The sequence below is a fragment of the Variovorax sp. IB41 genome, from assembly GCF_016405905.1.
Lineage (GTDB): Bacteria > Pseudomonadota > Gammaproteobacteria > Burkholderiales > Burkholderiaceae_C > Variovorax.
In genome coordinates this window covers 1-90,948 of sequence record NZ_JAEFCB010000004.1, presented here as the reverse complement: position 1 = coordinate 90,948, position 90,948 = coordinate 1, and the positions used below count along the sequence as shown (strand labels likewise).

The 90,948-nt window shown below is 66.6% G+C and carries 72 protein-coding genes and 4 pseudogenes; 41 read left to right on the top strand and 35 right to left on the bottom strand.

Annotated elements, in window-relative coordinates; genetic code table 11:
- The 3 genes and pseudogenes from JC881_RS32815 to ppc form a co-directional block, all read right to left on the bottom strand.
- Positions 1-2,498: pseudogene (locus JC881_RS32815) on the bottom strand (hypothetical protein); the annotation flags it as partial.
- A 108-nt stretch (positions 2,499-2,606) separates the two neighbouring features.
- Positions 2,607-3,926: pseudogene (locus tag JC881_RS32810) on the bottom strand (ESPR-type extended signal peptide-containing protein); the annotation flags it as partial.
- 792 nt (positions 3,927-4,718) lie between these two features.
- Positions 4,719-7,562 carry a phosphoenolpyruvate carboxylase gene (gene ppc, locus JC881_RS10710; RefSeq protein ID WP_198785704.1) on the bottom strand — a complete coding sequence of 948 codons (2,844 nt, stop codon included), beginning with the start codon at positions 7,560-7,562 and terminating at the stop codon, positions 4,719-4,721.
- Between the two features lie 83 nt (positions 7,563-7,645).
- On the opposite strand from ppc, the gene hemC reads away from it, so the two are divergent.
- From hemC to JC881_RS10690, 4 genes are read left to right on the top strand one after another with little or no spacing between them, the layout of a single operon-like run.
- Positions 7,646-8,572 carry a hydroxymethylbilane synthase gene (gene hemC, locus JC881_RS10705; protein ID WP_198785703.1) on the top strand — a complete coding sequence of 309 codons (927 nt, stop codon included), beginning with the start codon at positions 7,646-7,648 and terminating at the stop codon, positions 8,570-8,572.
- Between the two features lie 16 nt (positions 8,573-8,588).
- On the top strand, positions 8,589-9,371 hold the full coding sequence (locus tag JC881_RS10700) for a uroporphyrinogen-III synthase (protein ID WP_198785702.1): 783 nt from the start codon (positions 8,589-8,591) through the stop codon (positions 9,369-9,371).
- The gene (locus JC881_RS10695; protein WP_198785701.1) at positions 9,368-10,468 is read left to right on the top strand and encodes a uroporphyrinogen-III C-methyltransferase; all 1,101 of its coding nucleotides are present in this window, start codon (positions 9,368-9,370) and stop codon (positions 10,466-10,468) included. The genes JC881_RS10700 and JC881_RS10695 overlap by 4 nt, the downstream gene beginning before the upstream one ends.
- Before the next feature lie 7 nt (positions 10,469-10,475).
- Complete coding sequence (locus JC881_RS10690) at positions 10,476-11,759, top strand: heme biosynthesis protein HemY (RefSeq protein ID WP_198785700.1); 1,284 nt, start codon at positions 10,476-10,478, stop codon at positions 11,757-11,759.
- A gap of 9 nt (positions 11,760-11,768) precedes the next feature.
- Here JC881_RS10690 and JC881_RS32355 read toward each other — a convergent pair whose 3' ends face one another.
- Together JC881_RS32355 and JC881_RS10685 are read right to left on the bottom strand one after the other, a co-directional pair.
- On the bottom strand, positions 11,769-11,894 hold the full coding sequence (locus tag JC881_RS32355) for a hypothetical protein (protein WP_332875221.1): 126 nt from the start codon (positions 11,892-11,894) through the stop codon (positions 11,769-11,771).
- Positions 11,895-12,046: 152 nt separating this feature from the next.
- Positions 12,047-15,319, bottom strand: coding sequence for an Rne/Rng family ribonuclease (locus tag JC881_RS10685; RefSeq protein WP_198785699.1), 3,273 nt, complete (start codon positions 15,317-15,319; stop codon positions 12,047-12,049).
- A 547-nt stretch (positions 15,320-15,866) separates the two neighbouring features.
- Here JC881_RS10685 and JC881_RS10680 point away from each other — a divergent pair.
- From JC881_RS10680 to JC881_RS10665, 4 genes are read left to right on the top strand one after another with little or no spacing between them, the layout of a single operon-like run.
- A complete protein-coding gene (locus JC881_RS10680; RefSeq protein ID WP_198785698.1) occupies positions 15,867-16,964 on the top strand; it encodes an RluA family pseudouridine synthase in 1,098 nt (365 codons plus the stop codon).
- Complete coding sequence (locus tag JC881_RS10675; protein ID WP_198785697.1) at positions 16,957-17,631, top strand: HAD family hydrolase; 675 nt, start codon at positions 16,957-16,959, stop codon at positions 17,629-17,631. Before JC881_RS10680 ends, JC881_RS10675 begins: the two co-directional genes overlap by 8 nt.
- 10 nt (positions 17,632-17,641) lie before the next feature.
- A complete protein-coding gene (locus JC881_RS10670) occupies positions 17,642-18,010 on the top strand; it encodes a Rieske (2Fe-2S) protein (RefSeq protein WP_198785696.1) in 369 nt (122 codons plus the stop codon).
- A gap of 3 nt (positions 18,011-18,013) precedes the next feature.
- The gene (locus tag JC881_RS10665; RefSeq protein ID WP_198785695.1) at positions 18,014-19,057 is read left to right on the top strand and encodes a S49 family peptidase; all 1,044 of its coding nucleotides are present in this window, start codon (positions 18,014-18,016) and stop codon (positions 19,055-19,057) included.
- Between the two features lie 12 nt (positions 19,058-19,069).
- On the opposite strand, the gene JC881_RS10660 is transcribed toward JC881_RS10665, so the two are convergent.
- Genes JC881_RS10660 through JC881_RS10650 form a run of 3 tightly spaced genes read right to left on the bottom strand, consistent with a single transcriptional unit; the run spans position 19,070 to position 21,563 of the window.
- A complete protein-coding gene (locus JC881_RS10660) occupies positions 19,070-20,221 on the bottom strand; it encodes an MFS transporter (protein ID WP_198785694.1) in 1,152 nt (383 codons plus the stop codon).
- A 2-nt stretch (positions 20,222-20,223) separates the two neighbouring features.
- Complete coding sequence (locus JC881_RS10655) at positions 20,224-20,985, bottom strand: SAM-dependent methyltransferase (RefSeq protein ID WP_198785693.1); 762 nt, start codon at positions 20,983-20,985, stop codon at positions 20,224-20,226.
- Positions 20,982-21,563, bottom strand: a complete 582-nt coding sequence (locus JC881_RS10650; protein WP_198785692.1) for a Maf family protein — start codon at positions 21,561-21,563, stop codon at positions 20,982-20,984. The genes JC881_RS10655 and JC881_RS10650 overlap by 4 nt, the downstream gene beginning before the upstream one ends.
- 83 nt (positions 21,564-21,646) lie before the next feature.
- Between JC881_RS10650 and JC881_RS10645 the strand changes: the two genes are divergently transcribed.
- From JC881_RS10645 to JC881_RS10530, 24 genes are all read left to right on the top strand, one after another.
- A complete protein-coding gene (locus tag JC881_RS10645; RefSeq protein WP_198785691.1) occupies positions 21,647-22,204 on the top strand; it encodes a YceD family protein in 558 nt (185 codons plus the stop codon).
- 155 nt (positions 22,205-22,359) lie between these two features.
- Positions 22,360-22,542: a 50S ribosomal protein L32 gene (rpmF, locus tag JC881_RS10640; protein WP_007830466.1), complete on the top strand. Its 183-nt coding sequence runs from the start codon at positions 22,360-22,362 to the stop codon at positions 22,540-22,542.
- Positions 22,543-22,603: 61 nt separating this feature from the next.
- A complete protein-coding gene (plsX, locus tag JC881_RS10635) occupies positions 22,604-23,701 on the top strand; it encodes a phosphate acyltransferase PlsX (RefSeq protein ID WP_198785690.1) in 1,098 nt (365 codons plus the stop codon).
- Entirely contained in the window at positions 23,701-24,678 is a 978-nt protein-coding gene (locus tag JC881_RS10630) for a beta-ketoacyl-ACP synthase III (protein WP_198785689.1), read from the top strand. Before plsX ends, JC881_RS10630 begins: the two co-directional genes overlap by 1 nt.
- Before the next feature lie 48 nt (positions 24,679-24,726).
- Positions 24,727-25,680 (top strand): ACP S-malonyltransferase, encoded by a 954-nt coding sequence (fabD, locus tag JC881_RS10625; protein ID WP_198785688.1) that lies wholly within the window; start codon positions 24,727-24,729, stop codon positions 25,678-25,680.
- Between the two features lie 27 nt (positions 25,681-25,707).
- A complete protein-coding gene (gene fabG, locus JC881_RS10620) occupies positions 25,708-26,451 on the top strand; it encodes a 3-oxoacyl-ACP reductase FabG (protein ID WP_198785687.1) in 744 nt (247 codons plus the stop codon).
- Between the two features lie 98 nt (positions 26,452-26,549).
- Positions 26,550-26,789 carry an acyl carrier protein gene (gene acpP, locus JC881_RS10615; RefSeq protein ID WP_007830471.1) on the top strand — a complete coding sequence of 80 codons (240 nt, stop codon included), beginning with the start codon at positions 26,550-26,552 and terminating at the stop codon, positions 26,787-26,789.
- A 96-nt stretch (positions 26,790-26,885) separates the two neighbouring features.
- Positions 26,886-28,130: a beta-ketoacyl-ACP synthase II gene (gene fabF, locus JC881_RS10610; protein ID WP_198785686.1), complete on the top strand. Its 1,245-nt coding sequence runs from the start codon at positions 26,886-26,888 to the stop codon at positions 28,128-28,130.
- Positions 28,131-28,143: 13 nt separating this feature from the next.
- A complete protein-coding gene (locus JC881_RS10605) occupies positions 28,144-28,626 on the top strand; it encodes a hypothetical protein (protein WP_198785685.1) in 483 nt (160 codons plus the stop codon).
- A gap of 10 nt (positions 28,627-28,636) precedes the next feature.
- The gene (gene rpoE / locus JC881_RS10600; protein WP_198785684.1) at positions 28,637-29,335 is read left to right on the top strand and encodes an RNA polymerase sigma factor RpoE; all 699 of its coding nucleotides are present in this window, start codon (positions 28,637-28,639) and stop codon (positions 29,333-29,335) included.
- Positions 29,336-29,352: 17 nt separating this feature from the next.
- Complete coding sequence (locus JC881_RS10595; protein ID WP_198785683.1) at positions 29,353-30,024, top strand: sigma-E factor negative regulatory protein; 672 nt, start codon at positions 29,353-29,355, stop codon at positions 30,022-30,024.
- A 23-nt stretch (positions 30,025-30,047) separates the two neighbouring features.
- Positions 30,048-31,121: a MucB/RseB C-terminal domain-containing protein gene (locus tag JC881_RS10590; RefSeq protein WP_198785682.1), complete on the top strand. Its 1,074-nt coding sequence runs from the start codon at positions 30,048-30,050 to the stop codon at positions 31,119-31,121.
- 99 nt (positions 31,122-31,220) lie between these two features.
- Positions 31,221-32,705, top strand: a complete 1,485-nt coding sequence (locus JC881_RS10585; protein WP_198785681.1) for a DegQ family serine endoprotease — start codon at positions 31,221-31,223, stop codon at positions 32,703-32,705.
- Positions 32,706-33,227: 522 nt separating this feature from the next.
- Positions 33,228-35,039 (top strand): translation elongation factor 4, encoded by a 1,812-nt coding sequence (gene lepA, locus JC881_RS10580; protein ID WP_198785680.1) that lies wholly within the window; start codon positions 33,228-33,230, stop codon positions 35,037-35,039.
- Between the two features lie 8 nt (positions 35,040-35,047).
- Complete coding sequence (lepB, locus tag JC881_RS10575) at positions 35,048-36,013, top strand: signal peptidase I (RefSeq protein ID WP_198785679.1); 966 nt, start codon at positions 35,048-35,050, stop codon at positions 36,011-36,013.
- Between the two features lie 31 nt (positions 36,014-36,044).
- Positions 36,045-36,413: a DUF4845 domain-containing protein gene (locus JC881_RS10570; RefSeq protein ID WP_198785678.1), complete on the top strand. Its 369-nt coding sequence runs from the start codon at positions 36,045-36,047 to the stop codon at positions 36,411-36,413.
- A 17-nt stretch (positions 36,414-36,430) separates the two neighbouring features.
- A complete protein-coding gene (gene rnc, locus JC881_RS10565; protein ID WP_198785677.1) occupies positions 36,431-37,117 on the top strand; it encodes a ribonuclease III in 687 nt (228 codons plus the stop codon).
- Between the two features lie 7 nt (positions 37,118-37,124).
- Positions 37,125-38,093: a GTPase Era gene (gene era / locus JC881_RS10560; RefSeq protein WP_198785676.1), complete on the top strand. Its 969-nt coding sequence runs from the start codon at positions 37,125-37,127 to the stop codon at positions 38,091-38,093.
- A 1-nt stretch (position 38,094) separates the two neighbouring features.
- Positions 38,095-38,868: a DNA repair protein RecO gene (recO, locus tag JC881_RS10555; protein WP_198785675.1), complete on the top strand. Its 774-nt coding sequence runs from the start codon at positions 38,095-38,097 to the stop codon at positions 38,866-38,868.
- Complete coding sequence (locus JC881_RS10550; protein ID WP_198785674.1) at positions 38,865-39,647, top strand: pyridoxine 5'-phosphate synthase; 783 nt, start codon at positions 38,865-38,867, stop codon at positions 39,645-39,647. The genes recO and JC881_RS10550 overlap by 4 nt, the downstream gene beginning before the upstream one ends.
- The gene (gene acpS, locus JC881_RS10545; protein WP_198785673.1) at positions 39,644-40,054 is read left to right on the top strand and encodes a holo-ACP synthase; all 411 of its coding nucleotides are present in this window, start codon (positions 39,644-39,646) and stop codon (positions 40,052-40,054) included. The genes JC881_RS10550 and acpS overlap by 4 nt, the downstream gene beginning before the upstream one ends.
- Entirely contained in the window at positions 40,051-41,157 is a 1,107-nt protein-coding gene (gene nagZ, locus JC881_RS10540) for a beta-N-acetylhexosaminidase (RefSeq protein ID WP_198785672.1), read from the top strand. Before acpS ends, nagZ begins: the two co-directional genes overlap by 4 nt.
- Positions 41,158-41,168: 11 nt before the next feature.
- A complete protein-coding gene (locus JC881_RS10535) occupies positions 41,169-42,518 on the top strand; it encodes a galactosyl transferase GMA12/MNN10 family protein (protein ID WP_198785671.1) in 1,350 nt (449 codons plus the stop codon).
- Between the two features lie 22 nt (positions 42,519-42,540).
- Complete coding sequence (locus tag JC881_RS10530; RefSeq protein ID WP_198785670.1) at positions 42,541-43,410, top strand: DUF7164 domain-containing protein; 870 nt, start codon at positions 42,541-42,543, stop codon at positions 43,408-43,410.
- 5 nt (positions 43,411-43,415) lie between these two features.
- On the opposite strand, the gene JC881_RS10525 is transcribed toward JC881_RS10530, so the two are convergent.
- The 6 genes from JC881_RS10525 to JC881_RS10500 all read right to left on the bottom strand — a co-directional run bounded on the left by JC881_RS10525 (position 43,416) and on the right by JC881_RS10500 (position 49,255).
- On the bottom strand, positions 43,416-44,102 hold the full coding sequence (locus JC881_RS10525) for a class I SAM-dependent methyltransferase (protein ID WP_198785669.1): 687 nt from the start codon (positions 44,100-44,102) through the stop codon (positions 43,416-43,418).
- Positions 44,103-44,120: 18 nt separating this feature from the next.
- Positions 44,121-44,660, bottom strand: a complete 540-nt coding sequence (locus tag JC881_RS10520) for a M48 family metallopeptidase (RefSeq protein WP_198785668.1) — start codon at positions 44,658-44,660, stop codon at positions 44,121-44,123.
- Positions 44,657-45,934: an Hsp70 family protein gene (locus JC881_RS10515; protein WP_233101698.1), complete on the bottom strand. Its 1,278-nt coding sequence runs from the start codon at positions 45,932-45,934 to the stop codon at positions 44,657-44,659. Before JC881_RS10515 ends, JC881_RS10520 begins: the two co-directional genes overlap by 4 nt.
- Positions 45,931-47,493, bottom strand: a complete 1,563-nt coding sequence (gene lysS / locus JC881_RS10510; RefSeq protein ID WP_198785666.1) for a lysine--tRNA ligase — start codon at positions 47,491-47,493, stop codon at positions 45,931-45,933. Before lysS ends, JC881_RS10515 begins: the two co-directional genes overlap by 4 nt.
- Positions 47,494-47,614: 121 nt before the next feature.
- Positions 47,615-48,259: an LON peptidase substrate-binding domain-containing protein gene (locus JC881_RS10505; protein WP_198785665.1), complete on the bottom strand. Its 645-nt coding sequence runs from the start codon at positions 48,257-48,259 to the stop codon at positions 47,615-47,617.
- Between the two features lie 30 nt (positions 48,260-48,289).
- Positions 48,290-49,255, bottom strand: a complete 966-nt coding sequence (locus JC881_RS10500; RefSeq protein ID WP_198785664.1) for a glycosyltransferase family 2 protein — start codon at positions 49,253-49,255, stop codon at positions 48,290-48,292.
- Positions 49,256-49,352: 97 nt separating this feature from the next.
- Between JC881_RS10500 and JC881_RS10495 the strand changes: the two genes are divergently transcribed.
- A complete protein-coding gene (locus JC881_RS10495) occupies positions 49,353-49,913 on the top strand; it encodes a YggT family protein (RefSeq protein ID WP_198785663.1) in 561 nt (186 codons plus the stop codon).
- Between the two features lie 79 nt (positions 49,914-49,992).
- Here the strand turns inward: JC881_RS10495 and accD are convergent, their stop codons facing one another.
- The 11 genes from accD to JC881_RS10440 form a co-directional block, all read right to left on the bottom strand.
- Positions 49,993-50,865, bottom strand: a complete 873-nt coding sequence (gene accD, locus JC881_RS10490) for an acetyl-CoA carboxylase, carboxyltransferase subunit beta (protein WP_013540010.1) — start codon at positions 50,863-50,865, stop codon at positions 49,993-49,995.
- A gap of 63 nt (positions 50,866-50,928) precedes the next feature.
- Positions 50,929-51,774, bottom strand: a complete 846-nt coding sequence (gene trpA, locus JC881_RS10485) for a tryptophan synthase subunit alpha (protein WP_198785662.1) — start codon at positions 51,772-51,774, stop codon at positions 50,929-50,931.
- The gene (gene trpB, locus JC881_RS10480) at positions 51,774-53,060 is read right to left on the bottom strand and encodes a tryptophan synthase subunit beta (protein ID WP_198785661.1); all 1,287 of its coding nucleotides are present in this window, start codon (positions 53,058-53,060) and stop codon (positions 51,774-51,776) included. Before trpB ends, trpA begins: the two co-directional genes overlap by 1 nt.
- A 48-nt stretch (positions 53,061-53,108) precedes the next feature.
- On the bottom strand, positions 53,109-53,816 hold the full coding sequence (locus JC881_RS10475; RefSeq protein WP_198785660.1) for a phosphoribosylanthranilate isomerase: 708 nt from the start codon (positions 53,814-53,816) through the stop codon (positions 53,109-53,111).
- A complete protein-coding gene (truA, locus tag JC881_RS10470; protein ID WP_198785659.1) occupies positions 53,813-54,634 on the bottom strand; it encodes a tRNA pseudouridine(38-40) synthase TruA in 822 nt (273 codons plus the stop codon). The genes JC881_RS10475 and truA overlap by 4 nt, the downstream gene beginning before the upstream one ends.
- A gap of 27 nt (positions 54,635-54,661) precedes the next feature.
- On the bottom strand, positions 54,662-57,328 hold the full coding sequence (locus tag JC881_RS10465) for a FimV/HubP family polar landmark protein (protein ID WP_443083340.1): 2,667 nt from the start codon (positions 57,326-57,328) through the stop codon (positions 54,662-54,664).
- A 277-nt stretch (positions 57,329-57,605) separates the two neighbouring features.
- Positions 57,606-58,748 (bottom strand): aspartate-semialdehyde dehydrogenase, encoded by a 1,143-nt coding sequence (asd, locus tag JC881_RS10460; RefSeq protein ID WP_198785657.1) that lies wholly within the window; start codon positions 58,746-58,748, stop codon positions 57,606-57,608.
- Between the two features lie 89 nt (positions 58,749-58,837).
- Complete coding sequence (leuB, locus tag JC881_RS10455; protein ID WP_198785656.1) at positions 58,838-59,926, bottom strand: 3-isopropylmalate dehydrogenase; 1,089 nt, start codon at positions 59,924-59,926, stop codon at positions 58,838-58,840.
- Between the two features lie 55 nt (positions 59,927-59,981).
- Complete coding sequence (gene leuD, locus JC881_RS10450; RefSeq protein WP_198785655.1) at positions 59,982-60,632, bottom strand: 3-isopropylmalate dehydratase small subunit; 651 nt, start codon at positions 60,630-60,632, stop codon at positions 59,982-59,984.
- A gap of 16 nt (positions 60,633-60,648) precedes the next feature.
- Positions 60,649-62,070: a 3-isopropylmalate dehydratase large subunit gene (gene leuC, locus JC881_RS10445; RefSeq protein ID WP_198785654.1), complete on the bottom strand. Its 1,422-nt coding sequence runs from the start codon at positions 62,068-62,070 to the stop codon at positions 60,649-60,651.
- 38 nt (positions 62,071-62,108) lie between these two features.
- On the bottom strand, positions 62,109-63,080 hold the full coding sequence (locus JC881_RS10440) for a LysR substrate-binding domain-containing protein (protein WP_198785653.1): 972 nt from the start codon (positions 63,078-63,080) through the stop codon (positions 62,109-62,111).
- Between the two features lie 223 nt (positions 63,081-63,303).
- Between JC881_RS10440 and JC881_RS10435 the strand changes: the two genes are divergently transcribed.
- The gene (locus JC881_RS10435) at positions 63,304-72,129 is read left to right on the top strand and encodes an autotransporter-associated beta strand repeat-containing protein (RefSeq protein WP_198785652.1); all 8,826 of its coding nucleotides are present in this window, start codon (positions 63,304-63,306) and stop codon (positions 72,127-72,129) included.
- Between the two features lie 125 nt (positions 72,130-72,254).
- On the opposite strand, the gene gltA is transcribed toward JC881_RS10435, so the two are convergent.
- From gltA to JC881_RS10400, 7 genes are all read right to left on the bottom strand, one after another.
- On the bottom strand, positions 72,255-73,565 hold the full coding sequence (gene gltA / locus JC881_RS10430; protein ID WP_198785651.1) for a citrate synthase: 1,311 nt from the start codon (positions 73,563-73,565) through the stop codon (positions 72,255-72,257).
- Positions 73,566-73,589: 24 nt separating this feature from the next.
- A complete protein-coding gene (locus JC881_RS10425) occupies positions 73,590-73,904 on the bottom strand; it encodes an FAD assembly factor SdhE (protein WP_099795593.1) in 315 nt (104 codons plus the stop codon).
- A gap of 20 nt (positions 73,905-73,924) precedes the next feature.
- The gene (locus JC881_RS10420; RefSeq protein WP_013540023.1) at positions 73,925-74,626 is read right to left on the bottom strand and encodes a succinate dehydrogenase iron-sulfur subunit; all 702 of its coding nucleotides are present in this window, start codon (positions 74,624-74,626) and stop codon (positions 73,925-73,927) included.
- A gap of 47 nt (positions 74,627-74,673) precedes the next feature.
- Positions 74,674-76,482, bottom strand: a complete 1,809-nt coding sequence (gene sdhA / locus JC881_RS10415) for a succinate dehydrogenase flavoprotein subunit (protein WP_198785650.1) — start codon at positions 76,480-76,482, stop codon at positions 74,674-74,676.
- Positions 76,483-76,497: 15 nt separating this feature from the next.
- Positions 76,498-76,863, bottom strand: coding sequence for a succinate dehydrogenase, hydrophobic membrane anchor protein (sdhD, locus tag JC881_RS10410; protein WP_198785649.1), 366 nt, complete (start codon positions 76,861-76,863; stop codon positions 76,498-76,500).
- A 13-nt stretch (positions 76,864-76,876) separates the two neighbouring features.
- Positions 76,877-77,323: a succinate dehydrogenase, cytochrome b556 subunit gene (gene sdhC, locus JC881_RS10405; protein WP_198785648.1), complete on the bottom strand. Its 447-nt coding sequence runs from the start codon at positions 77,321-77,323 to the stop codon at positions 76,877-76,879.
- A gap of 234 nt (positions 77,324-77,557) precedes the next feature.
- A complete protein-coding gene (locus tag JC881_RS10400) occupies positions 77,558-78,325 on the bottom strand; it encodes a GntR family transcriptional regulator (protein ID WP_198785647.1) in 768 nt (255 codons plus the stop codon).
- A 183-nt stretch (positions 78,326-78,508) separates the two neighbouring features.
- On the opposite strand from JC881_RS10400, the gene JC881_RS10395 reads away from it, so the two are divergent.
- From JC881_RS10395 to JC881_RS10375, 5 genes are all read left to right on the top strand, one after another.
- On the top strand, positions 78,509-79,495 hold the full coding sequence (locus tag JC881_RS10395) for a malate dehydrogenase (protein ID WP_042578072.1): 987 nt from the start codon (positions 78,509-78,511) through the stop codon (positions 79,493-79,495).
- 12 nt (positions 79,496-79,507) lie between these two features.
- Entirely contained in the window at positions 79,508-80,287 is a 780-nt protein-coding gene (gene tam / locus JC881_RS10390) for a trans-aconitate 2-methyltransferase (RefSeq protein WP_198785646.1), read from the top strand.
- The gene (locus JC881_RS10385) at positions 80,284-81,282 is read left to right on the top strand and encodes an HpcH/HpaI aldolase/citrate lyase family protein (protein ID WP_198785645.1); all 999 of its coding nucleotides are present in this window, start codon (positions 80,284-80,286) and stop codon (positions 81,280-81,282) included. The genes tam and JC881_RS10385 overlap by 4 nt, the downstream gene beginning before the upstream one ends.
- 38 nt (positions 81,283-81,320) lie before the next feature.
- Positions 81,321-81,881, top strand: a complete 561-nt coding sequence (locus JC881_RS10380; RefSeq protein ID WP_198785644.1) for a hypothetical protein — start codon at positions 81,321-81,323, stop codon at positions 81,879-81,881.
- Between the two features lie 78 nt (positions 81,882-81,959).
- Entirely contained in the window at positions 81,960-84,542 is a 2,583-nt protein-coding gene (locus JC881_RS10375; RefSeq protein ID WP_198785643.1) for a bifunctional aconitate hydratase 2/2-methylisocitrate dehydratase, read from the top strand.
- An 85-nt stretch (positions 84,543-84,627) separates the two neighbouring features.
- On the opposite strand, the gene JC881_RS10370 is transcribed toward JC881_RS10375, so the two are convergent.
- The 3 genes from JC881_RS10370 to JC881_RS10360 are packed head-to-tail and all read right to left on the bottom strand — an operon-like array spanning position 84,628 to position 87,087.
- On the bottom strand, positions 84,628-85,485 hold the full coding sequence (locus JC881_RS10370) for a hypothetical protein (protein ID WP_198785642.1): 858 nt from the start codon (positions 85,483-85,485) through the stop codon (positions 84,628-84,630).
- Between the two features lie 28 nt (positions 85,486-85,513).
- On the bottom strand, positions 85,514-86,650 hold the full coding sequence (locus JC881_RS10365; protein WP_198785641.1) for a DUF2827 domain-containing protein: 1,137 nt from the start codon (positions 86,648-86,650) through the stop codon (positions 85,514-85,516).
- Positions 86,647-87,087, bottom strand: a complete 441-nt coding sequence (locus JC881_RS10360; protein ID WP_198785640.1) for a DUF4019 domain-containing protein — start codon at positions 87,085-87,087, stop codon at positions 86,647-86,649. The genes JC881_RS10365 and JC881_RS10360 overlap by 4 nt, the downstream gene beginning before the upstream one ends.
- A 311-nt stretch (positions 87,088-87,398) precedes the next feature.
- Between JC881_RS10360 and JC881_RS32805 the strand changes: the two are divergent.
- Both JC881_RS32805 and JC881_RS32800 read left to right on the top strand, forming a co-directional pair.
- Positions 87,399-87,485: pseudogene (locus tag JC881_RS32805) on the top strand (ESPR domain-containing protein); the annotation flags it as partial.
- Between the two features lie 15 nt (positions 87,486-87,500).
- A pseudogene (locus JC881_RS32800) lies at positions 87,501-90,948 on the top strand (ESPR-type extended signal peptide-containing protein); the annotation flags it as partial.

Genomic DNA, 90,948 nt, shown 5'->3' with positions numbered 1-90,948 from the left:
CTCGTGGCAGTGCTCAGTCCACTGGAGGTCGAAGTCGACAGACTGCTGACGTTGCTGTTGGTCGTGCTCAAGCCGGTGGACAGGCTCGAGATACCGCTGGTCGCGGTGCTCAGGCCCGAGGACGTGGAGGTGGACAGGCTGTCGATGCTGCTCGTGGCGGTGCTCAGGCCCGAGGACGTAGAGGTCGACAGGCTGTCGATGCTGCTCGTGGCAGTGCTCAGGCCGCTCGACGTGGAAGTCGAGAGGCTGCTGACGTAGCTGTTCGTTGTGCTCAAGCCGGTGGACAGGCTGGAGATGCCACTGGTCGCGGTGCTCAGACCCGAGGAGGTGGACGTCGACAGGCTGTCGATGCTGCTCGCTGCAGTGCTCAGGCCGCTCGATGTGGAAGTCGAGAGACTGCTGACGCTGCTGTTCGTTGTGCTCAGACCCGTGGACAGGCTGGAGATGCCACTGGTCGCGGTGCTAAGACCCGAGGACGTGGAAGTCGACAAGCTGTCGATGCTGCTCGTGGCGGTGCTCAGGCCAGTCGAGGTCGAGGTCGACAGGCTGCTCACGGTGCTGTTCGTTGTGCTCAAGCCCGTGGACAGGCTGGAGATGCCGCTGGTCGCCGTGCTCAGGCCCGAGGACGTGGAAGTCGACAAGCTGTCGATGCTGCTCGTGGCCGTGCTCAGGCCACTCGAGGTCGAGGTCGACAGGCTGCTCACGGTGCTGTCAGTGGTACTCAGGCCCGTGGACAGGCTCGAGATGGCGCTCGTCGCGGTGCTCAGACCCGAGGAGGTGGAAGTCGACAGGCTGCTCACGGTGCTGTCCGTCGTGCTCAGGCCGGCGGACAGGCTGGAGATGCCGCTGGTTGCAGTGCTCAGGCCCGAGGATGTCGAGGTCGATAGGCTGTCGATGCTGCTGGTCGCCGTGCTCAGGCCGCTGGCGGTCGAAGTCGACAGGCTGCTCACGCTGCTGTCGGTCGTGCTCAAGTTCGTGGACAGGCTCGAGATGGCACTCGTCGCGATGCTCAGGCCGGAGGACGTGGAAGTCGACAGGCTGCCGATGCTGCTCGTCGCGGTGCTCAGTCCCGAGGACATCGAGGCCGACAAGCTGCCAAGGCTGCTGTTGGTCGCACTCAATCCGGTGGACAGACTGGCGACACCGCTCGCGGCCGTGCTCAGCCCCGAGGACGTCGAAGCCGAAAGACTGCCGACACTGCTGCCGGTCGAACTCAAGCCTGTGGACAGGCTGGAAACATCGCTCGAGACGGAGGTCGACAGCGAAGTCAGCTGCCCGAAGTTCACCGCGTCCGTCGGGTTCACGCCCGCGGCCACGTTCGTGAGGATCACCGGTGACGTCGCGCCCACGCCGCCCAGGGTGATTTTGGTGTGGCTCGCATCGTCGTACTGCACCGAGTTCGAGAGCCCGGTGGAGAGACTGCCGATGCCGCTGGTCGCCGTGCTCAGCCCGGTGGAGGTGGAGGCCGAGAGACTGACGATGGCCTCCCCGGTGGTGCTGAGGCCCACCGACAGGCTGGAGATACCGCTGGCGGCCGTGCTCAGGCCCGTGGAGGCCGAACTCGACAGGCTGCTCAGGGCGCCGTTCGTGGAAATCAACCCCGAAGACAGGCTCGAGATGCCACTGGTCGAGGTACTCAGGGCAGTGGAAAGACTGGAGATGCCACTGGCTGCGGTGCTCAGGCCCGTGGACAAGCTGGAGATGCCGCTGGTCGCCGTGCTCAGGCCGGACGACGTGGAGGCCGAGAGGCTGACGACACTGCTGTTCGTCGAACTCAAGCCCGTCGACAGGCTCGACAGGCCGCTGCTCGCCGTGCTCAGCCCCGAGGAGGTGGAGCTCGACAGGCTCCTCACGCTGCTGCTGGTGGTGCTCAGGCCCGCGTAGAGCTGGCTGCCGTTGATCGCATCGGTCGATGTGGCCGTGATGCGGCCGGCGGCCACGTTGGTGAGCTGGCGCTCGGCGTCCGTATCGCCGATGCTGACGACGCCGACGGGTGAGGTGCCGGCGAAGTTGCCATAGGTCACGCCGCCAACGGTGGCGGCGGCGACCGGTTTAGCCGAAGCCGTCGAAGCACCATCGCCCAACGCCACGCTGCGCGCATTGCTCGAGAAGGCGTCAAGACCGATGGCAATGCCGGCAGTGGCTGCGACGGTGACTTCGGATTGCCCGCCGATGGCGATCGAATCGGCTGCGCCTGCGCGCGCACCGTCGTGGACATTGCCGCCAACGGCCGTCGCGCCGGACCCGCTCGCATGCGCTGAGTTACCCAGCGCCGTCGTCCAGTCGGCAGAGGCATTTGCGAAGCCGCCCACTGCGGTGCTGTCGCCTCCGTTCGCTGTCGAATTTGTGCCCACAGCAACACCCTGCCTGCCGGTTGCCTGCGCCGCGAAACCCAATGCGGTGGCACGGTAGCCACTGGCTTCCGCCATGGCTCCGAACGCGGCAGAGCCGACGCTGTTGGCAGTGGCCGCGAAACCAAACGCTGTCGCAGGCCGCAACTGGCCTTCATCCAATGTGCTTTGGGCCAGAGCGTTGCGACCGAAGGCCATGTCCCCTTCGAAGAGGGCACTGGCGCCGTTGCCGAACGCCAGCGCGCCGTTACCGTTCGCCTTGGCATTGACGCCGAACGCCACCGCAGACGTACCGGTAACGTTGGCGTTGCTGCCGATGGCGATGCTTTTCGTCGCGCCCGCAGCGACAGTTGACGCGTGTCCAATTGCGATGGCCTCGTCTCCCAAGGCCTTCGCGCCGTTGTTATCTTGATCGCCCCCGCCGAGCGCCACGGCATCTCTTCCCAAGGTCTGCGCATGTCGGCCAAGCGCCGTCGAAGATGCGCCCGCAGCCTCTGCTGCCGAACCGACAGCGAGGCTGCCCTTCCCGATCGCATTGCTGCCGTAGCCAATGGCGACAGCGCCTTCAACCAATGCGCGCGTGCTCTTCCCGATCGCCACTGCATTGTTCGCACTGGCATTGCTTGCCTCACCGACGGCGATGCTTGCAAGTGCGCCGGCATTGCTCCGAACGCCTAGCGCAATGGAGCCGTAGCCAGAAACGATTGTCTGGGAGCCAATCGCTATGGCATCGCCCGCGGCGGCGATGCTGCCCGCGCCAAAAGCGATGCTTCCGGACTCGCTGGCATTCGATAGCGTGCCGAACGCGATCGCATTGGCCCCAAAGCCATTCGCCCCGGTTTTCGCGCTGAAACCGATCGCTATCGCATTGCTCCAGCCGGTGCTGCTTTTTGTACCGAAGGCGATGCTTTCATTGCCCGTGGCACTCGAATCGGTGCCCAAGGCAATGGCGTTGGCCGCATTGCCCATCGCGCGGGTACCTATCGCCAATACGTTCTTGGCGAGGCCCTTGCTCTGGTAGCCAACGGCTACGGCGTTGTCCGCGGACGCGTCGGCTTGGCTGCCCAAAGCGGTTGCATCTCCTCCGCGGGCGCTGCTCTCTGTGCCAACAGCGATGCTGTTTGTACCGCCGGCGCTCGATAGCGTGCCGATGGCGGTAGCGTTGGCCGCCAGGCTATTCGCGCTCTGGCCGAGTGCCACGGCATTCTCTGCCGACGCATTCGACTTGCGGCCAACTGCCACGGCAAACTGAGCCGTGGCAGCAGCCGCCGAACCGACGGCAAGAGACCGGTCCCCGCTGGCACCGGCGTATGCGCCGACCGCTATCGCGTTGTCGTTGCTGGCATTGCTTTGATAGCCCACGGCAACGGCGCTGGTCCCTTTTGCGGTGGCCTCGGTGCCGTATGCCTGCGCATGCACATCGTCCAAGCTGATGCCGGTGAGCAACACGCCGACCGTCGCCGCGGCAGCAACACTCGCGCGCTTGCTCCGCTTGCCTCTCGCCGAGGTGGTTTCGGACACCGCCACCCATGCGCCCAGCGATTCACTCCAGATGCTCTTGTGCGACTTGTTCACTTGCTTGCCCCGTGGATGCGAACGAATTGCCCCGAAGGGGCAAAAGAATTGCGCCAATTCGGAATTCGTTCCCCTGGCGCCGGATAGGCTGCAGGCGAATTGCCATTGCAGACCGGGGCGGACTTTAGGGGGGCTTCAGGCAGCGAGCGAGCGCTAAATGGCCTGAAAAGTCAGGTATGAGACGGTCTGGGGCAGACAACGGTCGCAACCGCAAACAATTGCACGTTCGGCGGTGCGAAAGCTCTGGATGGAATTAATTCCATCGAAAAGTGATGCTGCCAACAATTTCGGCAATTGAGATTTACATCGTGCCAATAAATGCGCGCTTGCATTCACGCGCGGGGCAACGTGAAATCGCTGAGCGAACCCCGTGAAGCGGGTCACGGGGCAACGCGCCGCATGCCTCCGGGCTGTGCAAAGGTACGCGAAAGATTTAAAAAATCAGCCGAAAATGTCTGCCCCGACATCAAAAGAAAATCTGACTTTCAATAATTCTTCATGCAATGAAGTATTAGGCCGAGCAATTTTTATTTTGTTGGAAATGATTGCCAACGTTCGATTAATCTTCAATTCACATTGAATCGCTAGGCGAGCTATTCAAATCATCTGAATTTACTTTTTTGCCATTTGGCGGGAAATCTCGGATTGATGAATCTGCACCAGTCGTGCGTGCCCCGATCAGAAAGGCCGGCGCACAAAAGCGACGCCCCGCGAATTACGCGGGGCGCGAAAAAAGAGAAAGGAAATTGGGGTTGACGCAGGGGCCGCGACGCTTCGCCGCGGCCCCGCCCCTCAACCCGTGTTGCGCAGACCCGCAGCCACCCCGTTGATCGAGATGTGAATGCCGCGTTGCAGCCGCTCGCCGCCATCGCCCGCGCGGTAGCGCCGCATCAGCTCCACCTGCAGGTGGTGCAGCGGATCGATGTACGGAAAGCGATGCCGCACCGAACGCTGCATTTCCGCATTGCCTTCGAGCCGCTGCTTGGCGCCCGTGATGAGCGTGAGCGCGTCCGAGGTGCGGTGCCATTCGGCATCGATCATCGAGAACACCTTCTGGCGCAGCTTGCGGTCGGTCACCAGCTCGGCGTAGCGCGAGGCCAGCGCGAGGTCGCTCTTGGCCAGCACCATGTCCATGTTCGAGAGCAGCGTGCGAAAGAACGGCCACTGCGCGTACATGCGCTGCAGCAGCGCCACGCGTTCCTTCCTGCCCGCGGCATTGCCGGCCGAGGCTAGGAACTGCTCCACGCCCGCGCCGAAGCCGAACCAGCCCGGAATCGTGAGCCGGCACTGGCCCCAGCTGAAGCTCCACGGCACCGCGCGCAGGTCGTCGATCTTGTGGCTCGGGTTGCGCGAGGCGGGGCGCGAGCCGATGTTGAGTTCGGCGATCTCGCGGATCGGCGTGGAGCCGAAGAAGTAGTCGCCGAAGCCCGGCGTCTCGTACACCAGCTTGCGGTACGCGGCCATGCTGGCGGTAGAGAGTTCGCCCGCGGCCGAGAGGAAGGTGGCGGGCGCCGACTTGCCCTGCGGCAGCAGCGTGGCCTCCAGCGTGGCGGCCACCAGCGTCTCCAGGTTGCGCCGGCCGATCTCGCGGTTGGCGTACTTCGAGCCGATCACTTCGCCCTGCTCGGTAAGGCGGATCTGCCCGCGCACCGTGCCCGGCGGCTGCGCGAGGATCGCCTGGTAGCTCGGGCCGCCGCCGCGTCCCACCGTGCCGCCGCGTCCGTGGAACATGCGAAGGCGAATGGGGTTGGCCTTTTTCTTGTTGAGTTCGTCGAACAGCGACACCAGCGCGATGCCCGCGCGGTACAGCTCCCAGTTGCTGGTGAAGATGCCGCCGTCCTTGTTGCTGTCGCTGTAGCCGAGCATCACGTCCTGCTCGCCGCCCGAGCGCTCGATGAGCGACTGGATATTCGGCAGCGCATAAAACGCGCGCACGATCGGCGCGGCGTTGCGCAGGTCCTCGATGGTTTCGAACAGCGGCACCACGATCAGGTCGCACACCGCGTTGGTGGCCATCGCGCCGCGCAGCAGGCCCACTTCCTTTTGCAGCAGCAGCGCCTCGAGCAGGTCGCTCACCGTTTCGGTGTGGCTGATGATGTAGTGGCGAATGGCCGCGGCACCGTAGCGCGCCCGCGCGGTGCGTGCGGCGGCGAAGATGGCCAGCTCGCTTTTTGCGAGCGGCGAGTAGTCGGCGTCGGGCACGCGCAGCGGACGCGCGTCATCGAGCAGCTTGAGCAGCAGCGTCTGCTTGGCTTCTTCGGCCAGCGACGCGTAAGACGGCTCGATGCGCGCGGTCGCGAGCAGCTCGGCGATCACCGCCTCGTGCTTGTCCGAGCTCTGGCGCAGGTCGACCGTGGCCAGGTGAAAGCCGAACACCTCCACCGCGCGGATCAGCGGCCGCAGGCGCGGCGCGGCGAGCACGCTGCCGTGCTTTTCGCCGAGCGACTCTTCCACCGTGCGCAGATCGGCGAGGAACTCTTCGGCGCTGTGGTACGGGTTCTGCGGCGCGACCGCGTGGCGCGCGGCCTCGCCGCCGGTGAGCTCGCGCAGCGTGGCCGCCAGGCGCGCATACACGCCGGTGAGCGCGCGGCGGTAGGGCTCGTCCTTGCGGTGCTCGCTGGTGTCGGGCGAGCGCTCGGCGAGCGCCTGCATCTCCACCGACACATCGACCAGCGTGGCCGAGAGCGAGAGCTCGCCGCCCAGGTAATGCACCTCGGTGAGGTAGTAGCGCAGCGCCAGCTCGGCCTGCCGGCCGAGCGCGTATTCGAGCGTCTCGGCGGTGACGTTCGGGTTGCCGTCGCGGTCGCCGCCGATCCACTGGCCCATGCGCAAGAAGGGCGCGACCGAGGGCGTGTGGCCGCCCTGCGCGAGCGCCTTCTCGAGGTCGGCGTAGACGCGTGGAATCTCGCGCAGGAACGTGGCTTCGTAATAGCTCAGCGCGTTCTCGATTTCGTCGGCCACGGTGAGCTTGGAGAAGCGCAAGAGGCGCGTCTGCCAGATCTGCGTGACGCGCGTGCGCATCTGGGTTTCGTTGTCGGCCAGCTCGATGGGCGAGAGCGCATCCTTGCCGCCCGCGTAGGCGCTCTGGCGCAGCTTGATTTCGTCGCGCGTGGTGAGCAAGAGGGCAATCGCGCGCTCGGCGTCCAGGATGCTCTTGCGCTGCACTTCGGTCGGATGCGCGGTGAGCACGGGCGAGACATAGCTGTGGGCCAGCGAGGCGACGATTTCGTCGGGCTTCACGCCGGCCTTGCGGATGCGGGCGAGCGCGGTCTGCAGGTCGCCGTCGGCCAGCACGCCTTCGCGATCGGCCTCGGTGCGGCGGCGGATCTGGTGGCGGTCTTCCGCGAGATTGGCCAGGTGGCTGAAGTAGGTGAAGGCGCGGATCACGCGCACCGTCTCGGCGGCGCTCAGGCCCTTGAGCAGGTTCTTGAGCGCGCGGTCCGCGGCCTGGTCGGCATCGCGGCGAAAGGCCACCGACAGGGTGCGGATCTTTTCCACCAGCGCATAGGTTTCGTCGCCTTCCTGCTCCCGGATCACATCGCCGAGGATCCGGCCCAACAGCCGGATGTCGTCGATCAGTGGCTGGTCTTCGGCCTGGCGGCGCTTGGGGGGGGCAGGGGTCTTGCTGGCTTTCATTCGATGTTGTTCCTGGGGACTTGAATGGACGCGCCGCCTGCGTTGCTGCGGCGCAACATGCTAGCATTCCGGCGTCTGGAAACATGTACTTTTTGGGAGCGGTCTTGAGCAATATCGTGATCGCAACGCGCGAAAGCCGGTTGGCCCTTTGGCAGGCCGAACACGTGCAAGCGCTTTTGCAAGAACGGGGCCACACGGTGAGCCTTCTGGGCATGACGACCCGGGGCGACCAGATCCTGGACAAGAGCCTGAGCAAGGTCGGCGGCAAGGGCCTCTTCGTGAAGGAACTCGAAACGGCGATCGAAGACGGGCGCGCCGACATCGCGGTGCATTCGCTGAAAGATGTGCCGATGGACCTGCCCGAAGGCTTCGTCCTGGCCTGCGTGCTGGAGCGAGAAGATCCGCGCGATGCACTGGTCTCTCCGAACTACGCCTCGCTCGACGAACTGCCGCACGGCGCGGTGGTCGGCACCTCGAGCCTGCGCCGCGTGGTGCTGCTCAAGGCGAAGCGGCCCGATGTGCGCATCGAGCCGCTGCGCGGCAACCTGGATACGCGCCTGCGCAAACTCGACGAAGGGCAGTACGACGCGATCATCCTGGCGGCCGCGGGCCTGAAGCGCCTGGGCCTCGGAGACCGCATCCGCGTTGCCTTCGAACCCGACGACATGCTGCCGGCCGCGGGGCAGGGCGCACTGGGCATCGAGGTGCGCGCCGATCGCGCGGACCTCATCGAACTGCTCGCGCCGCTCGCGCACCGGGGCGACTGGCTCTCCACCGCCGCCGAACGCGCAGTGAGCCGCGCGATGGGTGGCAGCTGCTCGATGCCGCTCGCCGCGCACGCGCGCTGGCAGGCCGATGGCAGCCTGCGCATCGATGCCGCCTGGGGCGATCCCGAAGGCAACGCGCCGCTCGTGCGCGTGCAGGCGCAGGCCGACGCCGGCGACTTCGCGCGCGCCGAAGCCCTCGGCGAACATGCCGCTGCGTTGCTGCGCGACGCCGGCGCTCACTGAAACCCGTGGTCGTCGGATGACTGCGCGGCCCGTCATCGTCACGCGGCCCGCGCGCGAGGGTGTGCAGTGGGTCGATGACCTGCGCGCCGCGGGCCTCGATGCGGTGGCGCTGCCGCTGATCGTCATCGAGCCGGTCCACGATGCCGAGCCGCTGCGCGCGGCCTGGCGGCGAATCGAGGACTACGCCGCGCTGATGTTCGTGAGCGCGACGGCGGTCGAGCATTTCTTTCAGCACCGCGACGCGGACTCGACCGACGAAGCCCTGGCCGGCCGCCGCTTCTGGGCCACCGGACCCGGCACCACGCGCGCCTTGCTGCGCGCCGGCGTGCCGCCCGACGCCATCGACGCACCGCCGCCCGAGGCCACGCGCTTCGATTCCGAAGCGCTGTGGGAGCGCGTGCAGGCTCAGGTATCGGCTGGCGTGCGCGTGCTCATCGTGCGCGGCGGCGATGAGGCGGGGCAGCCCGCCGGGCGCGACTGGCTCGCCAAGGAAATCGATGCGGCGAGCGGGCATCGCGACACCGTGGTGGCCTATCGGCGACTGCCACCGTTGTTCGACGTCAGACAACATCAACTCGCCATCGATGGCGCCGAGGGCCGCGCGATCTGGCTCTTCAGCAGCTCCGAGGCGATCGCGAATCTGCAGCGCGCGATGCCCGGCACCGACTGGCGCGCCGCGAGCGCGGTCGCCACGCACGCACGCATCGGCGAAGCCGCGCGGGCCGCGGGTTTTGGTGCGTTGCGTGTCTGCACACCGCTGCGGGATGCGTTGATCGCGTCGATAGAATCGTTGGCATGAGCGCCGCGTCCCCGTCAGACGACATTTCTCCTTCTTCTCCCGCTGCCGCGACGGCGCCGGTGCCCGCCACGCTGGCGCCGCACCAGACGCCCGCCGCCATGGCCGCCGCGGCCACCCTGCTGTCCCGCATCGGCTTCGGCCTCGTCGCCCTCGTGGCGCTGGCCGCGCTGGTGATGACCATCGCGCTGTGGCAGAAGGTCGGCGGCATGAAGGAGCAGCTCGCACGCCAGAGCGCCGAGGCCACCACGCAGTCGATGGAAGCGCGCACGCTGGCGCGCCAGGCCAGCGACACGGTGCGCGACGCCGCGGCCCGCGTGGCCCTCATCGAAACCCGCGTGGCCGAAGTCGCGCTGCAGCGCTCGCAGCTCGAAGAGCTGATGCAGAGCCTCTCGCGTTCGCGCGACGAGAACCTCGTGGTCGACATCGAGTCGGCCGTGCGCCTGGCGCTGCAGCAGGCGCAGGTGACCGGCAACGTCGAACCCTTGCTTGCCGCGCTGAAGGCCGGCGACCTGCGCATCTCGCGCGCCGCGCAGCCGCGGCTCGCGCCGCTGCAACGCGCCATGCAGCGCGATGCCGACCGCCTGCGCAGCAACTCCAGCGTGGACAGCGCCGAGGCGCTGCAGAAGCTCGACGAGCTCATGCGCAACGTCGACGACCTGCCCACGCTCAATGCGGTGGCGGTGCGCGGCACCGGCGTCAACGCCTGGCAGCCCGAACCGATTCCGGCCGATGCGCCGTGGTGGCGCCGTGCGCTGCTCACCGTGCGCGGCGAAGCGCGCTCGCTGGTGCGCGTGGGCCGCATCCAGAGCCCGGAGGCCATCCTGCTGGCGCCCGAGCAGACCTACTTCCTGCGCGAGAACCTGAAGCTCAAGCTGCTCAACGCGCGCCTCTCGCTGCTGTCGCGCCAGGTCGATGCCACGCGCGCCGAACTGGCCCAGGTGACCGCATCGCTCAACCGTTATTTCGACCCCGCATCGCGCCGCACGCAGGCCGCCGCCACGCTGTTGCAACAACTGCAGGCGCAGGTGAAGACCACCGAGCCGGCACGCGTGGACGACACGCTCGCGGCACTGGCCACCGCGGCCGCAGGGCGATAACCCGGTCATGCGCGCTGCAATCTGGCTTCTCGCGCTGTTCGCCGTCGCTGCGGCAGTCGCTCTTTTCGCGGGCAACAACCAGGGCACGATCACCGTGTTCTGGCCGCCGTGGCGCGTCGACCTGTCGCTGAACCTCGTGCTCGTGATCCTGCTGGCGACCTTCGTGCTGCTGCACGTCGCGCTGCGCGCGCTGGCCGCGTTGTTCTCGCTGCCGACGCAGGCGCGCCACTGGCGCCTGCAGCAGAAGGAGCGCACGCTGCATGCCGCGCTGCTCGATGCGATGGTGCAACTCATCGCCGGCCGCTTCTCGCGCGCGCGCAAGGCCGCGCAGGCTGCGTTGGTGCAGGAAAAGACATTGGCCGCGCTCGATGCGAACCTGCCGCAGGCGCAGCAGGTGCGCGTGCTCTCGCACCTGCTGGCAGCCGAGAGCGCACAGGCGCTGCAGGACAAGCCGGCCCGCGATGCGCATCTGCAGCAGGCCTTGAACGAGAGCGCCGACCGCACGCTGCTCGCGAGTCCCGAGACGCGCGAAGGCGTGCAACTGCGCGCCGCGCGCTGGGCGCTCGAAGACCGCGATGCGGCCGCCGCGCTCGCCCGCCTCGAAGAACTTCCGCAGGGCGCGCAGCGGCGCACGCTGGCCCTGCGCCTTCGCCTGAAGGCGGCGCGCCAGGACCGGCGCACGCTCGAAGCCCTGGAAACCGCCCGCTTGCTGGCCAAGCACCGCGCGTTCTCGGACGCGGCAGCGCAAAGCATCGTGCGCGGCCTGGCGACCGAACTGCTGTCGGGCGCGCACGATCCGGCGCAGCTGCTGCGCGCCTGGTCCGAACTCGATGCGAACGAGCGCGAGATGCCCGAGGTCGCGATCCACGGCGCTCAACGCATGGTGGTGCTGCACGGCGACCTGGCGCTCGCGCGCGGCTGGCTGCTGCCCGCCTGGGAGCGCATGGTGGCGAACCCGCGGGGCCTCGGCGATGCGCTGCGCGTGAAGCTCGCGCGCGCGCTCGAAGCGGGGCTCGATTCGGTGGACGCCGACTGGCTCGCCCGCATCGAAAGCGCGCAGCGCAACAACCCGCGAGACCCCAACCTGCAGTACCTCGCCGGCATGGCCTGCATGAAGCGCCAGCTCTGGGGCAAGGCGCAGCAACTGCTCACGCAGGCCGGGCTCGCATTGCAGGACGGCGAGCTCTATCGCCGCGCCTGGCTCGCATTGGCCGAACTGGCCGAAGCGCGCGAGGATGCCGAGCAGGCCGCCGCCGCCTGGAAGCGCGCGGCGCAGGCGCCCAGCACCTGAGCCAGCCTTTCAGGGGCAGGCGCCCGAAGTCTGCTGCACCGACGGCCGGCGGCTGCCGAAGATCACGAAGCTGATCGCCGCCAGCACCCAGATGCCAATGCCGCCATAGAGCATCACCTGCCCGAAGCCGCGCACCGGTGCCGCATGAACGATCGCGCCGGACGGATCGAGCTGCGCCAGTTCCGGAAACCCTGCGCGAGCGACGCGAAATTGCCGGGGTTGCCAGTGGACGTCGCGGCATAAAAAAACGGCGCCAGAGGCGCCGTTTTCATGTGCGAGCGTCGTGCTCAGTGCGTGCCGGGCGCTTGCGCGTCGGTGGCCGTCTTCTCGAACGGCAGCGACATCGAGCCCAGGTCGCGGCGGGTTTCGACCAGCACCAGCGGACCTTCGTCCAGCACGATCGCCGGCGGGCGTTCGCGCGGCACGTGCACCGGCTTCGGCTCGGCGGCGATGGCGGCGCGCGCTTGCGCGATGCGGTCGGCGTCCGAGTTGACCCACTGCAGGCCCGAGCTCTCGGCGATCTGCGCGAGTTCGTTCAGCGGCAGTTCGAAGGCCTGCACCTTGGGCAGTGCACGGCCGTTGCCGGCGGGCGCTGCGGGTGCAGTCTTTGGACTTTCGACCACGATGGGCGCTGCGACCGGTGCGGGTGCAGGGCGCTCGAAGCGCGGTTGCTGCTGCTGCGGTGCGGGTTCGCGCGCTTCGGGGGCTGCGGCGAATTCGCTCACCTGGCGTTCAGCGACGGCCTCCGTCGCCAGCGGCAGCGGCTGCTGGCGGGCGACCGGCGCTTCGTACGACTCGCCGGTGGCTTCCATGGCGGCTGCGACGGCGCCTTCGGCGGCCGGTGCATCGGCTGCGTTGGCTTCGTTCTCGTCGCGCGGGCCGCGTTCGCGGCGGTCGCGGCCGTAACGGTCACGCGAACGGCCGCGGCGCTCTTCGCCTTCGCGGCCTTCACGGCGCGGGGCTTGGTCGTTGCCGGCGTTGTCGCTGCCTTGTTCGCCATCGGCGGATGCCACTTCGGCCACGCGCACTTCGCCTTCGGCGGTCGGTGCGTCGCTGCGGCGCTCGCGGCGGCCGTCGGTGCGCTCGCCGCGTTCGCCGCCACGATCACCGCGCGGGGCGCGTTGTTCGTCACGGCCGTTGCGGGGCTGGCGTTCGCCTTGCGGGGCGCCTTCACCGGCGACGGCTTCGCCGCGCGGTTGGGCGTCGCCGTTGCGTTCGCCGCCGCGGTCGTTGCTGCGCTCGCCACGCTCGCCACGGTCACTGCGCTCGCCGCGTTCACGACGCTCGCCGCGGGCGCGCGGTGCGCGTTCCGTGTTGCCTTCGTCGGCGCCGGGCGCCTGTTGCTGGGCTTCGAGGTTGACGTTGCCGTCGACCAGTGCCTCGGCCGGTGCATTGCGGCCTTCGCCTTCGCGGCGCTCGCCGCGGCCGCCACGGCGTTGTTCGCCGTCGCGTGGGGCGCGTGCCTCGCGGGGTTCACGCTGTTCGCGGGGCTCGCGTTGTTCGCGCGGCTGGCCTGCGGCTGCGTCGTTGCGCAGTTCGCTGCTGCGGCCGTCGCGGCGTTCGCCGCCGCCTTCGCGACGTTCACCGCCACCTTCACGGCGCTCGCCACCGCGGCCGCCACGGCGTTCGCCGTCACGGCCACCGCGGCGTTCGCCGCCTTCGCTGCGGCCTTCGCCGCCGCGTCCGCCACGGCGTTGTTCGCCGTCACGTGCGCCGCCGCGGGCTTCGCCATCGCGGCCCGGACGGCCATCGCGGCGGGGCTTCGGTGCCTCGACCGGAATCGCAGCCGGCGCGGGCGCCTTCGCTTCTGCCGGCGCGCCGCCGAACAGGCTCTTGATCCAGCCGAAGAAGCCGCTCTGCGCCGGAACCGGTGCGCTCACCACGGGTGGTGCGACCGGTGCGGGTGCGGCGACAGGCGCGCGCACCGCTTCGGGCTTGGGCGGAACGACCGGCGCGGGTGCGTCGGGCAGCACGCCCTTGATGACCGGCGTCTGCTTGTTGGTCGGCTCCTGCGAGCGGCGTGTGACGGCCGTCGGGTCCTCGATCTCGTCGGCCATCTTGTAGCTGGCTTCGATGTGATCGAGGCGCGGATCGTCGTGCTTGAGGCGCTCGAGCTTGTAGTTCGGGGTCTCGAGCGTCTTGTTTGGCACCATCAGCACGGTCACGCGCTGCTTGAGCTCGATCTTGGCGATTTCGGGGCGCTTTTCGTTCAAGAGGAACGATGCCACCTCGACCGGCACCTGCACGTGCACGGCGGCCGTGTTGTCCTTGAGGCACTCCTCCTGGATGATCCGCAGGATCTGCAGGGCGCTGGATTCGGTGTCGCGGATGTGGCCCGAGCCGCCGCAACGGGGGCAGGGGATCGACGAACCTTCGGAGAGCGCCGGCTTCAGGCGCTGGCGGCTCATTTCCATCAGGCCGAACTTGCTGATCGAGCCGAACTGCACGCGGGCGCGGTCCTGGCGCAGCGCATCGCGCAGGCGGCTTTCGACTTCGCGGCGGTTCTTCGATTCGTCCATGTCGATGAAGTCGATGACGATCAGCCCGCCCAGGTCGCGCAGGCGCATCTGGCGGGCCACTTCGTCGGCGGCTTCCAGGTTGGTGCGGGTGGCGGTCTCTTCGATGTCGCCGCCCTTGATGGCGCGGGCCGAGTTCACGTCGACCGAGACCAGCGCCTCGGTGTGGTCGATCACGATGGCGCCGCCCGAGGGCAACTGCACGGTGCGGGCGTAGGCCGATTCGATCTGGTGCTCGATCTGGAAGCGGCTGAACAGCGCCGCGTCGTCGCGGTAGCGCTTCACGCGGGCGGCATGCTCGGGCATGACGTGCGCCATGAACTGCTGCGCCTGGTCGTAGATGTCGTCGGTGTCGATCAGGATGTCGCCGATGTCGTGATTGAAGTAATCACGGATGGCGCGGATCACGAGCGACGATTCCTGGTAGATCAGGAAGGCGCCCTTGCCGCCCTTGCCCGCGCCGTCGATGGCGCTCCACAGCTTGAGCAGGTAGTTCAGGTCCCACTGGAGCTCGGGCGCCGAGCGGCCGATGCCGGCGGTGCGCGCGATGATGCTCATGCCCTTGGGGTACTCGAGCTGGTCCATCGCCTCCTTGAGCTCGGCGCGGTCATCGCCCTCGATGCGGCGCGAAACGCCACCGCCGCGGGGGTTGTTGGGCATCAGCACGACGTAGCGGCCGGCCAGCGAGATGAAGGTGGTGAGGGCCGCGCCCTTGTTGCCGCGCTCTTCTTTTTCGACCTGGACGGTGAGTTCCTGGCCTTCGCGGATCGCGTCCTGGATGCGGGCCTGGCTGGCCGACACGCCTTCGGCGAAATACTGCTTGGAGATTTCCTTGAACGGCAGGAAGCCGTGGCGGTCTTCGCCGTAGTCGACGAAACAGGCTTCGAGCGAGGGCTCGACGCGGGTCACGACCGCCTTGTAGATGTTGCCCTTGCGCTGTTCGCGCCCTTCGATCTCGATTTCGTAGTCGAGGAGCTTTTGCCCGTCGACGATGGCCAGGCGCCGTTCTTCGGCTTGCGTGGCATTGATCAGCATCCGCTTCATGATGCGTTGTCCTTATATGTATCGTTCTACCGGCTCATGACGAGCCAACGATGCACGGACGACGCCCGCGAAACCAGGGAATTGCCGCTTGGCCCCGGATGCTGTGACTGCCGCGCCAGGCGCGAACAGGCCTCTCGAGCGTCAGCTCAAGAAGACAGCCGGGGTGGGGGCGCGTGGATGGGCGCGAGCCAGATTCGGTGTTGAGTGGCGATCTTTTCGATAGCCGGTTGCGCAAGGGGGGCGCGCGCTGCAGAAGATCCAATGCCGGAGGCCGCTGGCAGAAGCCAGGTCGGCCAGCGAAGGCATATTTGAATCAGCAGCATCAACACAACAAGGGACTCGCTTCGATCCGCCGGCAGCTTGGAAGCTGCAGGCTGGGTATTCCGTATCGGTGTTTCGTGGGTGTCGGCTTGACTTGGGTGCCGGGCCTGCCACTTTGCGCAATTGCGCGGGGTTTGCAGCTCGGCGCCAAAGCGGCATCGACCTCACAGCATGGTCGTCAGTGCTCTAAACTTCTGTCTAATCAAGCACTTACACGACCGCGCTGGTGAAAAACATTATAGGTGCGAAGCAAAGCCCCGAGACCGCTCCAAATCCCGCAGATCGAAATGCCGGGGCCGAGGCGGCCGCGCACGGCGCCATCAAATTCATCACTGTCGACGCGGAGTCGGCCGGGCAGCGCCTGGACAACTTTCTTTTCCGCCATCTGAAAGGCGTGCCCAAGACGCACGTCTACCGGATCATCCGGTCGGGCGAGGTGCGCATCAATAAAGGGCGCGTGCAGGCCGAGACCCGCATCGAGGTGGGCGACGTGCTCAGGCTGCCGCCGGTGCGGATTTCGCCCCGTGCGGAGGAGGGCGCCACGCCTCCCGCGCCCGCCCGCGAATTCCCGGTTCTGCTCGAAGACGACGCCGTGCTGGCCATCGACAAACCTGCCGGCGTGGCGGTGCATGGCGGCAGCGGCGTGAGCTTCGGCGTGATCGAGCAGCTGCGCACGGCGCGGCCGGGCGCCAAATTCCTGGAGCTGGTCCACCGGCTGGACCGCGAAACCTCCGGCATCCTGCTGGTCGCCAAGAAGCGCAGCGCGCTTGTGGCGTTGCAGGACCAGTTCCGCGAGCGCGAAACCGGCAAGACGTATCTCGCGCTGGTCGAAGGCGACTGGCCCGCCAACAAGAAGGTGCTCGATGCGCCGCTCGCCAAGTATTTGCTGCCCGACGGTTCCGGCGCCGGTGCCGGCGAACGTCGCGTGCGCGTGGTCGCCAAGGACCATCCGGACGCGATGCGCGCCGTGACGCTCGTTCGCGTGCTCGCTCGCCTCACGCTGCCGGGCGACGCCACGCCGCTGTCACTGCTGGCGGTGACGATCAAGACCGGGCGCACCCACCAGATTCGCGTGCACCTGGCCTCGGCTGGCCATGCGATCGCGGGCGACGACAAATACGGCGATTTCGAGCGCCAGCGCGCCTTGCAGAAACTTGGCCTGAAGCGCATGTTTCTTCACGCATGGCGCTTGCAGTTCAACCACCCGGCGGGCGGCGAGCGCATCGCGCTGCAGGCCGACCTGCCGCCCGAGCTGCACGCGCTGATGCCGCCCTCCGCGCTCCAGGCGCTGGCCCAACACCCCACTCCCACGGCCCATGACTGATTCCCTTGCAAGACCTCCCCGCTTCGACCTGATCGCCTTCGACTGGGACGGCACGCTCTACGACTCCACGCGCCTGATCGTGCGCTGCATCCAGGCCGCGGTCATCGATGTGGGCGGCGCCAAGCCCACCGAGAACGACGCCGCCTGGGTGATCGGCCTCGGCCTGGCCGAAGCGCTCGCGCGCGCGGCGCCCGATGTGCCCAAGGAAAAGTACGCCGAGCTCGGCGCGCGCTACCGCTATCACTACCTGCAGCACCAGGACGATCTGGTGCTCTTCGACGGCGTGCTGCAGATGCTCGACGCCCTGCGCGCGCGCGGCCACAAGCTGGCCGTGGCCACCGGCAAGTCGCGCCGCGGGTTGAACGAGGCGCTGAAATCGGTCGCGCTGCGCGATCGCTTCGATGCCTCGCGCACCGCCGACGAAACCTTCGGCAAGCCGCATCCGCGCATGCTGCTGGAGCTGATGGAGGAGCTCGACGTGCCCGCCGAGCGCACGCTGATGATCGGCGACACCACGCACGACCTGCAGCTGGCGACGAACGCCGGCTGCGCCAGCGTCGGCGTGAGCTACGGCGCGCACGAGCCGGCGAGCTTCGACGAGTTCAAGCCGCTGTTCATCGCCCACACGGTGCCCGCGCTCGAGGCGTGGCTCCTGGACAACGCCTGAGAATTTCGTCATGAGCGAAGCGCAGATCCCGCTGTGCAATGCCTCGGACCTCGTCGAAGGCGGCAGGGCGGTGCCGTTCGACGTGGTCCACGGCGGCGAAACCTGCCGCGCGTTCGCGGTGCGCTTCGAGGGCCAGCCGCACGCGTACCTCAACCGGTGCAGCCACGTGGCGATGGAAATGGACTTCCAGCCCGACCGCTTTTTCGACGACACCGGCCAGTGGCTGCTGTGCGCCACCCATGGCGCGGTCTATTCGCCCGATACCGGCGAATGCATGGGCGGCCCCTGCCGCGGCGGCCTCGTGAAGATCGCCCTGAGCGAACGCGACGGCGTGGTGCACTGGCATACTGACTGGAACCTCCAACCTCTCACCTTCTGACACATGACCGACCCGACTCGCAGGGACCCTGAAGGTTTCGATCCGTTCGAGCCGGTAGCTCCTCTCACGCCCCCGCAAGACACCCCCAAGAACATGGCTCAAGACCCCACACAGCGCCCCGGCTGGGAGCGCGCAACGCTTGAAAAGCTGGCCTTCGCCGCGCTGAGCGAGCAGAAGTCCACCCGCCGCTGGAAGACCTTCGTGCGTCTTTCGTGGCTCGCCTTCTTCATCTTCCTGGCGTGGTTCGCGCTCTCGCGCAGCACGCCGAGCACTGCCAAGACCACGGCCCACACGGCGGTCGTCGAGATCAAGGGCGAGATCGCAGCGGGCGGCGACGCCAGCGCCGAATTCGTCGTGGCCGCCATGAAGACGGCCTTCGAGGACGACGGCGCCAAGGGCGTGGTGCTGCTGATCAACTCGCCGGGCGGCAGCCCCGTGCAGGCCGGCATCATCAACGACGAGATCAAGCGCCTGAAGGCCAAGCACAAGAAGCCGGTCTACGCGGTGGTCGAGGAAACCTGCGCTTCGGCCGCCTATTACATCGCCGCCGGCGCCGACAAGATCTTCGTGGACAAGGCCAGCATCGTCGGCAGCATCGGCGTCTTGATGGACGGCTTCGGCTTCACGGGCGTCATGGACAAGGTCGGCGTGGAGCGGCGCCTCCTCACGGCCGGCGAGAACAAGGGCTTCCTCGATCCGTTCAGCCCGATGAGCGATGCGCAGCGCGCGCACGCCCAGACGATGCTCAACCAGATCCATGCGCAGTTCATCAACGTGGTGAAGACCGGCCGCGGCGATCGCCTCAAGCTCGACACCCCGGGCCTGTTCAGCGGCCTCTTCTGGAGCGGCGAGCAGGCGGTCGAGTACGGCCTGGCCGATCAGCTGGGCAACGTCGACTTCGTGGCGCGCGAGGTGATCAAGGCCGAAGAAGTCATCGACTACACCCGCCGCGACAACGTGGCCGAGAAGCTGGCCAAGAAGTTCGGCGCGGCGATGGGCGAAGCCTCGGTGCGCTCGCTGCAGGTGGCGACGCCTGCGCTGCGCTGAAGCAGACCGGCCTCAGGCCGTTTCTTCGCTGCGCGTGAAGCGGGCCGAGGCGGCCAGCGCCGCGGCGAAGATCACCACCACATAGAGCGCGGCGGTCAGCGAGCTGGCCCGCGCGAGCAGGCCGATCACCGCGGGGCCGGCCATGAATCCCAGATAGGCCACGGCCGACACCGACGCGATGCCGCTCGCGGGCTCCACGCCCGGCACACGGGCCGAGGCGCCGAACAGGATCGGCACGACGTTCGCAAAGCCGATGCCGACACCCGCGAAGCCGACCAGCGCGAGCCAGGGGAGGTCGGTCAGTAGCACCAGCGTCATCGCGGCCGCCGCCAGCACGCCGCTTCCGCGCAACAAGGCGACAGGCGTGAAGCGGGCCCGCATCGCATCCCCACCGAAGCGCGCGGCCGCCATGGCCGCGGAGAAGGCCGCATAGGCCAACGCCGCCTGCTTCTGCGGACTGCCCAGCTCCTGCTGCATATAGAGAACGCTCCAGTCGTAGATCGCGCCTTCGGCGATCAGGCCCAGCGCGGCCAGCACGCCGAGCACCGCGAGCGGGCCGCGGGGCAGGCGAAAGCTGTGGTCGGCGCCGGCCGTGGTGCCCGTGGCGGCCTTGGGCAGCATGCGTGTCGAGGACACGGCAACCAGCAGCACCATCGCCGCTGCGACCAGCAGCAGGTGCGCCTGCGCGCCCATGCCCGCCGCAAGCACTGCGCTGCCGCTCGCGGCACCGGCCATGCCGCCCAGGCTGAACATGCCGTGCATGCCGCTCATCAGCGGCGTGCCGCTGTGCAATTCGAGCTGTGCCGCCTCGGTGTTGATGGCCACGTCGAACACGCTGGTGACGAGGCCGAACGCGGCCAGAAGGCCCATCAGCGCGAAATAGCCCGGCATGGCGATCAGGCCGGCCAGCAGCAGCGCATAGATGCAGCCGCAAAGGCCGGCGATCCGGCGCGGGCCGTGGCGGCCGATCCAGCGACCCGCGCTGGTGAGGCCGAACATCGCGCCGGCGCCCGCGGCGAGCAGGGCCAGTCCGAGCTGGGCTTCGTCCAGGCCGTAGTGCGCCTTGACCGTGGGCACGTGCACGCCCCAGGTCGCGAAGATGAAGCCGGAAGAAAAGAACTGCGCGCGCGAAGCCCAGCGCGTGCCGACGGTCACCACCACCATCGTCAGCGCCCGATCGCGAACACGGCGGGCAGGCGTTCGTCCGTTGCGGTCTGCGGCTTGGCGCGCCAGGATTTCACAGTCTCGCTGCGCACGTGGGATGTCGCGAGGGTCAGGCCGCGCGCGACGGCAAGGCGGGTGTTCTGGTGCATCGTCTGAACCAGGGCCTGCAACAGGGCGGCGTTGCGGTAGGGCGTTTCGATGAACAGCTGCGTCTGGCCGGTCTTGAGGGCGATCGCCTCGAGTTCGCGGATGCGGGTCTGGCGCTCGCTCGCGTCCTGCGGCAGGTAGCCGACGAAGGCGAAGTTCTGGCCGTTCAGGCCGCTCGCGGCCAGCGCCAGCAGCAGCGAGACCGGGCCGGTCAGCGGCACCACGGTGATCCCCAGGTCGTGCGCGGCGCGTGCCACCGAGGAGCCCGGATCGGCCACCGCCGGCATGCCGGCTTCGCTCAGCAGGCCGATGTCATGGCCTTCGAGCGCGGCGGCCAGCAGCGGCCGGGCGTCGAACTGGCCGGCGTGATCGCCTTTCTTGTGCACTTCGCGCGGCAGTTCCTGGATGACCTGCGCCTGCAGCGGGGCGGCCAGCGGTGCGACCGCGTCGATGCGCTTGAGGTACGCGCGGGCGGATTTCGCGTTCTCGCAGATCCAGTGCGTGATGCCGGCGGCCACCTGCAGGGTGCCGAGCGGCAGCGCGTCCTGCAGCGGGGCCTGGACATCGCAGCCGAAATCGAGCGGCGCGGGAACGAGGTAGAGCTTGCCGTGGGTCACAGGAGTTCGACCCCCGCGGCGCGCAGCATCTGGCAGGTGCGGATCAGCGGAAGGCCGACCAGCGCGGTTGGATCGTCGCTGTCGATGGCATTCAGGAGGGCGATGCCGAGGCCTTCGCTCTTGGCGCTGCCGGCGCAGTCGTAGGGTTGCTCGGCCTGCAGGTAGCGCTCGATGGCGGCGTCGCTGAGTTCGCGGAACACGACGCGAACGGGCGCCAGGTCGCGTTGGACGAAGCCCGTCGCATGGCAGACGACGGCGACGGCGGTCTGGAATACGAGCGTCTGGCCACGCATCCGGCGCAATTGGGCGGAGGCGCGGGCGTGGTCGCCGGGCTTGCCGAGCGCTTCGCCCGCGAGGTCGGCCACCTGGTCGGAGCCGATGACCACCGCTTCGGGAAAGCGGGCGGCGACGGCGTTGGCCTTTTCCAGGGCGAGGCGCTCGGCCAGCGTACGGGGCGTTTCGCCGTCCAGTGCGGTTTCATCGACTTCCGGGGCGTGCACATCGAAGGGCAGGCGAAGGCGGTTCATCAGTTCGCGGCGGTAGCGCGAGGTCGAGGCGAGGATCACGGGGCGTTGCATGGGGACGATTGTGCGTGAGCCGCGCAAGAACCTTCTGGCGCGCTCCATGCCGGCGAGGCGGCCGGCGCGCTAGACTGGCGCGGATGAAGAGAGAATTTGCCCCCGAACGGCTCGACGTGGCCGGCTTTGCCGCCGCAGCCGCCACCCTGAATGCCGCCGACCCCGTCCCGAACTACGCGCGCCTTGTCGCCGAACTGGCGGATCCGGCCGCCGATGCCGTCGTCAACTGGGAGGCCACCGGCGAGGAGCGCCCGGGCGCCGATGGCAAGGCCGAGCCCTGGCTGCACCTGGAAGCCGAGGCGATCGTTCCGCTGACCTGCCAGCGCTGCCTGGCGCCCGTCGAGACGGAACTCGTGGTGGACCGCTGGTTCCGTTTCGTCGCCGACGAGGCCACGGCGGAGTCGGAGGACGAGGAATCCGACGAGGATCTCCTGGTCATCAGCCGGGATTTCGACCTGCACACCCTGATCGAGGACGAGCTGTTGATGGAAATTCCAGTCATGCCCGTCCACGACGTCTGCCCCGAGCCGGTTCGCCTGTCGTCCAGCGACGATGATTTCCAGGCGGCCGAGGAAGCCAAGCCGAACCCGTTCGCGGTGCTCGGAACGTTGCATTCGCGCAAGCCGAAAGAGGGCAAGTAGCCCTTTCCCGGCGCCTAGGCTATAATCATGGGCTTCGCGCGCACCGCCGTGAGCAGCGATACAGACAAGGGCATTCCATACATGCCATTCACTTTTTTGTATCGCCACCGCTTGAGAGCGCATCCAGTCACTCACCTAACAGTCCAGGAGCCATCATGGCCGTCCAGCAAAACAAGAAGTCGCCTTCCAAGCGCGGCATGCACCGTTCACACAACGCACTGGTCGTGCCCGGCATCGCCGTGGAGCCGACCACTGGCGAAACGCACCTGCGCCACCACATCAGCCCGAACGGTTTCTACCGTGGCCGTCAGGTGCTCAAGAACAAGTCTGAAGCCTGATCTCGCATCCCAAGGCCAAGGCCCGAAGCTACTTTCCCTGTAGCGTCGGGCCTTTGTTTTGATGGCTACGTCTTTTTCTCCCGAATCTACCGCTGCGCCTTCCGCAATCACGCTCGCCGTGGATTGCATGGGAGGCGACCATGGGCCGCGCGTCACGCTTGCGGCCTGCCGCGCGTTTCTCGAGCGGCACAGCGAAGCCTCGTTGCTGCTGGTCGGTGCGCCGGCCGCGCTGGCGGGGTTCGCCGCACATCCACGCGCCCGCATCGTCGCTGCCAGCGAGGTGGTGGGCATGGACGATCCCATCGAAATCGCGCTGCGCAAGAAGAAGGATTCTTCGATGCGCGTCGCGATCCAGCAGGTCAAGGACGGCGCCGCCCAGGCGGCCATCTCCGCCGGCAACACGGGCGCCTTGATGGCGATCGCTCGCTACCTGCTCAAGACGCTCGACGGCATCGATCGCCCCGCGATCGCCCCGCAGCTCCCGAACGCGAAAGGTGGCGCGACCACCGTGCTCGATCTGGGTGCGAATGTCGATTGCGATGCGGAGGACCTGCTTCAGTTCGCCGTGCTGGGTTCGGCGCTGGTTTCGGCGCTGACCGGCAATGAAGCGCCGTCGGTCGGCCTGCTCAATATTGGCGAAGAAGCCATCAAGGGCAGCGAAACGATCAAAAAAGCGAGTCAATTGCTGCGTACGGCTGCCAACTCCAAAGATCTGAACTTCTACGGCAACGTCGAAGGCAACGATATTTTCAAGGGCACGACCGATATCGTCGTCTGTGACGGTTTCGTTGGAAATGTTGCGCTGAAGGCCAGCGAAGGCGTGGCCTCGATGATCGGCGAGTTCATTCGCGTCGAATTTTCGCGAAGCATTTTTACGAAGATTGCGGCAATTGTTGCTTACCCGGTTCTAAAAGCGTTCAAAAGCCGCTTGGATCACCGTCGGTACAACGGGGCGGCCTTGTTGGGCCTTCGTGGCCTGGTTTTCAAGAGCCATGGCTCGGCCGACGAAGTGGCTTTCGGCCATGCGCTGGATCGCGCTTATGATGCCGCTCGCAACAACCTGCTCGATCGCGTGCGGGCCCGCATCGCCCACGCCGCGCCTTTGCTCGCGCGGCAGGAACCGGCGGTGCCGGTCGACGCGACGGCCCTTCACGTTTGATGACCCCTTTTTCACGCATCACCGGCACCGGCAGCTATCTGCCTCCACGCCGCGTGACCAATGACGATCTCGCCAAGGAACTGGCGTCGCGCGGCATCGAAACCTCCGATCAGTGGATCGTCGAGCGCACCGGCATCCACGCGCGTCACTTTGCCGCGCCCGATGTCGGCAGCAGCGATCTCGGTCTCGAGGCAGCGAAGCACGCACTCGAAGCGGCAGGCCGCAAGGCCAGCGACGTCGACCTGATCATCGTCGCGACCTCGACGCCCGACATGGTGTTCCCGTCGTCGGCTGCCATTCTCCAGAACAAGCTGGGCATCGCTGGCTGCCCGGCGTTCGACGTCCAGGCGGTCTGCAGCGGCTTCGTCTATGCGCTGACCGTGGCCGACGCGATGATCCGCACCGGCAGCGCGCGCTGCGCGCTGGTGATCGGCGCCGAAGTGTTCTCCCGCATCCTCGATTTCAACGATCGCACCACCTGCGTGCTGTTCGGCGACGGCGCGGGCGCCGTGGTGCTCGAGGCCAGCGACGAGCCCGGCATCCTGTCGAGCGACCTGCATGCGGACGGCAAGCACGTCGGCATCCTGTGCGTGCCGGGCCACGTGTCCGGCGGCAACGTGCTGGGCACGCCGCTGCTGCACATGGATGGCCAGGCCGTGTTCAAGCTGGCGGTCCGGGTGCTCGAAGAGGCGGCGCGCACGGCGCTGGCCAAGGCCGGAAAGACCGAGGCGGACATCGACTGGCTGATTCCGCACCAGGCCAACATCCGCATCATGGAAGGCACGGCCAGGAAGCTGAAGCTGCCGCGCGAGAAGCTGATCGTCACGGTCAACGAGCACGGCAACACCTCGGCTGCTTCGATTCCGCTGGCGCTCGACGAAGCGGTGCGCTCCGGCAAGGTGAAAAAGGGCGAAACCCTCATGCTCGAAGGCGTGGGCGGTGGTTTCACCTGGGGCGCCGTGCTATTGAATCTGTAGCGTGTCGCGGTCCTTTTTGGGCTGCGATGCGACATGACGCATAGAACAATGAAATCCTTTGCTTTTGTTTTTCCGGGTCAGGGCTCGCAGGCCGTCGGCATGCTCGACGCCTGGGGTGACCACCCGGCCGTGGCCGAGACGCTGCGCGAAGCCTCTGATGCGCTGGGCGAAGACGTCGGCGCGCTGATCAAGAACGGCCCGAAGGAAGATCTGGCGCTCACCACCAACACGCAGCCCGTGATGCTGGTCGCCGGTGTCGCGGCCTGGCGCGCCTGGCTGTCCGAAGGCGGCGCAACGCCTTCCGTCGTGGCCGGCCATTCGCTGGGCGAGTATTCGGCGCTGGTGGCTTCCGGCGTGCTGACGCTGGCGCAAGCCGCGCCGCTGGTGCGTTTCCGTGCGCAGGCCATGCAGCAGGCCGTGCCTGTCGGTGTCGGCGCCATGGCTGCCGTGCTGGGCATGGAGTCCGGCAAGGTCGTGGCAGGCTGCGCGGAAGCGACGGCCTCCTTCGGCGCAGGCAGCGCAGAAATCGTCGAAGCCGTGAATTTCAACGATCCCGCGCAGACCGTGATCGCCGGCAGCAAGGCCGCGGTCGACAAGGCCTGCGAGCTGCTCAAGGCCAGTGGCGCCAAGCGCGCGCTGCTGCTGCCCGTTTCGGCGCCTTTTCATTCGAGCCTGATGAAGCCCGCCGCCGAGGCGCTGCGCGAAAAGCTCGCCACCCTCACGCTCGCCGCGCCGCAGATTCCGGTGCTGAACAACATCGACGTGGCCGTCGAGACCGACCCGGACCGCATCCGCGACGCCCTGGTGCGCCAGGCGGCCGGCCCGGTGCGCTGGGTCGAGAGCGTGCAGGCCTTGAAACTGCGCGGTGTAGCCGCCATCATCGAGTGCGGGCCCGGCAAGGTGCTGGCCGGCATGGTCAAGCGCATCGCCCCCGATCTCGAAGCCGCGTCGGTGTACGACCCGGCGACGCTTGCGGACACCCGACAATCGCTCGCCGGCTGAACGGCGCAAGGCCCCGATACTTTTTATATGAGCATTCCCAAATTCGAAGGGCAAGTCGCCCTGGTCACTGGCGCATCGCGCGGCATCGGCGCAGCGATTGCGCTCGAGCTGGCGCAGCGCGGCCTGAAGGTCGTGGGCACCGGCACCACCGAGGACAGCGCGGCCAAGATCACTTCGGCCCTGAGTGCGTTCGACGGCCGTGGCCGTGCGCTGAATGTGAATGACGCTGGTGCCGTCGAGGCGCTGATCGACGAGATCGTGCAGGCCTACGGCGCGATCCACGTGCTGGTCAACAACGCCGGCATCACGCGCGACACGCTCGCCATGCGCATGAAGGACGACGACTGGGACGCGGTGCTCGACACCAACCTCAAAGCCGTGTTCCGCCTCTCGCGCGCGGTGATCCGCCCGATGATGAAGCAGCGCTACGGCCGCATCATCAGCATCACCAGCGTGGTGGGCGCCTCCGGCAACGCCGGCCAGGCCAACTACGCGGCCGCCAAGGCCGGCGTCTCGGGCATGACCCGCGCGCTGGCCCGCGAACTGGGCAGCCGCAACATCACCGTCAACTGCGTCGCGCCGGGCTTCATCGAAACCGACATGACAGCGAGCCTGCCCGAGGCGCAGCAACAAGCACTCCTGCAACAGATCCCGCTGGGTCACCTGGGCAAGCCGGCCGACATCGCGCATGCGGTGGCGTACCTGGCATCGCCCCAGGCGTCCTACGTGACCGGGCAGGAGTTGCATGTGAATGGCGGCATGCACATGTAGCCGCAAGGCGCAATCTTTCCCGTACCGGGGGTGAGGCAAATGCCACAATCCGCCCGGCTAAAATCCACCGATTACCTACAACCCTCAGAGGGAACCAAATGAGCGATATCGAAGCACGTGTCAAGAAAATCATCGCCGAGCAACTCGGCGTGGAAGAGTCTCAAGTGACGAACGAAAAGGCTTTCGTGGCCGACCTCGGCGCTGACTCGCTCGACACGGTCGAACTCGTGATGGCACTCGAAGACGAGTTCGGCATTGAGATCCCCGATGAAGATGCCGAGAAGATCACCACGGTGCAAAACGCCGTCGACTACGCCACCAAGAATCAAAAGGCCTGATTGGCCAGCTGACACTGCGACTGCGGCCGGCGGCTTTTTAGTGAACCGCACGCGCCGACCAGCAACTGTTCAGCGCTTCCAGAAAGGTTTGCCGGCATGACCAAACGCCGCGTCGTCGTGACCGGACTCGGTTGCATCGCTCCTGTCGGAAACACCGCAACCGAATCCTGGGCCAACTTGTTGGCCGGGAAGTCGGGCATTGCGAACATCACCGCGTTCGATGCAAGCGCCTTCGCCTGCAAGTTCGCCGGTGAGGTGAAGGGTTTCGACATCACCCAATACATCTCGGAGAAGGAAGCGCGTCACATGGACCGCTTCATTCATCTGGGGCTTGCCGCCGCCATCCAGGCGGTGCAGGACAGCGGACTGCCGACCGGCGAAGCGCTGTCCTATGAAGAGGCCGTGCGCATCGGCTGCAACATCGGCTCGGGCATCGGCGGTCTGCCGATGATCGAACAGACGCATGGCGAATACGCGAGCCGCGGCCCACGCCGCATTTCGCCGTTCTTCGTGCCGGCGTCGATCATCAACATGATCTCGGGCCACGTGTCGATCAAGTACGGCTTCAAGGGCCCGAACATCGCCGTCGTGACCGCCTGCACCACGGGCCTGCATGCCATCGGCACGTCGGCACGCATGATCGAGTACGGCGATGCCGACGTCATGATCGCCGGCGGTGCCGAGTCGACCATTTCCCCGCTCGGCATCGGCGGCTTCACCGCGCCTCGCGCGCTGAGCACACGCAACGACGATCCCGCCACGGCCTCGCGCCCGTGGGACAAGGACCGCGACGGCTTCGTGCTGGGCGAGGGCGCCGGCGTGCTGGTGCTCGAGGAGTACGAACACGCCAAGGCGCGCGGCGCCAAGATCTACGCGGAAGTCGCGGGCTTCGGCCTGACCGGCGACGCGTACCACATGACCGCGCCCGACGTGGACGGCCCCCGCCGCTCGATGTCGCTGGCGCTGGCCAACGCAGGCGTCAACGCCGACCAGGTGCAGTACCTGAACGCACACGGCACCTCGACGCAGATCGGCGATCTGAACGAGACCAACGCGGTCAAGCTCGCCTTCGGCGATCACGCCAAGAAGCTCGTCGTGAATTCGACCAAGTCCATGACCGGCCACCTGCTGGGCGGCGCGGGCGGCATCGAATCGGTGTTCACGGTGCTGGCACTGCACGAGCAGAAGAGCCCGCCGACCATCAACATCTTCAACCAGGATCCGGAGTGCGATCTCGACTACTGCGCCAACGAGGCGCGCGATCTGAAGATCGATGTCGCGGTCAAGAACAACTTCGGCTTCGGCGGCACCAACGGCACGCTGGTGTTCAAGCGCGCTTGAGCATTGCTCTCCCATGCACAGCGCGCCGTCGGTGACCTATCCGGTGGGGCGCTCACGCGGCGCGACCCGGATTCTTGTCGTTCTCTGGACCCTGGGCGCCTGCTGCGCCGGCGCATCCTGCTATCTCTTCGATAGCGCCGGATGGCGCCAGTTGCTGCTGGTTCTCAGCGTTGTCTTCTCTGGCGTGGCTGCGGGCTTCGGCTTGCGGCGCGATGGCGCTGCCACGCTGCATTTCGACGGGCTTCACTGGTCCCTGACGGGGGCCGATCCGACCCGTGGCGTTCATGCGGCGCGGGCCACGGTCGCGCTCGATTTCCAGTCGCTGATGCTGGTCAGGCTCTCGGAGTCGGGCCGCGCCGCGCGCTGGATCTGGCTCGAGCAGCGGACCATGCCCGAGCGCTGGCGCGATGTTCGCCGGGCGGCCTATGCGCGTGCGCCGGCCGCCGAGCCCGCAGGCGATCCGTGGCGCGCGACGGCACCCGCCGACGCGCCCTGAAACCCCGTCGATGACAACTTCTCCCCCGCCTGTGCCGCCGGACTCCGGCCTGACCGATGTGTCGAGCGGTGCGTCGCCCGACGCGTCGGCCGAAGCGCCGCGCCCGGGCGAGGTCGATTTCCAGCTGGTCCAGCGCACGGTCGCGGGCGACCAGAAGGCCTTCGAGCTCCTGGTCATCAAGTACCAGCGCCGCATCGAACGCCTGATCGGCCGCATGGTGCGCGACGTCGACCTGGTCGAGGACATTGCCCAGGAAACCTTCATCCGCGCCTATCGCGCGCTGCACCAGTTTCGCGGCGAGGCGCAGTTCTACACCTGGCTTTACCGGATCGCGGTCAACACCGCCAAGAAGGCGCTGGTGGACATGAAGCGCGATCCGACCATCTCCGAAAGCGCGCTGCGGCCGTCTTCTGATGACGACGATGAAACTTACCGTCCCGGAAACGAACCAATCAGCGACGAAACCCCCGAATCGGTCATGGCGGCGAATGAAATCGCCAGCGCCGTCGAGGCAGCCATGGAAGCGCTCCCCGCCGAGCTGCGCCAGGCGGTCACGCTGCGCGAGATCGAGGGGATGAGTTACGAAGAGATTGCCGAGGTCATGGATTGCCCTATCGGCACGGTGCGCTCACGTATTTTCCGGGCGCGCGAAGCCATTTCGGCCAGGGTCAAACCGCTTCTGGACAACCAGTCCGGCAAGCGTTGGTAAGTAAGCAGGTGAATGAAATGAATCAGACGATGACGGTTCGGGAACAGGTGTCCGCACTTGCGGATGGTCATTTGCAGGGCGAGGCGTTCGCAGCGGCGATCGAAGCCGTCTGCACCGAGGGCGATTCGCGCGCAGCCTGGCACACCTACCATGTGGTGGGCGACGTGTTGCGTTCGGGCTCCCATTCGGCGTGCAGCGACAGCTCGGCGTTCCTCGCGCGTTTCCAGCAGCGGCTCGCCGCGGAGCCGGTGATCGCGATACCCGCGCTGCAGCCGGTGGCCGCACCGGCCGCGGTTCAGGTCCAGGTCCAGCGCAGGGCCGATGCGGCCAACGAGCCCGTCTTCCGCTGGAAGCTGGTGGCAGGCGCCGCCTCGATGGTCGCCGTCGCCGCCATCAGCTGGACGCTGATCGGCAACGGCACGGCCAGCTCGCAGGCCGGCGCGCAGATCGCAGCCCAGCAACAGCCCGCGGTGAATTCGGTCCTGGCGGCAGCGGCCGTCAACAGCCAGCAACTGGCCAGCACCACCCTGACGCCCACGCGCGTGATGGTGGGCAACGGCAATCCGCAAGTCATGCTGCGCGATCCGCGCCTGGATCAATTGCTCGAAGCGCACCAGCAGGCTGGCGGCGCGTCGCAAATGCCTTCCGGTTTCCTGCGCAACGCCACCTTCGAGGGACCTACGCGCTGACCGCGCGTCCGTAACTGCCCGCAATGACCGTTCAGATGCCGATCTCCGCACGCGCGTTCGTGCTTGTGTTTGCAGCCTTCTGCTTCGTGCAGGTTGCCACCGCACAAAACCGCGCCGGCCCGGCGACGGTCAAGGGTGCGGCTCCGGCGCAGACGGACGAGCCGCCGGCGATGAGCGTGGCCGACTGGCTGCAGCGCATGCACACCGGCGCGCGGCAACGCAACTACGTGGGCACCTTCGTGGTGTCGGCGCCGGGCGGCGACCTGTCGAGCGCGCGCATCTGGCATGTGCGCGACGGCGATCATCAGATCGAGCGCATCGAGGCACTCTCGGGACCCCAGCGCTCGACCTTCCGGCGCAATCGCAATGTCATGACCTTCCTGCCCGAGGCAAAGGTCGTGAAGGTCGAGAAGCGCGAGAACCTCGATCTCTTTCCCAACCTGCCGGACAAGACCGATTCGTCGATCGGCGACTTCTACGACGTGCGCGCGATCGGCAAGGACCGCGTGGCCGGCTTCGATGCCGACGTGGTGCAACTGGTGCCGCACGACGGCCTGCGCTTCGGCTACCGCATCTGGAGCGAGCGCCGCTCGGGCCTGGTGGTGAAGCTGCAGACCATCGACAGCGAAGCGCGGGTGGTGGAGCAATCGGCCTTCTCCGAATTGCAGCTCGACGCGCCGGTGAAGGCGCAGGCGCTCGCGCAGATGATGACCAACACCACGGGCTATCGCATCGAAAAGCTGGAGCTCGAGCGCACCACGGCACAGGACGAAGGCTGGACGCTCAACGCGCCCGTGGCCGGCTTCAAGCCCCGAAGCTTCTTTCGCCGGCCGACAACAACCGCCGGCGACAAGGCCAAGGCGGATGCGACGACGGTCCAGTGGACTTTCTCCGACGGCCTGGCCTCGGTGTCGCTTTTCATCGAACGCTACGACGCCGCGCGCGCGCCGCGCGACGGCGTGCTGACCATCGGCGCCACCAATGCGATCCGCCGGCGACTGCCCGAGCCCGCGAGCGACTGGTGGCTGACTGCGGTAGGTGAGGTGCCGCAGCAGACGCTCAACGCCTTTGCCCAGAGCCTCGCCCGCACACGCTGATTGCCCTTGGCGCGGATTGCGCTGAACCAAGCCGTTGACGCCGACTCATAGCCCTTGTTGTTTTCGCCGCTCTCTCTCCCTTCTTCTGAAAGAAAACCGATGATGTTCAAAGTCGAGGGACACAAGCTCCGTTCCTATCTCTTCGCATTCGGCCTGGCCTGCACGGCGGCCGTGGGTTTCCTGCCGGCCACCCCGGTCATTGCACAGACGCGCGGATTGCCCGATTTCGCCGATCTCGTGGAGCAGGTGGGTCCCGCGGTCGTCGGGATCCGCACCATCGAGAAAGTCTCCGCACGCGGAGGCGGCAGTGGCGGCGGGGAAATGGACGAAGAGATGCAGGAGTTCTTCCGCCGCTTCTTCGGGCAGCCCGCACCGGGCAATCCGCGTCCGGGTCCACGCCCGAACCGCCCGCAGCAGCCCCAGGAAGAAGAGCGTCCGCGCGGCGTGGGCTCGGGCTTCATCCTGACGGCCGACGGCTATGTCATGACCAATGCCCACGTGATCGAGGATGCGTCTGAAATCATCGTCACGCTGACCGACAAGCGCGAATTCAAGGCCAAGCTGATCGGCGCGGACAAGCGCAGCGACGTCGCCGTCGTCAAGATCGAGGCAACGAGCCTGCCGGTGGTGAAGATCGGCGACATCTCGAAGCTGCGCGTCGGCGAATGGGTGATGGCCATCGGCTCGCCCTTCGGTCTCGAGAACACCGTGACCGCCGGCATCGTGAGCGCAAAGCAGCGCGACACGGGCGAGCTGGTGCCCCTGATCCAGACGGACGTTGCGATCAACCCGGGCAACTCGGGCGGTCCGCTCATCAACCTGCGCGGCGAAGTGGTCGGCATCAACAGCCAGATCTATTCGCGCTCGGGCGGCTACATGGGCATTTCGTTCTCGATCCCGATCGACGAAGCGATTCGCGTCAGCGACCAACTGCGCGCGACCGGCCGCGTCTCGCGCGGGCTGATCGGCGTTGCCATCGGCTCGGTCTCTAAGGACGTGGCCGAGTCCATCGGCCTGGGCAAGGCGCGAGGCGCCCTTGTGAGCAGCGTGGTGCCGGGTTCGGCGGCCGACAAGGCCGGCGTGCGCGAGGGCGACATCGTCACCAAGTACGGCGACAAGGTCATCGAGACGCCGAGCGATCTTTCGCGCTCGGTGGCCAGCACCAAGCCCGGAGTCAAGAGCACGCTGACCGTGTTCCGCAACGGCAGTTCGCGCGAACTCTCGATCACCGTTGCCGAGGGCGATCCGGAAGCCAAGCCGTCCAAACGCCAGCCTGAGCGCGAAGAGCCGCAACCCAAGCCTTCGGCTGCAGGCAAATCGCTCGGCCTGGCGGTCAGCGACCTGACCGATGCCCAGAAGAAGGAACTGAAGGTGCGCGGCGTGCGCATCGATGCAGCGAGCGATGCCGCTGCGAAGGCGGGCCTGCGCGAAGGGGACGTGATCCTGTCGATCGGCAACATCGAAGTCGCGAGCGTCAGGGAATTCGAGGCCGCGATCGCCAAGGCCGACAAGGGCAAGGCGCTCAGCGTGCTGTTCCGCCGTGGGGAATGGGCCCAGTACGCCTTGATCCGTCCCGCACGCTGAACTGGCGCCGCCGTCAAGTGGCCCCACCCGGCAGTCGGGTTTGGGGCCGTTTTTTTGAGGTGTTTACGACGTTCGGGCGCCGGGCTCTAAAAAAATCTGGGGCCGCAAAATCGCCTGGATTTGTTGGCGAACACTAACTTATTTGAAGGCTAAGGACGGTTTTTGGTAGAATAGGGCACTCGCGGCGGCCGGTCAGCGCATAAGGAGTGCAATGTCCTTCACGATGCGAGATGTCAGACAGCAGTCCACCGGTGCTCCACAGATCGCCCACAAGTTGTTCATAGACTGCTCCACCGATCCTGTTGATAACCTGTTTATATCTTTGATGTTGTGGACCCGCAACGAGCCCTTTGGACCCTGTTCCCGGATGTACGTGCCTCCCTTTTTGCCTACAATGAAGTTCCAACTACTGCAGTTGCCATTGCTTGTTGGTTCAGGGCGCGTCTCCAGAAGACGCGCCCTTTTTTCTTGCCCGCTCACAGCTGGGCACGAGCCAATTCAAGTACTTAAGCGTTCCCGTTGATGAATCACATCAGAAATTTTTCGATCATTGCGCACATCGATCACGGCAAGTCGACGCTCGCAGACCGTTTGATCCAGCGTTGCGGCGGACTCGCAGAACGCGAGATGGAAGCGCAGGTGCTCGACTCGATGGACATCGAAAAAGAGCGTGGGATAACCATCAAGGCGCAGACCGCCGCGCTGCACTACAAGGCACTCGATGGACAGGTCTACAACCTCAATCTGATCGATACGCCGGGCCACGTCGACTTCTCATATGAAGTGAGCCGCTCGCTGTCGGCATGCGAAGGCGCGCTGCTCGTCGTCGATGCATCGCAAGGCGTCGAAGCGCAGACGGTGGCCAACTGCTACACAGCGCTCGACCTCGGCGTCGAAGTGGTGCCGGTGCTCAATAAGATGGATTTGCCGAACGCCGATCCCGACAACGCGCGCACCGAAATCGAAGACGTGATCGGCATCGACGCGACCGATGCGATTCCGTGTTCCGCCAAGACGGGCCTCGGCATCGACGAGATCCTCGAAGCCATCGTGCACAAGATGCCGGCGCCGCGCGGCAATCCCGACGGCCCGCTGCGCGCGATGATCGTGGACAGCTGGTTCGACGCATACGTCGGCGTCGTCATGCTGGTGCGCGTGGTCGATGGCCGGCTGGTGAAGGGCGAGCGCATCAAGATGATGGCGTCCGGCGCCATGTACAACGCCGACAACATCGGCGTCTTCACGCCGGCGACCGAGGCGCGCGCTTCGCTCGAGGCGGGCGAGGTGGGCTTCATCATCGCGGGCATCAAGGAGCTGCAGGCCGCCAAGGTCGGCGACACCGTCACGCTGATCAAGGCGGGCACGGGCGGCGCGGCCGCGACGGCCACCGAGGCGCTGCCGGGCTTCAAGGAAATCCAGCCGCAGGTGTTCGCCGGTCTCTACCCGACCGAAGCCAGCGAGTACGACTCGCTGCGCGACGCGCTCGAAAAACTCAAGCTCAACGATTCATCGCTGCGCTACGAGCCCGAGGTGAGCCAGGCGCTGGGCTTCGGCTTCCGCTGCGGTTTCCTCGGCCTGCTGCACATGGAGATCGTGCAGGAGCGTCTGGAGCGCGAGTTCGACCAGGACCTCATCACGACCGCGCCGAGCGTGGTCTACCAGGTGGTGCGCAACGACGGCGAAGTCATCATGGTGGAGAACCCGTCCAAGATGCCCGACGTCGGCAAGATGAGCGAGATCCGCGAGCCGATCGTGACCGTGCATCTCTACATGCCGCAGGAATACGTCGGCGCCGTCATGACGCTGGCCAACCAGAAGCGCGGCGTGCAGATGAACATGGCCTACCACGGCCGCCAGGTCATGCTGACCTACGAGATGCCGCTCGGCGAGATCGTGCTGGACTTCTTCGACAAGCTGAAATCGGTCAGCCGCGGCTACGCCTCCATGGATTACGAGTTCAAGGAGTACCGCGCGTCCGACGTGGTCAAGGTCGACATCCTCCTGAACGGCGAGAAGGTCGATGCGCTGTCCATCATCGTGCACCGCACCCAGTCGCAGTACCGCGGCCGGGCGGTGGTCTCCAAGATGCGCGAGATCATTTCGCGCCAGATGTTCGACGTGGCCATCCAGGCGGCCATCGGGGTCAACATCATTGCGCGTGAGACAATCAAGGCCCTCCGAAAGAACGTGCTGGCCAAGTGCTACGGCGGCGACATCACCCGCAAGAAGAAGCTGCTCGAGAAGCAGAAAGCGGGCAAGAAAAGAATGAAGCAGATCGGTTCCGTCGAGGTCCCGCAAGAGGCGTTCCTCGCGATTCTGCAAGTCGAAGACTGATCAAAAAAATGGCACTCATCACCTCCCTGGTCCTTGCGGCATTCGCCAGCTATGTCGGCGCCTGGTATTTCGGCGCGATCGAAGGCAACTTCGCATTGCTGCTGTTCGTGGCCACGGTGGTCACCGGCCTCTACTGGCTGGCCGAGCGCTTCTATTTCCTGCCCCGGCGCGAGCAGGCCGCCGCCAGGCTCGAAGCCTCGATGACCGAACGCAATGCGCGGCTGGCCGGCCAGGGCATCACGCAGGTCGACACGGCCGACACCAAGGCCAGCGAGCGCCTCTTGATGCAGCCCTGGTGGCTCGACTGGACCGCGGGCCTCTTCCCCGTGATCCTGGTGGTGTTCCTGCTGCGCTCGTTCCTCTACGAGCCCTTCAAGATTCCCTCGGGTTCGATGATGCCGACGCTGCTGACCGGCGACCTGATCCTGGTCAACAAATTCACCTACGGCCTGCGCCTGCCGGTCATCAACACCAAGATCACCGACGGCACGCCGCTCGCGCGCGGCGACGTGGTGGTGTTCCGCTACCCGCCCAAGCCCAGCATGGACTACATCAAGCGCGTGGTCGGCATCCCGGGCGACGAGGTGGCCTACCTGAACAAGAAGCTCACGATCAACGGCCAGCCGGTGTCCAAGGCCGCGGCCCCCGACTATCTCGATGGCGAATCGATGCGCCTGCTCAAGCAGTTCGACGAGAACCTCGTCGGCAAGCAGCACAAGATCCTCAACGACGAAGGTGCGCCGTCCTTCGTGCCGGGCGCCAGCGACTTTCCGTTCCGCGAGAACTGCCGCTACTCCGTCGAAGGCGTGGTTTGCAAAGTGCCCGCCGGCCAGTATTTCATGATGGGCGACAACCGCGATAATTCGGCGGATTCGCGCTTCTGGGGGTTCGTGCCGGACAAGAACATCGTGGGCAGGGCCTTCTTCGTCTGGATGAACTTCGGCGATTTCGGTCGTATCGGTCCATTTCAATAAGCAGTCAACACTGTACGAGGGGTAAGAGGGCATGAGAGCAAACCGGTCCATCCGCAGCAGGGCTGCGCATCAGCGCGGCATCTCGTTCATCGGCCTGCTGTTCGTCGCGGTCGTGGTCGGGGGCCTTGGCGTGGTCTTCGCGCAGGTCGTTCCGACGCTGATCGAATGGCAGGCCATCGACAAGGCCGCCAACAAGGCCAAGGAGGGCGCCACCGTGCCCGAAGTGCGCGCCATCTTCGATCGCGCCCAGGCCATCGACGACTTCAAGTCGGTCAGCGGCCGTGACCTGGACATCAAGAAGGTCGGCGACAAGGTCGTGGTCTCGTATGCCTACGAGCGCGAGATCCCCCTGTTCGGCCCCGCCTACCTGACGCTCAAGTACAAAGGCGAGACCCGCTGAACGCGGCGCTTAAAAAGGTGGACGGCAGCCTCGTCGCGCTGCAGGCGCGCCTCAAGCACTCGTTCTCCGACGCGCGGCTGCTGCAGCTCGCGCTCACGCACCGCAGCTTCTCGGCCGACCACAACGAGCGCCTCGAGTTCCTCGGCGACTCGGTGCTCAACCTGGCGGTCTCGCACCTGCTGTACACGCGTCTCTCGGCCCTGCCCGAGGGCGATCTGTCGCGCGTGCGGGCCAACCTGGTCAAGCAGGACACCCTGCATCGCCTGGCGCTCGAACTCCAGCTGTCCCCGCTGCTGCGACTGGGCGAGGGCGAGGCCCGCTCGGGCGGCCCGAGCCGGCCTTCGATCCTGGCCGACGCGCTCGAGGCGCTGATCGGCGCGGTGTATCTCGATGCGGGCTTTTCGGCCGCCGAGGCGCTGGTGCGCCGGCTTTACGAATCGGTCGAGATCAATCCGCGCATGGAAGCGGCCGCCAAGGACCCGAAAACCGAATTGCAGGAATGGCTGCAGGGCCACAAAATGAAGCTGCCGTTGTACCGCGTGGCGGCGACGCTGGGTGCAGCGCACAAACAGACTTTCGATGTCGAGTGCGAGGTGCCCGAGTTGGGCCTTCGCGAACGCGGCATCGGCGGCTCGCGCCGCGCCGGCGAGCAGGCCGCCGCGGCCGCCATGCTGATCCGGCTCAAGGCACGCGGTGCTGCGTGAAATCACAATGAACGACGCTATCCATCCAGAAGCCGAACCCGAAGACGCCACAGGCGACGCTCCGGGCGCCGGCGGTCCGCAACACTGCGGCCTCATCGCCATCGTCGGCAAGCCCAACGTGGGCAAGTCGACGCTCCTCAACGCGCTGGTCGGCCAGAAGATCAGCATCACCTCGCGCAAGGCGCAGACCACGCGCCACCGCATCACCGGCATGCGCACGCTGGGGGCGACGCAGTTCGTGTTCGTCGACACGCCGGGTTTCCAGACCCTGCACGCCAACGCGCTGAACAAGTCGCTCAACAAGACCGTGCAGGGCGCGGTGGGCGACGTGGACCTGATCCTCTTCGTGGTCGAGGCCGGCAGCTTCACGCCCGCCGACGAGCGCGTGCTCAAGCTGCTGGGCAAAGGCATTCCGACCGTGCTGCTGGCCAACAAGCTGGACAACGTGCACCGCCGCGGCGACATCGCGCCCTGGCTGCAGACCATGCAGGCAAAGCACGCCTTTGCCGAATTCGTGCCGATGTCGGCCAAGAACGCCAAGGATGTCGAGCGCCTCTTCGGCATCTGCGAGAAATACCTGCCCGAGCAGCCCTGGTTCTATGCCGAGGACGAGCTCACCGACCGCAGCGAGAAATTCCTGGCCGGCGAACTGGTACGCGAAAAGCTCTTCCGCCTCACGGGCGATGAACTGCCCTACACCTCGACCGTCATCATCGACAAGTTCGAGGAAGAGCCGCCGCAGAAGAAGGGCCAGAAGCGCCTCCTGCGCATCGCCGCCACCATCGTGGTGGAGCGCGACGGCCACAAGGCCATGGTGATCGGCGACAAGGGCGAGCGCATCAAGCGCATCGGCATGGAAACGCGCGTCGAGCTCGAGAAGCTGGCCGACGCCAAGGTGTTCCTCGAACTGTGGGTGAAGGTGCGCTCGGGTTGGGCGGACGACGAGGCCCGCGTGCGCTCCTTCGGCTACGAATGAAGTGGCCGCTGCCCACCGCGTTTCGCACGAACCGGCGTACGTGCTCCATCGCTACGACTGGAGCGAGTCGAGCCTGATCCTGGAGGTCTTCACCCGCCACCACGGGCGCATCGCGCTGGTGGCCAAGGGGGCGAAGCGGCCGAGCTCCAATTTCCGGCCGGTGCTGCTGCCGCTGCAGCCGCTGCAGCTGAACTACGGCGGCGACGCCGAGATCCGCACGCTCAAGGGCGCCGAATGGATGGGCGGCCACGTGATGCCGACCGGCGAAGCGCTGCTCTCGGGCTACTACGTCAACGAACTGCTGCTGCGCCTCCTGGCGCGCGACGATGCGCACGAGGCGCTCTTCGACGCCTATGCCGGCGTGGTGCAGGTGCTCGCGGGCGACCACGTCGGCGCCCAGGCGGCGACCCAGGCTGCCGCGCTGCGCGCCTTCGAGCTGATCCTGCTGCGCGAGGTCGGCCTGCTGCCCTCGCTCGACGCGCAGACCCTGACCCTGGAGCCGCTCGCCCCCGACCTGCGCTACAGCCTCGTGCCCGAAGCGGGCCTGCGTTCCGCGGCGGACGGGGAGGCCGCGCTGGCCGGCGCCGACTGGCAGGCCCTGCAAGCCGTGCTCGACGACCGCGCCCCCTTCACCGCGACCCTGCGCGAGATCGCCACCATGAACGCCGGCAGCAACAGCGCCCTCAGAAACCAGCTGCGCGCCTTGCTCAACTACCATTGCGGCGTGTCCACGCTGCGCACGCGGCAAATGATGAGAGATCTGCAAGCACTATGAGCACTTCAGGCCACGCCGGCACCTCCACCTCCCTGTCAGTCAACCTCAACAAGGTCGCCTTGGTCCGCAACACGCGCCATTTGGGCATTCCGAGCGTGCTGACCGCCGCCAATGCCTGCCTGGCGGCTGGCGCCCAGGGCATCACGGTGCACCCCCGGCCCGACGCGCGCCACATCCGCGCGCACGACGTGAGCGACCTCTCGGCGCTGCTCGCCAAGGACTGGCCGGGCATCGAGTTCAACATCGAAGGCAACCCCTTCCACAACCTGATGGACTTCGTGCGCGAGCTGCGGCCGCACCAGGCGACCTTCGTGCCCGACAGCGAATCCCAGTCGACCAGCGACCACGGCTGGAGCTTTCCGGGCGACGCCGAGCGCCTGCGCCCGCTGATCGCCGAGGCCAAGGCGCTGGGCGTGCGCGTCAGCCTGTTCATGGACCCGATCCCCGAGATGATGGCCGCGGTCAAGGCCGTGGGCGCGGACCGCGTCGAGCTCTACACCGAAGGCTATGCCGCCTCGCGCGGCACCGCCGACGAAGAGGCCGTGCTCGCGCGCTATGTCGAATCTGCAGTTGCAGCCCAGGCTGCCGGCCTCGGCGTCAACGCCGGCCACGACCTGAGCCGCGACAACCTGACCGCGTTCCTGAGCGCCGTGCGCGGCGTGCACGAGGTCTCGATCGGCCACGCCTTCGTCGCCGACGCGCTCGAACTCGGCTACACCGCCACGACGCGCGAATACCTGCGCTGCATCACCGAGGCGCAACAGGCCCGGGCTGCATGATCTACGGCATCGGCACCGACATCTGCGACCTGCGCCGCATTGCCGCGACCTTCGAGCGCCAGGGCGAGCGGTTCGCGCGCAAGGTGCTGAGCGATGCTGAATTTGCAGTCTGGCAAGCCCGCAGCGCGCGCTGGCCCAAGCGAGGCCTGAGCTATCTGGCCACCCGTTTTTCCGCCAAGGAGGCCTTCAGCAAGGCCATCGGCCTGGGCATGCGGATGCCGATGACCTGGCGCTCGTGCGAGATCGCCAACCTGCGCAGCGGCAAGCCCGTCATCGTGCTGCACGGCGCGCTCAAGGACTGGTTCGAGGCCAAGGGCCTCACCGCCCACGTCACGGTGACCGACGAAACCGAATACGCCGCGAGCTTCGTCGTGGTGGAACACAAAGACAGCAAGAACGACGCATGACCGCGACGACAGGCAGCCCCACCCACGCACCGCTCATCATCGATGTGGCGGGAACCGAACTCAACGACGCCGACCGCCGGCGCCTGGCCAACCCCCTGGTCGGCGGCGTGATCCATTTCACCCGCAACTGGCAGGACCGCGCGCAGATGACCGCGCTCAACACCGAGATCAAGGCGATCCGCCCCGACCTGCTGATCTGCGTGGACCATGAAGGCGGGCGCGTGCAGCGCTTTCGCACGGACGGCTTCACGCACCTGCCTTCGATGCGTTCGCTGGGCGAGTTGTGGATGCGCGATGCCATGCGCGCCACGCAGGTCGCGACGGCCGCGGGGCAGGTACTTGCCGGCGAGCTGCGTGCCTGCGGCGTCGACTTCAGCTTCGCGCCGGTGCTCGACCTGGATTACGGCGGCAGCAGCGTGATCGGCAACCGCAGCTTCCACCGCGATCCGCGGGTGGTGGCGCTGCTGGCCAAGAGCGTGATGCATGGCATGCTGCAGATGGGGATGCGCAACTGTGGCAAGCACTTTCCGGGGCATGGGTTCGTCTCGGCTGATTCGCACGTCGAAATCCCGGTTGACCGTCGCGGTCTGAAGGCGATCCTCGAAGACGATGCGCGGCCGTTCGATTGGCTGTCGGGCACGCTCACTGCGGTGATGCCGGCGCATGTGATCTATCCGAAGGTCGACAAGCGGCCCGCGGGCTTCTCGCCGAAGTGGCTCCAGGATGTTCTGCGCACCCGGCTCGCGTTCGATGGCGCCATCTTCAGTGACGACCTGAGTATGGAGGCGGGGCGGTACATCGATGGCGAGCTGCTGAGCTTCACCGATGCGGCGCTGGCGGCGCTCGATGCAGGATGCGACCTGGCCATGGTCTGCAACCAGAGCGTGGGCGATGGCGCATTGCTGGACGGATTGCTCGAAGGTTTCGGCGCCGCTGCGAACGCAGGGCGGTGGCAAGGACGGACTGCCAGCGAGATGCGCCGGCAGTCACTGCGGCCCCAGTCGCCTGCGTTGAACTGGGCTGCGCTGACCGAGTCGGCGGCATACCGCGGCGCCAAGCGGCTGCTCCCCTCGGCCGACCTCAAAGAAGGCGCCCTGTCCTGAGGAGATAGACCATGCCCTTGTGCCTCAGCTTCTTCCAGCGCAAGGACGACGCGGTATTGCGCAACCACGCGCACTACTGCCGCTCGTTCGGGTACGACCACCAGTGGACGGACACTGACCACATCCTCCATCCCGCATTGCGCGCCAGTGCCAAGTACAGCGAGATCCTTCGCTGGCTGCGCAAGCTGGCCGAGGGCGACTGGCTGCTGTTTCTCGATGGTGATTCGGTTGTTTTTCATCCCGTCGCCATCGAGACCCTGATGGAAGGCCGCGACCTGCTGGTGCTGGAAAGCCCGGCCGTCGGCGACCATTCCGGCCTGGCGATGACCAACATGATGGTGTTGCGCAACACGCCCGCCAACAGAGCCCTGCTGCATCAACTGATCGAGGACTGCGGCCGGGTGATCGCGCTTGTGACCGATCGGCTCGACGAGGCGGCGCGCCTTCGCCCGGCGGGCATGCTGGCGTGCAACGCCACGATCGGCGACATCTACGTGAACGTCTCCTGGCGCATCGGCCAGTGGTTCCACGCCCGCATCTTCGTGGTGAACATGGGTCCGTTGCCTATCGTGTCGCCGGCCGGCGGATTGCGCGAAGACATGCTGCACGACCTCAACCTGCAGCGCCTGCTGGTCGACCAAGTCAACGACGCGCTGATGCACGGGCGTCCGGTCTTGCAGCCGGCCGCCTATCCGGAGCTCTCCAGCGAGCCGCTCACCACCTATAACCCGGGCGGGCGCATCGCGTTCCTGACGCTGTACACCCACCACATCAACAGCTACGCGCGCGTTTCCGAACACAACGCGAAGCGCTATTGCGAGCGGCATGGGTACACGTACCACGTATACAGGGCCGTGCCAGACGAGATCGGGCCTGGCATCAACGGCTCGTGGGTGCGGACGTGGCTGCTGCAGCAGCACCTCGCGCAGCACGACTGGATCATCTGGATCGATGCGGACACCCTGTTCTTCAACCAGACCCGGCGCATCGATGAACTGCTGCAGGGCCGCGACCTGCTGCTGGGCAAGGACGTCGGAGCCTGGTCATTCAACTCGGGTGTGATGGGGTTCCGGAACACGACCCGCAATGCTGAACTGCTGGCAAGCATCTGGGCGCGGATCGGCAGCGTGGACGACAAGTCGACCGTCTACGCGAGCCAGGGCGACCAGTACTACACCAACGAGGTACTGACCGCGGAGGGGCTGGTCGGCCCTGAGAGCATTCTCGACAACCTGAGCATCAATACGCCGCCGCACCTGGCGACCGACGAAACGCTGCTCGTGCATTTCATCAACCTCGGCGAGCCCTATCGCTCCGCGTATATGGCTGCATTCGACACGCGCTCGCAACGGATCCGATAGCGCTCGGAATCAAGGAAAAACCATGACGATGGGTGTGCTGGTGTACATCGACGACAAGAAAGAAATCGTCGACGAGTTCTCATGGCTCTACAAGAGCATGATTTTTTCCGGTCTGTTCGCCCGAGCAAAGATCATTGCGGTGTGTCACCCGAATGTCGTTCATCGGCTGCCGGCGGACGAAAGAATCGTGGTCATTTCGAGTCCGCCCTACGTCGACACCCATGCCGAATGGGCAGGCTACGGCTACATCAACTCGGTGGCGAACCTGCGCGACGCGGCGGTTGTCGAGGAGTGCCGAAAATACGAGGTCATCCTGAAGACCGATTGCGACACCTTCGTCACACCTGCGCTTGTGGACTTCACGCCCACGGGCCTGTGCTTCGGCTTCGGGGCCTACGCGTATGAAGAAGAAGTGCGAAGAAAACTGTCCGAGTGCAGCCTGCGCTGGGGGTTTCCGCACGCGGGCATGCACAACGTCGGCGCGTCGGTTCTGGGGCCCTCTGAATTTGTCTGCAACTTCCTCGATGCCCAGATGGACTTCTGCAACAAGCTGCTGGACGAGGAGTTCCGTGATTTCCAGGGCGCGTGGCCCGGCTGGTGCAAGAACGTTTTGACGATGTACGCGGGCGAGCTCGCGGTTCGCCGCACGTACCCCCAGCAGTGCTCACTGGGACTGCTGGACCATCTGCCTTATGCGAGCCGCGCGCTTGGAAGCGATGTTCTGCACATCCATGCGTGGCACACGGACCAGTATTGGTCCAAGCATCAATTCCGTGCCGGCAAGTACGCCGACATCGCTCCCGGCGATATCGACATGCGCACGTTGGGCGGTTACTGCCACGGCCTCGTCGTGGCCGATGTGGAAGAGCTCAAGGCGAAGGCCGCGGCCTGAGGGCTTCAACGGCCCAGGCGCGCCAGGGTTTCACCGATATCGTCGAGCAGCCACAGGCCAAGGCACCGGTCGTTCTGCGGCATCTGGTACTGGCCTTGCGCCGAGGGATAGATGATCGCCTCGGTCACGTTGCCCTCGATGATCAGCCGCCTGGGCGGCGGCAGGTTGTACGGCGGCAATTCGAGATTGATCGGCGTCCACTCGCCGGTCGCGATATTGCCGTTGCGCGGAAGCGTGCGGTAGGTGAAGGTGGTGGTCAACAGCCACTTCGAGCGGCTCGCCACGAGGGCATGCAGTGCCCGGAACACATCCGCATGGGAAAAGTGGAACAGGCAGTCGCGGCAGAGCACCAGGTCGACCTTGGGCAGGCTGTCGGTCAACAGGTCCAGCTTGCTGAACCGGCGGCCGGGGCGCGCAAAGCGCTCGGTGTTGCGTTGCACCAGCGTGTCGACGATGTCCGCGCCGTGGTAGTCGATGCCGGCGAGATCGACGTGCTGCATCCAGTTGAAGTCTCCGCAGGGCGCGTCCAGCAGCGACTCCACCTGCAGATCACGCAGCAGCGCGGGCAATTCCCGAATCACCTGCGCGGTGTTGCTCAATTCGGAGCCCGCTCCTGAAACGCTTTCCGCGGAGCCCCAGGTGTTGGCGGTAAAAATGTTGGAGAAAACGGTCTCGGTCGGTTGGGAGGACATGAAGGCCCTTGTCTGTTGCTACGGGGATTCGCGCGGCGGCGCATTCGACGCCAGGTTGGCCCACAGGGGCTCGCCGCGTGCGTCCAGGTGGGTCAGGTACAGCCGGAGATCGAACTCCAATCGATGGTAGCTCGGCTCCATGTGCGTGCACAACGCGTAGAAGGCCTTGTCGTGGTCACGTTCCTTCATGTGGGCCAACTCATGCACGACGATCATGCGCAGCAGATCGAGCGGCACCTCCTTGAACAGGCTGGCCACCCGGATCTCCCGCTTGGCCTTGAGCTTGCCGCCCTGGACGCGCGAGACCGTGGTGTGCGTGCCCAGCGCGTTGCGGATCACGTGCAGCTTGTTGTCGAACATCACCTTGGCCAGCGGCTCGGCCTTGCGCATGAAGTCGTTCTTGAGCCCGCTCACGTAGTCGTAAAGCGCCCGGTCCGACTGGATGTCGTGCGTTCCGCCGGGATGGCGCTGGCTCAGCAGCGCCGCCAGCTTGTCCTGCGCGATCAGCTGGCTGACCTGTTCCTGCAGACTCGCCGGATAGCCTGCCAGGTATTTCATGCCCGGCGCCGTTGGGGCGTTGCGCAGGCGAGGCCGGTGGCCACGCCGCCGAACAGGTCGCCCTCGACCAGGTTCACGCCCGCAAAGCTTTTTCGCAAGGCGTGCTGGAACGGGCGCAGGGCCGACGAGCCGCCCGTGAGGTAGATCGCATCGAGGTCGCCGCTGCGCAGGCCCGCGCGCTTGACGCAGGCATGCGCGCTCGCGATCACCTTTTCGAGATGACCGGAAAGCTGTTGCGCCATGTCGGCAGGCGAGAGCGTGGCCACCAGCCCAGGCTCGGCGCACGAGAGGTCGATCGAGGTGGGCGCATCGGTCACCGAGGCATCGATCTTGGCCTGCTCGACGGTGGCGGCAATGCGGTGGCCGTGGCGCTCTTCCAGCACCGTCATCAGCCGGTCGTGCAGCTGCGTGTCGGCATAGCTGGTGCGCAGCTCCTTCGCCTGGCGCACCGCCTTGGCGGCATAGAGCCAGTTGATCAGGTGCCACGACGACAACTCGAAGAACACCTTGCTCGGCACTTCGCGGCCCTGCGGCCCGTGGTGGCGAAAGCCGAACTGCGGCATCACGCGGTCGAGGTTCAGGCGCTGGTCGAAGTCGGTGCCGCCGATGTGCACGCCGCTGGTGGCCAGCACGTCGTCGCTGCGGTCGGTGCGCGCGGCCCGGTCCGGGCCCACGCGCACGACGGTGAAGTCCGAGGTGCCGCCGCCGATGTCGACGATCAGCACCACCGATTCCTTGGTGATGCGCTGCTCGTAGTCGAAGGCGGCCGCGATCGGTTCGAGCTGGAAAGCCACGTCGCGAAAACCCGCGGCGCGCGCCGCATGGCGCAGGCTCTCTTCGGCGCGTTCGTCGCGCTTCGAATCGTCGTCCACGAAGTGAACGGGCCGCCCGATCACGACTCGCTCGGGAATCCGGCCGAGCTCGCGCCCCGCGCGCACCGCCAGCTCGCGCAGGAAGCGCGCGATGATGTCCTCGAAGCTCACGAGGCCGTCGTAGACCGCCGTCTTCTCCTGCATCAGTTCGCTGCCGAGCAGGCTCTTGAGCGATCGCATGAGGCGGCCCTCGACGCCCGAGAGGTAGAGGGCAACGGCCTCGCGGCCGAAATGCGTGGTGCGGTCTTCGGCGTTGAAGAAGATCGCGGTGGGCAGCGTGGTGGCCGTGCCTTCGATGGGCAGCAGGCGGGCTACGCCGTCGACCCGGCAGGCCACGGCGGAATTGGAGGTGCCGAAGTCGATGCCGATCGTCGGCAGCGACGACGGTGAGGGCACGCTCAAGACTCCCTGCGCAGCGCCGGGAACAGGATCACGTCGCGGATGCTCGGCGAATCGGTCAGCAGCATCATCAGCCGGTCGATGCCGATGCCGCAGCCGCCGGTGGGCGGCATGCCGTACTCGAGCGCGCGCACGAAGTCATGGTCGTAGTACATCGCTTCGTCGTCGCCGCTGTCCTTGGCGGCCACCTGCGCGTTGAAGCGCGCGGCCTGGTCCTCCGCGTCGTTCAGCTCGCTGAAGCCGTTGCCGAATTCGCGGCCCGTGATGTAGAGCTCGAAGCGCTCGGTGACTTCGGGACGGTCGTCGTTGGCGCGCGCCAGTGGCGAAATCTCGGTCGGGTGCTCCATGATGAAGGTCGGCTGCCAGAGCTTTTCTTCGACGGTCTCCTCGAAGTACATCACCTGCAGGCTCGCGAGGCTGCGCTGCGAGAGCTTGTCCTTCTCTTCGTTCAGGCCGAGCTTGCGCAGGGCGCTGATGAGCCAGACGGTGTCGTCCACGCCATCGCCGGCATCGGTGTGCTTCAGGATCGCCTCGCGGATCGTCAGGCGCTCGAAAGGCTGGGCCAGGTCGACGGGCTTGCCGCCGTACGAAAGCTGTTGCGAGCCCACGGCCTTGTCGGCGATGGTGCGGATCAGCGTCTCGGTGAAGTCCATCAGGTCGCGGTAGTTCCAGTAGGCCGCGTAGAACTCCATCATCGTGAACTCGGGGTTGTGCCGCACCGAGATGCCCTCGTTGCGGTAGCTCCGGTTGATCTCGAACACGCGCTCGAAGCCGCCGACGATCAGGCGCTTCAGGTACAGCTCGGGCGCGATGCGCAGGAACATCTCCTGGTCGAGCGCGTTGTGGTGCGTCTTGAAGGGCTTGGCGTTCGCGCCGCCCGGAATGGGGTGCAGCATGGGGGTCTCGACTTCGAGGAAGTCGTTGGCCACCATGAATTCGCGCAGGGCGCTCACGGCCTTGCTGCGCGCGGTGAAGCGGGTGCGTGCGCTTTCGTCGGTGATCAGGTCGACATAGCGCTGGCGGTACTTCTGCTCCTGGTCGGCCATGCCGTAGAAGTCGCCGGGCAGCGGGCGCAGACTCTTGGTGAGCAGGCGCAGCTTGGTCACCTTGACCGAGAGCTCGCCGGTCTTGGTCTTCATCAGCGTGCCTTCGGCACCCAGGATGTCGCCCAGGTCCCAGCGCTTGAATTCCGCATAGGCGTCTTCGCCGACGGCGTCGCGCGTCACGTAGAGCTGGATGCGGCCCGTGGCGTCCTGCAGCGTTGCGAAGCTGGCCTTGCCCATCACGCGCTTGAGCATCATCCGGCCCGCCACGCTCACGGGAATGGCCTGCGCCTCGAGCGCTTCGGCCTCGACCGCGTCATGCGCCGCAACGAGCGCCGCGGCGCGGTGGCCCGGCTTGAAGTCGTTGGGGAATGCGACGCCCTTGCCCTCGGCCTGCGCGGTGCGCAGCAGCTTGAGCTTTTCGCGGCGTTCGGCGATGAGCTTGTTGTCGTCGACTGCAGGGGCTGCGACAGGAGCGGCAGCGGGCGTAGGAATGGGAGGGGTCAGGTGATCGGACATGGGGAGCGGGTGAGCGCAACAGGAGCGTGCGCGAGCCGGGATTTTAGCCGATCGGGTTCGAGCGAAACTGGCTCACAGCGCCCGCCAATCCTGCGCGATGCGCTACGGAAAATATAGCGAACTATTCAGTGATGCCCGTACGTGCCAGCAGATCGCTCACCAGTTCGAGCCGCATCAGCGGGCTGTCGAGTTCCATCAGCCGTTGCCGCAGTTCGAGCTGCATCGGCACCAGCTCGCACCATCGGTTGGCCACCCAGCCGCAATCGTTGAAGCGGTAGGGCTCGCCGATGGGCAGCCGTGCGGTCTGCGCGCCTGGCCCACCTTGTGCGCGTTGCGCGCTGCGGCGTTCTTCGAGCGTATCGACCAGGCGCCGCAGTGCAGTGGCCGTGTGCTGGAGGTCGTCGGGGATTTCGAGCGCGACGTCTTCGATCACCGCCTCCACCTCGGCGACCCACAGGCCGTGCTTCTGCAGTTCAGTGGTGCGAACGCGAAATCGCTGCGTGCCGACGCACTCGATCTGGAGCAGGCCGCTCTGCGGCGATTCGAATTCGCGGATGACGGCCAGGGTGCCGATGGCGGCGAAGCTTTCCGCATCGGCGCCGGCCTTGCGCACCTCGCTGCCGCTCGTGAGGCTGACCACGCCGAACGGCGCATCGGCCTTGCGGCATTTGCCGATCATGTCGAGATAACGTACTTCGAAGATGCGCAGTGGAAGAAGGCCCCCGGGGAACAGGACCGTGCCCAAAGGAAAGAGAGGAATTTGCACGTTGAAAACGACTGCGCCGGAAGGCTGGAGTCAGTTGGATTGAAAGATCAGGTCGAGCACGGCTGCGTGTTCGGCGCGCAGTATCCCGCGTGCCTCGAAGCCCTGGCGCGTGCGGTTCAGCAAGCTCACGATCGATTCGCGGCAGACCGCTGCGCTCTGGCCCCAGCGGGTGTCGATCTCGGACAACGCGCTGTGGGCCGCGCGGTGGAGGTTCACCATGTGCGCCAGCGTCTGTGGAATGTGCTCGGAAAAGCGGTACAGGGTCAGCAAATGCTCGCATTCACGACCGCTCAGGCGAGGAAACATCAGCGGCAGGAAGCGGCGGTAGATGCGGTCCTTGGAGGCATAGAGCCGGTCCAGGCGCAAGGTGCGCGAGGTCATGTTCTGGTGGATGCGGTAGCGCGTCAGCGGCTCGGGCAGGTTGGCGAAGCGTGCGCCGTGGAGCATGCAGTCCATCCAGAATCCCAGGTCGTCGACCACGTAGAGGTTCGGGTCGAAGCGCAGGGCGTGCGTGCGATAGAAGTCCAGGCGGCCCAGCGTGCTCTGGTTCGCGAGGTAGTCGGCACCCAGGACCATGCGTGCCTTGATGGTCGCGTCGTCCAGCGGCAGGCCGGTGATACCGGACTCGTCGTGGAAGTGTTCGAGCTGGCTGCCGACGATGGTGATGTCGGGGTGATCCTCCAGGAACCCGACCTGCAACGCGAAGCGCTCGGGCATGGCGCAATCGTCGTGATCGACGCGCGCGAGGTATTTACCTTGCGCCATCGCCATGGCGATGTTCATGTTGGTGGGCAGGCCGACATTGAACGCATTGCGATGCCGGCGGATGCGCGGATCGTCGAAGCCGGCCAGGCGCTCCCAGGTGCCGTCCGAACTCGCATCGTCCATGACGAGCAGTTCGAAGTCCGTGAAGGTCTGCGCCAGCAGCGACTCGACGGTTTCGACGACGAGTTCGCCGCTGTTGTAGGTGGGCAGGACGACGCTCAGCAAAGGCATGGTGTTCCGTAGGGCGGTGTGGATGTCGTCGGGGCGCTTGTGGGCCAGAATCGGTGCAGTCGTGCAACCGCACCCTCGCACCCTTCTTCCAACCGACATGTTGTACCAGATACCTTCGTTCCTCCTCGACGTGATCGTCGGCCTGCTCGGCGGCGCCTGCCTGCTGCGCCTCTACATGCAGTACCACCGCGTGCCGTTCGGCAACCCGCTCGGGCGCTTCGTGTTCGCGATCACCGACTGGATCGTGTTGCCGCTGCGGCGCATCGTGCCTTCGGTCAAGCGCTGGGACTTGGCGAGCCTGATCGCAGCCTGGTTGCTGGTGATGTTGAAGTTCCTGCTGCTGTGGCTGTTGATCGGCAACCTGGGGCGCATCGCCACCTTGCCGCTGGTGTCGCTGGTGGGATTGCTGCAGCTCGCGATCTCGGGACTGACCGCGTTGCTGGTGGTCTACGCCGTGCTGTCTTGGGTGCCGGGCGCGTCGCCGATGCTGCTGGACCTCATCTCCCGGCTTGCCGAACCGCTGGTGCGGCCATTTCGCCGCTTCATTCCGCTGGTCGGCGGCGTGGACCTGTCGCCCCTCGCCGCGATCGTGGTGCTGCAGGTGATAGCGATCGTGCTGAGCAATCTGCTGGTGTTTGCCTACCAACTGACTTTCTGAATCGCGCAAACAAACAAAAAAGGCCCGGGCGCATTGCACCCGGGCCCTTTTGCTTTGGTCGGTCGCGTTTCGTGCGCGTTCAGCTCACCGCATCAGCCGGCTGGCGCAGCAGCATCGCAAGCGTGCTCGCAATCGTCTTGCGCAGCTCGCGCCGATCGCTGATGAAGTCGATCGCGCCCTTGGTCTGCAGGAACTCCGCACGCTGGAAGCCTTCGGGCAGCGTCACGCGCACGGTCGATTCGATCACGCGCGGGCCGGCAAAACCGATCAGCGCCTTGGGTTCGGCGATGACCACGTCGCCCACGAAGGCGAAGCCGGCGCTCACGCCGCCCATGGTCGGGTCGGTCAGCACGCTGATGTAGGGCAGGCCCTTCTTCGCCAGGCGCGTGAGCGCGGCGTTGGTCTTGGCCATCTGCATGAGCGAGAGCAGGCCCTCCTGCATGCGCGCGCCGCCGGTGGCAGTGAAGCAGATGAACGGCACCTTCTGTTCGATGGCGGTTTCGACGCCGCGCACGAAGCGCTCTCCGACCACGCTGCCCATGCTGCCGCCCATGAATTCGAACTCAAAGCAGGCCACGACCACGTTGATGCTGTGGACCGAACCACCGATGACGACCAGGGCGTCGGTCTCGCCGGTGTTCTCCAGCGCTTCCTTGAGCCGCTCGGGGTACTTGCGGCTGTCCTTGAACTTCAGGGCGTCGACCGGGAGCACTTCCTGGCCGACTTCGTAGCGGCCTTCGGCGTCGAGGAAAGCATCGAGCCGTGCGCGGGCGCCGATGCGGTGGTGGTGGCTGCAGCTCGGGCAGACGTTCTGGTTGTGCTCCAGGTCGGTCTTGTAGAGCACCGTTTCGCAGGCCGGGCATTTGATCCACAGGCCCTCGGGCACCTGGCGGCGCTCGGCAGGGTCGGTTTGTGCGATCTTGGCGGGTAGCAGTTTTTCAAGCCAGCTCATAGGACTCCGGAATTAGCTCCCCTCTCCTTTGGGGGAGAGGGGCTGGGGTGAGGGCAACCGAGATTATCGGCCAGCCGCATTCTTGGGGGTAGCCGCCGGCAGGGCGTCCAGCGCTTCGCGGATGCCGACGAGGAATTCGCGCACCGCGGGCACCACCTTCTCGCGCGGTTGCCCGTCGATCAGCTGGATGATCTTGGTGCCGATCACGACGGCGTCAGCCGCCGAGCCGACCGCCTGCGCGGTGCGTGCGTCGCGGATGCCGAAGCCGACGCCGACCGGGATGCTCACATGCTGGCGGATGCGCGGAATCATCTGGCCGACCGCCTCGGTGTCCAGGTGGCCCGCGCCCGTCACGCCCTTGAGCGACACGTAGTAGACGTAGCCGCTCGCGATGCGCGCGACCTGCGCCATGCGCTCGTCGGTGCTCGTGGGCGCCAGGAGGAAGATCAGGTCGATGTTCGCGGCCTTCAGGTCCGCGGCGAAGGCCTCGCATTCCTCGGGCGGGTAGTCGACCACCAGCAGGCCGTCGACGCCGGCGGCCGACGCATCGCGGATGAAGGCCTGCTTGCCATGCACGAGGTCGTAGCGCTCGACCGGGTTCGCATAGCCCATCAGGACGACTGGCGTGGTCGCGTCCTTCTGGCGGAACGCGGCCACGATGGCGAGCACCTGCTTCATGCCGACGCCCAGCGCCAGCGCGGCTTCGCCGGCCTTCTGGATCACGGGGCCGTCGGCCATCGGGTCGGAGAAGGGCACGCCCAGCTCGATCACGTCGGCGCCCGCCTCGACCATGCCGTGCATCAGCTCGGGCGTGATGTCGGCGAAGGGGAAGCCGGCGGTGACGTAGGGGATCAGCGCCTTGCGGCCCTGCGATTGAAGCGCCTTGAAGGTTGCGGCAATGCGGCTCATCACTTGCCTCCCTTCACGCTCAGGCCGCGCATCGAGGGGCGGTCGTAGAAATCGACGCCCGAGAGGTCCGCCACGGTGCCGATGTCCTTGTCGCCGCGGCCCGAGAGGTTCACCAGGATCGACTGGTCGGGGCGCATGGTTTTCGCGAGCTTCAGCGCGTAGGCCACGGCGTGGCTGGATTCGAGCGCGGGAATGATGCCCTCCGTTCGGCACAAATAGTGGAAGGCTTCGAGCGCTTCCATGTCGGTGATGCCGACGTATTCGGCGCGGCCGATGTCGGCCAGGTACGCGTGCTCGGGGCCCACGCCCGGGTAGTCGAGGCCGGCGCTGATGCTGTGCGTCTCGGTGATCTGGCCGTCTTCGTTCTGCAGCAGGTAGGTGCGGTTGCCGTGCAGGACGCCCGGGCTGCCGCGCAGGATCGAGGCGGCGTGCTTGCCGCTGTCCAGGCCTTCGCCCGCCGCTTCCACGCCGATGAGCCGGGTGCCCGCGAACGGAATGTAGGGGTGGAAGATGCCGATCGCGTTGCTGCCGCCGCCCACGCAGGCGACCACCACGTCGGGCTGCCGGCCCTCGGCTTCGCCCGTGATGCCGTCGGCCGCGAGCATGGCGGGCATCTGATCGATGCATTCGGTGCCGATCACGCTCTGGAAGTCGCGCACCATCGTCGGATAGGGGTGCGGGCCGGCCACGGTGCCGATGATGTAGAAGGTGTTTTCCACGTTGGTGACCCAGTCGCGCATCGCCTCGTTGAGCGCGTCCTTCAGCGTCTTGCTGCCAGATTCGACCGGCACCACGGTCGCGCCCAGCAGGTTCATGCGGTAGACGTTGGGGCTCTGGCGCTTCACGTCCTGGCTGCCCATGTAGACCACGCATTCGAGGCCGTAGCGCGCGCAGATGGTGGCGGTGGCCACGCCGTGCTGGCCGGCGCCGGTCTCGGCGATCACGCGGGGCTTGCCCATGCGGCGCGCGAGCATCGCCTGGCCGATCACGTTGTTGATCTTGTGGGCGCCGGTGTGGTTCAAGTCCTCGCGCTTGAGGTAGATCTGCGCGCCGCCCATCTCGCGGCTGGTGCGCGCGGCGTGGTAGATCGGCGAGGGCCGGCCCACGAAGTGCTTGAGCTCGTAGTGGAATTCGGCGAGGAAGGCCGGATCGTCCTTGAACTTCGCATACGCGTCGCGCAGCTCGTTGATCGCGTGGGTGAGTGTTTCGCTCGCGAAGGTGCCGCCGTAGTTGCCGAAGTGGCCGGTGGCGTCGGGTTGCTGGTAATCCTGGAAATGGCTTTGCATGGTTCTCGATCGTTGGGCCGCAGCCCGAATGACGATCGGGTGCGGCGGCTAACTGGAGAAGGACGAGGCGTCTGCCGCCCTGACGGCGGCGACGAATTGCCGGATCTTTCCGGCGTCCTTCAGGCCCTTGTTCCCGGGACTGTCGATTTCGACGCCCGAGCTCACATCAACGGACAGCGTCTTGCAGCGTGTCCGCAGGATGCGAATGCCATCGCTCACGTTTGCAGGTGTGAGCCCACCACTCAAGACGAGGTGAGCGTCGACGGCGGGTGGAAGAAGTGACCAATCGAAAGCCTTGCCGCCACCGCCATAACCTTCGACATGGGCGTCGAGCAGGATGGCCTGGGCGTGGGAGTAATCGGACGCGTATTTTACGAGGTCGAAGCCGGCGCCGGCAGCCCCCAGCGGAATCCGGGCGGCGCGCATGTAGCGGAAGCGGCCCGGGCCGGTGGCTTCCTCGCACTGTTCGGACGTCTCTTCACCGTGGAACTGCGCGATGGCGCCCTTCACATGGGCAAGGGATGCTATGACTTTGGGAGCATCCTCGTTCACGAACAACAGCACCGGCGTGATGAACGGGGGCAGCCGCGAGGCAAGTTCAGCGGCGCGTTCGGCCGTGATGGCACGAGGGCTTTTGGCGTAGAGCACGAAGCCGACCGCGTCCGCACCGGCTTCGACCGCGGCATCCACATCGGCCTCGCGCGTGAGGCCACAGATCTTGATGCGGGTGCGGGTGCGGGGAGGCGATGGCGTCATGGCGGGCCATCATAAGGAGCGCCGCCGGCCTGCAGCGTGGCTTCGTCCGGCAGACCCCACTTGGCGTCGTACAACGGGCCGAGAAAGTACAGGCCATCCGCGGAGAAAGTGGGTGCCGCGACCTTGCGACTGCGCGCCTGGAGCACCTCGTCGATCCATTCGGGGCGCTCGTCGCCGCGGCCGATCCGCACGAGGCAGCCCATCAGGTTGCGGATCATGTGGTGCAGGAAGGCGTCGGCCTCGAACTCGAAATGCCAGCGGCAGCGCTCGCCGTCGCCGACCCGCGTGATCTCGATGCGGCGCAGGTTCTTCACGGGCGACTTGGCCTGGCAGGCCGAGGCGCGGAACGAGCTGAAGTCGTGCGTGCCGATAAGCAGGGCGGCGGCTTTGCGCATCGCGTCGCCATCCAGCGGATGCATCGACCAGCCGACCCGGCCCGAATCCAGGCTTGGCCGTACCGGTGATTGCGAGAGCACGTAGAGGTAGCGGCGCGCGAGGGCACTGGCGCGGCAATGGAATTCGTCGGGCACCGGCTGGGCCCACTGCACCGCGATGTCGTCGGGCAGGAAGCGGTTGGTGCCGCGCATCCAGGAGAAGGGTTCGCGCTCGACCTCGGTGTCGAAGTGCACCACCTGCATCAGCGCGTGCACGCCGGCATCGGTGCGGCCGGCGCACAGCGTGCCGATGCGCCCGGACGGGTCAGCGGCGAACTTCGCGAGGGCCGCCTCGAGCTTGTCCTGCACCGTGCGGCCCGAGCGCTGGCTCTGCCAGCCCTCGTACGCCTGGCCGTTGTAGCGGATGCCGAGCGCCAGCCTCACGAATTCAGGAACGGAAACAGCAAGGGCTCAGCGCAGTTCCGCGAGCAGTTGCTTGGCTTGCGTCTTGAGGTCGCCGGCGCTTTCGGCTTCGACTTCCTCGACCAGCGAACGGGCACCTTCGACGTCGCCGATGGCTTGCAGCTCACGGGCCAGCGAGAGCTTGACGGCGTGGGGGCTGTCTTCGCCTTCGTCGTCCAGCGAGCTCGCAGCACGCGCCGGTTCGGACGCACCACCGCGGGCCGGCAGGCCTGCCAGTGCGCTCATGTCGAACTCGATGAAGCCCGAGTCGGCCGGCAGCGCATTGCGCAGCATGGCCGGACGCGTGTTGTGATCCGCATCGCTCAGGCTCGACGGCACGGTGTTGGGGGTCAGGGCGCCGGGGGCTGTGTCGAAATCGTTTTCGAGGTCGACGGGCGTGGCCGCGTGGCCATTGGACAGCGGCGCCGCGGGGCGTGCCGTCGTCGGCGTGGGGGCATAAGCCGACTTGGGCAGGCTGGCGCCGACCGGCGCGTGGCTGGGTGCCGGTGCCAGCGGCACCGGTTGGCTCAGGTCCAGGTCGAAATCCAGCGGTGCCACCGAGGGCACGAAGGCCGGCGGCGGGGCCGAGGCGATCGGGGGCGGTGCGACGGGCGTCGGCACTGCGGCGACCGGCGGCTTGGCGGCGGATGCCAGTGCGCCTGCGAAGGCGGCCGTTTCAGCCTGGCTCGCGCTGCGGGGGGCGCCCGATTCGTAGAGCGGGTTGCCCGGGTCGAGGTCCTTGCCCATGTCGACCACGCGGTTCCAGTCGGAACCCGCGCCGCCGGTCAGCTTGTGCACTTCGGTGGCCAGGCCTTCGTAGGCCCGCACGTCGCGGCGCTTGGCGTGGATCTCGAGCAGCTTCAGGTGGATGGCGGTGCGGTCCGGGTTCAGGCGGAGCGCTTCGCGCAGGATTTCCTCGGCCTGCAGGTCGCGGCCGTAGGCCAGGTAGACGTCGGCTTCGGCGACGGGGTCCACATCGCCCGCGTCGAGTTGGCTCGGCGAGTACGACAGCGACGACACGGTGGAATCGCCGCGGTGCTTGGTGTCGACCGATTCGCCGCCGCTGGCGCCGAAGAACGAGTCCTTCGGAATGCGGCTCTCGAGGAACACGCTTTCGCTCATTTCCTCGCGTCGGCGACCCAGCACGCGGTACAGCAGGAAGCCGACCAGAAGCGCGATCAGCGCGGCGCCGGCAAGCATCAGCGGGTTGTCGAGCAGTTCTTCGAAGAAGCTGCGTTCCGGGGGAGGAGGCGGAGCGGCCTTCACCACGGGTTTCGGTGCGGGAGCCGGTGCCGGTGCTGCGACCGCGGCGCTGGCTGCTGCCGCGGGGACGGCAGCCGTCTCCGTTGCCGAAGGCGCGACGGAGGGTTCGGCGGCGGCGGGAGCGGCTGTCGCTTCCGGCGTCGGTGCGGCCGGCGCGGCAGCTGCCGCAGCGGGAGCAGGTGCCGGAACAGGCGCTGCTGCCACTGGCGCCGGAGCGGCGGCCGCTGGCGGTGTCGTCGTGGCGCTGGTGGAGGGCGTGGGAACCGGGATGCCCGGTGCCGCGGGCGCCGGTGCTGCTGCAGGTGCCGACGATCCGGCGCCGGACTTGATCTTGTTCAGATCGTTGATGTTCTTGGACAGCTCCGCCACGCGGCTGCTGTTCTCCTGCGCCTGGCGGGCCTGCGCGAGCTTTTCGTCGGCGGCGCGGGTGGAGGCGCTGCCTTGCGAGATCGTGAGCTTGTTGGGGGCGCTGGCGGCCGCGTTGCGGTCTTCGACGTTGGCCTGCAGCTTGCCCGAGGCCTTGCGGCTGGCGGCGGCGACGTTCGACGTCGGCGCGTTCTCGGCCAGGCGCTGGCGGTAGCTGCCGAAGTCGCGGCTTTGCGCGGTGACCGTGCGGCGCGCTTCCGCGGCGGGAACGGCATTCGCCTCGGTGGAGCCGGGCAGGTCGAGCACCGCGCCGGCCTTCATGCGGTTGATGTTGCCGCCAATGAATGCATCGGGATTGGCCAGCAGCAGGGCGACCAGCATCTGGTCGAGCGACACGTCGGCCGGCTTGTAGGCGCCGGCAATCTTGCTGGCCGTATCGCCGCGCTGCACGGTGACCTGCTCGCCGCCACCGCTGGCGCGGGGGGCGGTCGGTGCGGCGGCTGCTGCTGCTGCGGGCGCGGCAGCGGGCGCTGCTGGAGTCGGCGCGGCGGCGACCGGCGGCGCTGCGGACGCTGCGGCTGCAGCCCGTTCACGGCGTGCGCGGGCTGCAGCGACGGCAGGGCGCTCGACTGGGGTGCTGATCTGGGGTGCCACGGGGGCGATCGGCGTGCTGGAGGCCGCCTGAACTTGGCGCGTGACCGGCGGATCGAGCAGCACGGTGTAGTCGCGCACGATGCGGCCCGAGGAGCCGTTGGCTTCGAGCAGCAGGTCGATGAACGGGTCGCTCAGCGGGCGGCTGCCGTTCAGGCGCACCACGTACTGGCCGCCCGCTCGGCGTTGCAGCGTCGCCTTGACGTCGCTCAGCGCCGAGTTGTACGGAATGCCCGCGTTCTTGAAAGCTTCGGCGGTGGCGATGTTGATCTTCAGGCCGTCCGCTTCGGCAGCGGCGATCTCGGTCACGTCGATCTCGGCGCGCAGCGGTTCGCCCAGCGCCGATTGCACCTTCAACTGTCCCAGCGTGAAGGCGCTGGCGTCGGTGCTGGCCATCCCCAAGGCCACGGCGGCTGCCGCACCCAGGATGGAGAGGCGCCAACCGCTGGAGGACGGGGAGGGGCGATCGGCCGATGGGCGGGCCGCGGGCAACAGATGTCTTGTCATGCTGATAGGGGCGGCTCAGGCCCAGAATTTGTAAGAGGACGTTAGCATCATCACCCCGGACTGACAAGGCAATGCGCCTGTTCTACCCAGTGCGCGCATACTTACGAACACACTTTTCGTTGCCAAACTGCAACAATCCGGGATTCAAGGGCCTGAGCAGCCCGCATCAGGCCTCGAGCAGGATGCGCAACATGCGGCGCAGCGGCTCCGCGGCACCCCACAGCAGCTGGTCGCCGATGGTGAAGGCGCCGACGTATTCGGGGCCCATCGCCAGCTTGCGGATGCGGCCAACCGGGATGTTCATGGTGCCTGTCACCGCCACCGGCGTCAGGTCCTTCAGCGTGGCTTCGCGGGTGTTCGGCACCACGCTGGCCCAGGGGTTGTCCGCGGCGATCATCGCTTCGATGTCGGCCACGGGCACGTCCTTCTTGAGCTTGAAGGTCAGCGCCTGGCTGTGGCAGCGCATGGCGCCGATGCGCACGCAGAAACCGTCGACCGGCACGGCGGCGGTGCCGAAGCCCGCGCCCTGGCCGAGGATCTTGTTGGTCTCGGCGCCGGCCTTCCACTCTTCCTTGGACATGCCGTCGCCCAGGTCCTTGTCGATCCAGGGGATCAGCGAGCCGCCGAGCGGGGCGCCGAAGTTGGCGGTTTCAGCCGCGCTCAGGTTCTGCTGCTTGTGCAGCACCTTGCGGTCGATCTCGAGAATGGCCGACTTGGGGTCGTCCAGCAGGGCGCGCACTTCGGTGTTCAGGGTGCCAAACTGGGTCAGCAGTTCGCGCATGTGCTGCGCGCCGCCGCCCGAGGCCGCCTGGTAGGTCATGCTGGTCATCCACTCGACCAGGCCGGCCTTGTAGAGCGCGCCTACGCCCATGAGCATGCAGCTAACGGTGCAGTTGCCGCCGATCCAGTTCTTGCCGCCATTGGTGAGGGCGTTCTGGATCACAGGGAGATTGACCGGGTCCAGCACGATGACCGCGTCGTCCTGCATGCGCAGGGTGGAGGCGGCGTCGATCCAGTGGCCGGTCCAGCCGGCGGCGCGCAGCTTGGGGAAGACTTCGCTGGTGTAGTCGCCGCCCTGGCAGGTGATGACGATGTCGCACTTCTTCAGGGCGTCGATGTCGTTCGCATCCTTCAGCGCGGTCTCGTTCCTGGCCATCGCCGGGGCCTTGCCGCCGGCGTTGGAAGTCGAGAAGAAGACCGGCTCGATGAGCCCGAAGTCGCCTTCGGCCTGCATGCGGTCCATCAGGACCGAGCCGACCATGCCGCGCCAGCCTACGAGGCCGACCAGAGGTTGAGATGCGTTCGCCATTTCAGTTTGCCCTTATGAAAAAAGAAAAAGTTGTCTTTTTTGCCCCCGACTCGTCGAGCCGGGGAGGGGCGTGACGAAGCGGGCTGCGGTTAGCCGGTAATCGTCTTTTTGGTGATTGCTGCAACGACCGCGTCGCCCATTTCGCGGGTGCCGACACGCTTCGTGCCTTCTGACCAGATGTCACCCGTGCGCAGCCCGGAGGCCAGCACGTCCTTGACCGCCGACTCGATACGGTCGGCAGCTTCGGGTTGGTTGAGTGAAAAGCGGAGCATCATGGCAGCGGACAGGATTGTAGCCAAAGGATTGGCAACCCCTTTGCCGGCAATGTCGGGCGCGCTGCCGTGGCTGGGCTCGTAAAGGCCCTGGTTGCTCGAATTGAGCGACGCCGAGGGCAGCATGCCGATCGAGCCGGTGAGCATCGCGGCCTCGTCCGAGAGGATGTCGCCGAACATGTTGCCGGTGACCACCACGTCGAACTTCTTGGGCGCCTTCACGAGCTGCATGGCCGCATTGTCGACGTACATGTGGTCGAGTTCGACGTCCGGGTACTCCTTGCCGATTTCCGTGACGATGTCCTTCCAGAACTGGAAGGTCTCCAGCACGTTGGCCTTGTCCACACTGGTCACGCGCTTGCTGCGCTTGCGCGCGGCCTCGAAGGCCACACGGGCGATGCGCTCGACCTCGGGGCGCGAGTAGCGCATCGTGTCGAAGGCTTCCTCGGCGCCCGGGAAATGCCCGTCCACCGCGGTGCGGCGGCCGCGCGGCTGGCCGAAGTAGATGTCGCCGGTCAGCTCGCGAATGATGAGGATATCCAGGCCCGCAATCAGCTCGGGCTTCAGGCTCGATGCGTCCACCAGCTGCTCGTAGCAGATCGCCGGGCGGAAGTTCGCAAAGAGGCCCAGGTTCTTGCGCAGCCCCAGGATGGCCTGCTCGGGGCGCAGCGGCCGGTCGAGCTTGTCGTACTTCCAGTCGCCGACCGCGCCGAACAGCACCGCGTCCGATTCCTTGGCGAGCTTGAGCGTCGACTCGGGCAGCGGATGGCCGTGCGCCTCGTAGGCCGCGCCGCCGACCAGCGCCGACTCCATCTCGAATTTCAGCTCGAGCACGTCGAGCACCTTGACGGCTTCCGCCACGATTTCGGTGCCGATGCCGTCACCCGGGAGAACTGCGATTTTCATAAGTTGGTCTGAGGTTTGAATGCTGAAGGAATGCAGAAGGAGGTGCGGCGAACGATCACGAGATCATCGTGTGCGCGAGCCAGGGCTTCTGCGCCAGGCGCTCGGTCTCGAAGGCCTTGATCTTGTCCTTGTGGCGCAGCGTGAGGCCGATGTCGTCCAGTCCGTTGATGAGGCAGTACTTGCGGAAGGCCTGCACGTCGAACGCGAGCTCGCCGCCGTCCGGCTTCACGACCACCTGGCGCTCCAGGTCGATGGTGAGCGAATAGCCCGGGAAGGCGAGCGCCTCGTCGAACAGCTGCGCCACTTGCGCCTCGCTCAGCACGATCGGCAGCAGGCCGTTCTTGAAGCTGTTGTTGAAGAAGATGTCCGCATAGCTGGGCGCGATGATCGCGCGAAAGCCGTATTGGTCGAGCGCCCATGGCGCGTGCTCGCGCGACGAGCCGCAGCCGAAGTTCTTGCGCGCCAGCAGCACCGAGGCGCCTGCGTAGCGCGGCTGGTTCAGCACGAAGTCGGGGTTCGGCTTGCGGCTGGCCGGGTCCTGGCCCGGAAAGCCGGCGTCCAGGTAGCGCCATTCGTCGAACAGGTTCACGCCGAAGCCGGTCTTCTTGATCGACTTGAGGAATTGCTTCGGAATGATCGCGTCGGTGTCGACGTTCTCGCGGTCCATGGGGGCCACGAGGCCCTTGTGCACGGTGAATTTCTGCATGTGGATCTCTCTGGGTTCAGGCGAACGTACGGACGTCGACGAAGTGGCCGTGCACGGCGGCAGCGGCGGCCATGGCCGGGCTCACGAGGTGCGTGCGGCCACCGGCGCCCTGGCGGCCTTCGAAGTTGCGGTTGCTGGTCGATGCGCAGCGCTCGCCGGGCTCCAGCCGGTCGGCGTTCATCGCCAGGCACATCGAGCAGCCGGGCTCGCGCCATTCGAAGCCCGCGGCCTTGAAGATCACGTCCAGGCCTTCGCGCTCGGCCTGTTCCTTCACCACGCCCGAGCCGGGCACGACCATCGCGAGCTTCACGTTCTTGGCGACTTTCTGGCCCAGCTTCTTCACCACGGCTGCGGCTTCGCGCATGTCCTCGATGCGGCTGTTGGTGCATGAGCCGATGAACACCTTGTCGATGAAGATGTCGTTCATCGCCTTGTTCGGCTCCAGGCCCATATAGACCAGCGCGCGCTCGATGGCGCCGCGCTTGCTGGCGTCCTTTTCCTTGTCGGGATCGGGCACGCGGCCGTTGATGTCGACCACCATCTCGGGCGAGGTGCCCCAGGTGACCTGCGGCGGGATCTGCGCGGCGTCCAGCTCGACCACGGCGTCGAAGCTCGCGCCGGGGTCCGACTGCAGCGTGCGCCAGTAGGTGGCGGCCTGCTCCCACTCCACGCCGGTCGGCGCGAGCGGGCGGCCCTTGATGTAGGCGATCGTCTTCTCGTCGACCGCCACCAGCCCGGCGCGCGCGCCGGCCTCGATGGCCATGTTGCAGACCGTCATGCGGCCTTCCATGCTCAGGTCGCGAATCGCCGAGCCCGCGAATTCGATCGTGTAGCCCGTGCCGCCGGCCGTGCCGATCTTGCCGATGATGGCCAGCACGATGTCCTTGGCAGTGCAGCCCAAAGGCAGCTTGCCCTCGACCTTCACCAGCATGTTCTTTGCCTTCTTGCCCAGCAGCGTCTGCGTGGCCATGACGTGCTCGACCTCGCTGGTGCCGATGCCGTGCGCGAGCGCGCCGAATGCGCCGTGCGTGGAGGTGTGCGAGTCGCCGCAGACCACGGTCATGCCCGGCAGCGTCGCGCCCGACTCGGGGCCGATCACGTGCACGATGCCCTGGCGCTTGCTCAGGAACGGAAAGAACGCGGCGGCGCCGAATTCGGCGATGTTCTTGTCCAGCGTGGTGACCTGCTCCTTGCTGGTCGGGTCGGCAATGCCTTCGTAGCCGCGTTCCCAGCCGGTGGTGGGCGTGTTGTGGTCGGCCGTGGCCACCACCGAGCTGATGCGCCAGAGCTTGCGGCCCGCTTCGCGCAGGCCCTCGAATGCTTGCGGGCTGGTCACTTCGTGCACCAGGTGGCGGTCGATGTAGAGGATCGCGGTGCCGTCTTCCTCGGTGTGGACGACGTGTTCGTCCCAGATCTTGTCGTAGAGCGTGCGTGCCATGTCGGTCTCTTGTCTTTCGTGGGGAATGGATTGTCTGTCTATGCGGCCCGGGCCGCGAGGGGTTCGGTGCCTTCGGCCGGATCGGCCGAATCGGCCGCCGCGTGCAGGTGGTTCACCAGCGTGCGCGCCGCCACCGGCAGGGTGGAGAAGTCGCGCGCCACCAGGCGGATCTCGCGCGCCGCCCAGGCGTCGTTGAGCGTGACGCTCACGAGGCCGCGGCCGATGCCGTTCTGCATGAGCTCGAACGCGCGATGCGGCATCACGCCGATGCCCAGGCCGTTCTCGATCATCCGGCACATGGCATCCAGGCCGGTGACGTGGATGCGCAGCTTGACGCTGCGCCCGGCGCCCAGCGCCGCCTCGTGCATCGCGACGTAGATCGAGCTGTTGGTGTGCAGGCCGACGTGGTCGAAGTCGAGCGAGTCGATGAAATCGACGGCCCCGTGCGACGCCAGCGCGTGCCCCGTGGGAACGATCAGCGCGAGGTGGTCGTGCCGGTACGACAGGCTCTGCAGCTCGCCCGCCCCGCCGGCCACATGGCACACGCCCAGGTCGGCCGCGCCTTCCTGCACCGCGCGGATCACCTCGCTGCTCAGGTGCTCTTCCAGGTCGATCTTGATGGCCTCGTGCGCCCGGGTGAACACGCCCAGGTCCTCGGGCAGGAACTGCACGATCGCCGAAATGTTGGCGTGCACCCGCACGTGGCCGCGCACGCCATCGGCGTATTCGCTGAGTTCGCCCTGCATCTTCTCGAGGCTGTAGAGCACCGAGCGCGCGTGGTGCAGGAGGCTCTCGCCGGCCGGCGTGAGGTCCACGCCGCGCGCGTGCCGGTAGAGGAGGGTGGTGCCGAGCGTGGCCTCCAGGTCCGACAGCCGCTTGCTGATGGCCGACGCCGCGATGAATTCGCGCTCCGCTGCGCGCCCGATGCTGCCCAGCTCGCACACGGCCACGAACAACTGCAGTGACGTGAGGTCGATGCGGCGGGCGAAGTTGCGTTCCGAGGTGGTCATTGGTCGTGGGCATCGCGGCTGGCGATGGGAAAACGCATTTTCTCCCTGTTTTGTTGGGTCATGCATCTCAATCGGCGATGACCAGGCTGGTGATCGGCGATGAGGTGGCGTGTAAATCACGCAACGGTTAGGTCTTTATCGCTAATTCAGGTGATGTTCTATTTTTGTTACTTCTCGTAATCTGATGTAGATCGAACGTTTACTAAGTAACAAATAAGTCGTCATGAACACTTCTTTTCGCAGCCTTTGGAATAACTCGCTCGGCGCCTGGGTCGCCGTCTCGGAAATCGCCACGGCGCGGGGGAAACCGCAGCGGTCGTCGCGTGCCGGCACGGCGCCCGACGGTGAGCGCAATGTCGGCACGCCGTTCCGGCTGAGCGGCTTGATGGCCGCGGTCGTGGTTGCGGTGGCCGGCGCGGGGCTGGTGGCACCCGCTTCGGCGCAGAACCAGGTGATCGGCACCGCCGGTGCCGCTGGCGGCGGCGCCAACGGCGGCAAGGCCGGCGGGGCAGGCGGCTTCGGCGGCGGCGGCGGTGGCGGCGGCGGTGGTGGTGGTGCAGGCGGCGGTGGCGCCGGGTTTGGTGCCGGCGGTGGCGGCGCAGGCCTGACGACGGGTTCGGACAGCGGCGGTGCGGGTGGCGTCGGCAACGGCGCGGGCGCGGCTGGGGTTAACGACTTCAACAGCCTCGGAGGCGCGGGCAACAACGGCGGCAGCGCCGGCGGCAACGGCGGTGGCGGCAATTCGGGCGCGGGCGGCGCGGCGCTGGTGGGCACCCCCACCGGCAACCTGGCGGGTGGGACGACCACGCGCAACATCACGAACGGCAACAGCACGATCACCGGCTCTGTCGCGGTGGGCGGCGGCGGCGGTGGTGGCGGCGGCGGGGGCGGCTTCAACGGCGGCGGCAACGGCACGGCCGGCGGCGCGGGCGTGCTCAACGTCAGCGGCGGCGCGACGACCATCAACGGCGCGCTGCTGATCGGGGGCGCGGGCGGCGGCGGCGGCGGCGGCACGGGCAACGGCCCAGGCGGCGCCGGCGGTGCGGGCGGTACCGGAAACGTCACGCTCTCGGGCGGCAACCTGTCGGCCGGCAGCATCGTGGTCGGCGGCTACAACGGCGGCACCGGCAGCGGGCGCGGCGGCGCCGGCGGCGCGGGCGGCACCGGAACGCTGACGATCACCGGCGGCACGCTGACCACGGCGGGCGGCGTCGCCATCAACGGCAACGGCCAGGTGAACTACAACGCGCCTGGCAACGGCAACCTTGCCGCGAACTACAACATTTCGGGCGCCGGCTCGGTCCGGCAGTTGGGCGGCGGCACCACGACGATGACCGGCACCAATACGTACACCGGCGGCACCACGATCTCGGCGGGCACGCTGCAGATCGGCAATGGCGGTACCACGGGCAGCATCGTGGGCAACGTCACCAACAACGCGGCGCTGACCTTCAATCGCTCGGACAGCACCTCCTTCGCCGGCACGATCAACGGCACGGGCCGCGTCACGCAAAGCGGTGGCGATACGCTGACGCTTTCGGGCACCAACGGCTATACCGGCGGCACGTTCATCAACAACGGCACCGTCCAGGTGGCGGCTGATGCGAACCTGGGCGGCGCGGCCGGCGGGATCACGCTGAACAACGGCGCCACGCTGGGCACGACGGGCGCCTTCACCAGCGCGCGCAACGTGACGCTCGAAGGCAACGGCAACATCGTCTCGAACGGCGCGCTCACGATGAGCGGCACCTTCGGCGGCAACGGCGACCTGTCGGTGAACGCGGGTGCCAACGCCATCACGATGACCAACGCCAACAACAACTTCGTTGGCACGGTGAAGCTCACGGGCGGCACGACGGCGATCAACGACGTGAACGCGCTGACGCTCGGCGCGCTCGCCGTCACCGGCGCGCTGACGGTCACGAGCCACGGCAACCTGAACCTGGGCAGCGGCACGGCGGCTTCGCTGAACGCCGCCAGCAACAACGGCAACGTCAGCCAGACCGGCGCACTGGTCGTCGCGGGCACGAGCGCGATCAACGCGGGCGCCGGCACCATCAACCTGTCGAACGCGAACAACAACTTCGGCGGCGCAGTGTCCCTCACGGGCGGCACGACCCAGATCAACGACGTGAACGCGCTCACGCTCGGCACGCTCGCCACCGGCGCGCTGTCCGTCACGAGCCACGGCGCGCTCGACTTGGGCAGCGGCACCGCGACCTCGCTGAATGCCAGCAGCAGCGGTGGCGCGATCACCCAGACCGGTGCGCTGAGCGTGACCGGTGCGAGCACGCTGGATGCAGGGGCGGGCGCCATCACGCTGACGAACGCGAACAACAACTTCGGCGGCACCGTGAACCTCACGGGCGGCACCACCGCGATCAACGACGTGAACGCGTTGACCCTGGGCACGATCAGCACCGGCGCCCTGACGGTCACCAGCCACGGCGATCTGAACCTGGGCACCGGCACCGCAAATTCGGTGAATGCCAACAGCAACGGCGGCACCATCACCCAGGCGGCGGGTCTTGGATTGACCGTCCAAAATGCCAGCGCAATCAACGCGGGCACTGGCGCCATCACGCTGGCGAATGCGACCAACGATTTCCGAGGCGTCGTGAGCCTTGCGGGCGGTGCGACCTCAATCAGGGACGGGAACGCCCTGACGCTGGGCACGCTCGCCACCGGTGCGCTGACCGTTCGCAGCAACGGCTTGCTGAACCTGGGCAGCGGCACCGCGGCATCGATCAATGCCACCAGCGGCAACTCCGCCATCACGCAGACCGGCGGGTTGAACGTGGCCGGCACGAGCGTGCTGACCGCCGGCACTGCCGACATCACGCTGACTCAGGCCACCAACAAGCTGGCGGGCGCTGTGACCTTCACGGGGCGCAACGTGGCGCTGGCAAACGACACCGGCCTGGTGCTGGGCGCCAGCACCGCAACCGGCACCTTCGCAGCCACAGCCACCGGCGACATCACGCAGACCGGTGCGTTGATCGTCGACGGCGCGAGCACGATCAACGCCGGCACGAACGCCATCACGCTGGCGAACGCGAACAACGATTTTGGCGGCGCCGTGAGCCTGACGGGCGGTACGACCTCGATCCGGGACGCGGACGCCCTGACGCTCGGCGCGCTCAATACGGGTGCGCTGACAGTTCGCAGCAACGGCACGCTGAACCTGGGCAGCGGCGTTGCGGCATCGATCAATGCGACCAGCGGCAACTCCTTCATCACGCAAGCCGGCGCACTGAGCGTCGCAGGCATCGCCACGTTCGACGCCACGAACTCCGACATCACGCTGAACCAGGCGGCCAACAACTTCACCGGCGCGGTCGGCACGACCGGCCGCAACGTCCTGATCAGGAACGGCGCCGCGCTGGTGCTGGGCGCGAGCAACGTGTCGGGCACGTTCGGAGCAACCGCCGCCGGCGCCATCACGCAGACCGGCGCATTGAACATCGCTGGCGCGAGCACGATCAACGCGGGCGCCAATGCCATCACGCTGGCGAACGCGGGCAACAACTTCATCGGCGCGGTAAATCTGACGGGCGGCACGACATCGATCAGGGATGCGAATGCGCTGACGCTCGGCACGCTCAACACCGCCGCGCTGACCGTGCAGAGCAACGGTTTGCTGAACCTGGGCAGCGGCACCGCGGCATCGATCGATGCGACCAGCGTCAACGGCGCCATCTCGCAGACCGGCGCGTTGAACGTGGCCGGCGCGAGCACGGTCAACGCAGGCACAGGCACGATCACGCTGGCGAACGCGGGCAACGATTTCGGCGGCGCGCTGTCTCTCAGGGGCGGCACGACCACGATCGTGGATGCGAATTCACTGACGCTCGGCACGCTCAACACGGGCGCGCTGGCAGTCACGAGCAAGGGCGCCCTTAACCTGGGCAGCGGCACCGCCGCGTCGCTGAACGCCACCAGCAACAACGGCGACATCGGCCAGACCGGCGCGCTGACCGTCGCCGGCACCAGCACGCTGACCGCGGGCACCGGCGCCGTATCGCTCGGCAACCTGGGCAACGACTTCGTAGGCGCCGTGACCGTGTCGGGCCGCAGCGTCGCCGTGGGCGACGTCAACAACCTGAACATCGCCTCACTCACCAACGGCACCAACGGCGCTGTAAGCCTCGTCGCTGGCGGCACGCTGACCTTGCCCGCCGCGGCCATCAACACCGGCACCGCCGCCCTGACGCTGGCCGCCAACGGCGGCGCGCTCGCGGTGAACAACGCCCTCACGGGCGGCGCCGTGTCGCTCACCGCGCGCGACGGCATCGCGCTGGCCAGCAACGTGACCGCCTCGGGCGCCTTGAGCCTGAACGGCGGCGCGAGCATCACGCAGACTGCCGGCGTCGTCACCGCCGCCACGCTGACCGGCGGCGCCACCGGCGCCGTGACGCTGAACGGCCAGAACCAGATCGCCGCCCTGGGCAACTTCACCGCCAACGGCCTGAGCCTGACCAACGCCGCCTCGCTGGCGATCAACGGCAACGTGAACGCCGGCACGAGCGCGGCGATCAACACGCTCGGCGCCATCACGCAGGGCGCGGGCAGCGTCGTCACGGCCGGCACCCTGACGGGCAGCTCGACCGGCAGCACGGCGCTTACCGGCGAGAACCAGATCGACACGCTCGGCGCCTTCACGGCCGCCGGTTTCAGCCTGAACAACGCGAAGTCGCTGACCGTCACCGGCCTGGTGGATGGCGGCGCGAGCGTTGCGCTCACCACGACCGCCGGCAACCTGGCGATCAACGGCGCGGTCACGGGCACGGCCGCGGCGCTCACCTCGGCCGGCACGATCACGCAGGACGCGGGCAGCGTCATCACCGCGGCTTCGCTCTCGGGCAGCGCGGTGGGCGACGCCACGCTCAACGGCAAGAACCAGATCGATGCGCTCGGCAACTTCACCGCCGCGAACCTGGCCCTGACCACCGGCAAGGCGCTGAGCGTCACCGGCAACGTCGTGGCGGGCAACATCGCGCTCGACGCGTCGCAGGGCGCGGTCGTCACCGGCACCCTGCAGGCGAACGATGCCGCGGGCGGCACAACCGTCGCGGGCGGCACCTCGCTGCAGATCGGCAACGGCGGCGGCACGGGCACCCTCGTGGGCAACGTCATCGACAACGGCGCACTCGCATTCAACCGGAACGATGCGGTCGACTTCGCCGGCAACATCAGCGGCGCGGGCACGCTCACGCAAGCCGGTCCCGGCACGCTGACGCTCACCGGCGCGGCCACCCACACCGGCGGCACCACCGTCAGCGCGGGCGCGCTGCAGATCGGCAACGGCACCACGAGCGGCAGCATCGCGGGCAACATCACCAACAACAGCGAGCTGGCCTTCAACCGCTCCGACGCGGTGAGCTTCGGCGGCGTCATCGACGGCTCGGGCACGCTGACCCAGCGCGGCACCGGCACGCTCGAACTCACGGCGGCCAACACGTACACGGGCTCGACCTTCGTCGATGCCGGCACGCTGCGCGTGAACAACACGACCGGCAGCGCGACCGGCACCGGCACCGTGTTCGTCGGCAACGGCGGCACGCTGGGCGGCGCGGGCACCATCGCCGGCGCGGTCAACATCGCCGACGGCGGCACGCTGGCCGCGGGCAACAGCCCGGGCACGCTGAACACCGGCGCGCTGTCGCTGAGCGGCGGCTCGATCCTGAACTACGAGCTGGGCCAGGCGGGCACCGCGGGCGGGCCGCTCAACGACCTGGTCAACGTGACGGGCAACCTCACGCTGGACGGCACGCTCAACGTCGCCGAATCTTCGGGCGGCACCTTCGGCCCGGGCCTGTACCGCCTCATCGCCTACACCGGCGCGCTGACCGACAACGGGCTGGACATCGGCACGATCCCGGCCAGCGCCAAGGCGAGCGACCTGTCGGTGCAGACCTCGGTGGCCCAGCAGGTCAACCTGGTGAACCGCGCCGGATTCAGCCTCAATTTCTGGGACGGCGGCAACGGCACCGACTACAACAACGGCAAGGCCAACGGCGGCTCGGGCACCTGGCGCGTGGGCGCCCCGGGCGACGGCTGGACCGACATGGACGGCACCGTCAACGCGTCCTGGAAGCAGGACCAGTTCGCCATCTTCGGCGGCACGGGCGGCACGGTGACGGTCGACAAGACCGGCGGCGTGGTCAGCATCGGCGGCGCGCAGTTCGCGGTCGACGGCTACGTGGTGCAGGGCGACGAACTCAACATCAGCGGCGCGAACACCGTGGTGCGCGTGGGCGACGGCACGGCAGGCGGCGCGAACATGACCGCGACCATCAACTCGGCCATCACCGGCACGGGCGGGCTGTCGAAGGAAGACGTCGGCACGCTGGTGCTCGGCGGCGCCAACACCTACGCGGGCGGCACCACGGTCAAGGCCGGCGTGCTGCAGGGCAACACCACCAGCCTGCAGGGCGACATCGTCAACGACGCGAAGGTCACCTTCGACCAGGCGGCGAACGGCACCTATGCCGGCACGATGAGCGGCAGCGGCAGCGTGCGCAAGATCGGCGCGGGCGAGCTCGAACTCGCGGCGGTCAACAGCTACAGCGGCGGCACGCAGGTCGAGGCCGGCACGGTGAACGCCAGCATCACCGGCGCGCTGGGCACGGGCGCGGTCTTCGTGGCGGGCAGCGCGGGGCTCGTGTTCAGCGGCAGCGCGGAGGCGGGCAGCCTGCACATTTCCACGGCCGCGCGCGATGGCATCGTCAACGGCGGCTTCGTCGAGTTCAAGGACAGCAGTTCGGCCGGCAGCGCGACGCTGGTCACCGCCACCGACGCCAACGTGACCTTCTCGGGCACCGCAACGGCCGGCAACGCGACGATCGAGAACCGCGGCGGCGGCACGACGGTGTGGAACGACGCTACCGCCGGCAAGGCGCTCATCACCAACTACGCGGGCGGCCATACCGACTTCATGGACAACGGCTCGGCCGGACAGGCGACGCTGGTGAACGAGACCGGCGGCGTCGTCGACTTCTTCGACAACGCCAAGGCCGACCAGGCAACGCTGGTGAACAAGGCGGGCGGCACGGTGCGCATCAGCAAGATGGCCACCGACGGCATCACCATCGGTTCGCTCGAAGGCGCGGGCCGGGTGCTGCTCGGCGCCAAGGCGCTGACCACCGGCGGGCTGAACACCAACACCGAAGTCTCGGGCGTCATATCGGGCGTGGGCGGCTCGGTCGTGAAGGTCGGCACCGGCGCGCTCACGCTGTCGGGCGCCAATACCTACACGGGCGGCACGGTGCTGCATCAAGGCCGCCTGAACGTCGGCCACAGCGAGGCGCTGGGCACCGGCGCGCTGTCGATGGACGACGACACCACGCTGGGCTTCAGCGCCGAGGGCCTCACGATCGCCAACGCGATCCAGCTGACGGGCCAGAACGATCCGATCATCGACACCGGCGCGTTCAACGGTGCATTGAGCGGCGCGATCAGCGGCGGCGGCTTCATCACCAAGGAAGGCACGGGCACGCTGACGCTCTCGGGCGCCAACACGTACAGCGGTTCTACGAATGTGGCGCAAGGCACGCTGAAGGCCGGTGCCGCCAACACCCTGAGCGCAGCTTCGGCGCACAGCGTGGCGGCGGGCGCGACGCTCGATCTGGCGGGCTTCAGCCAGACGGTGAAGTCGCTCGCCAACAGCGGCACGGTTTCCCTCGTGGGCACCGCGCCGGGCACCACGCTGACCGTGAACGGCAACTACGTCGGCAACAACGGCGTGCTGAAGCTGGCCACGGCACTCAACAGCGGCAGCGGTCCGTCGGACCGGCTGGTGATCAACGGCGGCGCCGCCACCGGCAAGACCACCGTGCAGGTCACCAACCTCGGCGGCCTGGGCGCGCGCACCACCGGCAACGGCGTGGAAGTCATCAGCGCGCAGAACGGCGCGACCACCACGGCGCAGACCACCAAGGACGCCTTCGCGCTCGCGGGCGGTCACGTGGATGCCGGCGCGTACGAGTACCGCCTCTATGCGGCCGATGCCAGCGGCGCCGGCGAAAGCTGGTTCCTGCGCACCGACCCGGCACCGGGCTCCGCATCGGGATCGCTGCCCGCGTACCGCGCGGAAGCCTCGCTCTATGCGGCGCTGCCGGGCCAGCTGCGCCAGGGCAACCTCGCGATGCTGGGCGACCTGCGCAAGCGCGTGGGCGATGACGACGTGAAGGGCACGGCCACCACGCCCACCGGTTCGGACCGCCGCGCCTGGGCGCGCGTGCTCTCGACCGACATCGACATCCAGCAAGGCGGCACCGTGTCGCCGACGAGCAAGGGGCGCCTCACGGGCTTCCAGGCCGGCACCGACCTGCTGGCCACGTCGAACGTGCGCGCTGGCCTCTATGTCGGCCAGCTCGACGGCGATGCAACGGTCAATGGTTTTGCGAGCGGCGTGAACAACCTTCGCACCGGCCGCAACGACCTGCGCAGCCAGTACGTGGGCATCTACGGCACCTACACCGGCGACAGCGGCTTCTACGCCGATGCCGTGGTGCAGTCGGGCCGCCATCGCTACACCGTGCAGCCGAACCTCTCGGGCGGCGTGGAAGGCAAGGGCAACAGCCTGCTGGGGTCGATCGAAGTGGGGCAGTCGTTCCCGCTCGGCGGCAGCGGCTGGAGCATCGAGCCGCAACTGCAGCTGATCCACCAGCACATGGACCTGAGCAACTCCGCCATCCTGGGCGCCGTGGTTCAGCCGCAAGCCGACAGCGGATGGATCGCGCGCGCCGGCGTGCGCGTGAAGGGCCAGATCGACACCGGCATGGGCGCACTGCAACCCTACGGCCGCTTCAACGTCTACAAGACCTCCAGCGGCACGGACATCGCGCGCTTCGTGAACGGCGCAACCACGACCGACATCGCGGCGCCCACCGGCGGCACGAGCACCGAACTGGCGGGCGGCTTCACGCTGTCCCTGAGCGAATCGACCAGCCTCTATGGCGAAGTCGGCAAGCTCTGGTCGTCGGGCGGCGATGCGAAGGTCAAGAGCTCGATCAACGGCTCGCTGGGCGTGCGCGTCAAATGGTGAAGAAGTAGGGAGAGGGAGGGACCGCCGAGGGGCGGCCAGAACGAAAAAAAAGCTGCCCTCGGGCAGCTTTTTTATTGGAGCCATCGGCAAGGGCCGAAGCCCCGTGCCGATTCGCCAGCGAGCGATCAGCGTGCCGAGATCGGCTTCACATCGCGCTTGGGCGAGCCTTCGAACAGCTGGCGCGGGCGGCCGATCTTGTACTCGGGGTCGCCGATCATTTCGTTCAGCTGGGCGATCCAGCCGACCGTGCGGGCCAGCGCGAAGATCGCGGTGAACAGCGGCACCGGAATGCCGATGGCGCGCTGCACGATACCCGAGTAGAAATCCACGTTCGGGTAGAGCTTGCGCGAGACGAAGTACTCGTCTTCCAGGGCGATCTTTTCCAGCTCCTTGGCCAGCTTGAAGAGCGGGTCCTGTTCCAGGCCCAGCTCGGTCAGCACTTCGTTGCAGGTTTCCTGCATCAGCTTGGCGCGCGGGTCGTAGTTCTTGTACACGCGGTGGCCGAAGCCCATGAGCTTGACGTTCGAGTTCTTGTCCTTGACCTTCTTGATGAACTCGCCGATCTTCTCCACGCCGCCTTCCTTCTGGATGTCGTAGAGCATGTTGAGCGCCGCTTCGTTGGCGCCGCCGTGGGCCGGGCCCCAGAGGCAGGCCACGCCGGCCGCAATCGCCGCGAACGGGTTCGTGCCCGACGAGCCGCACAGGCGCACCGTTGAGGTCGAGGCGTTCTGCTCGTGGTCCGCGTGCAGGATGAAGATGCGGTCCAGCGCGCGCTCGAGCACCGGGTTCACCTTGTATTCCTCGCAAGGCGTGGCGAACATCATGTGCAGGAAGTTGCCCGCGTAGCTCAGGTCGTTCTTCGGGTACATGTACGGCTGGCCGATCGTGTACTTGTAGGCCATGGCCACGAGCGTGGGCATCTTGGCGATCAGGCGGATCGCGGCGATCTCGCGGTGCTCGGGATTGTTGATGTCCGTGCTGTCGTGATAGAAGGCCGAGAGCGCGCCCACCAGGCCGGTCATGATGGCCATCGGATGGGCATCACGGCGGAAACCGCGCAGGAAGAACTGCATCTGCTCGTTCACCATCGTGTGGTTCGTCACGAGCTTGGTGAAGTTGGCCTTCTTGGGCGCGTCGGGCAGTTCGCCGTACAGCAGCAGGTGGCAGGTTTCCAGGAAGTCGCAGTTGGTCGCGAGCTGCTCGATGGGGTAGCCGCGGTACAGCAGCTCGCCCTTGTCGCCATCGATGTACGTGATGGCCGACTGGCAGGCGGCGGTCGACATGAAGCCCGGGTCATAGGTGAACATGCCGGTCTGTGCGTACAGCTTGCGGATGTCGATCACGTCGGGACCGACGGTGCCCTTGTAGATCGGCAGTTCAACGCTGTCGCCGCCGTTGCTGAACGACAGCGTGGCCTTGGTATCGGATGCTTTCATTTCGATTTACTTTCAGAGGAGGATTCAGGACGAAGGAGAGATTGCGGGGCGCTGGGCGCCGTCGGTGCGCATCAGATGCAGCAATGCGACCACCTCGGCACCGGCCCATTCGGGCTCGGGCTCCTTCCTGCGCAGCAAAAGGTCGAGGAGGTCGTTGTCCGACAGGTCCATCAATGTCTCCATCGCTCCCGCCTGACCATTGGTCATGTGGGATTCGTGCCGCTCGAAGAAGCGGGCGATGAACAGGTCGTTTTCGAGCAGGCCGCGCCGGCAACGCCATTTCAGCTTGCTCAGCGCACGTTCGCTGAGCGGCTGCTGGAGTTCGTCGGCGGTTTGCATGGTGATTTCCGGAAGAAGGATCAGATGGCGCGACGCACCATCAATTCCTTGATCTTGCCGATGGCCTTGGTGGGGTTCAGGTTCTTGGGGCACACATCGACGCAGTTCATGATCGTGTGGCAGCGGAAGAGGCGGTACGGGTCTTCCAGGTTGTCCAGGCGCTCGGCGGTGGCTTCGTCGCGGCTGTCGGCGATGAAGCGGTAGGCCTGCAGGAGGCCCGCGGGGCCCACGAACTTGTCGGGGTTCCACCAGAAGCTCGGGCAGCTCGTGGAGCAGCTCGCGCACAGGATGCACTCGTACAGGCCGTTGAGCTCTTCGCGCTCTTCGGGCGACTGCAGGCGCTCCTTCTCGGGCGGCACGTTGTCGTTCTGCAGGTACGGCTTGATCGAGTTGTACTGCTTGAAGAACTGCGTCATGTCCACGATCAGGTCGCGGATGACGGGCAGGCCCGGCAGCGGCTTGAGCACGATCGTGCCCTTGAGCGTGAGCATGTTGGTGAGACACGCCAGGCCGTTCTTGCCGTTGATGTTCATCGCGTCGGAGCCGCAGACGCCTTCGCGGCAGGAGCGGCGGAACGACAGCGTCGGGTCTTGTGCCTTGAGCTTCATCAGGGCGTCAAGCAGCATGCGTTCGTGGCCGTCGAGCTCGATCTCGATCGTCTGCATGTAGGGCTTGGCGTCCTTGTCCGGGTCGTAGCGGTAGATCTGGAATGTGCGCTTCATCGTGGTGACCTTGTGAATGCTTTTACTTGGCTGACGTTAGCCGTTGCTTAGAACGTGCGGACCTTCGGCGGAACCGAGGCCACGGTGAGCGGCTGCAGCTTGACCGGCTTGTACGAGAGGCGGTTGTCCTGGCTGTACCAGAGCGTGTGCTTCATCCAGTTGGCGTCGTCGCGGCCCAGCGGCGCGACCGGATCGTCCGCGGGACGCTCGTAGTCTTCCACCGTGTGGGCGCCGCGGCATTCGCGGCGGGCGGCGGCCGAGACCATCGTGGCCTGCGCCACTTCGATCAGGTTGTCCACTTCCAGCGCTTCGATGCGGGCGGTGTTGAACACCTTGGACTTGTCCTTCAGGCCGATCGCGTTGACGCGCTCGCGCACGGCGGCGATCTTGACCACGCCTTCGTCCATCGAGGCCTGCTTCCTGAACACCGCGGCGTGCTGCTGCATGACCGCGCGGATCTCGCCGGCCACGTCTTGCGCGTATTCGCCGGTGGTGGTCGATTCGAGCCGGTTCAGGCGCTCCAGCGTGCGGTCGGCCGCATCCTTCGGGAGGTCCTTGTGTTCCTTCAGCTTGTCGTTGAACTCGACGATGTGGTTGCCGGCCGCGCGGCCGAACACCAAGAGGTCGAGCAGCGAGTTGGTGCCCAGGCGGTTCGCGCCGTGCACGCTCACGCAGGAGCATTCGCCCACGGCGTAGAGGCCGTTCACCACGGCGCTGTTCTCTTCACCCTTCTGGATGACGACCTGGCCGTTGATGTTGGTCGGGATGCCGCCCATCTGGTAGTGGATGGTCGGCACCACGGGAATCGGTTCCTTGGTGATGTCGACGTTGGCGAAGTTGACGCCGATCTCGTACACCGAGGGCAGGCGCTTGTGGATGGTGTCGGCGCCCAGGTGGTCCAGCTTGAGCAGTACGTAGTCCTTGTTGGGACCGCAGCCTCGGCCTTCCTTGATTTCCTGGTCCATCGAGCGCGAGACGAAGTCGCGCGGGGCCAGGTCCTTCAGCGTGGGCGCATAGCGCTCCATGAAGCGTTCGCCGTTGCTGTTGAGCAAGATCGCGCCTTCGCCGCGGCAGCCTTCGGTCAGCAGCACGCCCGCGCCGGCCACGCCGGTCGGGTGGAACTGCCAGAACTCCATGTCCTGCAGCGGAATGCCCGAACGCGCCGCCATGCCCAGGCCGTCTCCGGTGTTGATGAAGGCGTTGGTCGAGGCCTGGAAGATGCGGCCCGCGCCACCGGTGGCCAGCAGCACGGTCTTGGCCTGCAGGATGTGCAGGTCGCCGGTTTCCATTTCGAGCGCGGTCACGCCGACCACGTCGCCTTCGTCGTCGCGGATGAGGTCCAGCGCCATCCATTCGACGAAGAATTGCGTGCGCGCTTCGACGTTCTTTTGGTAGAGCGTGTGCAGCATCGCGTGGCCGGTGCGGTCGGCCGCGGCGCAGGCGCGCTGCACGGGCTTCTCGCCGTAGTTGGCCGTGTGGCCGCCGAACGGACGCTGGTAGATCGTGCCGTCGGGGTTGCGGTCGAAGGGCATGCCGAAGTGCTCGAGCTCGTACACGACCTTCGGGGCTTCGCGGCACATGAACTCGATCGCGTCCTGGTCGCCGAGCCAGTCGGAGCCCTTGATCGTGTCGTAGAAGTGGTAGTGCCAGTTGTCCTCGCTCATGTTGCCGAGCGACGCGCCCACGCCGCCTTGCGCGGCAACGGTGTGCGAACGCGTGGGGAACACCTTGGAGAGCACGGCCACGTTGAGGCCAGCGCGCGCCAGTTGCAGCGAGGCGCGCATGCCGGAGCCGCCGGCGCCGACGATCACGACGTCGAACTTGCGCTTGGTGATTTGTTCTTTTGTGTAGGTCATGGTGGGGATGTCAGGTCAGATCTTCCAAAGCACTTGAATGGCCCAACCCGCACAACCGACAAGCCAGACGATGGTGAAAATTTGCAGCACGAGACGGATGCCGACGGGCTGGACGTAGTCCATCCACACGTCGCGCATGCCGACCCACACGTGATAGAGCAGGGCGACGATCACGGAGAAGGTCAGCACCTTCATCCACTGCGCGGCGAAGATGCCGGCCCACAGGTCGTAGCCGATGGGGCCGCGCGAGAAGATCACTTGCGCGAGCAGGATGATCGTGAAGAGCGCCATCAGGCCGCCCGTGATGCGCTGGCTGAGCCAGTCGCGCAAACCGTAATGAGCGCCGACGACGATGCGCTTGGAGCCGTAATTCACAGACATGGGTGGCTCCTTCTCAGTACAGGCCGAACAGCTTGGCGCCTAGCACCACGGTGAGCAAAACGCTCAGTGCCAGCGTGACGATGGCCGAGGTGTGGCCGAATTCCTTGGTCACCGCCGCATGGCTCACGTCCATCCAGAGATGGCGCAGACCGGCGATGAAGTGGTGCAGGTAGGCCCAGATCAGCGCGAGCGCGACGAGCTTGAAAAACCATCCCGGAACGAAACCAAGGCCGCTGTTGAATGCGGCCTTGAATCGGGCGAACGAATAGTCCGACGAGAGCGAGGTGTCGAACATCCAGATGATGAACGGCAGCAGCAGGAACATCAGCACGCCGCTCACGCGGTGCAGGATCGACACGATGCCGGCCGGCGGGAGCCGGTACGTCGTGAGATCGGTGAAGGCATTGATGTTTCGGAATTCGCGACGCGGTGGCCGGGGGGGAGTTGCAAGCTCTGTCATTGAGGGGATGCTTTCGTGGCTTTGTGACTTGTTGGCTTGTTCTGAGAGCGAACGCTTTTGTTTCTTCTGCGGAAATGCAAACAACGCAAAATTCTATTGCAATGCACCATCGCGCATCGGCTGCGCCCGAGTCGGCGCACTGCGGCAGTGGGTTGCTATTGACTTCGGAGCATGTTGCGCGCGGTGCGCGGGCGATGCAAGGCGATTGAATCGATGTTCCATGTCGATGCGCTGTCAGCCCAGCTGGTTGCGATAGTGGTGCGTGTCGGTGCGATAGAGGCCGCGGCGCAGTTCCATCGGCATGTCGTGGTACGTGTGCGCCACGCGCTCGACGCTCAGGAGCGGCATCTGCGCCGTCACGTCCAGCAGCAGGGCCTGTTCCGCATCGGGCAGCACGGCACGAATGCGTTCTTCGGCACGCACCATGCGCACGCCGAACTCGGTTTCGAAGAGCGAATACATCGGGCCGGGCCATGCGCGCAGCCGTTCGGCCGTGAGTCCCTTGAAGGGCGTGCCGGGGAGCCACAGGTCTTCCAGGATGGTCGGCACGCCCGCATAGGCGAGCACGCGGCGCACCTGCAGCACGGCGTCGCCGGTGCGAAGGCCGAGCGCGCGTGCGACGTCGGCCGATGCGCGCAGGCGCTTGCAGTCGACGATGGTGCGTTCGGCCGGGCCTTCGGTGTTCGGGTCGCCCGCATCGGGCACGAGCTTGAGGAAGCGGTACTGCACATGCTGCTCGGCATGCGTGGCCACGAAGGTGCCCTTGCCCTGGCGCCGCACCACGAGGTTCTCGGCCGAGAGTTCGTCGATGGCCTTGCGCACCGTGCCCTGGCTCACGCGGTAACGCACGGCCAGGTCCATCTCGCTGGGGATGGGTTCGCCCGGCTTCCACTCGCCCGCCTGCAGGCTCTGCAGGATCAGGGTCTTGATCTGCTGGTAGAGCGGACTGAAGGACGGCGTGGACGGCGTAGGGAGCTCGTCGAGGGCGGTGGGGGTGTTCATGGCAGCGGTGGGGTGCGCCGTGGCGGTGCCCCCGAGGATATCTTATATAAGACATAAGACGAGGCTCATTGAATCGGCTTAAAATGCGGGCCGGTCTCGCGCCGCGGGACGCTGTTTCCCCCGTCGGACCTTGGCGCCCCACGAGAGCGCCGACACCGTTTCATCACCTTCTGGAGTCTTCCCATGAGCAAAAAGCCCGTCCGCGTTGCCGTCACCGGTGCCGCCGGTCAAATCGGTTACGCCCTGTTGTTCCGTATCGCATCCGGCGAAATGCTCGGCAAGGACCAGCCGGTCATCCTGCAACTGCTCGAAATCCCCGACGAGAAAGCCCAGAAGGCGCTCAAGGGCGTGATGATGGAGCTGGACGACTGCGCGTTCCCGCTCCTGGCCGGCATGGAAGCCCACGGCGACCCGATGACCGCCTTCAAGGATGCGGACTACGCCCTCCTAGTCGGCTCGCGCCCCCGCGGCCCCGGCATGGAACGCGCCGAGCTGCTGGCCGTCAACGGCGCGATCTTCACCGCGCAAGGCAAGGCCCTCAATGCCGTCGCCAGTCGCAACGTCAAGGTGCTGGTGGTCGGCAACCCGGCCAACACCAACGCGTACATCGCCATGAAGAGCGCGCCCGACCTGCCGCGCAAGAACTTCACCGCCATGCTGCGCCTGGACCACAACCGCGCCGCCAGCCAGATCGCCGCCAAGACCGGCAAGGCCGTGGCCGACATCGAGAAGCTCACCGTCTGGGGCAACCACTCGCCCACGATGTACGCCGACTACCGCTTCGCCACCATCAACGGCGAAAGCGTCGCCAAGATGATCAATGACCAGGAATGGAACGCCAACACGTTCCTTCCGACCGTGGGCAAGCGCGGCGCGGCGATCATCGAAGCGCGCGGCCTGTCGTCGGCCGCCTCGGCCGCCAACGCCGCCATCGACCACATGCGCGACTGGGCCCTGGGCACCAACGGCAAGTGGGTCACGATGGGCATCCCCTCGGACGGCCAGTACGGCATTCCGAAGGACGTGATGTTCGGCTTCCCGGTCACCTGCGAAAACGGCGAGTACAAGCTGGTCGAAGGCCTGGAAATCGATGCATTCAGCCAGGAACGCATCAACAAGACCCTCGAAGAGCTCGAAGGCGAACGCGCCGGCGTCGCCCACCTGCTGTAAGCAACTCGCAGCATGCTCGACTGGAACCCCGCGCTCTATCGTCGCTACGAGGACGAGCGCACACGACCCGCGCAGGAGCTCCTGGCGCGGGTGCCATTGGCCGAAGCCGACCGCGTGGTCGACCTCGGTTGCGGGCCGGGCAACTCCACCGAGCTGCTGGTCAACCGGTTCCCGAAGGCGCAGGCCCTCGGAACCGACAACTCCGAAGCCATGCTGGTCAGCGCGCGCGAGCGCCTGCCCGGCGCGCGCTTCGAGCTGAGCGACATCGCGACCTGGGCGCCGCAAGACAAAGCGCCCGATCTCATCTACGCCAACGCGTCCTTGCAATGGGTGCCCGATCACGAAACGCTGATCCCGCGCCTGTTCGACGCGCTGGCCCCGGGCGGCGTGCTCGCCGTCCAGATGCCCGACAACCGCCAGGAGCCCACGCACCGCCTGATGCGCGCGCTCGCTGCCGAAGCGCCCTGGGCCGAGCCCATCGGCGATGCCGACCGGCTGCGCACCCAGCTGCTGCCGCTGGACGGCTATTACGACCTCTTGGCGCCGCATGCCGCCAACGTCGATGTCTGGCACACGATCTACCAGCACCGCATGGCCGACGCGGCTTCCATCGTCGAATGGGTGCGCGGCACGGGGCTGAAGCCCTTCGTCGACCGCCTGCCGCCCGACCTGCAGGCGAGCTATCTCGCCGAATACGAACGCCGCGTGGACGAGGCCTATCCGGCGCGCACCGACGGCAAGCGGCTGCTCGCGTTCCCGCGCATGTTCATCGTGGCGCAGAAAAAAGCATGACCCAGGCCGTCCATCCGGGTGAAGTGCTGCTCGGCGCGCAGGCCGGCGCGGTGACGCTGCCCGTGTGCGACCACTACAGCGGCGTCGAAGCGCGCATGAAGAAGAGCCTCGCGCTCCAGGCCGAGATGGCCGAGGAGTTCGGCGCCTGCGTGTTCGACGTCACCCTCGATTGCGAAGACGGCGCCCCGGTGGGCGGCGAGGCGGAGCATGCCGCACTCGTTACCGAATTGGCGCTGGCGGCCAGGCCGGGCATGCGCGTCGGCGTGCGCGTGCATCCGGTCGATCACCCCGCATTCGCGGGCGATGTGATCACCATCGCCGGTCGTGCGGGCGATCGCCTGAGCCACCTCATGGTGCCCAAGGTCGAATCGGTGGCCGATGTGCTGCAGGCCGTTGCCGCGCTCGAGGCGGCCGATGCCGATGCACTGCCGCTGCACGTGCTGATCGAATCGCCCCTGGCAGTGCACAACGCGTTTGAAATCGCCGCGCATCCGCGCGTGCAGTCGCTCAGCTTCGGCCTGATGGATTTCGTCTCGGCGCATGCCGGCGCCATTCCCGCCGACGGCATGGGCGCGGCCGGGCAGTTCACGCATCCGCTGGTGGTGCGCGCCAAGCTGGCCATCGCCTCGGCGGCGCACGCCTACGGCAAGGTGCCCTCGCACTGCGTGGTGACCGAGTTCAACGACACCGATGCGATGCGCGTCGCGGCCCGCAAGGCCGCCACCGAATTCGGCTACACGCGCATGTGGAGCATCCACCCGAACCAGATCCGCCCCATCCTGGAAGCGTTTGCGCCCGATGAGGCACAAATCCAGATTGCTACACAAATCATTGCAAAAGCCGCGGACGCGGATTGGGCGCCGACACAAATTGATGGCACATTGCACGACCGCGCGAGCTACCGCCACTTTTGGCAGGTTCTGACGCGCGCCCACGCAACAGGGCGCGCGTTGCCTCCCGAGGCGAAAGCCTGGTTTGCACTCGCGGCCTCCTGAAACGAAACCTTCGAACCCAGCCTCAAGGAAACCCACACATGAAGAAAATTGCCCTGATCGCCGCACTGGCACTGGCTCTGCCGTTCGGTGCCATGGCACAGACCGCGGCGCCCGCCAAGCCGGCCGCTGCGAAGCCCGCCGCCACCAAGAAAGCGCCGCCCAAGCGCCAGGTCACCCGCAAGGCCGCCAAGGCTGTCGAGGAAGTCACGCCGATCGCCGACGACACCAACGTCGTGCTGACCGACGCCGACCTGGAAGTCGCCAAGCGCGTCTCCACCGGCAAGGCCCAGTGCGAACTCGGCGCCGACGTGACCGTGACCGAAGACGAGAAGAAGCCCGGCTTCTTCAACGTGACCACCAAGGGCCTGAAGTACCGCATGCACCCGGTCGAGAGCCGCACCGGTGCCATCCGCCTGGAAGATCCGCGTGCCGGCGCCATGTGGCTCCAGTTGGGCAACAAGTCCATGCTGATGAACCAGAAGGCGGGCCTGCGCATCGCCGACGAATGCCAGACGGCCGCCCAGGTCGCCTTTGCCGAAGAAATGAAGAAGAACCCGCCGAAGAGCCTTTTCGAAGGCGCCGACCCGGCCAAGAAGTAAGAGCCCCCACCAGGGATGCGGCGCGGCTCTTGCTTGCCGCGCTGCATGCCCGCCAGTCCCGTTTCCGGAGAAAAGAAGATGTTGCAAGCCTACGTTGACCATGTTGCCGAACGCGCCGCGCTCGGTATCCCGCCGCTGCCCCTGAGCGCCAAGCAGACCTCTGAAGCGATCGAGCTCCTGAAGAGCGCGAACGAAAAAGACGGCGCCTTCCTGCTGGACCTGCTCACCTATCGCGTCCCCGCCGGCGTGGACGATGCGGCCAAGGTCAAGGCGAGCTACCTCGCAGCCGTGGCGCATGGCACCGAGAAGAGCGCGTTTCTCTCGCGCGCCCGTGCCACCGAACTGCTCGGCACCATGCTCGGCGGCTACAACATCAGCCCGATGATCGACCTGCTGGACGACGCCGAAGTCGGCGCCGTCGCGGCCGAGGGCCTGAAGAAAACGCTGTTGATGTTCGACCAGTTCCACGACGTCAAGGAAAAGGCCGACAAGGGCAACGCCAACGCCAAGGGCGTGCTGCAAAGCTGGGCCGATGCCGAGTGGTTCACCAGCCGCCCCGAAGTGCCCCAGAGCATCACCGTCAGCATCTTCAAGGTGGCTGGCGAAATCAACACCGACGACCTGTCGCCCGCACCCGATGCGACGACGCGTCCCGACATCCCGATGCACGCGCTCGCGATGCACAAGAACGCCCGCCCCGGCATCGTTCCCGAAGAAGACGGCAAGCGCGGCCCGGTGAAGTTCATCGAAGACCTGCGCGCGCGCGGCCACCTCGTGGCCTACGCTGGCGACGTGGTCGGCACGGGTTCGTCGCGCAAGAGCGCCACCAACTCGGTGCTGTGGTTCACGGGCGAAGACATCCCGTTCGTGCCCAACAAGCGCTTCGGCGGCGTCTGCCTCGGCGGCAAGATCGCGCCGATCTTCTACAACACGATGGAAGACTCGGGTGCACTGCCCATCGAGTTGGACGTGGCGCAGATGAACATGGGCGACGTGGTCGAACTGCGTCCCTACGAAGGCAAGGCGCTCAAGGACGGCAAGGTCATCGCCGAATTCCAGGTCAAGAGCGAAGTGCTGTTCGACGAAGTGCGCGCCGGCGGCCGCATTCCGCTGATCATCGGCCGCGGCCTCACGGCCAAGGCGCGCGAAGCGCTGGGCCTGCCGCTCTCCACGCTGTTCCGCCTGCCGACCAGCCCCGTCGACACCAAGAAGGGCTACTCGCTCGCGCAGAAGATGGTCGGCCGCGCCTGCGGCCTGCCGGAAGGCACGGGCGTGCGCCCGGGCACCTACTGCGAACCCAAGATGACCTCGGTCGGCTCGCAAGACACCACCGGCCCGATGACGCGCGACGAGCTGAAGGACCTGGCCTGCCTGGGCTTCTCGGCCGACCTCGTGATGCAGTCGTTCTGCCACACGGCCGCGTACCCGAAGAAGGTCGACGTCAAGATGCACCACGAGTTGCCCGACTTCATGGCCAACCGCGGCGGCGTCTCGCTGCGCCCGGGCGACGGCGTGATCCACAGCTGGCTCAACCGCCTGCTGACGCCCGACACCGTGGGCACCGGCGGCGACAGCCACACCCGCTTCCCGATCGGCATCAGCTTCCCCGCGGGCTCCGGCCTCGTGGCCTTTGCGGCCGCCACCGGCGTGATGCCGCTGGACATGCCCGAATCGGTGCTCGTGCGCTTCAAGGGCAAGATGCAGCCGGGCGTCACGCTGCGTGACCTGGTCAACGCGATTCCGCTGTACGCCATCAAGTCGGGTCTGCTGACCGTGGCCAAGCAAGGCAAGAAGAACATCTTCTCGGGCCGCATCCTGGAGATCGAGGGCCTGCCCGACCTGAAGGTGGAACAAGCCTTCGAGCTGAGCGACGCCTCGGCCGAACGCTCGGCCGCCGGCTGCACGGTGCACCTGAACAAGGAACCGATCCAGGAGTACATCAACAGCAACATCACGCTGATGAAGTGGATGATTGCCGAGGGTTATGCCGATGCCCGCACGCTGGCACGCCGCATCGCTGCGCAGGAAGCCTGGCTTGCAGACCCGCAGCTGCTCGAGGGTGATGCCGACGCCGACTACGCCGCTGTCATCGAGATCGACCTGGCCGAGATCCACGAACCCATCGTGGCCTGCCCGAACGATCCGGACGACGTGAAGACGCTGAGCGACGTGGCCGGCGCCGTGATCGACGAAGTGTTCATCGGGTCGTGCATGACCAACATCGGCCACTTCCGCGCCGCATCGAAGCTGCTCGAAGGCAAGCGCGACATCCCGGTCAAGCTGTGGATCGCGCCGCCGACCAAGATGGACGCGCAGCAACTCACCGAGGAAGGCCACTACGGCGTGTTCGGCAATGCCGGTGCCCGCACCGAAATGCCGGGCTGCTCGCTGTGCATGGGCAACCAGGCGCAGGTGCGTGAAGGCGCGACGGTGATGTCGACCAGCACCCGCAACTTCCCCAACCGCCTGGGCAAGAACACCAACGTGTACCTGGGTTCGGCCGAACTGGCCGCGATCTGCTCGCGCCTGGGCCGCATCCCGACGCGCGAGGAATACATGGCCGCGACGGGCGTGCTCGATGCATCGAGCAGCCAGATCTACCAATACCTGAACTTCGACAAGATCGACGACTACAAGGTGGCGGAGACGGCGGCCGCCTGATCCTCGTCCGGCAAGTCCATTGAAAAAGCCCCGTCTCGACGGGGCTTTTTCTTGGGCGCTGCGCTGCGCGCCTGTCCTGTCCTGGCTATCCCGGCAGGTTCGGCTTCAGGTATTCCTGGCCCTTGAGCACCATCGCCGCGCCGGCCGGCCCGCCCACCGCATGCGGCAGCGAGGTCAGCAGCGAGCTCGCGAAATCGCCGCGGTACATCTTGGCGCCCTGGTGGGTCAGGTTGGAGTTGGCGTCGATGTAGACCGATTCGCCCAGCCCCGACCACAGGCGGCAGAAACCGTAGTCTTCCGAGAGGTAGCGGCGCGTCTCGGGATCGACCATCACGTCGAAGAAGCGGTAATGCAGGCCCAGGTCGGCTTCGCCGATGCTGTCGGGCACGTAGCTCAGGTCGGGGTAGCTGGCCATGAGGCGCTCGAACACCGCGCGCTTGATCACCATGAAGCCGGTCGGCGCCTCGGTCATCTTCATGAAGCCGTCGGGCTGCACTTCGAGCTCGACCTGCGAGGTGAGCTCGGAGGCCTTGGCGTTGACCGTGTAGCGGGTGAAGGTGGCCTCGAACTGCTGCTGCGTCGTGCCTGCGGCCACGCCCTCGTCGGGCCAGTTGTCGCGCTTGAGCGGATAGACGCCGGCCGCGATGTCGTAGCCCGACAGCAGCAGCCGGAACGCGGCCTGCGCCGAGAAGCCGATGTCGGCGTCGATCCAGAAGAGGTGCGTCCAGTGCGGATTGGCCAGGAACTGCGCCACGCAATTGTTCCGCGCGCGCGTCACCAGGCTCTCGCCCTGGTGGAACAGCACCTGCATGCGCATGCCGGCGCGCTCCGATTCGATGGCGAAGTTCAGCAGCGAGGTCACGTAGTTCTGGAAGAACTTGCCGTCGTGGCTGGGCGAGACGACCACGGGGAAAAACTGCCGGAGTTCGGAGGGGTCGAGCATGGCGGGTTTTCCGTTTCGTCCGTTTCGTTCAGCGGGCAGGGCGCTGCATCAGGCCGAGCAGCAGGTGGTTGTAGACCTCGGTGGCTGCGGCGTTGCCGGGCAGGTAGCGGTCGATCAGCTTGCGCTGGCGATCACGGTACGCAACGGCCTGCGCATCGTGGGTGTCGATGGCCTCGAGCACCCGGGCGCTGCCCGCCGCCACGTCGTTGTCCTGGTAGTAGTAGCCCAGGTCCGCGCACAGATGCGCGTTGTGCACCAGCGGGTAGCCCTGCCAGCAGGTCTCCAGATAGAAGTAGTTGAGCGGGTTCTCCCATTGGTGGGAGACCACGATGTCGGTGTTCTGCGCAAGGAACACGGGCGTCTCGTGCCGGCCGAGGAACACCGCCTTGTGCTCGCGGACCAGGTCCAGCTGGTTCATCAGCGTGATGAACTCCATGTTCTCCCTGGCCATCCGCTCGGCATTGGTGACCTGCAGGAGCGCGATGGCCTCGGGCCGCGCGCGGTAGGACAGCTCGGCCACCAGGATCGGATAGAGGCAGAACTTCACGACGTTGATGTTCGGCTCCATCACGCTCAGCCGCCGCGGTCCGGCGTGGGGCTGGTACACGCCGGCGTCGGGCAGGGCGCGGGTGCGTTCGTCCAGGAACACCGGGCTCCAGACGAAAGGCACGGCGCGCGCCTCGGTGCGGCGCAGCACCTCGAAATACGGCTGGCTGATGTTGGCGACCTGCGGAACCATCCAGATGTCGTCGTAGCGCTGGTTGACGTACAGGTTCTGGCCCCAGAGGGGCTTGTTGAACAGCATCGACTCCATCGCGTGGACGTATTCGAAGCCGCAGCAGTACGACACGAGGCGAGCGCCGCGCTGCTTGAGGTAATCAGTCTGCGCGCCGTCGATCTGGCCGCCGAGCTCGATGAGCACGTCGACGCTGTCCTTGGCCGCCTCGAAGGTCACCGTGGGCCAGCGCGACTGGTCCCAGGGCAGGGCGGAGGTGATGGGGGTGGCCGTGGTGTTGACCAGCACGACCGAGGCGACGTTCGGGCAGTGCTTGAGCGCTTCGGCCAGGAACACGGCATTTTGCTTGATGCCGTTGTTCCAGAGGGTTTCGGCCTCGTGGTGGAGGCCGATGGTGATGCCGATGCGCAGGCCGGCGCCGGGGGTCATTGCGTTTCGCGGGGGACGTAGCCGGTCAGTTTCCAGCCGCCGGGCTCCAGGCGGAAGCTGACCTTTTCGAAGACGGTCTTGTCGTTGTTCAGGCGGGTGGCGAAGTCGACGTTGGCGTACTGGCCGGCGGGGACGCCACTGCTGTCGTCCAGGTAGCGAATGCGCACCACGCTGGCCCAGTCGCGGCGGACCACGGTGCCGACGGTCTGGCGGGTGCGTTGCATGTTGCTCACGAATTCCGCTTTCGGAAGCCTTGTTTTCACGAAGGCGGAGGTGGCATCCCACAGTTCTGCGGAACGGTTTTCGTCGATCTGGCGCAAGCCGGTGAGGGCCGCCTGGACCAGTTCGTCTGCCGACGTGCCTTCTTGGGCCAGGGCACACGAAGCGCTCGCGGTAAATGCAAATGCGGCCAAGAGGCGGAGAAAAAGCTGCTTCATCGGAGCGTCCTTGAATGGCGAAGCCAGTGGTGGCAGGGCGCTCGCAATTCTAGGTGGCGCCCTGCGGACCCGTTGTCTGGTTGCAACGCTCGTTCACGAATTGCCCGGCGAGTCTGAGATTTTGTGAACTAAATCCTCAATTTTTGGGTTTTCGCTGCTGCAGTGCATCAAGAATGTAAACGAATGCGTACATTCCAGCATTCCTGTAAGCACACGCGCGTCTTTGCGCCTGATGCCCAGCGACGAGCCGTGGCAGCTGTCGTTTGGGTGCCGATCTGTGTCAGTCCCTCTGTGAATCGAGCTCGAATTCAATGAACAAGTCATATCGTAGTATTTGGAATGAAGCGCTCGGCGCGTGGGTAGCAGCTTCCGAACTCACCTCGGCAAGGGGCAAGCGGAGCAGCAAGTCGACCGTGGCGGTTGCGGTCGCTCTCGTGGTGGCGGCCGCGGGCTTTGCGCCAGGCGCGCGGGCCTCATATGTAGGCACCAACGCGACGGTTGGTACGGCGTCAGCCACTGGCGTTGCCATCGGATCGGGAAACACGGGGACCACAAGGGCGAGCGCAGCTGGCGCGAATGCTGTAGCTATCGGCTCTTTGGCAAGCGCTGGCGGCACTGGTGCGACGGCCGTGGGCTACAGTGCTGTCGCCTCCAACACGGCCGACGTCGCCTTGGGCAACGGCGCCACGACCAACGGCGGTGGCGGTTACAACATCGCCATCGGCAACAACGCGAGCGCCACCGCCGCTGGCGGTAGCGCAACCGCCATTGGTTCCGGGGCGAAGGCTAACGGCAATGCCGGCGCATTTGCGCTCGGCAACGACGCCAACGCCAGTGGGACGTCTTCGGTTGCCATCGGTGGAGGCAACGGCTCAGGCAAGGGCGGGTCCGTCGCTTCAGGTGAGCAGGCGATCGCCATCGGCCGCAGCAGCAATGCGGCGGGCTTGAACAGCGTCGCCATCGGCGGCGCTCTGACCGAGGACACCGGAGCCAAGGCTCTGGGAGCCAACGCGGTGGCGGTTGGTGTGCTGGCAGTTGCGAACGGCGGCGCATCCGTCGCGATCGGCGAAAACGCCAACACCACCGCGGCCAATGCAGTCGCTCTCGGCGCCAACACGGTAGCGGCCACCGAGGCGGTCGCCTTGGGCAACTCGGCCAAGGCCACCAGCACGTCCGGCGTTGCGATCGGCGACAGCGCAACTTCTTCGGCCACCGGAGCCATCGCCCTTGGCGGTAACGCCGTGGCTGGCGCAAATGCCGCTGCAACCGACGCCATCGCTATTGGCGGCGAATCGTCGGTCGTGGCTGCGGCCACGTCGGGCATTGCCATCGGTCGCGGTGCGGTTTCGAACAATGCACGCAGCGTAGCGTTGGGTGACGGCGCTTCGACGGCCGCAGCAAACGGCGTTGCCAGCGCAACGGTCGGCGGGGTGACATACGGCGGTTTCGCCGGTTCTGCGCCAGTTGGCGTGGTCAGTGTCGGTTCGGCGGGTAACGAGCGCCAGATCACCAATGTGGCGGCAGGCCGCGTCACATCCACATCCACGGACGCGATCAATGGAAGCCAACTGTTTTCCGGGTTGAGCACGACCGGTAGCAGCATCAGTAGCCTGTCGACTTCGACTTCGAGCGGCCTGAGCACCGCGACAAGTCGCATCAACAGCTTGTCGACCTCGACCTCGTCGGGCCTGAGTACGGCAACCAGCGGTATTTCGAGCCTGTCCACTGGTTTGAGCTCCACGAGCAGCAGCGTGAGCAGCTTGTCGACCTCGACTTCGTCCGGCCTGAGCACGGCGACCAGCAGTATCAGCAGCCTGTCGACCTCCACTTCGTCAGGTTTGAGCACCGCCACCAGCGGCATCTCCAGCCTGTCCACCGGCTTGAGCTCGACCAACAGCAGCGTCAGCAGCCTCTCGACGGGCTTGAGCAGCAGCGCCAGCGGCGTTTCGAGTCTGTCCACAGGGCTGAGTTCGACGAACAGCACCGTGAGCAGCTTGTCGACCTCCACGTCGTCCGGCCTCAGCACCGCGACCAGCGGCATCTCCAGCCTGTCAACGGGCCTGAGTTCCACGAACAGCGGCGTCAGCAGCTTGTCCTCGTCGACCTCTTCTGGCCTGAGTACGGCGACCAGTGGCATCTCCAGTCTGTCGACCGGTCTGAGCTCGGCCAACAGCAGCGTCAGCAGCCTGTCTTCCTCGACGTCGTCGGGCTTGAGCACAGCGACCAGCGGCATCTCCAGCTTGTCTACCGGCTTGAGCTCGACCAACAGCGCCGTGAGCAGCCTCTCGGCTTCCACGTCTACCGGCTTGAGCACGGCCACGAGTGGCATCTCCAGCCTGTCCACCGGCCTGAGTTCGACGAACAGCAGCGTGAGCAGCCTGTCGACTTCCACTTCGAGCGGCCTGAGCACCGCCACCAGCGGTATCTCTAGCCTGTCCACGGGCTTGAGCTCGACCAACAGCAGCGTGAGCAGCTTGTCGACCTCGACGTCGTCCGGCCTTAGCACCGCCACCAGCGGTATCTCCAGCCTCTCGACCGGTTTGAGCTCCACGAACAGCAGCGTGAGCAGCCTGTCGACGTCCACTTCGAGCGGCCTGAGCACCGCGACGAGCCGTATCAGCAGCCTGTCGACCTCGACGTCGTCCGGTCTGAGCACCGCGACCAGTGGTATCTCCAGCCTGTCGACTGGCCTGAGCTCGACCAACAGCAGCGTGAGCAGTCTTTCTGCGTCGACTTCCAGCGGTCTGAGCACGGTCACCAGCGGCATCTCGAGCCTTTCGACCTCGACTTCGACCGGCTTGAGCACGACGAACAGCAGCGTGAGCAGCCTGTCGACCTCGACGTCGTCGGGCCTGAGCACCGCCACGAGCGGCATCTCGAGCCTCTCCACCGGCCTGATTTCCGCGAACAGCGGCATCTCCAGCCTGTCCAGCGGCCTGAGCACGGCCACGAGCGGCATCGGCAGCCTGTCGACCGGCCTGGCCAACTCGGTTCAGTACGACGACGCGAGCCACACCAAGGTCACCCTGGGCGGCGTGGGCGCCGCGGCGCCGGTGGTCCTCACCAACGTTGCAGCGGGCGCGAACCCCACCGATGCGGTGAACTTCGGCCAGCTGACGTCGCTGTCGACTTCCGTGTCCAGCGGCATTTCGAGCCTGTCCACGGGACTGAGCACGACCAACAGCGGCGTGAGCAGCCTGTCGTCTTCGACATCGTCTGGCCTGAGCACCGCGGCCAGCAGCGTCTCGAGCCTTTCTACCGGGCTGAGTTCGACAAACAGCAGCGTGAGCAGCCTGTCGACCTCGACGTCGTCCGGCCTGAGCACGGCGGCGAGTGGCATCTCGAGCCTCTCGACGGGCCTGAGCTCCACCAACAGCAGCGTGAGCAGCCTGTCGACCTCGACGTCCACTGGTTTGAGCACGGCGACGAGCAGGATCTCCAGCCTCTCGACTTCGGCCTCGTCCGGCCTGAGCACGGCTACCAGCAGCATCAGCAGCTTGTCGACTTCGACTTCGTCGGGTCTGAGCACTGCGACCAGTGGCATTTCGAGCCTTTCGACTGGCCTGAGCTCGACGAACAGCGGCGTAAGCAGCCTGTCGACTTCGACGTCGTCGGGCCTGAGCACGGCGACCAGCAGCATCTCGAGCCTCTCAACTTCGACCTCTTCGGGCTTGAGCACGGCGACCAGCGGCATCTCGAGTCTGTCCACCGGCTTGAGCTCGACCAACAGCAGCGTGAGCAGTTTGTCGACCTCGACATCGTCGGGCCTGAGCACTGCAACCAGCAGCATTTCGAGCCTCTCCACCTCGACCTCTTCGGGCTTGAGCACGGCGACCAGCGGCATCTCGAGTCTGTCCACCG

Excerpts from the sequence above, each read along its gene's own strand:
- ppc (WP_198785704.1), bottom strand. The coding sequence starts at position 7,562 with ATGAAAGCCAGCAAGACCCCTGCCCCCCCCAAGCGCCGCCAGGCCGAA.
- hemC (WP_198785703.1), top strand. The coding sequence starts at position 7,646 with ATGTACTTTTTGGGAGCGGTCTTGAGCAATATCGTGATCGCAACGCGC.
- JC881_RS10700 (WP_198785702.1), top strand. The coding sequence starts at position 8,589 with ATGACTGCGCGGCCCGTCATCGTCACGCGGCCCGCGCGCGAGGGTGTG.
- JC881_RS10695 (WP_198785701.1), top strand. The coding sequence starts at position 9,368 with ATGAGCGCCGCGTCCCCGTCAGACGACATTTCTCCTTCTTCTCCCGCT.
- JC881_RS10690 (WP_198785700.1), top strand. The coding sequence starts at position 10,476 with ATGCGCGCTGCAATCTGGCTTCTCGCGCTGTTCGCCGTCGCTGCGGCA.
- JC881_RS10685 (WP_198785699.1), bottom strand. The coding sequence starts at position 15,319 with ATGAAGCGGATGCTGATCAATGCCACGCAAGCCGAAGAACGGCGCCTG.
- JC881_RS10675 (WP_198785697.1), top strand. The coding sequence starts at position 16,957 with ATGACTGATTCCCTTGCAAGACCTCCCCGCTTCGACCTGATCGCCTTC.
- JC881_RS10670 (WP_198785696.1), top strand. The coding sequence starts at position 17,642 with ATGAGCGAAGCGCAGATCCCGCTGTGCAATGCCTCGGACCTCGTCGAA.
- JC881_RS10665 (WP_198785695.1), top strand. The coding sequence starts at position 18,014 with ATGACCGACCCGACTCGCAGGGACCCTGAAGGTTTCGATCCGTTCGAG.
- JC881_RS10660 (WP_198785694.1), bottom strand. The coding sequence starts at position 20,221 with ATGGTGGTGGTGACCGTCGGCACGCGCTGGGCTTCGCGCGCGCAGTTC.
- JC881_RS10650 (WP_198785692.1), bottom strand. The coding sequence starts at position 21,563 with ATGCAACGCCCCGTGATCCTCGCCTCGACCTCGCGCTACCGCCGCGAA.
- JC881_RS10645 (WP_198785691.1), top strand. The coding sequence starts at position 21,647 with ATGAAGAGAGAATTTGCCCCCGAACGGCTCGACGTGGCCGGCTTTGCC.
- rpmF (WP_007830466.1), top strand. The coding sequence starts at position 22,360 with ATGGCCGTCCAGCAAAACAAGAAGTCGCCTTCCAAGCGCGGCATGCAC.
- plsX (WP_198785690.1), top strand. The coding sequence starts at position 22,604 with ATGGCTACGTCTTTTTCTCCCGAATCTACCGCTGCGCCTTCCGCAATC.
- JC881_RS10630 (WP_198785689.1), top strand. The coding sequence starts at position 23,701 with ATGACCCCTTTTTCACGCATCACCGGCACCGGCAGCTATCTGCCTCCA.
- fabD (WP_198785688.1), top strand. The coding sequence starts at position 24,727 with ATGAAATCCTTTGCTTTTGTTTTTCCGGGTCAGGGCTCGCAGGCCGTC.
- fabG (WP_198785687.1), top strand. The coding sequence starts at position 25,708 with ATGAGCATTCCCAAATTCGAAGGGCAAGTCGCCCTGGTCACTGGCGCA.
- acpP (WP_007830471.1), top strand. The coding sequence starts at position 26,550 with ATGAGCGATATCGAAGCACGTGTCAAGAAAATCATCGCCGAGCAACTC.
- fabF (WP_198785686.1), top strand. The coding sequence starts at position 26,886 with ATGACCAAACGCCGCGTCGTCGTGACCGGACTCGGTTGCATCGCTCCT.
- JC881_RS10605 (WP_198785685.1), top strand. The coding sequence starts at position 28,144 with ATGCACAGCGCGCCGTCGGTGACCTATCCGGTGGGGCGCTCACGCGGC.
- rpoE (WP_198785684.1), top strand. The coding sequence starts at position 28,637 with ATGACAACTTCTCCCCCGCCTGTGCCGCCGGACTCCGGCCTGACCGAT.
- JC881_RS10595 (WP_198785683.1), top strand. The coding sequence starts at position 29,353 with ATGAATCAGACGATGACGGTTCGGGAACAGGTGTCCGCACTTGCGGAT.
- JC881_RS10590 (WP_198785682.1), top strand. The coding sequence starts at position 30,048 with ATGACCGTTCAGATGCCGATCTCCGCACGCGCGTTCGTGCTTGTGTTT.
- JC881_RS10585 (WP_198785681.1), top strand. The coding sequence starts at position 31,221 with ATGATGTTCAAAGTCGAGGGACACAAGCTCCGTTCCTATCTCTTCGCA.
- lepA (WP_198785680.1), top strand. The coding sequence starts at position 33,228 with ATGAATCACATCAGAAATTTTTCGATCATTGCGCACATCGATCACGGC.
- lepB (WP_198785679.1), top strand. The coding sequence starts at position 35,048 with ATGGCACTCATCACCTCCCTGGTCCTTGCGGCATTCGCCAGCTATGTC.
- JC881_RS10570 (WP_198785678.1), top strand. The coding sequence starts at position 36,045 with ATGAGAGCAAACCGGTCCATCCGCAGCAGGGCTGCGCATCAGCGCGGC.
- era (WP_198785676.1), top strand. The coding sequence starts at position 37,125 with ATGAACGACGCTATCCATCCAGAAGCCGAACCCGAAGACGCCACAGGC.
- JC881_RS10550 (WP_198785674.1), top strand. The coding sequence starts at position 38,865 with ATGAGCACTTCAGGCCACGCCGGCACCTCCACCTCCCTGTCAGTCAAC.
- acpS (WP_198785673.1), top strand. The coding sequence starts at position 39,644 with ATGATCTACGGCATCGGCACCGACATCTGCGACCTGCGCCGCATTGCC.
- nagZ (WP_198785672.1), top strand. The coding sequence starts at position 40,051 with ATGACCGCGACGACAGGCAGCCCCACCCACGCACCGCTCATCATCGAT.
- JC881_RS10535 (WP_198785671.1), top strand. The coding sequence starts at position 41,169 with ATGCCCTTGTGCCTCAGCTTCTTCCAGCGCAAGGACGACGCGGTATTG.
- JC881_RS10530 (WP_198785670.1), top strand. The coding sequence starts at position 42,541 with ATGACGATGGGTGTGCTGGTGTACATCGACGACAAGAAAGAAATCGTC.
- JC881_RS10525 (WP_198785669.1), bottom strand. The coding sequence starts at position 44,102 with ATGTCCTCCCAACCGACCGAGACCGTTTTCTCCAACATTTTTACCGCC.
- JC881_RS10520 (WP_198785668.1), bottom strand. The coding sequence starts at position 44,660 with ATGAAATACCTGGCAGGCTATCCGGCGAGTCTGCAGGAACAGGTCAGC.
- lysS (WP_198785666.1), bottom strand. The coding sequence starts at position 47,493 with ATGTCCGATCACCTGACCCCTCCCATTCCTACGCCCGCTGCCGCTCCT.
- JC881_RS10500 (WP_198785664.1), bottom strand. The coding sequence starts at position 49,255 with ATGCCTTTGCTGAGCGTCGTCCTGCCCACCTACAACAGCGGCGAACTC.
- JC881_RS10495 (WP_198785663.1), top strand. The coding sequence starts at position 49,353 with ATGTTGTACCAGATACCTTCGTTCCTCCTCGACGTGATCGTCGGCCTG.
- accD (WP_013540010.1), bottom strand. The coding sequence starts at position 50,865 with ATGAGCTGGCTTGAAAAACTGCTACCCGCCAAGATCGCACAAACCGAC.
- trpA (WP_198785662.1), bottom strand. The coding sequence starts at position 51,774 with ATGAGCCGCATTGCCGCAACCTTCAAGGCGCTTCAATCGCAGGGCCGC.
- trpB (WP_198785661.1), bottom strand. The coding sequence starts at position 53,060 with ATGCAAAGCCATTTCCAGGATTACCAGCAACCCGACGCCACCGGCCAC.
- JC881_RS10475 (WP_198785660.1), bottom strand. The coding sequence starts at position 53,816 with ATGACGCCATCGCCTCCCCGCACCCGCACCCGCATCAAGATCTGTGGC.
- JC881_RS10465 (WP_443083340.1), bottom strand. The coding sequence starts at position 57,328 with ATGGCCAGCACCGACGCCAGCGCCTTCACGCTGGGACAGTTGAAGGTG.
- asd (WP_198785657.1), bottom strand. The coding sequence starts at position 58,748 with ATGGCGAACGCATCTCAACCTCTGGTCGGCCTCGTAGGCTGGCGCGGC.
- leuB (WP_198785656.1), bottom strand. The coding sequence starts at position 59,926 with ATGAAAATCGCAGTTCTCCCGGGTGACGGCATCGGCACCGAAATCGTG.
- leuD (WP_198785655.1), bottom strand. The coding sequence starts at position 60,632 with ATGCAGAAATTCACCGTGCACAAGGGCCTCGTGGCCCCCATGGACCGC.
- leuC (WP_198785654.1), bottom strand. The coding sequence starts at position 62,070 with ATGGCACGCACGCTCTACGACAAGATCTGGGACGAACACGTCGTCCAC.
- JC881_RS10440 (WP_198785653.1), bottom strand. The coding sequence starts at position 63,080 with ATGACCACCTCGGAACGCAACTTCGCCCGCCGCATCGACCTCACGTCA.
- JC881_RS10435 (WP_198785652.1), top strand. The coding sequence starts at position 63,304 with ATGAACACTTCTTTTCGCAGCCTTTGGAATAACTCGCTCGGCGCCTGG.
- gltA (WP_198785651.1), bottom strand. The coding sequence starts at position 73,565 with ATGAAAGCATCCGATACCAAGGCCACGCTGTCGTTCAGCAACGGCGGC.
- JC881_RS10425 (WP_099795593.1), bottom strand. The coding sequence starts at position 73,904 with ATGCAAACCGCCGACGAACTCCAGCAGCCGCTCAGCGAACGTGCGCTG.
- JC881_RS10420 (WP_013540023.1), bottom strand. The coding sequence starts at position 74,626 with ATGAAGCGCACATTCCAGATCTACCGCTACGACCCGGACAAGGACGCC.
- sdhA (WP_198785650.1), bottom strand. The coding sequence starts at position 76,482 with ATGACCTACACAAAAGAACAAATCACCAAGCGCAAGTTCGACGTCGTG.
- sdhD (WP_198785649.1), bottom strand. The coding sequence starts at position 76,863 with ATGTCTGTGAATTACGGCTCCAAGCGCATCGTCGTCGGCGCTCATTAC.
- sdhC (WP_198785648.1), bottom strand. The coding sequence starts at position 77,323 with ATGACAGAGCTTGCAACTCCCCCCCGGCCACCGCGTCGCGAATTCCGA.
- JC881_RS10400 (WP_198785647.1), bottom strand. The coding sequence starts at position 78,325 with ATGAACACCCCCACCGCCCTCGACGAGCTCCCTACGCCGTCCACGCCG.
- JC881_RS10395 (WP_042578072.1), top strand. The coding sequence starts at position 78,509 with ATGAGCAAAAAGCCCGTCCGCGTTGCCGTCACCGGTGCCGCCGGTCAA.
- tam (WP_198785646.1), top strand. The coding sequence starts at position 79,508 with ATGCTCGACTGGAACCCCGCGCTCTATCGTCGCTACGAGGACGAGCGC.
- JC881_RS10385 (WP_198785645.1), top strand. The coding sequence starts at position 80,284 with ATGACCCAGGCCGTCCATCCGGGTGAAGTGCTGCTCGGCGCGCAGGCC.
- JC881_RS10380 (WP_198785644.1), top strand. The coding sequence starts at position 81,321 with ATGAAGAAAATTGCCCTGATCGCCGCACTGGCACTGGCTCTGCCGTTC.
- JC881_RS10375 (WP_198785643.1), top strand. The coding sequence starts at position 81,960 with ATGTTGCAAGCCTACGTTGACCATGTTGCCGAACGCGCCGCGCTCGGT.
- JC881_RS10370 (WP_198785642.1), bottom strand. The coding sequence starts at position 85,485 with ATGCTCGACCCCTCCGAACTCCGGCAGTTTTTCCCCGTGGTCGTCTCG.
- JC881_RS10365 (WP_198785641.1), bottom strand. The coding sequence starts at position 86,650 with ATGACCCCCGGCGCCGGCCTGCGCATCGGCATCACCATCGGCCTCCAC.
- JC881_RS10360 (WP_198785640.1), bottom strand. The coding sequence starts at position 87,087 with ATGAAGCAGCTTTTTCTCCGCCTCTTGGCCGCATTTGCATTTACCGCG.